The following is an 88,025-nucleotide window of genomic DNA, read 5'->3' on the forward strand; positions in this document are numbered from 1 at the left end:
GGCGGGGAGCATACGGCTGCGCAGGAGGTGACCATGCAACCGCCGGACGGGCTGGTCTACCCAGCCCGTCCGGCGTTTGAGGACGCACGACTCCAGCCTTCCAGCCCACCGAGTCGGGTGGGCGGGTGGGCAAGAAAAATCAGACCAGGTTCACCGAACGAGCCGACGTGGCCCCGATCTCCGCCTCGACCTCGGCCAGCACGCCGGAGGCAACCGTGTCGTCGACGGTGAGAACGGCCAGCGCCTCACCACCCGCCGTCGCGCGGGACACCTGCATACCGGCGATGTTGATGCCGGCCTCCCCCAGGATGCGGCCGACGGTGCCGACGACACCCGGCCGGTCCTCGTACCGCAGCACCAGCAGGTGGTCGGCGATCGCGAGGTCGACGTCGTAGTCGCCGACCGCGACGATCTTCTGGAGGTTCTTCGGGCCGGACAGCGTGCCGGAGACCGAGACCTCCTCGCCGCTGCCGAGGGTGCCGCGCACGGTGACGACGTTGCGGTGGTCGGCCGACTCCGAGCTGGTCGTCAGCCGGACCTCGACACCGCGCTCCTGGGCGAACAGCGGGGCGTTGACGTACGACACCGTCTCGTCGACGACGTCCTCGAAGACGCCCTTGAGCGCGGACAGCTCCAGCACCTTCACGTCGTGCTGGGTGATCTCGCCGTAGACCTCGACGTCGAGGCGGACCGCGACCTCACCGGCGAGCGCGGTGAAGATGCGGCCGAGGCGCTCGGCGAGCGGCAGGCCCGGCTTGACGTCCTCGGCGATGACCCCGCCCTGGACGTTGACCGCGTCCGGGACCAGCTCGCCGGCGAGGGCGAGGCGGACGGACCGGGCGACGGCGATGCCCGCCTTCTCCTGGGCCTCGTCGGTGGAGGCGCCGAGGTGCGGGGTGCAGACGACCTGGTCGAGCTCGAAGAGCGGGGAGTCGGTGCACGGCTCCTTGGAGTACACGTCGAGGCCGGCGCCGGCGACCCGGCCCTCCTTGAGCGCCGCGTACAGCGCCTCCTCGTCGACGATGCCACCGCGCGCGGCGTTGACGATCCGCACCGACGGCTTGACCTTGCGCAGCGCCTCGTCGCCGATCAGACCGACCGTCTCGGGGGTCTTCGGGAGGTGCACGGTGATGAAGTCGGCGACCTCGAGCAGCTCGTCCAGGGACAGCACCTTGACGCCCATCTGGGCGGCGCGGGCGGGCTGGATGTAGGGGTCGTACGCGACGACCTTCATGCCGAAGGCGGACATGCGCTGCGCGACCAGGGCGCCGATGCGGCCGAGGCCGACGACACCGAGGGTCTTCTCGGCGAGCTCGACGCCGGTGTACTTGCTGCGCTTCCACTCGCCGTTCTTCAGCGCGGAGTTGGCCTGCGGGATGTGGCGGGCGGTGGAGACCAGCAGACCGCAGGCCAGTTCGGCGGCGGTCACGATGTTGGAGGTCGGGGCGTTGACGACCATGACGCCGGCCTTGGTGGCGGCGGAGACGTCGACGTTGTCCAGGCCGACGCCGGCTCGTGCGACGACCTTCAGCTTCTTCGCCGCGGCGATGGCCTCGGCGTCGACCTTGGTGGCGGAGCGGATCAGGATCGCGTCCACGTCGGCGATGGCGGGGAGCAGTTCGGCTCGGTCTGCTCCGTTGGTGTGCCGGATCTCGAAGTCCGGGCCCAGCGCGTCGACGGTGGCGGGCGACAGCTCTTCAGCGATGAGTACGACAGGTTTCGAGCTCACGTGAGTCCTCACAGGTCCAATGCGGACGGCCGTCCCGACGGCCGCAGGCGGTGGAGGTTGGCTAGCCGCGTGGAGACGCACGACGCTGTGGGCCTGACGCGTATGTAGTACGGCAGTGTAGTGCCGTGGCGGAGGGCGTCCTGCGCCTCTGCGGAAGGATCACCCGTCCGAGATTCGACGGGGCGGACAACAGGGCCGGGGCGGCTCGCCCCGGCCCTGTCACCTGGGGCTTACGCGTCTTCGTTCACCCAGGACATCAGCTTGCGCAGCTGCTTGCCGGTGGTCTCCAGCAGGTGCTCGGAGTCCTGCTTCTTGTACTCGTTGTACTTCTTCAGACCGCCGTGGTACTCGTCCATCCAGTTGTTGGCGAAGGTGCCGTCCTGGATCTCGGCGAGGATCTGCTTCATCTCGGCCTTGGTGGCGTCGGTGATGATCCGCGGGCCGGTGACGTAGTCGCCCCACTCGGCGGTCTCGGAGACCGACCAGCGCATCTTCTCCAGGCCGCCCTCGTACATCAGGTCGACGATGAGCTTCAGCTCGTGGAGGCACTCGAAGTAGGCGATCTCCGGCTGGTAGCCGGCCTCGACCAGGGTCTCGAAACCGGCCTTGACCAGGGCGGCCGTACCACCGCAGAGGACGGCCTGCTCGCCGAACAGGTCGGTCTCGGTCTCCTCGGTGAAGGTCGTCTTGATGACGCCGGCGCGGGTGCCGCCGATGCCCTTCGCGTACGACAGCGCCAGCGCGAAGCCGTTGCCGGTCGCGTCCTGCTCGACGGCCACGATGCAGGGCACGCCGCGGCCCTCCTCGTACTGGCGGCGCACCAGGTGGCCCGGGCCCTTGGGGGCGACCATGCAGACGTCGACGCCGGCCGGGGGCTTGATGAAGCCGAAGCGGATGTTCAGGCCGTGGCCGAAGAACAGCGCGTCGCCGTCGTTCAGGTTCGGGGCGATGGACTCCTCGTAGACCTGGGCCTGGATCGGGTCCGGGACCAGGATCATGATGACGTCGGCCTCGGCGGCGGCCTCGGCCGGGGTCACCACGCGCAGGCCCTGCTCCTCGGCCTTCGCCTTGGACTTGGAGCCCTCGTGCAGACCGACACGCACGTCGACACCCGAGTCGCGCAGCGACAGGGCGTGGGCGTGACCCTGGCTGCCGTAGCCGATGACCGCGACCTTGCGGCCCTGGATGATGGACAGGTCGGCGTCGGCGTCGTAGAACAGCTCGGCCACTTTGGGTTCTCTCCTTGGTGTGCAGGTGTTGCGTCCCACCGTATGACGGCGGGCGGAACGGAAGTTTCGGGGTCTCGGTATACGGGCGGCCGGCGCGCCGGGAACGACCGTCGGCCGCCCGTGTCAAGCCTTGCTCAAGCCTTACGCAGATCGGTCGAGGGCGCGCAGCGACCGGTCGGTGATCGAACGGGCCCCGCGTCCGATCGCGATGGTGCCGGACTGCACCAGCTCCTTGACGCCGAACGGCTCCAGCATCTTGAGCATGGCGGTCAGCTTCTCGCTGCTGCCGGTGGCCTCGATGGTGACGGCCTCCGGGGAGACGTCGACGGTCTTGGCTCGGAACAGCTGGACGATCTCGACGATCTGGGAGCGCGTCTCGTTGTCGGCGCGCACCTTCACCAGAACGAGTTCCCGCTGAACGGCCGAACCCGGCTCCAGTTCGACGATCTTGAGCACCTCGACGAGCTTGTTGAGCTGCTTGGTGACCTGCTCCAGCGGCAGCGCCTCGACACTCACCACGATCGTGATGCGGGAGATGTCGGCGTGCTCGGTGACCCCGACGGCGAGCGAGTCGATGTTGAAGCCGCGGCGGGAGAACAGGGCGGCGATCCGGGCGAGGATGCCCGGCTTGTTCTCCACCAGGACGGAGAGCGTGTGCTTGGACATTTTCTTCTGCGTCTCTCTCTTGACGTCTCTCTTGAACGGCTCTCGCTCAGTCGTCTTCGTTGTCGCCGAAGTCGGGGCGGACGTCCCGGGCGGCCAGGATCTCGTCGTTGGAGGTGCCGGCGGCGACCATCGGCCACACCATGGCGTCCTCGTGGACGATGAAGTCGATGACCACCGGGCGGTCGTTGATGGAGTTCGCCTCTTCGATGACCTTGTCGAGGTCGTCCGGGGACTCGCACCGGATGGAGTAGCAGCCCATGGCCTCCGACAGCTTGACGAAGTCGGGGACCCGGGTGCCGCGGGCGTCCGGGTTGACGTCGTCGGGACCGGAGTGCAGGACCGTGTTGGAGTACCGCTGGTTGTAGAAGAGGGTCTGCCACTGGCGAACCATCCCGAGGGCGCCGTTGTTGATGATGGCGACCTTGATCGGGATGTTGTTCAGGGCACAGGTGGTCAGTTCCTGGTTGGTCATCTGGAAGCAGCCGTCGCCGTCGATCGCCCAGACGGTCCTGCCCGGCTGGCCGGCCCTGGCACCCATGGCGGCCGGGACCGCGTAGCCCATGGTTCCGGCGCCGCCGGAGTTCAGCCAGGTGGCGGGCTTCTCGTACTGCACGTAGTGCGCGGCCCACATCTGGTGCTGGCCGACGCCCGCCGTGAAGATCGTGCCCTCGGGGGCGAGCTGCCCGATGCGCTCGATGACCTGCTGCGGGGAGAGCGAACCGTTGTCGGGCAGGTCGTAGCCCAGCGGGTAGGTCTCGCGCCAGCGGTTGAGGTCCTTCCACCAGGCTGCGTACCTCGACCTGGCGGCCTCGCCCTGCTGGCCCTCGCTGTGCTCCTTCTGGACCGCCTGGATCAGGTCGGCGATGACCTCGCGGGCGTCGCCGACGATCGGCACGTCGGCGGCGCGGTTCTTGCCGATCTCCGCGGGGTCGATGTCGGCGTGGACGATCTTCGCGTAGGGGGCGAAGCTGTCCAGCTTGCCGGTGACGCGGTCGTCGAAGCGGGCTCCGAGGGCGACGATCAGGTCGGCCTTCTGCAGCGCGGTGACGGCGGTGACCGCACCGTGCATGCCCGGCATTCCCACGTGCAGCGGGTGGCTGTCGGGGAACGCGCCGAGCGCCATCAGGGTGGTGGTGACGGGCGCTCCGGTGAGCTCGGCGAGAACCTTGAGCTCGGCGGTGGCGCGCGCCTTGATGACACCGCCACCGACGTAGAGGACCGGCCGCTTCGCGGAAGTGATCAGCTTCGCGGCCTCGCGGATCTGCTTGGCGTGCGGCTTGGTCACCGGGCGGTAGCCGGGCAGGTCCATGACCGGCGGCCAGGAGAAGGTGGTCTTCGCCTGGAGGATGTCCTTGGGGATGTCCACGAGGACCGGGCCGGGACGGCCGGTGGAGGCGATGTGGAACGCCTGCGCGATGATCCGCGGAATGTCCTCGGCCTTGGTGACCAGGAAACTGTGCTTGGTGATCGGCATGGTGATGCCGACGATGTCCGCCTCCTGGAAGGCGTCCGTACCGATCGCGGCCGAGACCACCTGGCCGGTGATCGCCACGAGCGGCACCGAGTCCATGTTGGCGTCCGCGATCGGGGTCACCAGATTGGTCGCACCCGGGCCCGAGGTCGCCATGCAGACCCCGACCTTGCCGGTGGCCTGCGCGTAGCCGGTGGCCGCGTGGCCGGCGCCCTGCTCGTGCCGGCACAGGACGTGGCGCACCCGGGTGGAGTCCATCAGCGGGTCGTAGGCCGGCAGGATCGTGCCACCGGGGATACCGAATACCGTGTCGGCGCCGACCTCCTCAAGCGAGCGGATGAGGGACTTCGCACCCGTGACGTGCTCGACGGGGGCGGACTGCTGTCCTCCGGAACGGGGCCGCGGCTGCGGATGGTGGGCCCCGGTGGCCTGCTCGGTCATCGGCATTCTCTTCTCGATGCTGAGGGTTTTTGCGAGGTTCGTACGGATTTTCGCTGCCGTACGTCTGGTGCTGGTGCAACAAAAAACCCCTCGTGCCAAAAGGCAAGCGAGGGGAGCGCGCCGGTGTGGTCGCTGGGGGTTCCGGATCGTCCTCCGGTGGGTCCCAGCTCAGCCGACGCGCTGTCCAAGTACGAGAATTCGGGTGCGCATGGGACTGACCCTCCCTCCGACGCGCACCACGTGTCAAGTGGGTGGGACGGGAGTCTCATTATGTGAGCGAGGGGCACTGCCGCCTCCGAGCACCGCGGGCACACCACTCGTGTACACCCCCGCGCACCTTTTCATGGCTCGTTCACCTCCGGGGTGCTCCAGTCGGTGTCGAGACCACGACCGTGCTCAACCCTTCGGGCCTCCGCGCGGCCGCGCCCTCGACACCGACGCACCCCTCCGGCTCTCTCGCTGCGCCCGCGAACGCCGGCTCGGCCGCCGGTGCGTGCGGGACCGGATAGTGGCCGGAACCGAGCGCCCGGCGCAGCCGGTACTCGTCCACCGGGCCGGAGAACGCCATGCCCATCCCGTGCGTGCAGCCCATCGCGCGGAGCGCCGTGACCTGCTCGGGCAGGTCCACGCCCTCGGCCACCGACTGGAGGCCGAGATCGCAGGCGATCCGCAGCAACCCGCTGGTGATCTTGTGCAGCCGGGCCGACTCGACGACCCCCTCCACCAGACCGCGGTCGAGCTTGAGCACGTCCACGGGGAGCTTCCGCAGGGCCGTGATCGCCGCGTAGCCGCTGCCGAAGCCGTCCAGCGCGATCCGGACACCGTGGCGACCGAGCGCGGTCAGCCGCCGCTCCAGCTCGTCCAGCGGGACCCGGGGATCGGTGTCGGACAACTCCAGGACCAGCGCCCCCGAGGGCAGCGCGTGCCGGGTGAGCAGGGCCTCCAGGGAGCCGAGCGGCGAGGACCGGTCCAGCAGCCGCCGGGCCGACATCCGGACGGCGACCGGCACCACCAGCCCGCCCGCGGCCCGCTCGGCGGCCTGCTCGACCGCCTCCTGGAGGATCCAGCGGTCCAGCTCGGCGGTCTTGTCGCTGTCCTCGGCGACCCGCAGGAACTCGGCCGGCGTGAACAGCACCCCCTGCGAGGAGCGCCAGCGCGCCTGCGCGGAGACCGATTCGATCCGGCCGTTCTCCAGGCACACCACTGGCTGGTGCAGCAGCGCGAACTCGCCGTCGTGCAGGGCGGCCCGCAGCCGGGTGGCCAGTTCCGCCTTGCGTACGACGTCCTGCTGCATCTGCGGCTTGTACAGCTTGACGCGGCCCTTTCCGGCCGACTTGGCGCGGTACATCGCCAGGTCGGCGTTGCGCAGCAGCTCACCGGCGCCGAGGCCCGGTTCGGCGAAGGCGACACCGATGGACGCGTTGACACGGACATCGTTGCCGTCAATGGCGTACGGCTGGGAGAGGGTCGTCCTGAGGCGGTCGGCGAGCTCCAGGATGTGCCGCTCCCGGGCACTGCGGTCACGGGTGCCGTCGCCCACGATCAGCGCCGCGAACTCGTCGCCGCCCAGCCGGGACGCGGTGTCGCCGTGGCGGACCGTGCCCTGGAGTCTGCGCGCGGCCTGGACGAGCAGTTCGTCCCCGGCCTGGTGCCCGATCGTGTCGTTGACGGCCTTGAACCCGTCCAGGTCGATGAAGAGCACCGCCGTGTTCCGCAGGGCCGGGCCCCGGTCGGAGGAGCGGCGGCCGGACAGGGCCTGCTGCACACGCCGGGTGAACAGGGCGCGGTTGGGCAGGTCGGTGAGCGGGTCGTGCTCGGCGTTGTGCTGGAGCTGCGCCTGCAGCCGCACTCTTTCGGTCACGTCCCGGCTGTTGAAGATGAGGCCGCCGTGGTGGCGGTTCACGGTGGACTCGACGTTGAGCCAGCCGCCCTCGCCGGAGCGGAACCGGCACTCGATGCGGGTGGTGGGTTCCTCCTGGGAGCTGGCGGCGAGGAAGCGGCGCACCTCGTGCACCACGCAGCCCAGGTCCTCCGGGTGGATGAGGTTGGCCAGTTCCGAGCCCACGATGTCCTCGGCCGGGCGTCCGTAGACCCCGGCGGCGGCCGGGGAGACGTACCGGAGGATGCCGTTGGGTGCGGCGATCATGATGACGTCGCTGGAGCCCTGCACCAGGGAGCGGAAGTGGTTCTCCTGCTGCGCCAGTTCCTGGGTGAGGGTGATGTTGTCGAGCAGCATGATGCCCTGCCGCACGACGAGCGCGAGGACCACACAGCCCGCGGTGATCAGGACGACGTGGTCCGGACTGCGGCCGTTGAGGACGTTGTAGAGGATGCCCAGGGTGCACACGGCGGCGGCCAGGTACGGGGTGAGCGCGGCCAGCGAGCCGGTGATCGGCCGGCCCGCCGGGTACCGGCTGTGGTCGCCTCCCGGGGCGGGCGCGGGCGGCTGCTTGGGCGCCGCCGCCCGGCCGCCGGGCACGTGCTCGTGGACCACGCGCGTGTGCCCGTCGGGATCCTGCGCGCCCGTCGCCCGGGGTGCGGCCCAGGGGGCGTACGCGAGCAGCAGGGAGCCGGCGAACCAGCCCGCGTCCAGCAGCTGGCCGGAGCGGTAACTGCTGTGCAGCAGCGGCGAGGTGAACAGCGCGTCGCACATCACGGTCAGGGCGAGGGCGCCGATCGCGGTGTTCACCGCGGTGCGGTTGCCCGGCGAGCGCCGGAAGTGCAGCGCGAGCACCATGCTCACCAGGGCGATGTCCAGCAGCGGGTACGCCAGCGAGAGCGCGGTGTGCGCGACGCTGGGCCCGTCGAACCGGGCGGCCTGGGCGAGCGCGAGGCTCCACGACAGGGTGAGCAGCGAGCCGCCGATCAGCCAGGCGTCCAGCGCCAGGCAGATCCAGCCGGCCTTGGTCACCGGCCGCTTGGCCAGCACCAGCAGGCCGACGATGGCGGGCGGCGCGAAGCACAGGAAGAACAGGTCGGCGTAGCTGGGGCTGGGCACGGGCCGGTGGAGCACGACCTCGTACCACCCCCAGACGGCGTTGCCCAGGGCCGCCATCGCCGAGGAGAGGGCGAACAGCAGCCAGGCGGGTCGAAAGCGGACCCGCGGGGAGCGGGCGTAGAGGAAGCACGACACGGCGGCGGTGCCGGCGGCCGCGGTCAGACCGAAGTCGCCCATGAACAGGGCGATCTGGTTCGAGCCCCAGTCGAACGCGGAACCGACGGCGTATCCCGCGCAGATGAGGGCCAGGACGAGTTGGCGGACCACGCCGGTCCCGCCGCCGGTGACCGGCGGCCGGGGGTGCGGCATCCCCGCCGGAGGCTGTGCCCGCAGCGCTCCGGGGAGGGTGGTCGTCACAGGCGTCGGCGCGCTCACCGGACCCTCCCGGTCCGCGTGGCTCCCGGGTCCCTCGGGTCCCGGTGAGCCGGGTGCGCGTGCCTCCTGCGGCCGCTGTGCCTGCGGTGGTGGTGATGGCTGGTGTGGTGGCCGCGTCTGCGCGCAGCTGTGCGCCAGGGTCGCCGCCGGCGGCTCCGCCGCGTCGGATCGTTCGTCCATAGGCCGTGCATCGCCCGTCGCCCCCCTCACAAATCTGAAATGTCCATCCCCGGCGCCGAACGGTGCGCGGCGCAGCCCCTTCCGGGACGATACACCAGTCTCGTCACTCAGGGACATAGCTTCTCTACGCTCCGTGACGACCAGCGGCTATGCGCGCACGCACCGCGCCCGGAAGGTTGCGGACCGTACCGGAAGCGGATTACACGCGTATTGCCGCGATGGTCAGTTGTCGGTGGATCCCGTCGTCAAAATCACGTTTCGCAAGGGCTCCCGGTTCACGAAACGGTTCAACTGCTGGATGACGACGCGCTTGGCGCGCGGCAGGAAGGCCGAGGTGGGGCCGCCGACATGAGGGCTGATCAGCACGCCCGGCGCCTGCCACAAGGGGTGTCCGGCCGGCAGCGGCTCGGGGTCGGTGACGTCCAGGGCGGCGGTGAGGCGGCCGCTCTCCAGTTCGGCGAGCAGGGCCTTGGTGTCCACGACGGCCCCGCGCGCGATGTTCACGAGCAGTGCGCCGTCCTTCATCCGCGCGAGGAACTCCGCGTTGACCAGGCCACGCGTGGTGTCCGTGAGGGGCGTGGAAAGGATGACGACATCGGCTTCCGGAAGCAGATGCGGCAGTTCGGTGAGCGGAAGCACGGGACCGCGCGCCGAGGCGCGCCCGGAGCGCGCGACGCGCGCCACCCGCGCAACCTCGAAGGGCACGAGCCGGTCCTCGATGGCCGCGCCGATGGCGCCGTAGCCCACGATGAGGACGGACTTGTCGGCGAGGGCCGGGTGGAAGCCGCTCTGCCACTGCTCCCGCTGCTGGGCGCGCACGAACCCGGGGATGCCGCGCAGGGACGCCAGCGTGAGGGCGAGCGCGAGCTCGGCGGTGCTCGCCTCGTGCACCCCGCGCGCGTTGCACAACGGCACGCCGGGCGGGATGAGGTCGATGGCGGCGATCATGTCGTCGACCCCGGCGGTGAGGGTCTGGATCAGCCGGACGTTCCGCATCCCCGCCAGCGGCCGCACCTTGACGTTCTGCCGCTTCATGTAGGGGACGACGTACACGGCACAGTCGGCGGGATCACCGGGAAAGTCCTGGTCGCCATCCCAGAAGAGGTAATTGAGGCCTTCTGGGAGCCCCTGGAACTCGGTCGGCGGGATGGGGAGCCACACGTCGGAGGTCATGGTCAGGAGGCTATGTCAGAGGTGTGCGGGCCCGCGGGTTAGGTTGGGGGCCGGAGAAGGAGGTTCGCGGGCTGGTGGAGCGCAGGACGATCGGTGCGGGGGCGCTCGCGGTGGGGGCCGTCGGACTCGGGTGCATGCCGATGAGCTGGGCGTACAGCGGGTCGCGGCAGCGGGGTGACGAGTCTCTGAGAACGGTGCACGGAGCCCTGGATTTGGGCGTGACACTCCTTGACACGGCCGACATGTACGGCCCGTTCACCAATGAGCTGCTGCTGGGGCGGGTGCTCAAGGAGCGGCGCGCGGAGGCCTTCGTGTCGACGAAGGTGGGCCTGCTGGTGGGCGACCAGCACATCGTGGCGAACGGCAGACCCGGCTATGTGAAGCGGGCGTGCGACGCGTCGCTGCGCAGGCTCCAGACCGACGTCATAGACCTCTACCAACTGCACCGCGCCGACCCCGAGGTTCCCGTCGAGGAGACCTGGGGCGCGATGGCGGAACTGGTGCAGGCGGGGAAGGTGCGGGCGTTGGGGTTGTGCGCCGTGGGGGCGCGCGGGGGGCGCAGGTCCGGCGCGCGACTGCATGACGCGACCCTGCGTCAGCTTCAGCGGGTGCAGCAGGTGTTTCCGGTGAGCGCGGTGCAGGCGGAGCTGTCGGTGTGGTCACCCGAGGCGCTGGAGGCGCTGCTGCCGTGGTGCGCGGCGCGGGGCGTGGGGTTCCTCGCGGCGATGCCGCTCGGCAACGGCTTCCTGACCGGGACGCTCACGCCGGGTGAGGGTTTCGAATCGGACGACCTGCGGGCGCGGCATCCTCGGTTCACCGCGGAGATGATGGCGGCGAACCAGCCGATCGTGGCGGGGCTGCGGAGGGTTGCGGGCCGACAGGGGGACGGCAGTGTCACCGCGGCTCAGGTGGCGCTGGCGTGGGTGCTGGCGCAGGGGCCACATGTGGTGCCGGTGCCGGGGACGAAGCGGGGGCGGTGGGTGGCCGAGAACGCCGGTTCGGTGGAGGTCCGGCTGACCGCGGCGGATCTGGCGGAGCTGGGCGGGCTGCCTGCTGCGCAGGGCTCGTGGGACTGAGCGGTTGTCGAAAGTGCCGCGATCTGCCGGTGGTTCGGTGCGGCGACGTCGTGGCTGGTCGCGCCCACGCGGCGGAGCCGCAGATCGACACAGCCCCGCGCCCCTGACGGGGCGCTGTCGGCGGGCGTTCGCTTCGTGATCCGCCGGACAGGCCCACGCCCCTGACGGGGCGCCTTGTACTACCGTCGGTCGGAGGAGCCGGGGGCGTTTCGAAGGGACCGTGAGCGTGCGACGTCGAAGTGGGGCCGCCGCGTTGGCCGTGGCCGGGGTCCTGGTGGTGGCCGGGTGTTCTTCCGGGGGCGGTGGTGGGGGGCTGCCCACGCCGTCCTGGGCCGGGGGGTCGTCGGCGAGTGGCTCCGGGGCCTCCGCGTCCGCTTCGGCGAGTGAGTCGGCAGCGCCCGCCAAGGGCTCGGTCACAGTGCTGCGTACGGTCGCCCAGGGGCTCAGGTCGCCCTGGGGGCTGGCGCCGCTGCCGGACGGGGCCGGGCTGCTGGTCTCCGACCGGGACGACGGGACGATCAGCAAGGTCGACGAGAAGACCGGGAAGATCACGGAGCTGGGGACCGTCTCCGGGGTGTCCGCGGCCGGTGAGGGGGGCCTGCTGGGGATCGCCCTCTCCCCCGACTTCGCCTCGGACCACATGATCTACGCGTACTTCACGTCGGCCTCCGACAACCGGATCGTGCGCCTGCTCTGGGACGAGAGCAAGCCGGCCAAGGAGCAGCTGGGCGCCCCCGACACGATCTTCAAGGGGATTCCGAAGGGGTTCATCCACAACGGCGGCCGGATCGCCTTCGGCCCGGACGGCATGCTCTACGCCGGCACCGGGGAGAGCGGGCAGCGGGGCCTCGCGCAGGACAAGGGCTCTCTCGGCGGGAAGATCCTGCGGCTGACCCCGGAGGGCGACCCGGCCCCCGGCAACCCCTTCCCGGGCTCCCCCGTCTACACCTACGGCCACCGCAACGTGCAGGGCCTGGCCTGGGACGACCGGCAGCGGCTGTTCGCCTCGGAGTTCGGGCAGGACACCTGGGACGAGCTGAACGCGATCAAGCCCGGCGGCGACTACGGCTGGCCGAACGCGGAGGGCAGGGCGTCCGACCCGAAGTACGTGAACCCGATCGCCCAGTGGCACACCGACGACGCCTCCCCCAGTGGCATCGCCTATGTCGACGGCGTGATCTGGATGGCCGGCCTGAAGGGCCAGCGGCTGTGGCGCATCCCGCTGGACGGCACGACGGCGGGCGCCGCACCGCAGGCCTTCCTCACCGGCGAGTACGGGCGCCTGCGCACGGTCGTGGCGGCGGGCGGCGACAAGGTGTGGCTGGTGACCAGCAACACCGACGGACGGGGCAAGCCGAAGGCGGGCGACGACAGGATCCTGGAGCTGGAGGTGAGGTAGGCGGCGCCGCCGCTCACGCCCCGTCGTCCCCGACGGCGTCCGCCGAGGGCTCCGCTTCGGATTCCTCTTCGGATTCCTCTTCGGACCCCGCCGTGGACCCCGCCGCGGGCTCCTCCTGCGGAAGCCTTATGACGACCTTGCCGGACGCGAGGTCTATCGGTCCGCGTCCGGGATCCGTGTCCCCCGCGTCCTCCCGGGTCAGCTCCAGCCGCTTCTGCTCCTCGTGGGTGTGTTTGCGGCCGGGTGCGAAGAGCTCCTCGAACATGTTGAACACGGTGCCTCCTGTGCCGGTCCCCTTACCTGGTCGGGTCGAGGGCCTCGGCGGGGAACAACCCGAGTCTGTGTGCCACCGCCGCGGCCTCGCCCCTTCCTGCAACGCCCAGCTTGCCCAAAATGTTCGAGACGTGGACGCTCGCGGTCTTCGGGGAGATGAAGAGCTCCTCGGCGATCTGCCGGTTGGTGCGGCCGGCCGAGACCAGGCGGAGGACGTCGCGCTCCCGGCTGGTGAGGCCGAGGCTCTCGGCGGGGTCGAGGACCCGGGGGGCGGCACGGGCGGTGAGGGTGAGGCGGGCGCGCTGGGCGAGCAGGGCGACGGCCTCGGCGAGCGGGCGGGCCCCGAGGTGGTCGGCGACGGCTCCGGCCAGCCGGAGGAGTTCCGTCGCGCGGTCGCGTTCGTCGTCGCCGACGGCCTTCTCGAGGAGGGCCTGGGCGAGGCGGCGGCGGACCCGGGCGAGGTCGTAGGGGCGGTCCAGGCGCTCGAAGTCGGTGACCACGTCCGACCAGACGGCGGCGGTGCCGGTGCCCCGCGCGCGGTGCAGCTCGGCACGGGTCCAGCGCTCGTACGCCTGCCAGACGGGCGCGCCGGTGGTGAGCTTGCGCGCGGCCTCGGCGAGCCGGTCGAGGGCCTCGGCACGGCCCTCGGCCACCGCGGGCAGGGCGCGGGCGTCGGCCTCGGCGGTGGCCGCGGCCAGCAGCAGGGGCCAGCCGTAGCGGTGGGTGCCGGGCGGGAAGCCGGCCGCCAGGGCGCGGTCCAGCTCGGCGCGGGCGTCGAGGAGCCTGCCCTCCTCGGCGGCGACGCCGAGGGCGATGCGGGTCACGGGCAGCTGCACCTGGGGCATCGGGTCGTGGGTGCCGTAGTGAGCCTGGGCGAGGGCCAGTTGGCGGCCGGCCTCGGCGGTGTCGCCCCGGGCGAGGGCGATGTGGGCGAGCCGCAGGGCGCCGGCGCCGCGGGGCTTGGCGCTGGCCGCGGAGCCGAGGGAGGCCGCCGCGGCTTCGGCGGCCGCGTCCCAGTCGCCGAGCGCGTACAGCGACTCGGAGAGGTTGCCCCAGATCCATGCCTCGGAGTCCAGCAGGCCGTATCTGCGGGCGAAGGCGAGGCCCTCGCGCATGATCGGCACGGCCTCCCGGGAGCGGCCGACCGCCTCCAGCTCGGAGGCGAGGTTCGTGTACACGCGTCCCGCGACATGGGAGATGCCTTCCTGGAGCGCTACGTCCTTGACGCGCTCCAGCTCCGCGAGGCCGTTGTCGACGTCACCCGCGTCGACCATGAGGGTGCCCAGGGTGACCCGGGCGTTGAGCTCGATCTCGCGGGCGCCCACCATCCGCGCGTACTGCACGGCCCGCTCGGCGGCGGCGAAGGCCTCCGGGCCGGGTTCGTGCTGCATGGACCAGCTGGCGGCGTTGGCCAGCACGTCGGCGTGCACCTCGGAGGGCGGCAGGCCGCGCACCAGGTCCTGGGCGGTGCCGAGCTCCTGCCAGCCGTCGCCGCGGGCCAAGCCCTGGACCAGCCGGGAGCGCTGCACCCAGAACCAGGCGGCGCGCTGCGGGTCGTGCTCGTCCTGGAGGATCCGCAGCGCCTTCTTGGTGATCTTCAGGGCGCGTTCGCGCTCCCCGCAGTAGCGGCCCGCGACGGCCGCCTCCGCCATCAGGTCGAGATAGCGCAGCGGCTCGCTACCGGGATCGCAGCCGCACGGAGGGTAGACGTCGGTGTAGTCGACGGGCCGCAGGGCCGCGCGGATCTCCTCGGGGGCGGTGTCCCACAGCTCCATCGCCCGCTCCAGGAGCCCCAGTTGCTCGCTGTAGGCGTACCGGCGGCGGGCCACGACGGAGGCGTCGAGGACTGCGGGCAGGGCCTTGGCCTGGTCGTGGGCCTGGTACCAGTAGTTGGCCAGGCGGGTCACGCGCGCGTCGGCCGGCACCAGACCCGGGTCGGCCTCCAGGGCCTCCGCGTAGCGCCGGTTGAGCCGGGAGCGTTCGCCGGGCAGCAGGTCGTCGGCGACGGCCTCGCGGACCAGGGAGTGCCGGAAGCGGTAGCCGTCGCCGGCGGGGGTGGCGGTGAGGAGGTTGGCGCCGACGGCGGCCCGCAGCGCCTCGATGAGGTCGTCCTCGGCGAGCCGGGCGACGGCGGCGAGCAGCCGGTACTCGACGGTGGAGCCGCCCTCGGCGACGATCCGGGCCACTCGCTGGGCGCTCTCGGGCAGTGCCTCGACCCGGACCAGGAGCAGGTCGCGCAGGGAGTCGGTGAGCCCGGTGCAGCAGCCCTCGACGGCGGCCACGGCGAGTTCCTCGACGAAGAAGGCGTTGCCGTCGGAGCGTTCGAAGATCTCGTCGACCTGGTCCGGGTCGGGTTCGGTGGCGAGGATGCCGGCGATCTGGCGGCCGACCTCCTCACGGGTGAAACGGGCGAGTTCGAGGCGGCGGACGGTGCGCAGCCGGTCGAGTTCGGCCAGCAGGGGGCGCAGCGGGTGGCGGCGGTGGATGTCGTCGGAGCGGTAGGTGGCGAGGACGACGAGCCGGCCGGTGCGCAGGGTGCGCAGCAGGTAGGCGAGGAGGTGGCGGGTGGAGGCGTCGGCCCAGTGCAGGTCCTCCAGGGCGACGACCACCGTGCGCTCGGCGGCGACCCGCTCCAGCAGACGCGCGGTGAGCTCGAAGAGGCGGGCCATGCCCTGCTCGTCGTGGCGGCCGGAGGTGGCCGCCTCGCCGAGCTCGGGCAGCAGGCGGGCCAGCTCGTCCTCCTGGCCGGCGGCGGCCTCGGCCAGTTCGTCGGGCAGGGCGGCCCGCAGCGCGCGCAGGGCGGTGGAGAAGGGGGCGAACGGCAGGCCGTCGGCGCCGATCTCCACGCAGCCGCCCAGGGCGACGACCGCGCCCTGGCGGCAGGCGGCCGTGGCGAACTCCTCGACCAGCCGGGTCTTGCCGACGCCGGCCTCGCCGCCGAGCAGCAGCGCCTGCGGCTCGGCGGCCCCGGCACGCTCGAGCGCGTCGTTCAGTGTGCCCAACTCGTCGCTGCGGCCTACGAACACGGGACTCACGGACCTGGTTTCCACAGGCCAGAGCATCGCATGGGGCGCGGAGGCCACGGCAGCGGTTTTCCACAGCGCCGGTGCGCTTGTCGTACCGGCGGCTGGTGGCGAGGGAAGCAACGGGGGAAGCCGGTGGCCGACCCCCGTACGGCCACCGGCTTCCCCGTTTCGGACTTGCTTGTTCCGGGCTTCCCCGTTACGGACTTGCTCGTTCCGGGCTTCCCCGTTCCGGACTTGCCTGTTGCTGGCTTCCCCGTTCCCGGTCTCCGGGCGGTCGGCCCCGCCCGGCCCCGTGCTCACGCGGCGTGCGGGAGCCGGCGCCGGCCACGGCGGTCGGTATGGGCCTCCTGCGCCGCCGCGGCGTCCCGGGCCTCCCGGGCCTCCCGGCGTGCGGCGCGGCGGGAGCGGACGGCCTCGCGGGCGAGGCGGGCCTCGTCGGCCTGCCGGCGCAGTTCGGCGGAGCGGATCCGGTGGAGTTCGTACTCGAACATAGTGTGTCCCTTGTGAGAGCGGGTGGTTGGGCTTCGCTTTCCGCGATGCCTCCACTTTCGTCTCCCAGGGGGGTGCGCCACATCGGGAGAGTTCCGCATCTTCGCGGGCCCGCCGGACCCCGGACACGCGTAAGGGGCCTTAGTACGTCCGTAAGGTGCTTACGGACGCCCTAAGGCCCCTTCCGACCTGGGCTTTCTCGGCTGTGTCAGCTGGTCGACGGCAGGCCGAGGAGTGCGTCGGAGTACTTCAGGACGGCCAGCAACAGGCCGATGACGCCGAGCGCCACGCCCGCCCAGGCGACCGACTTGATCCACGGCGCCTGCGGCTTGCCGGGGGCGCCGAACGCGGGCCGGGCCAGCACCACGACGGCGGTGAGCAGGGAGGCGAGCGCGAACAGGCCGGCCCACAGCGCGGTGGTCTGCCAGGCGTCGCCGTACACCTCCTTGACCTGCGTGGCGACGCTCGCGGTCGACGAGGTCTGGAGCTGGCCGACGAGGGTCTCGCGGGCGGCGGCCACCGTACCGATCCAGCCGCCCGTGAGGGAGACCAGGCCGAGCACGACGGAGACGACGGCACCGGCACCCTGACCGACGCCGGACGGGCCCTCGGCCTCGGCCAGGTCACCGGCGAGGTCGGCGTCGTCCTCCAAGTCCTCCGCGTCGTCCGCGTTCTCCGCGTTCTCCGCGTCGAGGTCGGCGTCCGTGCCGTCGGCGGCCTCGGTACCGGCGGCCGCAGCCTCCGGCTCGGCCCCGGTCTCGGCGCCGGCCTCGGTAGCGGCCTCCGACGCGTCGTCGGCGCTCTTGGTGACGCTCACCTTCTCCTCGTCGGTCGTGGCCTCGGCGCCCGTCTCGGCACCGGTCTCGTCAGCTGTCTTGGTTCCCATGTCCGGCACCGTACGGATCCTGTCTGAGAGGCTTCTTAATGATCGTTCTCTACGGCACGCGTGCGTGCTTCACGCCATTCCGGGGCGAGGATCGACCACACCTCCAGGTCGTGCCGTAGGCCACCATAGGGGTGCGCCTCGCGGCGTACGCCATCGCGGGTCATGCCCAGCCGCCGGGCCACGTTCAGGCTGGGCACGTTGCCCGAGGCGGCGACCCACTCGATCCGGTGGATGCCGCGCTGCTCGACCGCGAAGTCGAGCAGTACCCGCATCGCGCGCGTGACGAGTCCGCGCCCGGTGCCGGCCGGCTCCAGCCAGCAGCCGACCTCGGCGTTCCCGTTCTCGGCGTCGAAGTTCAGGAAGAGCACCCCGCCGACGAGGGTGTCCCCCAGCCACAGGCCGTGCAGGGAGCCGGTGTCGGCGGCGCGCATGTCGGCGTACCGCTGGAGCATGGCGCGTGCGGAGGGCACGTCCGTCGCCTTGGAGCCGAAGGGGATGAACTGTCCGATGAACTCCCGGCCGCGATCCAGGTGGGCCAGGAACTCCTCGGCGTGCCAGGGCTCCAGCGGGCGCAGTTCGGCGCCGTCGTCACCCAGGGATATCGCGTACATCGTGTTTCTCCAGTTCCACCGCGTCCTCGTCCAGCCTGCCGAGCCTCTCATGCGCGGCGCGGCACTCGGGCGGCTCGCCCCCCGGTGCAGGGCGGGGGCGTCAGTCGAACTGGTCGCCGAGCGCCATCACCATGGTGCCCAGGATCATCAGCCAGAGGGCTCTGCGGGTGCGGCCGCGGGCTCCGAGCGCCCCCGCGAGCACGCACACGGCGGAGCCGGAGCCGTAGGCGGCCGGCACCAGGGCGGGCACGCCCCCGCCCACCCTCATCAGCGCGGCGGTGAGCCCCATCAGGGCCAGCAGCGCCCCGGTCACGGTGGCGGTCCAGCGGGCCCGACGGGCGTCCTCGTAGAGGTCCTCGTCCTCGTCGTCCGCGGCCTCCACCCCGGTTATCTCGGGTTCGGCGTCTGATTCGGCGTGTGCGGTCATGGCGGGCGAGCGTAGTACCCGCACCTGAGGAAATCGGCTGCGGACCAGGTCGACAACTGCTAGCTTCCGCTGGTCAGCACTGACCGGCCCCTCGCCGACGACCGAAGCGGGTGCATTGTTTGACGGTCCGAATGAGCTCCTACGCATCGCCCTTCACTACGAAGATCACAAGGAGCCCGTTCAACCATGTCCGACGCCGTCTCTCCCGCACCGTCGAAGGACGCCACCCTCACTGACCGCCTGACCCTGCCCCGCTACCCGCTCAGCAGCACCTACGACGCCCGGTGGGCCGTCGAGAACCAGATGGGCCCGCACGCCCTGTGGCTGCTGGAGTGGCTGGCCCCCGCCCTCGGCCTGGACGCGCTGCGCCCCTGCGCGCGCGTGCTCGACCTGGGCTGCGGCCGGGCGATGACCTCGATCTTCCTGGCCAGGGAGTTCCATGCGCAGGTCACCGCCGCGGACCTGTGGATCAGGCCCGACGACAACGCCCGGCGCATCGCCGAGGCGGGGTTCGCCGACCGCGTGCAGCCGGTGCACGCCGAAGCGCACGACCTGCCCTTCGCCGAGGGCAGCTTCGACGCGATCGTCTCGGTCGACGCGTACCAGTACTTCGGTACCGCCGACCTCTATCTGCCCACGCTCACCCGGCTGCTGAAGCCCGGCGGGCGGATCGGGATCGTCGTGCCCGCGGTGCGCGAGGAGCTTGAGGGCGCCGAGCCGCCGGAGCATCTGAAGGCGCACTGGGACCGCGGTTTCTGGGCGTTCCACTCCCCCGGCTGGTGGCACCGGCACTGGACCCGCAGCGGGGCCGTGCAGGTCGAGGCCGCCGACTGGCTGGAGGACGGCTGGCGCGACTGGCTGCTGTGGAGCGAGGTGTGTGCCGCGGAGAGCCCGGACCCGGAGATGGCCCGGATGGCCCGGGAGTCGGTGGAGCTGGTTAAGGCCGACCGGGGGCAACTGCTCGGCTTCGCCCGGATCGTGGCCCGCCGCAGCTGAGACGGTACGGCCTCGCCCCATACCCGGTACGGCCCCGCAGCTGACGCGGTACGGCCCCGGAGGCGCTGCCTCCGGGGCCGTACCGGGTGGTGCGTGCGGTTGCTCAGCCCTCGCTGACGCCCAGCTTCTCCAGGATCAGCTCCTTGACGCGGGCCGCGTCGGCCTGGCCGCGGGTCGCCTTCATGACCGCGCCGACCAGGGCGCCGGCCGCGGCCACCTTGCCGCCGCGGATCTTGTCCGCGACGCCCGGGTTGCCGGCGATGGCCTCCTCGACGGCGGCGGTCAGTGCGCCCTCGTCGGAGACGACCTTCAGACCGCGCTTGTCGACGACCTCGTCCGGGGTGCCCTCGCCCGCGAGGACGCCCTCGATGACCTGGCGGGCCAGCTTGTCGTTGAGGTCGCCCTTCGAGACCAGCTCGGTGACCCGGGCGACCTGCGCCGGGGTGATCGCCAGCTCGTCGAGCGAGGTGCCCGACTCGTTGGCGCTGCGCGCCAGTTCGCCCATCCACCACTTGCGGGCGGAGGCCGCGTCGGCACCGGCGTCGATCGTCGCGACGATCGTGTCCAGCGCACCGGCGTTGAGGATCGCCTGCATCTCGACGGCCGAGATGCCCCACTCGGCGAGCAGCCGGGTACGGCGGGCCAGCGGCAGCTCCGGCAGCGCGGCGCGGATCTCCTCGACCCACGCGCGGGACGGGGCGACCGGGACCAGGTCGGGCTCCGGGAAGTACCGGTAGTCCTCGGCCTCCTCCTTCACGCGGCCCGAGGTCGTCGACCCGGTGTCCTCGTGGAAGTGCCGGGTCTCCTGGATGATCGTCCCGCCGCCGTTCAGCACGGCCGCGTGGCGCATGATCTCGAAGCGGGCCGCGCGCTCCACGGACCGCAGCGAGTTCACGTTCTTCGTCTCGGAGCGGGTGCCGAACTTCTCGGTGCCGTTGGGGCGCAGCGACAGGTTCACGTCGCAGCGCATCTGCCCCATCTCCATGCGGGCCTCCGAGACGCCGAGCGCCCGGATGACCTCGCGCAGCTCACGGACGTACGCCCGCGCGACCTCGGGGGCCCGCTCGCCGGCGCCCTCGATCGGCTTGGTGACGATCTCGATGAGCGGGATGCCCGCGCGGTTGTAGTCCAGCAGGGAGTGGGACGCGCCGTGGATACGGCCGGTGGCGCCGCCGACGTGCGTCGACTTGCCGGTGTCCTCCTCCATGTGGGCGCGCTCGATCTCCACCCGGAAGGACGTGCCGTCCTCCAGCTGCACGTCGAGGTAGCCGTTGAAGGCGATCGGCTCGTCGTACTGGGAGGTCTGGAAGTTCTTCGGCATGTCCGGATAGAAGTAATTCTTCCGGGCGAAGCGGCACCACTCGGCGATCTCGCAGTTCAGCGCGAGGCCGATCTTGATCGCGGACTCGACGCCGGTCGCGTTGACGACCGGGAGCGCGCCGGGCAGGCCGAGGCAGGTCGGGCAGGTCTGCGAGTTGGGCTCGGCGCCCAGCTCGGTCGAACAGCCGCAGAACATCTTGGTCCTGGTGCCGAGTTCGACATGGACCTCGAGGCCCATGACGGGGTCGTAGGACGCCAGCGCGTCCTCGTACGACACCAGGTCGATCGTGGTGGTCACGGTGAAACTTCCCTCTCAGCCCAGCAGGACGTCGTCGTCGCCCAGCCGCTTCAGCTCGCGGTACAGCAGGGCGAAACCGGTGACGATCGCGACGGCGGACACGGTGGCGTCGATGAGCCGGAGCGTGTCGTGCTCGGCGCGGGCCTTCTTGATCTGCTTGGCGACACCGACCGCACCGAACGCGGTGGTGGCCATGGACAGGTACGTACCGGACTTCGACTTCTTGAAGCCCTTGGCCTTCGACAGTGCGTTGCTCACAGCGACGGTGCCTCCTCCAGGAGCGGGTGGCCCCACTTTTCCACGAAGGCGGCCTCGACGGCGGCGCCGACCTTGTAAAGCCGGTCGTCCTTCAGCGCCGGGGCGATGATCTGCAGGCCCACCGGGAGGTTGTCCTCCGGGGCGAGGCCGCAGGGCAGCGACATCGCCGCGTTGCCCGCGAGGTTCGTCGGGATGGTGCACAGGTCGGCCAGGTACATCGCCATCGGGTCGTCGGCACGCTCGCCGATCGGGAAGGCGGTGGTCGGCGTGGTCGGCGACACGATCACGTCGACCTGCTCGAAGGCCTTCTCGAAGTCGCGCGTGATGAGCGTGCGGACCTTCTGGGCGGAGCCGTAGTACGCGTCGTAGTAGCCGGAGCTCAGCGCGTACGTGCCGAGCATGATGCGGCGCTTCACCTCGGGGCCGAAGCCCGCCTCACGGGTGAGCGAGGTGACCTCCTCGGCGGAGTGGCCGCCGTCGTCGCCCGTGCGCAGGCCGTAGCGCAGGCCGTCGAAGCGGGCGAGGTTGCTCGAACACTCGCTCGGCGCGATGAGGTAGTACGCCGACAGCGCGAGGTCGAAGGACGGGCAGTCCAGCTCGACGATCTCGGCACCCAGCTCCTTCAGCAGCGCGACGGACTCGTCGAACCGCTGGATGACGCCGGCCTGGTAGCCCTCGCCGCGGAACTGCTTGACGACACCGACGCGCATGCCGGCCACGCTGCCGTTGCGCGCGGCCTCCACGACCGGCGGCACGGGAGCGTCGATGGACGTGGAGTCCAGCGGGTCGTGTCCGGCGATGACCTCGTGCAGCAGCGCCGCGTCCAGGACCGTACGGGCGCAGGGCCCGCCCTGGTCCAGGGAGCTGGAGAACGCGACCATGCCGTACCGCGAGACGGCGCCGTAGGTCGGCTTGACGCCCACCGTGCCGGTGACGGCGGCCGGCTGGCGGATGGAGCCGCCGGTGTCGGTGCCGATGGCGAGCGGCGCCTGGTAGGAGGCGAGGGCCGCGGACGAACCGCCACCGGAACCACCGGGGATCTTGGTCAGATCCCACGGGTTGCCGGTGGGCCCGTATGCACTGTTCTCCGTCGACGACCCCATGGCGAACTCGTCCATGTTGGTCTTGCCGAGGATGACGACGTCGGCGGCCTTGAGGCGCTTGGTGAGGGTGGCGTCGTACGGCGGGATCCAGCCTTCGAGGATCTTCGAACCGACGGTGGTCGGCACGCCCTCGGTGGTGAAGATGTCCTTGAGCGCGAGCGGGACGCCGGCGAGCGGCCCGAGCTTCTCGCCCCGGGCCTTCTTCTCGTCGACGGCACGCGCCTGCGCGAGGGCACCCTCGCGGTCGACGTGCAGGAAGGCGTGCACCTTCTCGTCGACGGCCTCGATACGGGCCAGGTGCGCCTCGGTGACCTGCACGGCGGTGAGCTCGCCGGCGGCGATCTTCGCGGCGATCTCGGCGGCGCCGAGCTTGATGATGTCCGTCATGGCTGTCTAGTCCTCCCCCAGGATCTGCGGCACCTTGAAACGTTGCTGCTCCTGGGCCGGGGCGCCGGAGAGCGCCTGCTCGGGGGTGAGCGAGGGACGGACCTCGTCCGCGCGCATGACGTTCGTCAGCGGCAGCGGGTGCGAGGTCGGCGGTACGTCTTGGTCGGCGACCTCGCTGACGCGGGCGACCGCGCCGATGATGTCGTCCAGCTGGCCTGCGAAGTGTTCGAGTTCTTCGGGCTTCAGCTCCAGACGCGCCAGCCGGGCGAGGTGGGCGACCTCCTCGCGCGTGATGCCAGGCATGCAGCGTTCCTCTGGGGTGAGTGTGTGTGGTTTGGAGCCAATCCTATGGGGCAGGGCCGGGTACCCGTTAAACGGTTTCAGCGACGGGTGTCCCAGGCCTCGCTGCGCAGGTAGTGGTTGTCGTACAGCTCCTGCACCTCCAGGAGGCTCTCCAGGGTGGCCTCGCCCAGGCGCAGCCGCTGGAGATGGCGGAAGTACTCGAAGCGCTCCACGCCGGGTGTGATGACGATGAGGATGTCGGCGGTGCTGCCGGGGACGGCGGCGAAGGCGTGCGGCGCTCCCGGCGGGATGACGACCAGGTCGCCGCGTTCGGCGGTGACGACGTCGTCGCCGGAGAGCAGGTCGGCGGCGCCGTCGAGCAGGTAGAACATCTCGGCCGAGTTGCGGTGCAGATGCGGTACGGCGCCGTCGGCGCCCTCGCCGAGGGTGACGCGCACGGTGGAGAGCGCGCCGCCGGTCGAGCTGCTGTCGGCGAGCAGCCGGACCCGGGTGGGGTCACCGCCGACCACCTCGGCGTCGGCCTCCCGCACGATCACGGACTCATCGAACTTCGGTACGAACAACGACATTTCCGAACCCCCTGTTGTTGACGACGTGTGCGAGCGATCAGACGAGGAACAGCAGGACGGCGCTGATCAGGACAACGATCGCGGTGGCGAAGTGGATCCCGTAGGCGACCGCCTTCGCCCCGCCGTGCCGCAGCACCACCAGCGTGTCGCAGAGCGGCACGAGTGCCACGCAGACCATGAACCAGGCCTCGGCGCGGGCGCCGACGAAGGCGAGCAGGGCGAGGCCTATGACGCCGAACGTGCCGTCCTTGATGCCCTTGACCGTGAGGTAGGCGCCGGCGTCGCCCTTCGGGTCGGCGGGGACGCCGTAGCCGACGGCGGCGGGCCCCGGCTGGAACAGGAACCGGTAGCCGAGGAACAGGCAGAACAGGTCGAGCACGACGGCGAGCGTGTAGGCGGTGACGGTCACGAGAGCCCCCTGTGGGTTGTTTTCTAGCAACGCTAGGACTGATAGCGAAGCTAGCAGAGCATCGACAGATTGGCTAGCACTGCTAGAATCCAGAGCATGTCGATTCAAGGGCGCCGTGAGCGCGAGCGGGCAGAGCGGGAGCAGCTGATCGTCACGGCCGCGCGAGAACTCGCGGAGACGGAGGGCTGGGACGCGGTGACGACCCGCCGCCTGGCCGCCGAGATCGAGTACAGCCAGCCGGTCCTCTACAGCCACTTCAAGGGCAAGGACGCGATCATGGCGGCGGTGGCCGTCCAGGGCTTCGCGGAGATGGCGACGGAGCTGCGGGCGGCGCGCACCGCGGCGCAGGGCACGCGGGAGTCACTGGCGGCGGTGGCGGAGGCGTACACGTCGTTCGGCCGTCGGCGCCCCGCGCTCTACGACGCGATGTTCACCCACCGGGTGGACCTGCCGTTCGCGACCCAGGAGGCCCCGGAGGCCCTGTGGGCGGCGTTCGGCGAGCTGCTGCAGGCGGTCGAGCCGATCGCCGTGGGCGACGAGGACCCCGGCATCCTGACGGAGACGTTCTGGGCAGGCCTGCACGGCATGGTGACCCTGATGCGCAGCGGCCGCCTACCGGAGGAGGCCCACGAGACGAGGCTGGCGCTGCTGGTCGATCACTTCACAACCCTGTGAGGACAAGTTCCCTGGGGGCGCGGGGAACTGCGCGAGCAACCACAACGCACCCGCACCCGCCCACACGACCGCACCCCCCACGGGCGACGCTCACCTCTTGAGAAACGGTGAACGGGCGGGCGGGTGGGAAACTACTCCGCCGCCGGCAGAGCCGCCCGCGGCCGCTGCCACCCCCGCGACCCCCGCGCCAGCAACCACGCCGTGGTCTCCTCCGGCGGCATCGCCGCGGCCACCAGCCACCCCTGCACGGCGTCACACCCGAGGTCCCGCAACCGCTCCCACGTCTCGTCGTCCTCCACCCCCTCCGCGACGACCAGCAGCCCCAGCGAATGCGCGAGGTCGACCGTGCAGCGCACGATCTCCGCGTCCTCGTTGTCGACGGCCAGCCGGGCCACGAAGGACCGGTCGATCTTCAGCTCGCTCACCGGCAGCCGCCGCAGATGCACCAGCGACGAGTACCCGGTGCCGAAGTCGTCGAGCGACATCTTCACGCCGTGGCCGTTCAGCCCCGCGAGGGTGTCGGCGGCCCGCTGCGGGTCCTCGAGCAGCACATGCTCGGTTATCTCCAGCTGCAGCGCCCCGGCCGGCACCCCGTGCCGCGCCAGCCGCGCCGCGACCAGGCCCGCGAACCCCGGCGTGTGGACGTCCCGCGGCGAGACGTTGACCGCCACCGGCACCCGCAGCCCCTGTGCCCGCCACCGGGCGACCTGCGCGAGCGCGGTCTCCAGCACGTACTCCGTCAGATGGGGCATCAGCCCGGACGACTCGGCGATCGCTATGAACTCGTCCGGCGGCACCTTCCCGCGCTCCGGGTGCACCCACCGCACCAGCGCCTCGAGTCCGGCCACCTGGCCGTCGAAACGCACCTTCGGCTGGTAGTGCAGCTGCACCTCGTGGGCGTCCAGGGCGCGCCGCAGATCGCCCAGCAGGCCCAGCCGGTCGGGGGTGTTGGAGTCCCGCTTGGACTCGTACACCTCGACGCCCGTACGGTCCCGCTTGGCCTGGTACATCGCCACGTCCGCCCGGCGCAGCAGCCCCTCCGCGTCCAGCGCGTGGTCGGGGAAGACGGCGACCCCCGCACTGGCCTCAAGGACCAGGGTGAGGCCGTCGAGGTCGAGCGGTGAGGAGAGGGCCGTGACCAGGCCGCGGGCCACCCTGGTGGCCGAGGTCGTGGAGTCGGCGACCGGGAGTAACACCGCGAACTCGTCACCGCCGAGCCGGGCCGCCTCCGCACCGCGCGGCAGCGCGGCCCGCAGCCGGTCGGCTATCTGGAGGAGCAGCCGGTCACCGGCGAGATGACCGAGCGTGTCATTGACCGAACGGAACCGGTCGAGGTCGATCAGCATGAGGGCGGAGCGGGCGCCGATGCGTTCGGCGTCGTCGAGGGCGGTCCAGATCCGCTCCAGCAGCCACTGCCGGTTGGGCAGTCCGGTCAGCGGGTCGCGCAGCTGCTCCTCGGCACGGGCCCGGGCTATCCACAGGGTGGAGTCGAGGGCGACCAGCGGGATGGAGAACAGCGGGAGCAGCAGCGGCTGGGCGACCGCGACCACGCAGATCAGCGGGGCGATGCCGAGCAGGGCGACGGCCACCAGGCCCTGGCGCATCAGGGCGGTGCGGGCGACGGTGGGCAGGCCGCCGCCGCGCGGAGCGTGCAGGTACCAGAGCAGGGCGCGGGTGACGGCGAGGTAGGCGGCGGCGACGAGCACCACCTCGGGGGCGGTGGCGACGCTCCAGCCGACGGGATTCCAGGGCGACTCGACGGTCGGGACGCGTCCGAAGACGAGGAGCACCAGGGCGCCTGCCCCGATGCCGAGGATGTCCACCGCGCCGTGCAGGACACCCTGCCGCCAGCGGTGGCGCCTGGCTATGCCGACCAGGACGACGACGGTGAGGCTGACCATGCCGGCGGGCACCCAGCCGTAGAGCAGGAGGACGGCGAGGGTGAGGGCGGCGCCTGAGCCGGTGCCGCCCCACCAGCGGGCGCGGCCGAGCAGGACGAGGTGGCCGACGATGATGCCGGTCAGCACGGCCAGCGACCAGCCGACCGTGCCGGACGGGAAGAGCGCGTGGTTGTCGGAGAACGCGCGGTAGAAACCGGCGCCGAGGACGAACCCGGCGGCCGCGACGACCCCGGCGGGCAGCGCGGGCCAGGACAGGTGCCGTTCGTGATCGGTGCCGGCCAGGCCGGGCGGTGGCTCGACGGCTGCCAGCGGCAGCGGGTCGCGGGCGTCCGCCGCGACGCCCACCGCCGGCCTGCCCGGCATACGTGGCAGGCCGGGGCGCCGATCGCCCCGCGCCGGCCACCGGCTCGCCCGCCACGCGCACGCCCGGCGGCGCAGCGTCGGCCGCGCGCCCGGGGCGGCGCTCTCGGTCGGTTCCATTCCCGTCCCTCTCACAGCCGGCGGTGCCCACGCCAAGCGGTCCGTGCCCTGCCGGGGCACGGGAATGCCCCGACCGCAGCTGGGCACGGCAGGCGCATATCCCAACAGTAGGCCGCAGAAGGCTTCCACGGGCAGCGGTCGTCTACGGTTGCCCGATTGCGCCCCGGCCACCCGTATGCATCTGGTATGCGCCGAACGGGTGGCCTTCAACCACTACTCCTCGGTCGGAAGGGCGACTTCGGCCGCCGCGTCCGGTCCCTGCTCCAGAAGGACGACAAATCCGTCCTCGTTCAGAACCGGAACCTTCAGCTGCATCGCCTTGTCGTACTTCGATCCCGGGTTGTCACCCACGACCACGAACGCGGTCTTCTTCGACACCGACCCGGTCACCTTGGCCCCGCGGCTCTGCAGCGCGTCCTTGGCGCCGTCGCGGGTGTAGTGCTCCAGGGTCCCGGTCACGACGACGGTGAGGCCCTCCAGCGGGCGCGGCCCCTCGTCCTCTCCGCTGGACTCGTCCTCCAGCGGGACGCCGGCGGCCTTCCACTTTCGGATGATCTCGCGGTGCCACTCCTCGGCGAACCACTCCGTGAGCGCGGTCGCGATGATGCCGCCGACGCCGTCGATGTTCGACAGCTCCTCCTCGGTGGCCTGCTCGATGCGGTCGATGGAGCGGAACTCGCGGGCCAGTGCCTGGGCGGCGACCGGTCCGACGTGCCGGATGGACAGGCCGTTGAGGAAGCGCGCGAGCGGGCGGGTCTTCGCCTCCTCGATCTTCTGCAGCAACGCGAGGGTGTTCTTCTTGGGCTCGCCCTTCTGGTTGGCGAAGACCGTGACGACCTTCTCCTCGCCGGTCTTGGGGTCGCGCTTGGGCAGCCCGCTGTCCGGGTCCAGGACGTACGCCTTGATGGGCAGCAGCTTCTCGACGGTGAGGTCGAACAGGTCGCCCTCGTCGACCAGCGCCGGGGCGGTGGGCTCCAGCGGCCGGGTGAGCGCCGCCGCCGCGACCCCGCCGAAGTGCTCGATGTCCAGGCACTCGCGGCCCGCGAGGTAGGAGACGCGCTCTCTCAACTGGGCGGGGCAGGTCCGGGCGTTGGGGCACCGCAGGTCGATGTCGCCCTCCTTCATGGCCCGCAGCGGCGTCCCGCACTCGGGGCACTCGGCCGGCATCACGAACTCCCGCTCGCTGCCGTCCCGCAGGTCGACGACCGGGCCGAGGATCTCCGGGATGACGTCACCGGCCTTGCGCAGCACCACCATGTCGCCGATCAGCACGCCCTTGGCCTTGACGACCTCCTGGTTGTGCAGGGTGGCGAACTCCACCTCGCTGCCCGCCACGGTGACCGGCTCGACCTGGGCGTACGGCGTGACGCGCCCGGTGCGGCCGACGCCCACCTTGATGTCGATCAGCCTGGTGTTGACCTCTTCCGGCGCGTACTTGTACGCGATCGCCCACCGGGGGGCACGGGCCGTCGAACCGAGGCGCCCCTGGAGGCGGATCTCGTCCAGCTTCACGACGACGCCGTCGATCTCGTGCTCCACGGAGTGCCGGTTCTCGCCGTAGTAGGCGATGAACTCCCGTACCCCGTCGAGGTCGTCGACCACCCTGTTGTGCGGGGAGGTGGGCAGACCCCAGGTCTTGAGCAGGTCGTAGGCCTCGGAGAGCCGGCCGAGGCCCTCGAAGCCCTCCAGGGCGCCGATGCCGTGCACGACCATGTGCAGCGGCCGGCCGGCGGTGACCCGCGGGTCCTTCTGGCGCAGCGAACCGGCCGCCGCGTTGCGCGGGTTGGCGAACGGCTTGTCGCCGGCCGCGACCAGGCGTTCGTTGAGCTCGGCGAACTTCTCCATCGGGAAGTAGACCTCGCCGCGGATCTCGACCAGGTCGGGGACGCGCTCGCCGTGCAGCCGGTCCGGGATCTCGGCGATCGTACGGACGTTGGGCGTGATGTCCTCGCCGGTGCGGCCGTCGCCGCGGGTCGCCGCGCGGGTGAGGCGGCCGTGCTCGTAGGTGAGGTTGACGGCGAGGCCGTCGACCTTCAGCTCGCACAGGAAGTGGTACTCCTGCTCGCCCAGTTCCTTGTGGATCCGCTCGGCCCAGGCCGCGAGGTCGTCGTCGTTGAACGTGTTGTCCAGCGACAGCATCCGCTCGCGGTGCCGGACCGACGTGAACTCCGTCTCGTACGCCCCCGCGACCTTCTGGGTCGGCGAGTCGGGCGTGCGCAGCTCGGGATACTCGTCCTCCAGCGCCTCCAGCGTCTTGAGGAGCTTGTCGAACTCCGCGTCGCTGACGACCGGCGCGTCGTTCACGTAGTACCGGAAGCGGTGCTCCTCGATCTGCTCAGCGAGCCGCGCGTGCTTCTCCCGTGCCTCGGCGGGCACTGCCGTCTCCGCCTGCTGCTTGTCGCCGGCCACCGTGTTCCTCCCGTTACTCTGGGTTGTCCGCGAGTGATCTCGCCGCCCGGACGCAGTGGGCGAGCGCCTGCCTGGCGTACGCGGGCGAGGCGCCCGCCAGCCCGCACGCCGGGGTGATGGTGACGGACTCCGCGAGAAGCCCCGGTCGCAGCCCCAGCCTGCGCCACAGCGTCCTGACACCCATGACGCTACCGGCAGGGTCTGACAATGCGGCGTCCGTGCCCGGCACGACACCGGCGAAGAGCCGGGTCCCCGCTTCCACCGCCTCGCCGATCACGTCGTCGTCACGTTCGGTGAGGAGCGAGAAGTCGAACGAGACGGCGGCCGCCCCGGCGCGGCGGAGCAGGGCGAAGGGGACGTCGGGGGCACAGGAGTGGACCACGACCGGGCCGTCGGCGTGCACGCCGAACACGTCGCGCAGGGTGGATTCGACGAGCTGACGGTCGACCGCGCGGTGGGTGCGGTAGCCGGAGGCGGTCTTCACTTGGCCGCGCAGGACGGCGGTGAGGGACGGCTCGTCGAGCTGGAGCACCAGGCGGGTGCCGGGGATGCGCCGTTGGACCTCGGCCAGATGCAGGCGCAGCCCCTCGGTGAGGGAGGCTGCCAGGTCACGGCAGGCGCCGGGGTCGGAGAGCACCGACTCGCCGTTGCGCAGCTCCAGGGCGGCGGCGAGCGTCCAGGGGCCGACCGCCTGCACCTTCAGCGGCCCCTCGTACTCCTGGGTGAACTCCTCGATCGCGTCCAGGTCCTCGCCCAGCCAGGACCGGGCCCGCCGGGTGTCCCGGCCCGGCCGGTCGCCGAGCCGCCAGCCGCTGGGCTCCACGCGCGCGTACAGCTCGACGAGCAGGCCCGCGGTGCGGCCGATCATGTCGGCGCCGGGGCCGCGGGCGGGCAGCTCGGGCAGGAAGGGGAAGTCCTCGAAGCTGCCGGTCGCGGTCTTGGCGGCCTCGCGGGCGTCGGTGCCGGGGAGCGAGCCGACGCCTGTGGCAGGGCCGAAGTCGGAGAGTGCGTTCACGTGAGGAGCCTAAGCGGGGCGGGCGGGTACGAGGTGCGGCCCACTCACCCCACTCGTTCCACTCGCCCCCATTTGTTCCGCTCAACGGCACAGCGGGCGACAGGGCGTGGCCCGCTCCGCAGGCTGGGTCCGTCGGCCGGTGCGCCCCGTGCGGCATCGCGGACCGGCTTCCGCGGCTCTCCGGGGACCGCGGCTCCGCCACCGCTCAGGGAGGACGCCCATGACGTCGTCGCCGCACCGCCCCGCGCCCGGCACCCCCCGTTCATCCGCTTCACCCGCTTCACCCGCTTCATTCGGTTCACCCGCTTCATTCGGTTCACCCGCTTCATTCGGTTCACCCGCTTCATTCGGTTCACCCGCTTCACCCGCTTCATTCGGTTCATTCGGTTCATTCGTTCGGTACGGCGACGAACTCTCCTTGCTGAAGGCGGAGTTCGAGGGCGGGTCCGACGTGTGGCGCTCGGCGCTGGGCGGTGCGGTGTGCGTGGCCGATCCCGAGGCGGCGCGGGCGGTGATGGGCAACCGGCACGGTGTCGTCGCGGAGACCTCGGACTTCTACCACCACCGGCACGGTGTCTTCGGGCCACGCTCGGCACAGCTCACGATCGGGCGCGCGGCCCGGAGTCTCGTACAGCGTCATCTGCAGGACCACCGGGCCGACCTGCCCCGGCTGGTCGCCGAGCGGCTGGCGCCGCGCAGCGAGTGGCCGGATGCCGGGAACCTGCTCGTCCTGCGGCATCTGCGTGACGTGCTGCTGCACCCGGACGCACCGCCCCACCTGCACCGGACGGTGGAGGCGATCGTCGCCCGCGCCGTGCTGGCCGGAGCCCGGCAGCGCCACTCCGCACCGTCCCGGCTGCTGTTCCGGCGCCGTGCGCTGCACGCCCTGCACGCGGAGATACGGGCCCGGCAGCGCGCGGCACGGCCGCCGGACCACCCGGCGGGGCCGCGCGACCTCGTCGACGTCGTCGTCGGCGGGGGCGGCGCGGACGCGGATCCGCGTGAACTCGTCGAGGTCTACCTGTCGTTCCTGTTCGCCACGGCCGGGTCGATCGGGTTCGCGCTCGGCTGGTCGGTGCTGCTGCTGGGCACCCACCCGGACCGGGCCGCCGCGGACCCGGGCCGGACCGTCCGCGAGGCACTGCGGCTGTGGCCGGTGGCGTGGCTGTTCGCCCGCACCCCGAGCCGCGCGCAGGAGCTGGGCGGGACGCCGGTCACGCCCCGGGACCGGCTGATGGTGTGCAGCTACCTGGTGCACCGGCACCCCGGGTACTGGGAGCGGCCCGACGAGTTCGTCCCGGAGCGCTGGGCCGAGGGCGCGCCCGACGGGGCCTACCTGCCGTTCGGTCTCGGTCCGCACACCTGTGCCGGCGCGACCGTCACCGTACGGCTGCTGGAGGACCTGGTGGACCTCCTGACCCGTGACTGGCGGGTGTCGGTCACCCCTGACGGCGGCGGGCCCCAGGTGGGTCCGGCGCTGGCTCCGCCGCGGTTCACCGCGGTGCTGAGCCGTCCCGGCGGCTGTCCCGAGAGGAGGTGAACCAGCATGCGCGCGCTGTACCTCAAGACGAAGTCGGTCCTCAACGTCCGACGCACGTACGGGCAGTTCTGGTACCTGTACCACCACATCTGACCGGCCCGCGCGGGGAGGCGACAGCCGGTCGGCTCCCCGCGCTCCCACGAGGGGAACGCCCACGATGACCACCCCGCAGCACCCCGAGGACTTCCTGAGTGCCATGCGACGGCGCAGCGCCCAGGAGGACGGGATCTTCTGGGTCGACGACCAGCGGCTCGGGGTCTTCGAGCCGGAGGCGGCCCGCCGGGTCAGCGCCACCAACTGGCAGCGGTACGTCATGCACGACCGGCTGGTCGACATGGTGCGCCGGCGGCGCAGCCCCGAGATGCGGTGGAGCCGGATCCGCTCCGCCTGGATGACCCAGCTGCACGCCCTCGCGACGGCGGAGCAGCACGGCCTGCTGATCGAGCGCATGGAGCGGGTGCTGGACGCGCGGACCGGGCCGGGCACCGACCTGACCATGCTGATGCAGGACGTGGCGCTGCGGTCGCTGCTGCCCGTCGCGCTCGGCGGGCTCACCGGCGCCGAGGCGGATCTGGTCCGGCGGGACCTGGAGATGAAGCTGGCGCGGCTGGTGTCGCCCGCGCCGGGCGGCGTCCTGCACCATCTGCGGCACGTCGCCGTCCAGGTGCGGGCCGGGCTGGTGGTGCGCCGGGTCCTGCGGCAGCGCGCCCGCGGTCGGCGCGGGCGCGAGCCGGACCTCGCCGACCCCTTCGTGGACCTGCTGCCGGAACTCGGCATGGACCGCGCGCTGGACGTGGTGACGACCGTCCTCACCGCCATCGGCGGCCCACCCGGGACCGCCGCCGCGAGCGTGCTGTACGAGTTCGTCCGGCAGCCCGAGTGGCGGCGCAGGCTCGAAGCCGAGCTCAGTGCCGTGGACCCGGTGGCGTTCCGTACGGCGCCCACCAGGGCGGCCCCGGTCACCCACCGGTTCGTCAAGGAGGTGCTGCGGATGTGGAGCCCGCCGCTGCTGCTGGTGCGCCGCTCCACGTTCGCGTTCGACCTGGGGAAGACCCGGTTGGAGCCGGGGCAGTGGTACCTGCTGAGCCCGCACCTGATCCACCGTGACGAGCGGGTCTGGAAACAGCCCGACGTCTTCGACCCGGACCGCTTCCTCCCGGGCGCGCCGCACGGCCCGGCCGACCGGACCTGTTACGTGCCGTTCGGCTGGGCGCCGAAGAAGTGCATCGGCGCGAACATCGCCGTCGTCCAGCTGATGGCCCTGTGCCATCTGCTGTGCACCCGCTACCGGCTGACCGTGGACCACCCGGAAGCGGTCACCATGGCCCTGCGGTTCGCGCCGGTGCCGGAGAACTTCCGGGGGCGGCTCACGCTGCGGTGAGCCCCGCCGCCCTACTGGCCGGGCAGCGGGCCCGGGCGCACGGTCAGGTCGTTGATCTCGGCGTCCCTCGGCAGGTCCAGCGCGGTCAGGACGGTGGTCGCCACCGACTCCGGGTCGATCCACCGCGCCGGGTCGTACTCCTTGCCCTCCTGCTGGTGGACCTTCGCCTGCATCGGGCTCGCCGTGCGGCCCGGGTAGACCGAGGTGACCCGGACGCCGTTGCCGTGCTCCTCGGCGCGGAGGGAGTCGGCGAGGGCTTTCAGGCCGTGCTTGGAGGCCGCGTACGCCGACCAGCCCGCGTGCGCGTTGAGTCCGGCGCCGGAGTTCACGAACAGCACGTGGCCGCGGGCGGCGCGCAGCTGGGGCAGGAAGTGCCGGGTGAGCTCGGCTGGTGCGACCAGGTTGACGTTGAGCTGGTGGCGCCAGGACTTCGGGGTCAGCTCGCCGACCTCGCCCAGGTCGACGACGCCGGCGATGTGCAGCAGCGAGTCCACCCGGTCGGGGAGGGTCTGGTGGGAGAAGGCCCAGGAGAGCTTGTCCGGGTCGGCCAGGTCGCCGACCAGGGTGCGGGCGCCGGGGAACTCGGCGGCCAGTTCCTTCGCGCGGCCCGCGTCGCGCGCGTGCAGCACGAGTTCGTCCCCGCGCGCGTGCAGGCGGCGGGCCACGGCGGCGCCGATGCCGGAACCGGCACCGGTGATCACATGAGTTGCCATGGGGCCCATGCTCGCATCAGCGGGCGCCGGGCCCCTGCTCCAGGTGGGCCAGGGCCTGCGCGGGTTCCTCGGCGAAGAACATCAGCTCGGCCAGGGGGCGGGGCAGGAAGCCTTCCGCCTCCATGCGGCGGAACTGTTCCTCCAGGCCGTCGTAGAAGCCGGCGGTGTTGAGCAGGACGACGGGCTTGTCGGTGCGGCCGTGCTTCTTCAGCTCCAGGATCTCGGTGGCCTCGTCGAGCGTGCCGGTGCCGCCGACCATGATCACGACGGCGTCGGCCTTCTCCAGGAGGAGCCGCTTGCGCTCCGCGAGGTCGGCGGCGATGACCATCTCGTCGGCGCCGGGGCGGGCCTTGTTGGCGAGGAAGCCGACGGAGACGCCGACCAGCTTGCCGCCGGCTTCCTGGACGCCGTCGGCGACGACCTTCATGAGGCCGACGTCGGAGCCGCCCCAGACGAGGGTGTGGCCGCCCTCGCCGAGGAGTTTCGCGAAGTCGCGGGCGGGGCGGGTGTAGCGGTCGTCCAGGTCGGCGGCGGAGAGGAAGACGCAGATTCGCATGGGGTCAGGGTATGCATTGCGTTGTGTGGCGGCTGCGGGTGCGTGGGGGGCTGGTCGCGCCGTTCCCCGCGCCCCTAAAGGGGCGCTGCAGCCGGCGTCGGGAACAAGTGGGCGTCCGTCGGCGTCACCCTTACATGGCCTCTGGACACACGATCACCATTGAGCAGTCCCAGCAGCACGTCCGCGTCACGCACGGGGACCTCGTCCTCGCCGAGAGCGATCGGTCTCTCGTCCTGCGTGAGACCGGCTCTCCCGTGCGCTACTACATCCCCGCCGAGGACGTCCGGCTGGACCTCCTCACGCCCTCCGAGACGCACACCGTCTGTCCCTTCAAGGGGACCGCCTCCTACTGGTCCCTGCCGGACGCGCCGGACCTGGTCTGGGCGTACCCCGAGCCGAAGGCCGACGTCGCCCAGATCAAGGACCACCTCTGCTTCTACGAGGTCGACGTCACCGGCTGACGCCGGACGGTCGAGGCGATCGTCGCCGAGCCGACGACGCGGGTGTCGTCGTACAGGACGATCGCCTGGCCGGGGGCGACGCCGCGGACCGGCTCGGTGAAGGTGACGTGGAGTTCGCCGTCGGTCAGTGCCGCGCTGACCTCGGTCTCGCCGCCGTGGGCGCGGAGCTGGGCGGTGTAGACGCCGGGGCCGGTCGGGGCGGCGCCGCACCAGCGGGGCTTGATCGCCGTCAGGCCGGTCACGTCGAGGGCGTCGGCGGGGCCGACCGTCACCGTGTTGTTCACCGGCGAGATGTCGAGGACGTAGCGCGGCTTGCCGTCGGCGGCGGGGGTGCCGATGCGCAGGCCCTTGCGCTGGCCGATGGTGAAGCCGTACGCGCCCTCGTGGGTGCCGAGCTTGGCGCCCGTCTCGTCGACGATGTCGCCCTCGGCCTTGCCGAGCCGCCGGGCCAGGAAGCCCTGGGTGTCGCCGTCGGCGATGAAGCAGATGTCGTGCGAGTCGGGCTTCTTGGCGACCGCGAGGCCCCGGCGCTCGGCCTCGGCGCGGATCTCGTCCTTGGTGGTGAGGGTGTCGCCGAGCGGGAAGAGGGCGTGGGCGAGCTGCCTGTCGTCCAGGACGCCGAGGACGTACGACTGGTCCTTCGCCATGTCGGAGGCGCGGTGCAGCTCGCGGGAGCCGTCGGGGAGCGTCACGATCTTCGCGTAGTGGCCGGTGCAGACGGCGTCGAAGCCGAGGGCGAGGGCCTTGTCGAGCAGGGCCGCGAACTTGATCTTCTCGTTGCAGCGCAGGCACGGGTTGGGGGTGCGGCCCGCCTCGTACTCGGCGACGAAGTCCTCCACGACGTCCTCGCGGAAGCGGTCGGCGAGGTCCCAGACGTAGAACGGGATGCCGATGACGTCGGCGGCGCGGCGGGCGTCGCGGGAGTCCTCGATGGTGCAGCAGCCCCGGGCGCCCGTGCGGAAGGATTGCGGGTTCGCGGAGAGCGCGAGGTGGACGCCGGTGACGTCGTGGCCGGCCTCGGCCGCGCGGGCGGCGGCGACGGCGGAGTCCACGCCGCCCGACATGGCGGCGAGGACGCGGAGGGGGCGGGTGCGCTGCGGGGTGTCAGTCATAGCCCCTCCAGGGTACGGGGACGCGGGAACCGGGGCCCGCGAGTATCCGTTGGAGATCGCATGGGGGCACATCAGGCGGTGGCGGGTGATCGGGACCGGCGGATCGGGCGGCGGGCGCTGCTGGTCGGCGGGGCGGCGGCGGCCGTGGGCACGGTGGCGCTGACCAGGGACGAGCTGACGCGGCTGTACTGGCGGCTGCCGGGGGTGCGCAAGGCGCGGGTGGCGGGGGCGGTGGACTTCACGGGCGCGCGGTGGGTGGCGGCGTCCCCGGGGAACTACCGGACGGCGGACCGGCCGGCCGACTACCCGATCGACCGGGTGGTCATCCATGTCACCCAGGGCGGCTACACCAGCGCGGTGAAGGCCTTCCAGGACCCGGCGCACCAGGCCGCGGCACACTACATCGTGCGCAAGGACGGGCGGATCACCCAGCTGGTCCGCGAGCTGGACGTGGCGTTCCACGCGGGGAACCGGTCGTACAACGAGCGCAGTGTCGGGATCGAGCACGAGGGGTTCGTGGACCGGCCCGAGGACTTCACCGACGCGATGTACGCGGCCTCGGCGCGGCTGACGGCCGCGATATGCCGGCGGTACGGGATGGCGACGGACCGCGAGCACGTGATCGGTCATGTGGAGGTGCCGGGGACGGATCACACCGACCCGGGAGAACACTGGGACTGGGGTCGGTACATGGGGCTTGTTCGGCGTGTCGGACAGGCCTGACCTCAGGTTCCACCTGTGACTTAATCGTTATCCTGTGGCCGTGCTGCGCGCTGTCTGTGTCCGTTGCGTCCCGCACCAGTGGCGCCAGCTGCGCCTGCTCAACTCGGCCTGCTTTCAAGGGAGTTAAGCATTACCAGGATCCACGGCCGCTTCACAGTTCCGCCGGTTCGCTCCTAACTTCGCCTCAGATTTCGCACAGACCCCAGGACAAACATCCGGGGCCATGACCCACACCACAGATCCCGCCTTCGAGGCGAACAGAGACGAAGAGCAGGTCAAGGGCGGCAGGCGCCGTCGCGCCAAGGGCTCGGAGCAGCCCCAGGCGGAGCACTCCAAGACTGGGCGCACCACGGACGCCGAGCACTCCAAGGGAGCAACGGCCAAGCGCGGCAAGGGCGTTCACCGCCGGAAGTTCCTCGGCGGGATGGCCGGGGTCGGTCTGGGCGCCGTCGCCGCGGCCGGCTCCACCTTCGCCCTGCTGACCGACGCGAAGGGCAACAAGGCCGGCGCGGCGACCAACACCGCCACCCTGAACATCCCGGACCTCCTGGAGGGCACCACCTCCGACAGCACCACCACCTTCACGCTGGAGGCGAAGACCGGCAGCGCCGAGGTGCTCAGCGGCGTCACCAGCACCACCGCGGGCTACAACCAGTCGTTCCTCGGCCCCACCATGAAGTGGACCAAGGGCGACGTGGTCCTGCTCAACATCACCAACAGCCTGGGCGAGGACACCACGGTCCACTTCCACGGCGCGCACGTCCCGCCGAAGATGGACGGCGGTCCCCAGGTCGCCTTCGCCGACGGGGAGACCTGGTCGCCGACGTTCACGGTCAAGGACGACCCGACGACGCTCTGGTACCACCCGCACGCGCTCGGCACCACGGCGAAGCAGGCGGTGCACGGCCTGGCCGGCATGATCATCGTCGAGGACAGCGACGACACCAGCGCGGCGCTGCCCAGCACCTACGGCACGGACGACATCCCGCTGATCTTCCAGTGTCTGGCCGTCGACAGCGCCGGCGACATCAAGTACGACGTCACCGGCTACCTCACCAGCGGCCTGAGCTTCCCGCTGCTGGTCAACGGCACCAACGTCGACGACACCACGCTCACCTTCACCGCGACCAAGACCCGGACCCGGTTCCGGCTGCTCAACGCCTCGCCGTCGGACATCATCACCATCCAGCGCAGCGACGGCGGCACGATGACCCAGATCGCCACCGACCAGGGCTACCTGGCCGAGGCGGCGGACGTGACCACGATCCGGCTGGTGGCCGGCGCGCGCGCCGAGATGGTCATGGATATGTCGGACGACGTCACCCTCCAGGCGGTCATCACCACCGGCTGGATCCGCGGCGGCAGCGGCACGTACGACTTCCTGGCGGTCACCGCGAGCGGCACCGACACCCCGTCCGACCTGCCCAGCTCGCTGCGGACCATCGACCGGTACGACACCAGCGACTTCACGGCCCGGACCATCACCCTCGGCAACAGCGGCGGCACCATGCTGATCGACGGGAAAGCCGGGACCAGCATGGACTCCATGACCATGATCAGCACCACGCTGGGGTCCAAGGAGATCTGGACGATCAAGAACAGCACGCAGCTGGAGCACTCGTTCCATCTGCACGACGTGCCGTATCAGCTGATCTCCATCAACGGCGCGGATCCGACCGGCGTCGAACTCGGCTGGTACGACACCTTCGAAGTGGTCGGCGGCGGCTCCATCGTGATCGCCATGGAGTTCACGGACTTCTCCGACGACACGTACATGTACATGCTCCACTGCCATCTGCTGCAACACGAGGACGAGGGCATGATGGCGGCCCTCATGGTGACGGACAGCTAGTGGGACAGCCAGTGGCCGCTCGGGCCTCCTGAGCAGGCTGCCGCCGGCAGTGGAAGTGCCGGCGGCAGCCGTTCGTGAGGTTCCGGTCACTGGCAGACCCCCCGGAACACATCGACCTGGCCGCCCGTGCTGTCCGCCACCACGAGGTCGCGGACGCCGTCGCCGTCCAGGTCTGCCGCCGTCGCGTCGTAGGCGCCGGTGGCGGGCACCTCGGTCAGCCGGGTGAGGGTACCCGAGCCGTCGCCCGTGTACGGCGTGACCGAGTTGCCCTGAAGGGAAGAGACCAGCAGGTCCGTGATGCCGTCCCCGTCCAGGTCGGCGGCGCCCACGGCGACCGGCAGCGCGGGCGTGCTGTAGGTGGTGGCCGCACCGAAGGTGCCGTCACCGTTGCCCGGCAGCACGTCCAGGGTGTCGGCGCCGTTGCTCACCGCGGCCAGGTCGAGGCTGCCGTCACCGTCGAAGTCGCCCTCGGCGAGGGAGTAGAGGCGGGCGGTGGTCGCGTACTCGGTGGCGGCACCCAGGGCTCCGGTGCCGTCACCGAGGAGCACGCTCACCCCCGCGCTCGCCACGCTCGCCGTGGCCACGTCGGCAGCGCCGTCCCCGTCGAAGTCCCCGACGACGATGCCGTGCGGCTGGCTTCCGGTGGCGGTCTGGCCGGCGTCCGTGAAGGTGCCGTCCCCGTTGCCGAGCAGCACCCGCACGGTGCTGGTCTGCTGCTCCGCCACCACCAGGTCGGCCAGGCCGTCACCGTTCAGGTCGCCGGTGGCGAGCGCGCGCGGCGACCCGGACACGTCGATCGCCGCGGCCGTGCCGAAGGTGGCGTCGCCGGAGTTCAGCAACACGCTCACCTGGGCCCCGCCGAAGTCGGCGGTCGCGAGGTCCGGACGGCCGTCGCCGTCGAAGTCGGCGACCACGGTCTGGTACGGGTGTGTCCCGACCGCGTAGGTGCTGCCCGCCGCGAACGTCCCGTCCCCGTCGCCGAGCAGCACGGTCACCGAGTCGCCTTCGAGGTTGGCGGCGACCACGTCCACCGCGCCGTCCCCGTCCAGGTCGGCGGTGACGACATGCCGGGTGTTGGTGTCGGCGCCGGCCGAGCCGGTCAGGGTGTACGACGGGACACAGGCGGTCGCGGCGGCGGCCGCGGCGGGGGTGGTGAGGGCCGCGGGCAGCACACCGGCGAGGACCAGCCCGCCGGCCGCGGCGATCCGCAGGCAGAGCTGCCGGTTCATGCCGTACCGCCTTTCGTCTCGGGCCTTCGTCTCGGGTGATGTCATCGGTCGGCTCAGCTCTGGTCGGCTGCGACCCGGAAGCCGACCGTGGGATAGCCGCCGCTGCCGTCCCGGCCCTCGCCGCGGTAGTGGGTGGTGCAACTGCGCCCCGTCGCGTACCAGGAGCCGCCGCGCACGGCGTTGACGTCCAGACCGGCCTCCTGGCCGTTGGTGGCGGTGACGACGCTGGAGGTCCACTCGAAGCAGTTGCCGGCCATGTCGTAGGCGCCGTACACGCTGACGCCGTCCGGGTACGCGCCCACGGCCGAGGTGAGTCCGCCGGTCGCCATGAGCGCGTCGAAGAGGTCCGTGTAGACGAACCCGGTCCAGGTGTCGTGGTCGATCCAGCCGGTCACCCCGCCGGTGGAGGTGACGGTGAGGATCTCGGAGACCGGCTCGCTCTCCCCGTACCGGGTGGACTCCGGGTTGTCGTAAGTGGCCTCGGTGGAGCCGTAGTTCGCGAGGTAGTACGCGGCGCACACCGCGTTGTAGTTGTAGTCGCTGGTGAGCACGGAGTCCGTGTAGGTCGTCCCGGCCGTGTCGCCCCAGGGGTAGGCGTAGGAGTCGGGGCCGCGGGCCGCGCTCTCCCACTCGGCCTCGGTCGGCAGCCGCAGGGTCCAGCCGTCGGCCTGCCCGGTGAGCCAGTCGCAGAAGGCCTCGGCGTCCGCCAGCGCGACCTCCAGGACCGGGTGTTGCTCCTTGCCGGTGGGGACCGTGCCGTCGTCCCAGTAGGACGGGACGGTGTGGCCGGCGCCCGCGTCCGTGCCGAGGAAGGCCGCGTACTGGGCGTTGGTGACCTGGTAGGCCCCCAGCCAGTAGGCCGAGTCGATCGGCGAGGCCTCACCGGCGCCGGTGGTGTTGGACAGGTCGGCCGTGAACACGAAGTCCGGGTCCGCGGGGGCCGGTACCAGGGTCTGCCCGGCGACGGTGACCGTGTCGGCCGCGGCGGCCGGAGCCGCGCCGAGGAGCGGCACCCCGAGCAGCGGCGCGACGGCCGAGACGCCGACGGCACGCAGCAGCTTTCTTCTGCCGAACGGCAGTTGGTGCGGTGGTACGACGGTCATGGGGCGGCCCTCCGTCGACTCGATGGCTGGGGCGGCCGACCACGCGGCGTTTCAGGGGGACAGCGCGCCGCGTGACCGGCCCTTCGACGGAACGTAAGGTGCGCGCCTTTGCTCCGGCCAATGTCGGCCTGTGACTTCTCTGGACGCGTGCACACAGGTTCCGCGCCGGCTGCGCGGTCCGTACCGTCGAGCCCGCAGTCTGCCCGAAGAGAGGCACAGTGTCGACACCTTGGGCTGTGAATGCGAAATGACCTCTTGACCGAGCCTTACTGTCGACACTAGACAGGTGAGGGAGGAACCTTCCCACGCCATGAGGAGAACGCCATGACCGATCCCCGGCCCGGACGACGCCTCTCGGGCAAGGTCGCCCTCGTGACCGGCGCGGGCGCGGGGATCGGCCAGGGCTGCGCCCTGCTCTTCGCCGAGCAGGGCGCGACCGTGGTCGGCTGCGACATCGACGCGGACGCGGCCGGACGCACCCGGAAACTGGCCGCCGAACGCGGGGTGAAGGTCGAGGTCATGGCCCCGCTGGACATGACGGTGGCCGCGGACGCGGAGCGCTGTGCGGACACCGCGTTCGAGCGGTACGGCCGGATCGACGTCCTGGTGACGGCGGGCGCGATCGCCCCGCACATGGCGAGCGCGGCGGAGATGGACTTCGAGGCGCAGTGGACGCCGACCCTGCGCGGCGAGGTCGACGTGGTGTTCCTGCCGGTGCGGGCGGCCTGGCCGCACCTGGTGGCCTCCGGTGGCGGCTCGATCGTCAACTTCGCCTCGGTGAACGCCTTCCGGGGCAGCGGCACCTTCGGCATGGTCGCGCACTGCGCGGGCAAGTCGGCGGTGCTCGGCCTGACCCGCCAGCTGGCCGTGGAGGGCGGACCGTGCGGGATCCGGGCCAACACCATCTCGCCCGGCATGGTGCGCACGCCGGCCACCGAGTCGGCCGGCGCGCACGAGGGAGCCGCCCGGGCAGCGCTCCTGGCCCGTATCCCGCTGGGCCGGGTCGGCACGCCCGAGGACATCGCCTGGTGCGCGGTCTATCTGGCGTCCGACGAGTCCGCGTGGGTCACCGGCGGGAACTTCCCGGTGGACGGCGGCGTGCTGGCCAAGTGAGGGGCCCCGGGCCGCCTCCGGGATCCCCCGGCCGTCACGTCGGCGGGGTGCGCCGCCGGCGTGACGGCTTGCGGCCGGTCTCCTGCTCCTGGATCTGCTCCTCGACCGACCGCAGCGCCCGGACCGTCGCCCCCGCGATCAGCGCGGAGGCCAGCTCGCCGTCGCGCTCCTCACAGGCCTGCATCAGCCGTTCCTGGTCGTCGACGCTGTAGGCGAGGCGGCCGGGGCGGGTCAGGCTGAGGTGGCGGAGCATGAGGGTGCGCAGCGCCAGGGAGTCGAGGATCTGCTTCAGGGTGGCGTTGCCGACGATCTCGGTCATCCGCTCCTGGAGCTGCACATGGCTCCAGAAGTACGCGTCCACGTCGCCCTCGTCGGCCAGTCCGCGCATCTTCTCGACCCGGCCGCGCAGCTCGCCGATCTCCTCGTCGGTGGCCCGCTCCACCAGCAGGGCGGCGAGCATCGACAGGAGCTGGCGCCGGACCTGGTAGATGTCCCGGATGTCCTGGAGGGAGGGCGCGGCGACCCGGGGCCGGCGGCGCGCCTTCATCTCGACCAGGCCCTCCTGCTCGAGCACCATCAGGGCCTCGCGCACGGGGGTCCGGCTGGTGTCGAACCGCCGTGACAGGTCGACGCTGTTGAGGTCCTGGCCCGCGGCCAGCCGACCCTCGATGATCCCGGCGCCCACCCACTCGGCGATCTGCGCGACCAACGGCTCCCGCCGGTCCCGCAGCCGCAGCAGGCGGGCGAGCACGACATGCGTGTCCTGATCGGTCATCCGGCGGCCTCCCGGTCCGCGCCCGGCCCGGTGCCGGGTTCACAGCGGACCCATCGGTGTCGACACTATCGCACTCCGGAGCAGCCCAGAACACCGGTCACCAGCTGTCTGTCGACAGTCACCTAGGGCTGGACATCCAGCGCGACCAGGAACCGGGACACCATGTTGTACACCGCCACGGTCGCCGTCAGTTCGACGAGTCCGGTCTCGCCGAAGTCGGCGCGCAGGGCGTCGAACACCGGGTCCGGGACCCGGACGTCCCGGGTCATCGCGTCGGTGTAGGCGACGACCCGTGCGATGCGCCCCTCGAACTCCGGTTTCTCCTTGCGCAGTTCGGCCAGCTGCCCGTCGTCCACCCCGGCCCGCCGCGCCTCCGGCTCGTGCGCCGCCCACTCGTACGGCGCCCGGTTGAGGACCGCGATCCGCAGGATGACCAGTTCGCGGAGGTCGGCGGGGAGCGACATCCGCTCCCGTACGGCGCCGAGCAGGCTGTTCCAGCCGTCGGCCACCGGCGGGCTGTGCAGCAGCATCCGGTCGAGCGGATGCAGGCCGCCGCCGCGCCGGGCGCGGACCCGGTCGGCGATCTCGCCGCCGCCTTCGGTGCCGGGGAGTCGTGCCATGGGATGCGGGTCCTTCCGTTCAGCCGGGCAGGGGGCGGGGCTCGTCAGTCGAGCAGGGGGCGGGGCGCGCGGTCCAACAGCCTGAGGGCGTCGAGCCGTTGGACCGGACCGACCTCGACGGTGGCGCCGCCGAACACCATCGCCTCCTCCCCCGTGAACTCCGGCCAGGCGGGCAGCGGCCCGCCGCCCGGGTCGTGGTCGGTGACGAAGCGGGCCCAGGTGTCGGCCATGGTGCGGGCCAGCTCCCGGTCGGCGTCGGTCCAGGGCCAGGCGCGGGCCGTCAACGTGTCCAGGGTGTAGGGCAGTTCGGCGGTGTGGTGGACGCCGTAGCCGGGCAGCCCGTCGCGGGGCGGGGCGAGCGGAAGGCCGTCCGGCAGGGGCGGGGTCCGGGTGAAGCGGTACATCCAGGTGGGTGCGACGGCCGCGTGGGTCCGGGCCCAGTGCCACACCGGGTAGGCGAACCGGCTCTCCCCCGTGAACCGCCGTGCCGTACGGCGGGCCTCGTCGCCGTTCCGCAGCGGGTACACGGCGTCCGTGCCGGGCTCGACGGGCAGCCGGCGCAGGATGTCCAGCGAGGCGTACACCGAGCCCTCGTCGTCGTTGGTCCCGACGAGGAGGGGTACGGCGTGCTGGCGGGCGGTGCCGAAGACGTCGTCGCTCGGTTCGGTGAGGACCCGGCCGTCGACGACCGGCCCGAAGTGGCCCTTGAGGACGAGTTCGACGCCGTCCTGGCGGCGCAGCACATCGAGGCCGCGGTCCGCCGCCCAGCGCAGCCCCTGCTGCTGCGCGGTGGTCCGGTCCGGCAGCGGGCCCTCCGCGCGGCCGATGCCCGAGGCGCTCTGGCCGACGGCCGCGTGGAAGAGGTGCCGGGCGGCCGGGGAGGCCATGAGGTGGCAGACGTGGGCGGCGCCTGCGGAGTTGCCGGCGAGGGTGACCCGGCCGGGGTCGCCGCCGAATGCCGTGATGTTCTCGCCCACCCAGGTCAGGGCGGCGACGATGTCGAGCAGCCCGTAGTTGCCGGAGGCGCCCAGGTCGTCCTCGGCGGCGAGTTCGGGGTGGGCGAGGAAGCCGAGGGCGCCGAGCCGGTGGTTGAGGGTGACGACGACCAGACCGCGCCGGGCCAGCGCACGGCCGTGGTGGATCTCCTGGCCGCCGTGGCCGTACCGGTTGCCGCCGCCGTGGATCCAGACCAGCACGGGCAGCCGGGCGCCCGGTGCCGGGTCCGGGGTCCACACGTTCAGATAGAGACAGTCCTCGCTCATCACCAGGGCTCGTCGGTCGGCGAAGTTGGTGTGGTACATGATCGAGTCGCGGGGCGACTGGGGCTGCAGCGGTGCCGGGCCGAAGGCGTCGGCCCGGCGTTCGCCGTCCCAGGGCGCGGGCGGGCGCGGGGGCCGCCAGCGGAGTTCTCCGACCGGTGGTTCGGCGAACGGGACGCCCCGGAAGACGCCGATCCCGCCGTCGTACTGCGCTGCCAGCCGCCCGGCGCCGACCGTGGCCCTGACGGTCCCGACGGTCCTGATCACCCGGTCGCCTTGTGCAGCACGCCGTCCTTCATGATCACCCGCAGCCGGTCGCGGTCCTGGAGGATCCGGATGTCGGCCAGCGGATCGCCGTCGACGAGCACCAGGTCGGCGAGGTACCCCTCCCGCACGAGGCCCAGCTCCTCCCCCATCCCCATCACCTGGCCGCCGTACCCGGTCGCCGCGCGCAGCGCCTCGGCCGGGGTGAAGCCGAACCAGTCCACGAACAGCTCCAGGTCCCGCAGGTTGCGGCCGACCGGGTTCCAGGCGAAGCCGTAGTCGCCGCCGGGGACGACCCGGACGCCGCGCGCCACGAGTTCGGGGACGACCGCGCACACGGCGTCCCGGGTGGCCTCGACCTCCATTCCGGGCTCGGGTTCGCTGCCGGCCTCGTGGAGGTTGGCGTGGATGATGCCCGGGGTCGGCGCGACGAAGATCCGGTCGCGGGCGGCCCGGAGGAGGTCGAGGGCCTCCTCGTCGGCGAAGGTGCAGTGGTAGACGGCGCGGATGCCGTGCCGTACCGCCATCTTGACCGACTCGGCGGCGTGGGCGTGTGCGGTGAGCCAGACGCCGTGCTTCTCGGCGGTGTGCGCTGCGGCGGCCACCTCCTCGTCGGTGAACTGCACGATCCGGGAGGTGCCCTGTACGACGGCGCTCTCGCCGGAGAGGGACAACTTGACGATGTCGACGCCGAGTTCGGCCATGTCGGCGACGAACCGGGCGACCGAGCCGGGGTCGGAGGCGCGGCCGTCGACGCCGGGGAAGTCGTAGACGCCCGGCTCGACCATGCCCGCGCTGCCCTCCCAGGACGCGGCCTTGAGGCGCGGTCCGGGCATCCAGCCCTCGGCGAAGGCCTTGCGGGCGGCGACCTCCGTGCCGGGCAGCCGGTTGCCGCCGGAGTAGGCGCTGGTGATGCCGTGGTCGAGGAGGACCCGGCCGGCGTGCGCGACGAGCAGGGCCTTCTCCGCGTCGGGTTCGTCGCGGCGCCGGGAGAGGTGCTCGACGGTGGAGCCGAAGCCGAGGTGGGTGTGGGCGTCGACGAGTCCGGGGAGCAGGGTGCCGCCGCCTCCGTCGATCACCCGGGCCTCGGCGGTCAGGTCGCGCGGGACGCGCTCGGCGACCGCGGTGACGCGGTCGCCCTCGACCAGGACCTGCGCGGGGAACGGGTCGCGGCCCGTGCCGTCGAAGACGTGGACGTCGGTGAAGAGCGTGCTGGTCATGGGGTCCTCGGCCTCCAGAAGCGGTGGCGCATCTCGCCGACTCCCCCGATCCTGCTGACCAGTTCGTCCTCGGAGGTCAGGAAGCGCTGCGGGGTGCGGCGGTTGCCGACGCCCGCCGGGGTGCCGGTGAAGATCAGGTCGCCGGGGAGGAGGGTGCAGAACCGGCTGAGGTGGGCGATCAGCCGGGGGATCGGGAAGATCATGTTGGCGGTGCGGTCGTGCTGGACGGTCTCGCCGTTGAGTTCGCAGGTCAGTTCCAGGTCGTCCGGGTCGTCGATCTCGTCCAGGCTGACGAGCGCGGGACCGATCGGACCGAAGCCCGGATAGGACTTGCCGAGCGAGAACTGGGCGGGACGCCCCGCGAGTTGGCTGATCCGCTCGGAGAGGTCCTGGCCGACGGTGAGCGCGACGACCGGGTCCCAGCCCTTCTCCTCCGGCACCTGGTGGGCCTCGCGGCCGATGACGGCGACCAGTTCCAGCTCCCAGTCGACATGGCCGGGCGGGAGGGTGACCGTGGTGTGCGGGCCGGTGAGGCAGGTGGCGAACTTGGTGAAGACAAGAGGGACTTCGGGCTCCTCGTAGCCCGCCTCGGCGGTGTGCGGGCGGTAGTTGAGGGCGACGGCGAAGATCTGGCGGGGAGCCGGTACCGGGGGCTCCAGGTCGGCCTCGTCGTAGGGGCGGGCGCCGGTCGCGGCCGTGGACCACAGGCGCAGGTCGTCCCAGCGGGCGAAGGGGTCGGCGGCGAGGGCGGCCGGTACGTCGACGGCGCCGTCCGGGGTCAGCAGGACGGTACGGCCGGCGAGGCGTGCGAGGCGCATCCGGCGATCACACCCAGTGCCCGGCGGGGGGCTCGTCCTCGCCGTAGGCCTCTCTCCAGGAGACCACCGGGTTGCGCAGCACGCCCAGGCCCTCGATCTCCGCCTCGACGACGTCCCCCGGCTTGAGGTAGTTGGCGAACGGGTCCTCGGTGCTCGCGGCCACGCCCGCGACGGTGCCGGTGGTGACGAGGTCGCCGGCGCTGTAGGTCTGCGGGGAGTGGTAGGCGACCAGCTGCGGGAGGGAGACCGACATCCGGCCGGTGTTGGACTTCTGGCGCACGTCGCCGTTGACCCTGAGTTCCATGTCCAGGGCGTGCGGGTCGGCGATCTCGTCGGCGGTGACGATGTACGGCCCGACCGGGCAGAAGGTCTCGATCGCCTTGGAGAAGGAGAAGACCCCCGACTCCATCTCCCGGCGCTGGATGTCCCGCGCGGTGATGTCGTTGAAGACCACGTAGCCCGCGATGTGCTCGACGGCCTGTTCCGCGGAGAAGAAGCGGCCCGGCTTGCCGATGACGACGGCGAGTTCGAGTTCGTAGTCGAGTTCCCGGGTGAGGTTCGCCGGGTACACGATCGGCTCGTCCGGGCCGATGATCGCGTCGACGTTCTGGAAGAAGACGATCCCCTTGTTGACCGGGTGGGACCAGTCCACGCGGGCCAGGTCCTCGTGATGCTCCCGGAAGTTGCCGGCGGTGTGGAAGAACTTCTTCGGCACGATCGGCGCGCGCAGTCGGACGTCGGCGAGCGCGAACGTCCGTCCCGTCTCGCCGACTTGGCCCTCGCGCTCGAACCAGGCGCGGGTGGAGGGCACCTCCAGTTCCACGACGGTGTCTCCGTCGAGTCGGCCCACCAGTCCGTCGTCCGGCCCGTCGCAGAACGTCACCAGCTTCATCAGACCTCCTTCAACTGTCGACAGACAGCCTGTCCTGAGCCCGTCCGGACGTCAATAGGTGCGCAAAGTGTGGACACCAATCGGTGCGGTGACCTACCGTCCGAACCATGCGGACGACGTGGGACTTCACGGGGACCCGGGCGCTGGTCGCCGGGGCCGGCGGGATCGGTGCGGTGGTCGCGGGGGAACTCGCGCGGGCGGGAGCGGCGGTGGTCGTCCTGGACGTGGACGAGGGCAGGCTGGACCAGCTGGCGGGGCCCGGCCCCGTCAAGGGGCTGTCCGCCGACCTGACGTCGGCGGACGCCTGCCGGGCCGCTGTCGACAGTGCGGTGCAACTGCTCGGCGGCGTCGACGTGTTCGTGCACGCGGTGGGGGTCAACGACCGGCGGCCGGTGCTCGACACCCCGGACGAGGTGTGGGAGCGGATCACCGCGGTCAACCTCGACAGCGCGTTCTGGCTGGGGCGGGCCGTGGGCGCGGTGATGGTGCACGCCGGGCACGGAAGGATCGTGTTCCTGTCGTCGGTGTCCGGGCTGCTCGCCCACGCGAACCACGCGCCGTACGCCGCGACCAAGGGCGGCGTCGACCAGTTGATGCGGGTCATGGCCCGGGAGTGGGCGGCGTGCGGGGTCACCGTCAACGCGGTCGCCCCCGGCTACACCGAGACCGACCTCACGCGCGAGTACCTCGCCGGGCCGGGGGTCCGGGCGTCCCTGGAGTCCCTCGTCCCCGCGGGCCGACTCGGCCGGCCCGCGGACCTGACCGGGCCGGTCCTCTTCCTCGCGTCCGACGCCGCGGCGTTCGTCACCGGACAGGTGCTGTACGTCGACGGCGGGCGGACGCTCGTCTGAACTCCCCTCAACGATCGCTTTGGAGGCCTTATGACCGCCGTGTTCGAACGTTTCGCCGGGAAGACCGTGCTCGTCACCGGTGCCGGCACCGGGTTCGGTGCGGAGATCGCCGTACGGGCGGCGCGGGAGGGGGCCGATGTCGCCGTCCACTACCGCGGTTCCCGCGCGGGGGCCGAGGCCACGGCCGAGCGCGTGACCGCGCTCGGCCGCAAGGCGCTCGTCGTCCAGGCCGACATCTCCGAGCACGCCCAGATCACCCGGCTCGCGGAGGAGGTGTGGGCGCACTTCGGGCGGCTGGACGTGGCGGTCAACAACGTGGGGGACGTCGCGCGTGAGCAGATGTCCTGGCGGGACATCACGGAGGAGTCGATCGACCATGTGCTCGCCGTGGACATCAAGGGCACGCTGCTGTGCACGCACGAGTTCGGGGGGCGGATGCTGGAGCAGGAGGGGGGCGGGGCGGTCGTGAACATCGGGTCGACGGTGGTGGTGCGGGGCAGTGCCAGGGCGCCGCAGTACGCGGCTGCGAAGTACGGGATCATCGGCCTGACCAAGTCCTATGCGCACGCGTTCGCGCCGCGGGTGCGGGTGAACGTCTTCGCGCCGGGGTTCATCGAGACGGCGGCGACGCTGGGGCGGGAGGACTGGAAGAGCGGGCGGGGGGATGTGTTGCGGGCGAACACGCCCATGGGGCGGATTCCGGGGCCGGAGGAGTTGGCGGGGGCGGCGTTGTTCTTGGCGACCGAGGATGCCGGGCACATCACCGGGGGCTTCTTGGTGGCTGATGGGGGATACAACATGATTGGGGCGTAGCAGGTTGTGCTTTGGGTGCGGGTGCGTGGGGGCTTGTCGCGCCCACGCGGCGGAGCCGCACATTGACACAGCCCCGCGCCCCCAAACAGGTAGGTCACCTGGTCGCACATCGATGAGTCCCGCGCTCCAAAGACGTTGCCCAGCCCCTCGTTCGAAAGCTCCGGCCCCCGGGATTCGGTTCGCATCCCCCCGGGGGCCGGGTTTCTTCTGTTGGTCTTACGACACCGTCAGGGTCAGGGCGCCGGTGTAGGTGCTGCCCGGCTCGATGTCGGTTGCCGTGCCGTCGACCGTCAGGGTCACCGTCTTGTCGCTCGGGGCCGTTATCGACGCGGTCGAGGCCAGGGTGAGGGCGCTGAGGTACGACGTGCCCGTCACCGTCCAGGTCGACGACTCGCCCAGGGTCACCAGGACGCCGTTGTTGACCACCGCGCTCGGGGTGTTGGTGACCTCGCTGATCTCGCGGTACTCCGTCTTGGTGATGGTGGAGACGCTGTGCTTGGCCGTGCTCGCCGAGATCACGCCCTCGACCGTGGTGCGGGTGAAGGAGAGGGTGAGGTTCTGGCCCTGGAGGCTCGCGTTGCCGCCGCCCCAGACCGAGTTGTAGAAGTCGCCGGTCAGGGCGATGTCGGTGAAGGTGCCCTTCGCGTCGGTGGACTGGGAGGTGGTCGGGGACCAGCTCGACGACTTGGTCGGGGAACCGGTCGGCTCGGTGTAGGTGCCGGTCGTCTCGCTGGACCAGGGCTTGCCGGAGACCGTGACGCTGCTCGGGCGGTCGGTGTCCATCAGCTGGAAGAGGACGCCGTTGCCGGTGGTGATCGTGGCGCCGTCGGAGCCGTCCACGGTGACGGTGCCCGCGACCGCCTTGCACATGAAGGCGGTCTCGCCGGTGGTGATTTGGGTACCGCCGTCGATGGCGACCGACCCGGCCGCGTACCACATGACCATGAAGCGGCCCGCGTCGATGGTCGTCGACTGCACCGGGAGGTCGTCCAGTTCGGCCGAGGTGAGGCCGAGGGAGAGGGAGTCGTTGAGGTCCGAGACGGCGTCCTTGGTGCTGTCGCCGTAGTGCGCCGAGGCGCCCCAGTGGATGAGGGCGTAGTCGCCGACGTCGAAGGTGCAGCCGAGGAAGTGCTCGGTGACGTTGCCGATGGCGTAGCTGCCGTAGCCCTGGCCGCCGGTGTTGGCGATGGTGCTGTTGATGGCGGTGAGGGTGCAGTAGCTGCCGCCGTCGACCGAGAGGGCGCCCCACTTCTCTGAGGAGATCGAGGAGTTGATGTACGTCGCCTTGGTGCTCGCGCCCAGCAGGTTGGTGGCGCGCACGTTGCCGGAGATGCCCAGCATCCACGGCACGGTGATCATGTACTTGGTGTCGCCGGTGCCCGAGGCCGGGTACTGGGCGGGGACGACGCCGTCGGCGCACGTGATGGTGGAGTTCTTGACGATCACATTGGCGGTGGCATCGGCGATGACGGCCGTACGGACCACGCCCACGTTGCTGATGTTCGCGCCGTCGAGGACAAGGGTGGTGCCCGAGCCGGTGCCGACCACGGCGGCGCCGTAACCGACGAAGTCGCAGCGGCCGTTGCCGTCGAAGGCGATGGTCGGGTCGGTGAGGGTGTAGCTGCCGCCGGCGACGTAGACGCCGTTGAAGGCCTCGCCGTTGGAGAGCAGGGTGATGTCCGAGGCCTCGGAGTCGGTGACGGTGCCGTCGAGGACACCGGAGGGGACGGACTTGTCCTCGTCCACGCCGTCGGCGTCGACGTAGATGGCCTGGCGGAAGGGGAAGGTGAGGGTGGAGTAGGCGACGTCGGTGGCCTCGGCGACGTTCAGGACGATGGTGCCGGTGTAGGTGCCGGCCGCGATGGCGGTGGCGACGCCGCCGTATCCGTCGGTGAGCGCGGCGAGTTCGCTGCCGGTCTCCACGCCGTTGACGGTGAGGGTGAGGCTGTAGCCGTCGTCGACGGTGATGACACCGCCCTCCTCGATCACCAGCTCGGTCGCGGTGGTGGTCTCGGTGAGGGTGAGGGTCTCGTCGGAGCCGACGGTGATCGTGCTCGCCTTGGCCTTCTTGGGCTTCTTGGCACTGGCGGCTTGTGCGGTGGCGGGGGCGAGCAGGGTGGGGGCGAAGGCGGCGGCCACCGCGACGATCAGGGCGCGGGGGCGGGCCCGGTTGGCGACGGGCCGGTCGAGCAGGTCGGTGACGGACGAAGTCTGCTCGTTGTCACTCTTGTTCGTGGACAGCACTGTGAACTCCTTTGTTCTCCGGTGTTTTCGGGCAGGGGGTACCGCGACGTGTGGGGGGTGCGGAGGTGCGGGCAGGGGTGAGTCACGCGTGGCGCCGTGGCGCACGCGCCCCCTGCTCCTTTGTGCGGTGGGTCAGTTGTGGGCCGGCTCGGCGTCCTGGTCCAGGCGCTCGCCGCGGATCCGGGCCAGCACCCTGGTGCGCAGTTCCGCGAAGCGCGGGTCGGCCCGGGTGGTGAGCTGGTCGCGGTCGGCGCCGAACGGGACGGTCAGGGTGTCGAGTACGGCCGTGGGGCGGCCGCCGAGCACGATGACGCGGTCGCCGAGGTAGACGGACTCGTCGATGTCGTGGGTGACCACGACGACGGTGATGCCGAGGCGGCGGCGCAGCTGGAGGGTGAGGTCCTCCAGGTCGAAGCGGGACTGGGCGTCGACCGAGCCGAACGGCTCGTCCATGAGCAGTACGGGCGCGTCGTAGGCGAGGCCGCGTGCGATGGCGACGCGCTGCTGCATGCCGCCGGAGAGCTGCCAGGGGTACTTGTCGCCGACGTCCGCGAGGCCGACGGCGTCCAGGCACTCCAGGGCCGTCGCCTTGCGCGGGGCCTTCTTCACGCCCCGCCCCTGGAGCGGGAAGGCCACGTTGTCCCACACCCGCATCCAGGGCAGCAGGGAGCCGCGGTAGTCCTGGGAGACCACGGCGATGTCGGCGTGCGGCCCGGTCAGGCGCTGGTCGCCGTAGCGAACGGTGCCCGAGGTGGGCGGGGTGAGTCCGGCCAGGCAGCGCAGCAGGGTGGTCTTGCCGGCGCCGGAGGGGCCGACGACGCACACGGACTCCCCCGGGTCCACCCGCAGGCTCAGCCCGGCGAGCACCCGGTGCTCCTGCGGGCCGCCCCGGCCGAAGGTCATGCAGAGGTCCTCGACGTGGAGGGCGGATCCGCGGGTCATACGACCACTCCGTTGCTGTTCTTGTCGGCGGGCTCAGGGGACGCGGCGGTCACGGCGGGCCGGGGACGGCGCGCCCGGGGCGCCCGCTGGTGGTACCAGCCCAGCAGGGCGTGCTCGCAGAGCAGGAGCAGCACGCTCAGTCCGTAGCCGAGGACGCCGATGAGGAGGGTGCCGGCCCAGGTCTCGGCGACGTGGAAGCTGGATCCGCTCTGCAGGATGAAGTTGCCGAGGCCGATCGGCGAGCCGTAGATCTCGCTGACGACCATGAGGACGACGGCGATGGACAGGGCGACCCGGATGCCGGCGAAGATCTGCGGCAGGGCGCCCGGCAGGACCACCCGGCGGAGCTGGAGGTGCCAGGGGACGCGGTAGCCGCGTGCGGTCTCGTGCACGGCGGGGTTGATCTGGCCCACTCCGGCGATGGTGTTGAGCAGGATCGGCCAGAGCGAGCCGAGGAAGATCAGGAAGATCTTGGGGCCCGAGCCGATGCCCAGGGTGAGGATGATGACCGGCACGAAGCCGACGGTCGGGGTGGCCCGGGCGAAGTCGAGGAGGGGTCCGAGCGCCAGGCGCAGGGTGCGGACCTCGCCGATCACCAGGCCCGCCGCGACGCCCACGACGGTGGCGAGGGCCAGGCCGAGGACGATGTTGCGGAGGCTGAACCAGAGGTCGTCGAGGAGGCCGCCGCCCGCGAGCTGGTCCCACAGGGTGTGCAGGACCGTGGTCAGGGGCGGGAAGTAGAAGCTGGTGCTGCCCGCGGTCGAGAGCAGCAGGATCACGAACACCAGGGCGGGCAGCCAGAGTTGGCGGAGGACGCGACCGGTCATGCCGCCTCCCCCGCCCGGACCGGGGGCCGCCAGCGCAGCAGCCGGCGCTCGGCGTACTGGGCGAGCAGGGTGATCGAGTAGCCGATCGCGCCGGCCGTGAGGATGTAGGCGTAGGCCCGGTCCGAGGCGCCGGCCTGCTGCGACTCCATGATCATGTGGCCGATGCCGGGGAGGGTGGTGAGCACCTCCACGCCGATGGCGACCAGCACGGAGGTGGTGGCGGCGAGCCGCAGTCCGGTCATCACGGAGGGCACGGCGCCGGGCAGGATCACCCGGCGGAAGCGCAGCAGGCGCGGGATGCGGTAGCTCCGTACGGTCTCGTGGACGGACGGGGTCACGCTGCGGGCTCCGTACTGGGACTGGAGCAGGATCGGGAAGACGCAGGCGATGAAGACGACTGTGGCCTTCATGCCCGGGGTCGAGCCGAGGACCAGCAGGAACACCGGGAGCAGGGCGATGACCGGGAAGGAGCGCAGGATCTCCACCAGCAGCCGGGAGGACTCCTCGGCCGCCGCGTACACCCCGGTGACCAGGCCGACCGGGATGCCGACGGCGACGGCCGCCGCGAGGCCCAGGACCGCACCGTCCAGGGTGTCGCCGACGGCCTGCCAGTAGGTGCCGCTGCCCAGCAGGTCGCCGAGGGCACCGGCGACCGCGGCGGGTCCCGGCAACGCCGTCGCGCTCACCGCGCCCACCGCCGCGACGAGCGCCCACAGCGCCAGCACGCCGAGCAGCGCGCCGAGTTGGAGGACGCGGACCTTCACGAGGTCCTTCACGAGGTCACCACGGGGGCCTGGTCCCAGTACACGTCGTCGTCCTTGGGCTCGTTGTCGAGCAGTCCGAACTCGTGCATCTTCGTGATCACCGTGCGCATCATCGTCCTGTTCAGGTTCTTGTCGTAGTAGTTGGTGTCGTGCGCGTCGATGAAACTGGCGTCGACCTGCGTGTACTTCTTGTCGATCGCCTTCACGGCGTCGGGGTGCGCATCGGCGTAGGTGATGGCCTTGGCGACGGCGTCGATGAACTTCTTGGCGGTGTCGCCGTTGGCCGACAGGTACTTCTGGCTGGCGAAGAGCAGGCCCTGGACCATGCCGGGCAGGTCGTTCATGCCGCTGCCGATGGTGCGCAGTCCGCTGTCCTTGCCGGCGAAGTAGAACGGACCGAAGGAGTACACCGCGTCCGTCTTCCCGGACTTGGCGGCATCCGTGAGCGACGTCGTCGGCAGGGCGACGAACTTGATCTTCGAGGGGTCGCCGCCGGCCTGCTGGGTCAGGTACTCGCAGATGAACTGGAGGGTGCCGCCGAGCGCGGAGAGGCCGACGGTCCTGCCCTCCAGGTCCTTGAAGGACGTGATCCCGCTGTCCTTCTTCACCAGCAGTCCGTCGGTGGGGTCGGTCTTCGTCGTCGCGGACTGGAGGCCGGTGACGATCCGGATCCCCATGCCCGAGGCCACGCCCTTGAGGAAGCCGGAGCTGTCCGTCATCGCGAACTGGGCCTCGCCGTTGAGGACGGAGGGCGCGTTCTGCGAGGTGTCCTGGGCGCCGGCCTTGATGGTGACGTCCAGGCCCGCGTCCTTGAAGTAGCCCTGCTGCTCGGCTATGTAGAGCGGCTCGAAGATGGCGCCGTTGGAGCGCAGCACGGTGATCTTCGCCTTGCCGTCGGCGGTCTGCGTGCCGGCCGCCGAGTCGCCGCCGCAGGCGGTGGCCGTCAGGGACGCGGTGGCGGCCAGGGCGGTGAGCAGGACGAGGGCACGGCGCCGCGGGATTCTCGAAGTGTGCATGGAACGGCTCTCCTTGGGATGAAGGTCAATGCGTCCGCGCGGGGCCCGCGGCGGCGTAGGCGGTGGTCGACTCGGCGGGGGTCATGTAGGTGCGGAACAGGCCGTCGGGGTCGTACACGGCGCGGATCTCCTCCAGGCGGGCCGCGTGGGCGGGGCTCAGCCCGTGGTCGAAGCGGTCCGCGACGTTGTTGTCGGAGAACTGCAGCCCCTTCGACAGGTGCTGGAGCGCGGCGAGTTCACCGTGCGCCCAGCGCTCGTGGCGGAGGTCCTCGGCGGGGTCCGTCCAGCCCGCGTTGGGCGAGAGGTAGAGCTTGGCCTGGCTGGACCAGCAGGCGTCGGGGCGCTCCGGGAAGCCGCCCCACAGCATCCACAGGACGTGGCTGGTGGTGTCCGGGATCGAGTCGAACAGCGGTCGGGCCGCGTCCAGGACCTTGTCGACCGGCTCGTCGGTCCAGATCCCGTCGAGGGCCCAGCGCATCCCGGCCGGGGTCATCCGGTCGGCGTGCCCGTACAGCTCGGCCATGCTCGTCCCGGCGCTCACGACCGCGCGCAGCGCTTCGGCCCGGAAGGGCGCGGTCTCCAGCAGCGCGAGCGGGTCGGAGTCGTCGTCCTGGGCGAAGGCGGTCGCGGTGACCGACACGGTGTGCCGGTCGAGGCCCTCCACGAAGCCGACCTTGGCCGAGAACTCCACCTCCTTCGGGAGCAGTTCGAGCATGTCGTACGCCCAGGCCAGCACCTCGTCGCGGAGGCGGAGGGGGTAGCTGTGCAGGGTGCGCAGCAGCCGCTTCGGGGCCGGGTGCAGGTCGAGGTGGAAGCGGGTGACGACGCCGAAGAAGCCGGGGCCGCTGCCGCGCGCCGCCCACAGCAGGGCGGGGTGATTCGCGTCGGTGGCGTGCACCAGGGTGCCGTCGGCGAGGACGACGTCCACGGCCCGGATGCCCAGGCAGGCCGGGCCGAGGTGGCGGGAGTCCCAGCCGTAGCCGCCGCCGAGCAGGAAGCCGCCGAGGCCGACGGTCGGGGCGTGGCCCGTGGGGAAGAACAGGCCGTGCGGGGCGGCGGCTTCGAGCAGGGCGGGACCGGTGGCCGCCGGCTGCGCGGTCGCCGTGCGGGTGGCCGGGTCGACGGTCACCTCCGTCAGGCGCGAGAGGTCGAGCAGCATCCCGCCGTCGCGGACGCCGTTGCCGACCCAGCTGTGGCCGCCGGAGCGGATGCCGATGGGGCGGCCCTCGGCACGGGCCAGCCGGACGGCCGCGACGACGTCCCGCTCGGTCTCGGCCAGCACGATGACGTCGGGGTGGCGGTCGGGTTTGCGGTCGTTCCAGACGGCGTCGAGACGGGCCCGTTCGTAGGCCGCGTCGCCGCGCCGGATGAGGGTGCCCTGGGGCAGCTGGTGCATGGCCGTCTCCTCACGCGTTTCATCCGGGACCATACTGTCGACACTTTCTGCCTTCAAGACATCTGCAGTCGGAATATCTGGCATCTCTGGCGACACTAGGCGCTTTGCTGGGGAGGCCGAAAAGACGGGTTGTCGGTTGGGTGCGGCGCCGTTGTGGTTGATCGCGCCCACGCGGCGGCAGCCGCACATCAGGCACCGCCCCGCGCCCCTGTGGGGCGCGTTGTCGGCTCGAAGTCGAAGAGTTCGGACGGGTTGTCCACCAGGAGTCGTTGCAGGTGGGCGGGGTCGGGGGCGATGGTTTCGAGGAGGTCGACCAGGAGGCCGTCGTCCGGGGGCGCGCCCGTGATGTTGACGTGGGGGTAGTCGGTGCCCCACACGACCCGCTCGGGGGCGTACGCCACCAGCTCGGCGGCGAGTTCGACGGCGTCGGTGTACGGCGGCCCCTGGACGGAGACGCGGTCGACCCCGCTGACCTTGACCCACACCTCCCCCGTGTCGAGCAGCCCGCGCAGGCTTCGCACCGCCGGACCGTTCCGGCCCGCCGCGAGGTCGACCCGGCCCATGTGGTCGATCACCACCCGGCCGGGCAGGGCGCGTACGAGGTCCGTGAGGCCCGGCAGGTCCTCGCCCCGCACATGGAGCTGGGCGGCCCAGCCGAGGCCGTCCACGCGTTCCAGCACGGCCTCGATCTCCGCGCCGGTGGGCCGGCTCCGCAGATGGGGCAGGAAGTTGAGCCGGAAGGCCCGTACGCCCGCCCGGTGCAGTTCCTCGGCCTCGGCCCGGCTGGTTCCCTCGCCGATCAGGGCCACGCCCCGGACCCGCCCCTCCCCGGCCGCGAGGGCGTCGAGCAGCACCCGGTGGTCGTGACCGTGGCAGGACGACTGCACGACCACCGCCCGGCTCAGCCCCAGGTGGGCGTGGAGGGACCGGAGTTGTTCCTTGGGCGCGTCCGGCGGGGTGAAGGTGCGCTCCGGTGCGTACGGGAAGACGTCGGCGGGCCCGAAGACATGGCAGTGGGCGTCGCAACTTCCCGGTGGCAGGCGAAGCTTGGGTACTCGGGGCGCCGGATGCGGGGGCGGGCAGCCCGGCGAGGGCACCCGGGAGGGGGCGGCAGCGGCGGGTTCAGTCACAGCGCGCCGTCATTCCGCCGTCGACGACGATCTCGGTTCCGGTGACGAACCGCGCCTCGTCCGAGGCCAGGAACAGCGCCGCGTACGCCGTGTCCCGCCCGTCCCCCATGAAGCCGAGCGGGATCCGGGCCCGGCGCTGGGCGAGCAGCTTCGCCACGTCCCCGCCCGCGCGCTGCCCGGCCAGCCGGGCCTCCACCATCGGGGTGTGCAGCTGGCCCGGGACGACGGTGTTGACGCGGATGCCGTCCGGCGCGTACTGGACGGCCGTCACCCGGGACAGCTGGATCACCGCCGCCTTGGCCGCCGCGTACCCGACCTGCGCGGCCCCGGTCCAGCGCAGCCCCGAGCAGGAGGCGGTGTTGACGATCGTCCCTCCCCCGCCCCGCCGCATGACCGGGATGACGTGCTTGCAGGCGAGGAAGGCACTGGTGAGGTTGGTCCGCAGCTGGCTCTCCCAGTCGGCGGGGCTCAGCTCGGCGACTCCGCCCGGCCGGGAGCCGCCCACGTTGTTGACGAGGATGTCGATGCGGCCGGCCCGGGCGGCCGTCTCGGCGAAGTAGGCCTGGACGGCGTCGGGTTCGGTGACGTCCAGGAGGTCGGTGCGGACCCTGCCGCCCTCGGCGCGGACCTGGTCCGCGGTCACCTCCAGCGCGTCCTTGTCCCGGTCGGTCAGCAGGACGGTGGCGCCCTCGCGGGCGAAGAGCACGGCGGCGGCACGGCCGTTGCCCCAGCCTGGGCCGACACTTCCGGCGCCGCCGATGACGGCGACCTTGCCTGCGAGCCGCCCGGAACGGGCACTGAGCGGGTGTTCTGGCGTGTCCTGAAGCACAGGAGCCTCCCTGCGTGGGGGTTCGGAGCCTGCCGACAGTCATAGCCAAGTGTCGACACAAAGTAAACATGAGACCTTTGATGCACGGATTCTCGGCACCTTCTTGCCAAGGGTGTCGACAGAGGGCTTGTATGGGGCGTACGCGAGGAACCTGGAGGACCCCTGTGCGGAAACCCCCTGTCTTCACCCCGGAGGAGATCGCCCGCTTCCGCGCCGAACTCGCCGCTCGGCGCGCGCCCGGCGCCCACGAGCCCGGCCGCTGGTCGGTGAGTCCGCTCAACCGCCGTACGAACGTGGTGGGTTCGCTGCCCGGGACGGTCCGGCTGCGGGACGCGACCCTGCGCTCCCTGGAGACCCTGCCCGGCGTCACGGCCCCGGCCGGGGCGAAGCGGGAGTTCCTGCGGCGGGTGGTGGCGACCGGGGTGCCGGAGGTCGTCACCGCGGGACCCGGCGGGCGTGCCGAGGACGTGCTGAAGGCGGAGGTGGACCTGGTCAAGGGCGAGAACCCGGAGTGCCGGGTGATCTGCCCGCTGATGCGCTCGACGGACGACGTCGACCGTGCCGCGCGGGCCGGATACGACGCCGTACAGGTGTGGGTGCAGGGCTTCGGCGAGACGGCGCTGCTCTACCGGCCCGACGTGTACGCGGCCGCGTGGCGGGGCGAACAGTGGCGGACGCCGGATCTCCCGCGCGACCGGGCCGCCGTACTGGAGCGGGCGGCCCGCCTCGTCGAGTACGCCCGTGCGGCGGGCCTCGACGTGATCGCGCCGATGCTGATGGTGTCGTACCTGACCGAGGAGGACCACGCCACCACCGTCGCGGCGCTCACCGCGGCCGGGGCCGGCGAGCTGACCCTCTTCGACGGGCCGGGCGCGCTGGGCCCCGAGGCGTACGGCCATCTCGTGCGCCGGACCCGGGAGTTGGCCCCGGAGGTGACGGTGGGCCTGCACCCGCACAACACGTTCGGACTGGCCGTCGGCTGCGCGGTCGCCGCCGTCCGGGCCGGTGCCGGCGCCGTCGAGCTGTCGGTCAACGGATACTGCGGCGGCCCCGGCAACGCCGATCTCGCCGCCACCGCGCTGGCCTTCGAGGCCGTCTACGGCGTCCGCACCGGCATCCGCACCGAGACCCTCACCGAACTCGCCCGGCTCGGCGAGGAGTTGACGGGCTATCGGACCGCCTGGAACCACCCGGTCACCGGCCTGGACGCGTTCTGCTGGGGCGGCCTGGACTTCATCACCCAGGAGACGGCCGTGGACCCGCTGCTCCACAACTGCCTGGAGCCGTCCCTGGTCGGCAACGAGCGCCGGATCCCGTTCACCCCGGACAGCGGCCCCTACACCCTGGCCGACCGGACGGCAGCCCTCGGCATCGAGTTGCCGCCGGCCGCCCTGGACCAACTGCTCGATCAGGTACGTCGGTTGATGTCCCGGGAGAACCGCCTCGCCACCGACGAGGACCTCCGGACGCTGGCCCGCGCGCTGGGCTGAGCGGCCGGCCCGGTGACCGTGACGGGGCGGCCACCGGGCCTGCGGTGCCAGGTGCTCCGGGCCCGTCGGCCTCAGGAGGAGCTGACACCCACGGTGAGCGTCGCCGCATACCCGTCGGAGACGCTGTCACCCAGTGCGGTCAGGGTCAGCAGGCCGGAGGAGGCCCCGCCGCCGTCGTAGATGCCGTCGTCGTCGAGCTGGGTCTCCGTGGTGGTGTTGTCGGAGTACGGCGACAGCGCCTGGACCTCGGAGTTGATGTCCGCGTCGAAGAACAGCTGACCGGTGTGGATGATCGAGCCACCGGTGTACGAGTCGTCGGTCAGCGTCACGTCGGTGTGCACCCGCATGTGCACGTGGACGCAGCGGCCGGTGTAGTGCCCCGGCCAGATCGAGGTGATGCTCACCAGGCCGTCGGAGTCGGTCATCTGACCGCCCCGCAGGAAGGTGCCGTCGTCGTCCTCGGTGTGGTGGTTGCCGCCGACGTAGCCGGAGTACTCGCCGAGGGCGTCGGCGTGCCAGATCTCGACCAGGGCGTTCTCCAGCGGCGCGCAGTCGTTCGCCTGGTCGACGACGGTGAAGGTGAACTGGACCTCGAAGCCGTCCTTGTCCTCCCGGATGTCCTCGCGGACGAGCGCGCCGGCCAGCCAGTAGGGCCCCTCGGTGACCTCTGCGGTGAGGGTGCAGACGTCGGCGGCGGCCGCCGCGACGGCGGAGGTACCGGTCTTCGTCTCGGCGGTGGCGGTGGAGGCGGAGGCGAGGCCCGCGGCCGCCAGTCCGCCGACCGCGGCGACGGCGGCGCCGCCGATCAGCACGCGCCGCCGCTTCACGGAGTTGTCGACGGAGTCGACGTCGTGGGAGGCGGGTTCAGGAGTCTGCGCGGAGGCAGAAGTGTTGTCTGTCATGTCAGCAGAAGCTAGACACCGACCTGAGGTGACCCATGGCCACGCACTGTGAGGTCTCTGGAGGCAAACCCCTCAACTCCGCATCTTCGGAGCCGAGTCGGGGCGAATTCCGCGTGTCGCCGAGGCGCTCCGGAACGGCCGGTCCGGTCAGCTGAGCCCGGCGGCCCGCGCCCGCTCCACCACCGGGCCGATCGCCTTCGCGACCGCCTCGACGTCGGCCTGGGTGGAGGTGTGGCCGAGCGAGAAGCGCAGGGTGCCGCGGGCCAGGTCGGGGTCGGTCCCGGTGGCCAGCAGGACATGGCTCGGCTGGGCGACCCCGGCGGTGCACGCGGAGCCCGTCGAGCACTCGATGCCCTGGGCGTCGAGCAGCAGGAGCAGCGAGTCGCCCTCACAGCCGGGGAAGGTGAAGTGCGCGTTGGCCGGGAGGCGGTCCACCGGGTCGCCGCCGAGGATCGCGTCCGGTACGGCCGTACGGACGGCGTCGATCAGCGCGTCGCGCAGGGTGCCGATCTCGCGGGCGAACCACTCGCGGCGCTCGGCGGCGAGGCGGGCGGCGACCGCGAAGGAGGCGATCGCCGGGACGTCGAGGGTGCCGGAGCGGACGTGCCGCTCCTGGCCGCCGCCGTGCAGGACCGGTACGGGGGTGTACGCACGGCCGAGGAGCAGGGCGCCGATGCCGTACGGGCCGCCGACCTTGTGACCCGAGACGGTCATCGCGGCGAGACCGGAGGAGCCGAAGTCCACGGGGACCTGGCCGAAGGCCTGGACCGCGTCGGAGTGCAGCGGGATGCCGAACTCGTTGGCGACGGCGGCGAGTTCGCGGATCGGCAGGACCGTGCCGATCTCGTTGTTGGCCCACATGACGGTGGCGAGGGCCACGTCGTCGGGGTTGCGCTCGATCGCCTCGCGCAGTGTCTGGGGGTGGACCCGGCCGTAGGTGTCGACGGGGAGGTACTCCACCGTGGCGCCCTCGTGTTCGCCGAGCCAGTGGACGGCGTCCAGGACCGCGTGGTGCTCCACGGGGCTGGAGAGGATCCGGGTGCGGGCCGGGTCGGCGTCGCGGCGGGACCAGTAGAGGCCCTTGACCGCGAGGTTGTCGGCCTCGGTGCCGCCGGAGGTGAGGACGACCTCGCTGGGGCGGGCGCCGAGCGCTTCCGCGAGGGTCTCCCTTGATTCCTCGACCGTGCGGCGGGCCTTGCGGCCGGAGGCGTGCAGGGAGGACGCGTTGCCGGTGACGCCGAGCTGCGCGGCGAGGGCAGCGGCTGCCTCCGGGAGCATCGGGGTGGTGGCGGCGTGGTCGAGGTAGGCCATGGTGGGGTCGATTCTACGGGGGGCGAGGTGAGGGTCGCCCAGCGCCGTAGGGGTCGATCGCCGTTTGCGGGTGCCGGCGAGTCGTGGCTGATCGCGCCCCGCGGCGGAGCCGCAAATGAACACAGCCCCGCGCCCCTTCGGGGCGCGTTGTCCCGAGGCCTGCTTACAGGCTCCAGGAGATCGTGTTCGAGAGTTCCATGGCGACCGCCAGGACCGCGAGGTCGGCCACGCCCAGGGCCAGGCCCAGGCATGCGCGGCCCTTGCGGGCGGTGCCGCGCCAGAGGGAGACCAGGGACAGGATGATCGCGATCGGGCCCAGGAACAGGTTCAGGACCAGCAGGCCGAGGAGGCCCAGGATGAAGGACGCCACGGCCATGCCGTCGGCGTCGCGGGTGCCGGTCTGGGGACGGGGGGTGGCGGGGGCGGTGAGTTGCATCATGCTCGGCTCCTCAAGTGAGCGGGGGCGGAAGGTCAGTTGGCCGAGGTGTGACGGCGGCGGGCGAGGCGCTCGCGGAGCGCGAAGACGGCCAGCCAGACGACGATCACGGCGGCCAGTGCTGCGGTGACGTCGAGCGGTGCGTGGGCCACGGTGCCCAGCACCACGCCGAGCAGCATGAGTGCGGCGACGAGGAACAGCATGGGGTCGATCCCCCTCCGTTACATTTGGGTGAACGGTTGTAGTAACAGTTGTTCACTGACTTTGAGTCTAGCAACTCGCCCGGCTTTTCAATTCCGGAGAACAGTTGTTAACTGGATGACATGAGTCACACCCTCGGCATCCGACAGGCCCAGAAGCAGAAGACCCGCCAGGCCTTCCTGGACGCGGCGCTCGCCCTGCTGCAGGAGCAGAGCCTGAGCAGCCTGGGACTGCGCGAGGTCACCCGGGCCGTCGGTGTCGCCCCGACCGCCTTCTACCGGCACTTCCGCTCCACCGCCGACCTCGGCGTGGCCCTGGTCGACGAGGCGCTCGGCAGCCTGCACCCCATGGTCCGCACCACGGTCGCCACCTCCGGCGAGGAGCGCATCACCCGCGCCGTGCAGCTGATCGCCGACTACGTGGCCGCGCATCCGGCGCACATCCGGTTCATCGCCCGGGAGCGGCACGGCGGGGTGCAGCCGGTGCGGGAGGCGATCCGGGACCAGCTCGCCCGGTTCGCCGAGGAGGTCAGGGCCGAGCTGGCCAAGGACCCCGAGGCCGAGGGGTGGAACGAGGAGGACCTGCTGATGCTGGCCCACCTCTACGTGGACCAGATGCTCATCACCGCCTCCCTGTTCCTGGAGACCCTGGAGTCCCCGGAGCCCTCGGAGGCGGAGCGGCAGCGCGTCGCCCAGGTCGCCACCCGGCAGATGCGCCTGATCAGCCTCGGCCGGCAGCACTGGCTGGACTAGGGGCTGTCCGCCAGCACGAAGGGGCGGCGCATCCGTTCACCGGACGCGCCGCCCCTGCCGTACGACCCCTGCGGTCAGCTCTTCGTCGACTGCGCGGTCGGCGCCCCACTCGGCGCCGCGCCGCCGGCGCCGGGACCGCCCTGGCCGCCGCCGCAGCCGCCCATGCCGCCGCCGGGACCGCCCTGACCGCCGGCGCCCGGGCCGCCGCTGGGCATGCCCGAGGCGTTGCCGGTCGGGGCACCCGTCGGGGCGCCGCTCGGAGCGCCCGAGGCGTTGCCGGTCGGGGCGCCGCTCGGCCGGCCCGAGGCGTTGCCGGTGGGCTGCTGACAGCTCTGCTGGCCGGAGTTGCCGCTGCCGGACGACGACGAGTCGCCCGATCCGCCGCACGCGGTCAGCAGCAGCGGGGACAGCGCGAGCAGAGCCACGGCGGGGACGAGACGTACACGCTTCATGAGAGACAACTCCATTGAGGATGAGGGAGTCCTGAGGAGTGGCACTCAATCAACGTCGCTTAAGGCGTTCTTGGGCCCCCACTGTTCGCCGCCTGTCAAGGAGGTAAAGCAATTCCCAAGAGGCGGCGCTGACCTGGCAGTTCGCTCCGAGGGGGCGCCTACTCGCTGGTACACACCCGTGACAGAACGGGGTTCCGGCCGTCGAAACCGGGACGCACCGGTCGGGTTCAGCCGAGGCGGACCCGGGCCAGCTGGCGGGACTGGGCCACCAGACGGTCCGCGCTGTCCCAGACCTCGGCATCCTCCTCCAGGAAGCCGCCGGCCAGGTTGCGGGTGGTGATGGAGACGCGCAGCGGGCCCGGGGCGGGCCGGTGGCGGACGTGGACGGTGAGTTCGACCGTGGGGACCCAGCCCTTGAGGCCGATCTCGAACGCGGTGGGCGGCAGCGCGTCCACCGCCAGGAGAAGGGAGAGCGGGTCGGCGTCCCGGCCGTCCGCGAGGCCGAACCAGGAACGCATCTCGCCCTTGCCGGAGGGGGCACCGAGGGCCCAGCCGAGGGTGGCCGGGTCCAGTTTGAGCATCAGGCGCTCGGTGATGGCGGAGCTGCCGTCGACCGGGGCCGGGCCGTCTTCCGGGCCGAAGCAGTGCTCCATGGGCGGGAAGGCGGGCGGGGTCGCCGTCGTACGGACGTCGTCGGGGAGGGCGGTGAGGTCGCCGTAGGAGGCGAGGACGCGGATGCGTTCGACCTCGTTGCCCTCGTCGTCGTACTGGAAGAGCGAGGCCTGGCCGGTGGAGAGGGTGCGGCCGGTGCGGACGGTGTCCGTGCGGATCACGGCCGGGCCCGGCTGGGAGGCGGTCAGGTAGTGCGCGGAGACGGTGAACGGGTCCGGGTGCGGCAGCGTGTCCGCGAGCGCCCGGCCGAGCACGGCGAGGAGATAGCCGCCGTTCACGGCGCTGATGATGGTCCAGCCGGCCGAGAGGTCGATGTCGTAGACGCCGGGAGCGCGCCGGGTGACCGCGGTGTCGCGGTCGAACTCGCTGTCGCCGATCACGGCCCGCGTGGATGCTGCTTCAGGCATGCCTGAACAGTACAAGAGTCGATTACTAAGCGGTAGCTTTTGTGATCTACGCACCAGCGGTCCGGCCACTCTCCGGTCGGCGTCCCGTCGGCGCCCCGCCGGCGTCCCACCGGTAAGGGATCCCTCCGCCGAGTGAGGTTCCGGCAATTTCTAGGTAAGTGTCCGGACACGTCCGTAACCCGGGGCCCGCGATTCCCCTCTATGGGGACATGAGCCTCACCGGGACTCCGTTCCTCTACACGACCGTCGTGCTGTCCGTGGTCGCCCTCATACTGCCGCTCGTCCTGTGGTCGAGGATGCGCGGGCCCAAGGCCGTGCGCGCCGCGGCCCGGGTCCTGATGCTGCTGTTCGCTCAGGCCACCGCGGTGACGCTGATCTTCGTGCTGGTCAACAACGAGAACAACCTGTACGACAACTGGGCCGACCTCCTCGGTACCGGCGACCACGTCCAGCAGGCCGCCAACCTCGGCCAGGACGGCACCGGCGGCATAGCGCTGAAACGGTTGCCCAAGGTGAAGCAGGCCTTCGCGGCGGCCGACGGACCGGGCATGCGCGCGGCCGGTGGGGTCGAGGTCACCCAGCTCAAGGGCCGGGTCTCGGGCGTCAACGCCGAGGTCTACGTCTGGCTGCCGCCCCAGTACCACGAGGCGAAGTACCGCAACCACCGGTTCCCGGTCGTGGAGCTGCTGCCGGGCTACCCCGGCTCGGCCAAGGCCTGGTTCGGCTCACTGAAGGTGACCGAGCAGCTGGAGCCGCTGATGAGGAGCGGCAGGGTCGCGCCCTTCATCCTGGTGGCGCCACGCACCAACCTGCTGGCCGGCGTGGACACCGGCTGCGCCAACATCCCGGGCACGGTCAACGCGGACAGCTGGCTCAGCATCGACGTGCCGAAGATGGTGACCGACAACTTCCGTGCCGCGGCCGCCCCCGCGAACTGGGCGGTGGCCGGCTACTCGGCGGGCGCGCACTGCGCGGTCAAACTGGCGGTCGCCCATCCGGACCGCTACCGGGCCGCGGTGAGCCTGTCCGGCTACAACGACCCGATCGGCGAACGCAACTCGCTCGCCGCGCAGAGCGTGGCCCTGCGCGAGCAGAACAACCCCTATCTGCTGCTGCGGAAGGCGGCCGCCCCGCCCCGGATCGCCCTCTACATGTCCGGCGAGTCCGGTGACGGCTACCAGGCCGGTGTGGCGCTGGAACAGATCGCCAAGGCACCGACCACCGTGCACGTGGTGTTCCTGCCGCGCAGCGCGGGCGGCCACAACATGGCGCTGTGGCGGCCCCAGGTGCCCACCGTCTTCGAGTGGCTCACGGTCAACATGGGCCAGAGCCACGTCAGGGCCGGGACTACTCCTCCCGAACCGTCGAGCGCCGGTTCCACGCACGCGGCGCTCGCCAGTGGTAGCGCATCGCGAGCAGGCGCAGTACGAAAGCGGTGACCACCGCGAGCCCGCTGGTGAAGGGGTTGAGCGCGTCGTAACGGATGCACAGCACCACCGTCGTCGCCCCGACGATCGCCGGGACCGCGTACAGGTCGCGGTCCCAGCGCAGCAGCGAGGGAACCTCGTTGGCGAGCACGTCCCGGAGCACGCCACCGCCGACCGCGGTGGCGAGCCCGAGGGCGGCGGAGGCGGTGAGGTTGAGGCCGTAGGAGTACGCCTTCGTGGTGCCGCTGACGGCGAACAGGCCGAGGCCGGCCGCGTCGAAGACCAGGACCGCCGACTGGATCCGCTCGACGTGCGGATGCAGGAAGAACACCACCAGGGCGGCGATCAGCGGGGTGATGAAGTACCCCAGGTCCGTGAAGGCGGCCGGGGGGACGGCCCCGATGATCACGTCCCGGAAGATCCCCCCGCCCAGCGCGGTGACCTCGGCCATCACTCCGATGCCGAAGACGTCGAAGTTCTTGCGGACGGCCAGCAGGGCGCCGGAGATGGCGAACACGAAGATGCCGATGACATCGAGGGTGTGCTGGACGGAGGGGGAGAAGAGTTGCTGGAGCTGCACCCTGACATTGTGTCCTGTCAGGGTGCATGAACCTTACAAACACAGGCCTACAGGGCAGGTTTCCCTGTGGTGAACAGCCAGGTCTGGAACAGGTCGTCCAGCTGCTGCCCGCTGATCCTCTCCGCGAGGCGGATGAAGTCGGCGGTGTCGGCGTTGCCGTAGCGGTGCAGCTTCGTCCAGGCCGGGAGCAGCTTGAAGAAGGCCGTGTCGCCGATGCGTTCGCGCAGCATCTGCAGGGTCATGGCGCCGCGCTGGTAGACGGCGGAGGCGAACATGGTGTCGCGCTGCGGGTCGGCGACGGTGATCTGCCAGAAGGGGTTGTCGGCGGCGCGGGCGTTGTAGCCGGCGAGGAAGGAGTCGTGCGCGGAGCGGGTCCCCTGGTGCTCCGCCCACAGCCACTGGGCGTAGGTGGCGAAGCCCTCGTTGAGCCAGATGTCCTTCCACTGCGCCACGCTCACCGAGTCGCCGAACCACTGGTGGGCCAGCTCGTGCACGATCGTCGTCTCGTTGCGCACCGCCGAGTAGGCCGGCTTGCTCTGCACCTCCAGCGAGAACCCGGCCTCCGGCATGTCGTCGACGATGGCCCCGGTCTCCTCGAAGGGGTAGGGCCCGAAGACCTGCGACCAGTAGTCGGTGGCGGCGGCGGTGACGGCGTACACGTCGACGTTGTTGCTGTTCGCGAGGACCGGGTCGATGGCGACGTAGATGGGGATGCCGGAGGGGGTCTTCCCGGTCTGCACGTCGAACTTCCCGATGGTGGCGGTGGCGAGGTAGGTCGCCATCGGCTTCGACTCGCGCCAGTGCGTGTACGTCGAGCCGCCCTTGTCGTACGTCGAGACCAGCCGGCCGTTGGAGACGCCGGTCAGGCCCTCGGGCGCCTTGATCCGGATGTCGTAGGTGGCCTTGTCGGCGGGGTGGTCGCTGGACGGGAACCAGGTGGAGGCGGCGTTGGGCTCGCAGGCGACGAAGACGCCGTCGGCGGTCTTCATCCAGCCGTAGTCGGAGCCGAACACGATGGGGCCGTTGAGGGGCTCGGGTATTCCGCCGTAGGTGACGGCGACGGTGAAGTCGCGGCCCTTGCGGAGCGCGTCCTTCGGGGTGACGGTGATCTCGTCTCCGGTGCGGGTGAACTGGGCGCGTCTGCCGTTCACTTCGACCTTCGTGACCTCCAGCTTCTGCAGGTCGAGGTCGAAGGCGGAGAGGTTCTGGGTGGCCCGGGCGGTGAGGGTGGTACGGCCGTCCAGGCGGCCGGTGTCCGGGGCGTAGGCCACGTCGAGGTCGTAGTGGCGGGCGTCGAAGCCGCCGTTGCCGAGCTGGGGGAAGTAGGGGTCGCCGATGCCGTCGGCGCCCGGGGTGGGGGCGGGGGCGGCCGCGATGACGAAGGAGGCGGCCGCCGCGGTTGCGACGGCCGCCAGACGTGCCGAACGGGAGAGGCGCATGAGTCGTCCCTTTCGAGCGTGCCGGTCAGTAGACGGACACGGTCGACTCTGCGCTCTCCCGTTAAGACATGTACATGACTTTGCAAAGTCGTGTCATGGGCTACTTGTCGGTTGGCTCCTGTGACTTCTGTGCCTCAGCTGTGGCGTCACCGGCCGCCGGCTCCTCGGAAGCCTCGGTCTCGGAGTCCTCGCCGTCCTGGGCCTCGGAGTCCTCGGCTTCGGGAGCAGCGGCTTCGGCAGCCTCGGCTTCGGAAGCAGCGGCTTCGGCAGCCTCGGCTTCCGCCTCGACCTCCGCGGCCACCGCCGCCGACGTCTCGGCCGACTCCTCCAGGACCGCCTCGCCCACCAGCTCCGAGGCCTCCTTCGCCGCGGTCAGCAGGACCGTGTCCTGCGGGGCCTGGTCGGCGAAGTTCTCCGGGTGGTGGCACGCGACCCGCTGGCCCGGGCGGAGTTCGAGGAGCGGCGGCTCGGTCGTCCTGCAGATCTCCGTCGCCTTCCAGCACCGCGTGTGGAAGCGGCAGCCGGACGGCGGCGCGATCGGCGACGGGACATCGCCACGGAGCAGGATGCGCTCGCTCTTCTGGCCCCGGCGCTTCGGGTCCGGCACCGGCACGGCCGACATCAGGGCCTTGGTGTACGGGTGCATCGGCGACTCGTACAGCTTGGTGCTGTCGGCGAGTTCGACGATCTTGCCCAGGTACATCACCGCGACCCGGTCCGAGACGTGCCGGACGACGGAGAGGTCGTGGGCGATGATGACGTAGGTCAGGCCCAGCTCCTCCTGGAGGTCGTCCATGAGGTTGACGACCTGCGCCTGGATCGAGACGTCCAGGGCGGAGACGGGCTCGTCGGCCACCACCAGCTTCGGCTTCAGGGCGAGCGCGCGGGCGATGCCGATGCGCTGGCGCTGACCGCCGGAGAACTCGTGCGGGTAGCGGTTGTAGTGCTCGGGGCTCAGGCCCACCAGCTCCAGGAGGCGCTGGACCTCCTTCTTGACCCCGCCCTCGGGCTCGACGCCCTGCAGCCGGAACGGCGCCGAGACGATGGAGCCGATGGTGTGCCGGGGGTTCAGGGAGCCGTACGGGTCCTGGAAGATCATCTGGATGTCGCGGCGCAGCGGACGCATCTTCGCGGTCGACAGGTGCGTGATGTCCTGCCCCTCGAAGGTGACCTTGCCGCCGGTCGGGTCCTGCAGGCGGGTGATGACCCGGCCCATGGTCGACTTGCCGCAGCCCGACTCGCCGACCACGCCCAGGGTCTCGCCCTTGCGCACCTCGAAGTCGATGCCGTCGACGGCCTTCACCGCGCCGACCTGCCGCTGCAGGATGCCCTTCTTGATCGGGAAGTGCTTCTCCAGGCCCTCGACCTTCAGCAGCACTTCACGATCCGACGAGGGCGACGCCTGCTGCGGGATGACGGCGTCATCGGTCTTGTTGGTCTCACTCACAGCTTCGGCGCAATCTCTTCGGTCCAGATCCGCGTCCGGTCCTCGGCCGAGAGGTGGCAGGCGGACCAGTGACCGCCGTCGACCTGCTGCAGCTCCGGGCGGACCGTGCGGGTGACATTCCCCTTGGGAAGGTCCGCGTACGGGCAGCGCGGGTGGAAGGCGCAGCCCGAGGGGACGTTGATGAGGCTCGGCGGCTGACCCTTGACCGGGATGAGCCGGTCGGAGGTCTCCCGGTCGATGCGCGGCATCGAACCCAGCAGACCCCAGGTGTAGGGGTGCTGCGGCTTCTCGAAGATCTCGTCGACCGGGCCGCGCTCCACGCACCGGCCGCCGTACATCACCAGGACGTCGTCGGCGATCTCGGCCACCACACCCAGGTCGTGGGTGATGAGGATGACCGCGGAGCCGAACTCCTTCTGCAGGTCCCGGATCAGGTCGAGGATCTGCGCCTGGACGGTGACGTCGAGGGCGGTGGTCGGCTCGTCCGCGATGAGCAGCTCGGGGTTGTTGACCAGGGCCATGGCGATCATGGCGCGCTGGCGCATACCGCCGGAGAACTCGTGCGGGTAGCCGTCGACACGCTTGGCGGGCTCGGGGATGCCGACCCGGTCGAGCATCTCGATGGCGCGGGCGCGGGCGACCTTCTTGCTGACGTTGTGGTGGACCCGGTACGCCTCGACGATCTGGTCGCCGATCTTGTAGTACGGGTGCATCGCGGACAGCGGGTCCTGGAAGATCATCGCCATCTCGCGGCCGCGCAGCCGGCGCACCTCGTCCGGGGACGCGTTCACCAGCTCCTTGCCGCCGAGCCAGATCTCGCCGGACATCTGCACGTTCTTGCCGCGCGCGCCGAGCCGGTGCAGGCCCATGATGGCCAGCGAGGTCACGGACTTGCCGGAGCCGGACTCGCCCACGATGGAGAGGGTCTTGCCCTTCTCCAGCGAGAAACTGAGGCCGTCGACCGACTTGACGATGCCGTCGTCGGTCGGGAAGTGCACCTTGAGGTCGCGGACTTCGAGGAAGGCGTCGGACGGGGCGGCCGGCGTGGGCTCGCCCACGGCGGCGCCGGTCTTGGAGAGTTCGGTCACGAGAGCCTCACCCGCGGGTCGGCGGCCGCGTAGAGCATGTCCACCAGGAGATTTGCGATGACGACGAAGAAGGCGGCGAGCAGGGTCACACCCAGGATGGGCGGCAGGTCGTTGTCGTCGATGGCCTGCACCGCGTACTGGCCGATGCCGTGCAGCGAGAACACGGTCTCGGTGATCACCGCGCCGCCGAGCAGCAGACCGAGGTCCATGCCGAAGACGGTGATGATCGGGGTGAGCGCGGCACGAAGTCCGTGCCGGACGACGACCTTGCGCTCGCGCAGGCCCTTGGCTCGGGCCGTGCGGATGTAGTCCTCGTTCATCGTCTCCAGCATGCCCGAGCGGGTGAGCCGCGCGTAGATGGCCGAATACAGGAGGGCGAGCGAGCACCAGGCGGGGATGAGGGTGTTGGCCCACTGCGCCGGGTTCTCCGTCAACGGGACGTACGTTCGGCCGAAGATCGGCCACTGATAGGTGAAGAGCAGGATCGCCAGGTTGCCCGTGAAGAACATGGGCAGCGAGACACCGGCGAGGGCCACACCCATGAAGGTGCGGTCGAAGAAGGAGCGCGGCTTCAGCGCGGAGACCACGCCGATCGCCACACCCGAGACCAGCCACAGGACGGCGGCACCGAGGGCCAGCGACAGGGTGACCGGCATCCGGGAGGTGAGCTGCGGCCAGACGGCCTGGTGGGTCTTGAAGGAGTAGCCGAAGCACGGCGCGTCGCAGTGCACCGTGGTGGGGCCCAGATCATAGGTGGCGCCGGAGACGATCCCCTTGATGAAGTGCCAGTACTGGACGTAGACGGGCTGGTCCAGACCGAGGTTGTGCTTGACCGCGACGATGTCCGCCTTCGACGGGCTCTTGCCGATGTACTGCTGCGCCAGCTGGTCGGCGGTCTGCCCGGCCAGACGTGGGAGCACGAAGAAGATCGCGAAGGTGACCGCGGAGACGACCAGCAGCAGGATCACCGCTGCGAGCGTCCGACGGAGGATGTACGAGATCACGGGGATCGGCGCTGGTGCCCGCGGGCCTTCCGGCCCGCGGGCACCAATGCCTTCACCTGCCTTCCGGGGCTGCTACTTCGACGCGACGCCGATGTTGAGGTAGTCGTACTCGCCGCTGAATGCCGCCGTGGAGACCAGGTTGGTGAAGGTGGTCGGGCGGGCCAGCAGGACCTTGAAGTAGGTCAACGGCACCAGGGCGGCGTCGTCCATGGTCTGCGCGTCGATCTGCTTGTAGATGCTGTTGCGCTCGGTGTCGTCCTGCGTACCGATCGCCTTGGCCAGCAGGGTGTTGACCGACTTGTTGTCGTACTGCGACAGGTTGGTGTTACCGGACTGGCTGATCGCCTGGCCGTTCAGGATCTGCTGCAGGAAGCCGTAGCCGGACGGCCAGTCGGCACCCCACTGCATCATCATCAGGCCGACGTTCTGCTTGTTGACGAAGTTCGGGACACCGGCGTAGTCGGTGAAGTACTTGCCCGACGGGTACTGCTTGAGGGTGGCGTTGATGCCCACCTTCTTCAGCGAGTTGATGATCGCCGTGGCGGCGTCGATCTCCGTCGGGCGGTCCGAGCGGGCCGTGATGTTGGTGTTGATCGACGTCTTGCCGCAGGCCTTCAGCTGCGCCTTGGCCTTGGCCACGTCACCCTTGTTGCCCGTGGTGGCGTAGACGTCGGCCTTCGAGTAGCCCGGGATGTCCGGCGGCAGCACCGTGGTGGCGACGTCACCGCGGATCGGGCCGCCCTCGGCGGTCTGCACCGAGACCTTGTCGATCGCGTACTCGACGGCCTTGCGGCAGGCGACGTTGTCGAACGGCTTCAGCTTGGTGTTGATCGCCATGTAGACCAGACGGCCACCGTAGGTGTTGTCCGTGTTGGCCTTCTTGGCGGAGTCGGTGAGCACCTGGGCCTGCGTGGCGGCCTGGACACCCGATCCGGCGAGGTCGATCGCGTCGCCGGCCAGGACGTCCTTGTCGATCGTCTCCGGGTTGACCTTCAGGTTGACGACGATCTTGTCCGGCAGCTGCTTGCGCAGCGGGTCGGTCTTCGCGTCCCAGTTCTTGTTGCGGACCAGCACGGCCTGCTTGCCGTCCTGGTAGCTCTGGAACTGGTACGAGCCGGAGGACACGATGTTCTTGACGTAGTCGACGCCGTTGTCCTTGGCCTGCGGGACCGGAGCCGTCTGCGGGGCCGAGACCAGGTAGTCGAACTCCTGGAAGGCCTGCTTCAGGTGGAAGACGATCGTGGTGTCGTCCGGGGTCTCGATGGACGCGAGGCCCTTGGCGCTCTTGTCCTTGTAGGGACCCTTGTACTTGTCGCCGCCGACCAGGAACTGCTGGAAGTAGTTCGGGCCGAGGGAGAGCACGTCACGCGCGAAGTTGGAGCGCTCCACGGCGTACTTCACGTCCTTGGACGTGATCACCGTGCCGTCCTGGTACTTCACGCCCGAACGCAGCTTGTACGTCCAGGTCTTGCCGCCGTCGCTGGAGACACCCTTGCTCGCCGCGAGGTCCGGGACCAGGGTGTTGCCCTTGGAACCGGGGCCGGGCTCGAACGTCATCAGCGGGCGGGCGTACAGCCGGCTGAAGTTGTACATGTACGCGTAGTACGTGTTACCGGGGTCGAACGAGTCCGGGACGTCGGACAGTTCGTAGGTGACCGTCCCGCCCTTCTTGTCGGACGCGTTGACGACACCCTTGGTAGCCGCGTTGGCCGCGGCGGAGCTGCCGCCACCGTTGCCGTCCTTGTTGTCATCGGCCTTGCTGCACCCTGCAACCAGCAGGGTGGCGGAGCCGATGGCCGCGATCGCGGCCAGCGCTGACCTTCGCATGATGGGTGGGTTCCCCTCCATTGTCGGAAACTTTTCGGGCTCTCGTTGACAGCAGGCGTCAGCGGCTGCGCGGGTCGAGAGCGTCGCGGAGACCGTCACCGAGCAGGTTGAACGCCAGCACGGTCACGAAGATGGCAAGGCCGGGCACGATCATGTACTCGGGATCGACCTGGTAGTACGTCACCGCTTCGCGGAGCATGCCGCCCCAGGAAGCCTGCGGGGGCTGGATGCCGACGCCGAGGAAGCTGAGGGACGCCTCGAAGAGGATGTTGGTCGGGATCAGCAGCGTCGAGTAGACGATGATCGGGCCGACCAGGTTGGGCATCAGCTCGCGGAACAGGATGTACGGGCCCCTGGCGCCCATGCCGCGGGAGGCGTCGACGAACTCGCGCTCCCGCAGGGCCAGGGTCTGGCCGCGGACGATCCGGCCCAGGTAGGGCCAGTTGAAGAAGCCGATGACGAAGATGAGCACGCTCAGGTGCAGCGGCAGTCCGTTCAGGCCGAACGCGCCGCCCTGCAGGGTGGCGGAGATGGCGATGGCGAACAGCAGGAGGGGGAAGGCGAGGAAGGTGTCCATCAGCCGGCTGATGATCGAGTCGACACGGCCGCCGTAGTAGCCGGCGACGACGCCCATGATCGCGCCGATCACGTTGGACAGGATGGTCGAGCCGAAGGCCACCACCAGCGACACCCAGGAGCCCTCGAGGATGCGGGTGGCGATGTCCCGGCCGAACTTCGGGTCCACGCCCAGCGGGTGGCTCAGGCTCATGCCGCCCCAGCCGCCGTTGGGCAGCGAGGTGTTGGCGTCGATGAGGTCCTGGTGGAAGGCGTTGGGGTCGAGACCGAACAGGGCCTGGATGGGACGGGCGAGGACCGCGACGAGGATCAGCAGCACGACAACGATGCCGCCCGCGACGGCGACCCGGTCCTTCTTGAACCGGGACCAGGCGATCTGCCCGAGGGAGCGACCCTCGATCTGCCGCTTACCGGCACCCTCCAGCACAGCCTCCGGCTGTGCCTCGGTGGTCTCGATCGGTGCGGTCACGGTGAGCGACCCCTCTCGCCGGCGGTGACCGGCCTACGCCAGCCGCGGATTGCGGCTTTGTCGACTTGCTCAATCACGAGGTTTAAACCTCGTGTCTGACTGGCGAGTCTTCAGCGTCGTCGCGATCACCCGCCAGATCTCGCGGAGAAAGTATGCGCAACCGTGATGCAGTCCGAGGGATTCCGTTATCCGAACAGTGGGTAACGCCCCCCGGACGCGGGCCAGTTGGGACATAACGCCGAATCCGGCCGGAACGGAACGTTCCACCGTCATCTACGCGCGGAGAAATGCGTTCGTTACGTAAAACCTGTGAATCCTCCCGACCGGTCCGGCGGGAGCGCCGCGTCGCGTCAGTAGGCGCCCTGGGCCGGCGGGTACCCGTACCCCGTCGCGGGCGCCGGCGGCAGCGCCGCGTGGGCCTCGCGGTCGTAGAACGGCCGTGCCGTCGCCCGCATCCACATCACGACCGGGTCGTACTCGTCGGTCATCGCCACCGTCGACACCGGCAGCCCGTCCGGCACCGCTCCGATCGACTGCTGCATCATCGCCCGCACCGAGTCCACGGCCGGCGGCGAGGTGTCGTACACGTCCAGGCCGATGGCGAGATACGGCGCCCCGAGGGCCGGCTGCACCCAGGCACGGCGCAGCGAGCGGACCGCGCGGGTGCGGTGGGCGTTCTGCGTGAGCAGGGCGTAGAACTGCGGGATCTCGATGGCCGGTTCGGCGAGCCGCAGCGGGCCGGCCGGCTGGCGGTCCAGGCCGGTGGCGATGCGGCGCAGGTCCAGCCAGGGGATGCCGACGCCGCCGCCCGGGGCGTGCGGGTTGAGCCAGAGGCCGAAGTGGTCGGGGTAGAGGGTGCGGGCCACGTCGACGCCGTCGACCACTTCGTACGAGCGGTTCCAGCCGCTCGCGGAGAGTTCCTGGGCCGAGGTCACGCAGGGGGCGTAGCCGTGGCCGTCGACCTCCATGTTCCCGTACTGGGCGTCGGGGGAGCCGGCCTGGCCGTGCCAGAGCAGCATCCAGATCTGGCCGGAGGAGGGCGTGGCGAGGGCGCGGAGGAGTGCCTCGTAGGCGTCGTAGCGCCCGGGGGTTACCTGGCGCAGCATGTGCTCGACCTGTCCGGTCGCCGCGGTGCCGCTGGCGCTCACGTGTTACCGCCCCTTCATCTGGTGCCCCGCGTATGGAGGGCCGCCCCGCGTTTGGAGACAGCTTATGCGCCAAGGGGAGTGGCGCCGGTTGTCCGTCGGCGAGTGCGGGTCGTCGGTGGCTTGTCGCGCAGTTCCCCGCGCCCCTGGGTTGGCTGCCCCTGGGTCGGCTGCGCAGGCAGGGGGCTTCAGTGGCCGTACTGGTAGAAGGGCCGGACGTTCTCCCGCATCCAGTGGCCCACCGGGTCGTCCGCCACGTCGAGGAGGACGAGGTTGACCGGCCACTTCACCGGGACCTGGCCCAGGGCCCTGCCCAGGGCCTCCAGGGGCGCGGCCCGCAGGTCGCCCTCCCACTGGGAGAGTTCGACCCCCACGAACATCACCGGTTCCGCCGTCTCGACCGCGGCCAGGCAGCGGCGGGCCGTGGCGACCACGCCGATCGCCGCGAACTCCGCCGACGCCGCGGCCAGGAAGTCCATCGGGTCGTCCTGCCAGTCCGGTTCGAAGAGGCGGACCCGGCCGCCCGAGGCGGGGCCGTCCAGTTCGGAGCGGCCGGAGCGGCAGAGCTGGGCGACCGCCTCCGGCGGCAGCGGGACGCCGACCACTCCCCCGGGGTTCACGGCGATGCCGACCTGCGGGGGCAGGCCGCGGGCGAACTCGACGGCCGGGGCGATCGTGTACGACAGATGGGAACCGGCCACCAGGCGGAACTGCTCCTCCGAGCTGAAGACCGGCACGTACACCTGGCCCTCGATCTGCGTGGTGGGCAGGTCCAGCGGGCCGCTGTGCGGGCCGCCGCCCTCCGGCAGCGGGATCCAAAGAAAGCTCCGGCCCAGTACCTCGATGAGCCGGCCCGCCGCCGCGGGCACGCCGAGGGAGGCCGACAGCACCTCCTCCAGTTCGTTGCCGGGCCACCCGCCGTGCGGGTGGGGGTGCGCCTGTGCCGGGAAGTCCGCGGGAATGTCCGCCGGGAAGTCCATCTGCCTACCGCCTGCTGGAAACCACTGCTGAGGCTGGAAAGGCTAGCGGGTGACACCGACAAAGCCACCCGTCGATGCGGAGTCCGCGGGCGATCCCGGCGTGCGCGGGCGGTCGTGGCCCGCGCGGGCGGCCTCGGCGCGCGCAGGCGATCTCAGCGCGCGAAGGCGATCCGGCGCAGGACGTCCGCCGCGTCCCGGTCGAGGAGCACCGCCGAGCCGACGCCTGCGGGCAGTTTGCCCTTCTCCGCCGCGCGCAGCAGCCGGCCGGCCGCCCTGCGGTGGCGCAGGAAGGCGTACCGGGAGACGCCCCGGCCGCGCTCGCGCTGGCCGTCCAGTGCCGTGCCGACCGTGACGTCCAGGAGGACCAGGTGCAGGGTGCCGCCGCGGCGGTGGGCCTCCCGGGCCAGCCAGTCGCGTACCCAGGCCTGCGTACCGCAGTCGTGCACGACCACGCCCTCGCCGGTGCCGAGGGCCCGGCGCAGCCCGGCGTAGTGGGCGAGGCGGACCAGCGGGCGGTAGAGGGCGTAGGGCAGGAGGCGGGCCAGGCGGGCGTCCCAGCGGTCGCGGGTGTCCTGGGAGTCGATGCGGATGCCCTGGACGGTGCGGTGCATCAGGGTCGACTTGCCGCTGCCGGGCAGCCCGGTCACCACCACCAGGTCACGCGGGCCGAAGAGCAGGCCGTGCGGGCTGTGCCCGGCGCGGTCGCGCAGGTCGCGGACGACCGGTGCGGGGAGCTCGCCGACCCGCTCGCGGGCCGGGGCCGTCGGCTGCTGGGGCAGGGCGATGCCCGTCGTCGTCGCGTATGCCGTGGTCCTTGTCACCGTGACCGTCCTCCCGGGGGGTTCAGGAAAGGTTCTCCCCGCTTAATGTAAAGAGAAGGTAATGCACGGTGTCTCGCGGTTCCGTGCGCGTCCGGCAACAGCCCGGCTACAAAGAGAGAGGACGCGGGGCGGGGCAGGCCGGTCTGCCATGCCGCCGGGCGGCGTGCAATGATGTCCGCGCCAACTGCATACCGGCCGCTTGAATCCGCGCGGGAGAGTCCCCAGCCGTCGTCGCTGGGGCGCCGAAGGAGCAAGTCCCTCCCTTGAATCTCTCAGGCCCCCGTTACCGCGCGGGCGAGGCACATCTGAAAAGCGGGCCGCTGTGTCAGTGGCTCCACCCAAGGTGCAAGCCGTGATCACCTCCGTGGTCAGGGCGAACCTCTCAGGTTCCGATGACAGATGGGGAGGACAGCCCTCGCCTGTCATGCCCTCGGGACCTCTGGGAGACGACCGACCGATGAGCAGTACCGATTCCGCCGCACCCCGCCGCACCGCGCTCGATGCCCTGCACCGCTCGCTCGGCGCGACCATGACCGACTTCGCCGGCTGGGACATGCCCCTGCGCTACGGCTCCGAGCGCGACGAGCACGTCGCGGTCCGGACCAGGGCCGGGCTCTTCGACCTCTCCCACATGGGCGAGATCACCGTGACCGGCCCGGACGCGGCCGCCCTGCTGAACCACGCCCTGGTGGGCAACATCGCCTCCGTCGGCGTGGGCCGCGCCCGCTACACCATGATCTGCCGGGCCGACGGCGGCATCCTGGACGACCTGATCGTCTACCGGCTGGCGGAGACCGAGTACCTCGTGGTCGCCAACGCCTCCAACGCCCAGGTCGTCCTCGACGCCCTGCAGGAGCGTTCCGCCGGGTTCGACGCCGAGGTCCGCGACGACCGCGACGCGTACGCGCTGATCGCCGTGCAGGGCCCGGAGTCGCCCGGGATCCTCAAGTCGCTCACCGACGCGGACCTGGACGGCCTGAAGTACTACGCCGGCCTGCCCGGCACCGTCGCCGGCGTCCCGGCGCTGATCGCCCGCACCGGCTACACCGGCGAGGACGGCTTCGAGCTGTTCGTGAAGCCGGAGCACGCGGTGGAGCTGTGGCAGGCGCTGACCGAGGCGGGTGCCCCGGTGGGCCTGGTGCCCTGCGGGCTGTCCTGCCGGGACACCCTCCGCCTGGAGGCGGGCATGCCGCTCTACGGGCACGAGCTGACCACGGAGCTCACCCCCTTCGACGCCGGGCTCGGCCGGGTGGTGAAGTTCGAGAAGGAGGGCGACTTCGTGGGGCGCGCGGCGCTCCGGGAGGCCGCCGACCGCGCCGCCTCCCGGCCGCCGCGGGTGCTCGTCGGCCTGGTCGCCGAGGGCCGCCGGGTACCGCGCGCCGGATACCCGGTCGTCGCCGGCGGCGAGGTGATCGGCGAGGTCACCTCGGGCGCCCCCTCCCCGACCCTGGGCAAGCCGATCGCCATGGCGTACGTCGACGCGGCGCACGCGGCGCCGGGCACGGCGGGCGTCGGCGTGGACATCCGGGGCAGCCACGAGCCGTACGAGGTCGTGGCACTGCCGTTCTACAAGCGCCAGAAGTAGCCACTGGACGTGACCCCGCGCACATCCCCGCAGGTCACGTACGTCTCCAGCCTTCCCCCCTTCACCAGCACTTCCTCGCGTACAGGAGAATTCAAGCCATGAGCAACCCCCAGCAGCTGCGTTACAGCAAGGAGCACGAGTGGCTGACGGCCGCCGAGGACGGCGTGGCGACGGTCGGCATCACGGAGCACGCGGCCAACGCGCTCGGTGACGTCGTCTTCGTCCAGCTCCCGGCGGTCGGCGACACGGTGACCGCGGGCGAGTCCTGTGGCGAGCTGGAGTCCACCAAGTCGGTGTCCGACCTGTACGCGCCGGTCACCGGTGAGATCACCGCGGTCAACGAGGACGTCGTCGACGACCCGTCCCTGGTGAACTCGGCCCCCTTCGAGGGCGGCTGGCTGTTCAAGGTGCGCGTCACGGACGAGCCGGGCGACCTGCTCTCCGCCGACGAGTACACCGCCTTCACCGCCGGCTGAGAGCCGCCGCAGACCCCGGCCTAGGAGTCGTAGAAACAGATGTCCGTTCTGAACACGCCCCTGCACGAGCTCGACCCCGAGGTAGCCGCCGCGGTCGACGCCGAGCTGGTGCGCCAGCAGTCCACCCTGGAGATGATCGCCTCGGAGAACTTCGCTCCGCTGGCGGTCATGGAGGCGCAGGGCTCGGTCCTCACCAACAAGTACGCCGAGGGCTACCCGGGCCGCCGCTACTACGGCGGCTGCGAGCACGTCGACGTCACCGAGCAGATCGCCATCGACCGGGTGAAGGAGCTGTTCGGCGCCGAGTACGCCAACGTGCAGCCGCACTCCGGTGCCTCCGCCAACCAGGCGGCCCTGTTCGCGCTGGCCCAGCCCGGGGACACCATCCTCGGCCTGGACCTCGCCCACGGCGGCCACCTGACCCACGGCATGCGCCTGAACTTCTCCGGCAAGCAGTTCGACGTCGTGGCCTACCACGTGGACGACTCCGGCCTGGTCGACATGGCCGAGGTGGAGCGGCTCGCCAAGGAGCACCGGCCGAAGGTGATCATCGCGGGCTGGTCGGCGTACCCGCGCCAGCTGGACTTCGCGGAGTTCCGCCGGATCGCCGACGAGGTCGAGGCGTACCTGTGGGTCGACATGGCCCACTTCGCCGGCCTGGTCGCCGCCGGTCTGCACGAGAACCCGGTGCCGTACGCCGACGTGGTCACCTCCACGACCCACAAGACGCTGGGCGGCCCGCGCGGCGGCATCATCCTGGCCCGCAAGGACTTCGCGAAGAAGCTGAACTCGTCCGTCTTCCCGGGCTTCCAGGGCGGTCCCCTGGAGCACGTGATCGCGGCGAAGGCGGTCTCGTTCAAGGTCGCCGCCTCGGAGGACTTCAAGGAGCGGCAGCGTCGTACGGTGGAGGGCGCGCGCATCCTGGCGGAGCGGCTCACCGCCGCCGACGCCCGCGAGGCCGGCGTGAACGTCCTCTCCGGTGGTACGGACGTCCACCTGATCCTCGTGGACCTGCGCGAGTCCGAGCTGGACGGGCAGCAGGCCGAGGACCGCCTCCACGAGGTCGGCATCACGGTCAACCGCAACGCCGTCCCCAACGACCCGCGGCCGCCGATGGTCACCTCGGGTCTGCGGATCGGCACCCCGGCGCTGGCCACCCGCGGTTTCACGGCCGAGGACTTCGCCGAGGTCGCGGACGTGATCGCCGAGACGCTGAAGCCGTCCTACGACGCGGCGGCCCTCAAGGCCCGGGTCGAGGCACTGACCGCGAAGCACCCGCTTTACCCCGGTCTGAACAAGTAGTTCCCTGGTGGGGGCACCCGACGACGTGTGCCCCCACCCTCTCTGGAGGAGTTCCCGTGGCCATCTCGGTCTTCGACCTGTTCTCGATCGGCATCGGCCCGTCGAGCTCCCACACCGTCGGCCCGATGCGCGCGGCCCGCATGTTCGCCCGCCGGCTCCGCAACGAGGCGCTGCTGGAGTCCGTCGCCTCGATACGCTGCGAGCTGTACGGCTCCCTCGGCGCGACCGGCCACGGCCACGGCACCCCGAAGGCGGTGCTGCTCGGCCTGGAGGGCGCCTCGCCGCGCACGGTGGACGTGGAGACGGCGGACGACCGCATCGAGGCGATCAAGGCCACGGGGCGCCTGTCCCTCCTCGGCGAGCACGAGATCGCGTTCTCCTTCGACAACGACCTGAAACTCCACCGCCGCAAGACGCTCCCCTACCACGCGAACGGCATGACCGTGTGGGCGTACGACGCGTCCGGCGCGGAGCTCCTCTCCAAGACGTACTACTCGGTCGGCGGCGGGTTCGTCGTCGACGAGGAGGCGGTCGGCGCGGACCGCATCAAGCTGGACGACACCGTCCTGAAGTACCCGTTCCGCACCGGCGACGAGCTGCTCCGCCTGACGCAGGAGACGGGTCTGTCGATCTCCGCGCTGATGCTGGAGAACGAGCGGGCCTGGCGCACCGAGGCCGAGATCCGCGAGGGCCTGCTGGACATCTGGGGGGTGATGCGGGCCTGTGTGTCCCGCGGCATGTCCCGGGAGGGCATCCTGCCGGGCGGGCTCCGGGTGAAGCGCCGGGCGGCCGTGACCGCCCGCCAGCTGCGCGCCGAGGGCGACCCGCTGGCGCACGCGATGGAGTGGATCACGCTCTACGCGATGGCCGTGAACGAGGAGAACGCGGCGGGCGGCCGCGTGGTCACCGCCCCCACGAACGGCGCGGCGGGCATCATCCCGGCGGTCCTGCACTACTACATCAACTTCGTGCCGGGCGCCGACGAGGACGGAGTGGTCCGCTTCCTCCTCGCCGCCGGCGCGATCGGCATGCTCTTCAAGGAGAACGCGTCCATCTCGGGCGCCGAGGTCGGCTGCCAGGGCGAGGTCGGCTCGGCCTGCTCGATGGCGGCGGGCGCCCTCGCCGAGGTCCTCGGCGGCTCCCCGGAACAGGTCGAGAACGCGGCCGAGATCGGCATGGAGCACAACCTCGGCCTCACCTGCGACCCGGTCGGCGGCCTGGTCCAGATCCCGTGCATCGAGCGCAACGGCATGGCCGCGGTCAAGGCGGTCACCGCGGCCCGCATGGCCATGCGCGGCGACGGCTCCCACAAGGTGTCCCTGGACAAGGTCATCAAGACCATGAAGGACACGGGCGCCGACATGAGCGTCAAGTACAAGGAGACGGCCCGGGGCGGGCTGGCGGTGAACATCATCGAGTGCTAGGGAAACCGGCCCTGCCCAGCGTGTTCGTGCCTTTCGGTGCTGTCGGGGCCTTCCCTTCTCACGCGGGGGAAAGTCCCCGGAAAGTCCCTGGGACAGACGTGAAAGTCCCTGCGAAGTCCCCGGGAAGTCCTCATGGAAAGAGCTCTTGACCTGCGGTTTCACAGCACGTGATCAACACCGGATACGCCGCCCACCGGCCACCGGACGTATCAAATCGGTCCCCTGAGTCCACTTGAGGGGATCATTCGATACATGGACGCTGCGGAAAACTCGCGCCTGCAACAGCGGCTGGCCGGCCTCTCCCCCACCTTCACGACGGCGCGGGCGCGTCAGGCCCTGCTCTCCCCCGCGATCTGGCGCACTCGGTCACAGAAGCGCGGATGGCCGAACTGTCCCGTGGGGTTGCACCGACGGGCAGACGCCCCGGAGGGGGCACAGACGCGGATCCACCGACCGTGTGCGCACGGACCCCTCGCGCCGTCGTGTGCGGTGAATCCGCCCTGGCCCTGCATGAGCTGGTCGACGACATCCTCGCGGCAGTACACATCGATCCCGTAAGCGTCGCCCGGACACAGGATCGCGCGCGGATCCCGACCGCGCTCGGCGAGGTCGCAGCCCGTGGTCCGGCTGTTCCTCACGTGTCAACCCTCGGGACGCATCGTCGTGCTTGATGACCACGGAGGATCCGAGCCCTGCGAGGGAATCGGCCACCCGTTTCCGCCCAAGCCACAGAGCCACCGACTCCCCATCCGAATAACAAAAGTCACCGTGTCGTGCCAGAAGTCCGTCGAGACGGCGTACGGCCTCCATCCGGTGGTCACTGTCGCCGGTAACCGGACCGGTGCGCTTGCCGCCATGGCGGCTTCCTCGCCCGCGGCAAGCCGCAGGGGCGGGGACATCGCCCCGGTGTGAGCCTCGCGACCTCGGCTCGGCGCGAGCCGAGGTCGACGACGGTGACTCGTCGCACGGCCGCCGCGACGCGCATCGACCGTGCGATCCGTAAGACCGGATCCGAGGCTCACGAGATTCGGACCTAACTGTTCCGAAACGAGGTCGAAACGTCTACTGTGTCTACTCTGCGGAGACGCTGATTCATTTCAGTGAACCTGACTTCAGGAGCCATGATGACCGACAACCTCGACCTGGCCGCCCTCTGCGAGGCCAGCGGCACCAAGTTCCTCCTGGCGCTCTTCGTCGACCTCAATGGCAAGCCGTGTGCCAAGCTCGTGCCTGTCGAGGCTGTCGACGAGCTGGCGACGGCGGGCGTCGGCTTCGCCGGGTACGCCGTCGGCGCGATCGGGCAGGAGCCCAAGGACCCCGACCTGATGGCGATCCCGGACGTCGCCTCCTTCACACCCGTCCCGTTCGTCAAGGAAGGCCTGGCGATCGTCCACTGCGACCCCCACGTGGAGGGCGAGCTGTGGCCTTTCGCCCCCCGCGTGATCCTCAAGCAGGTCGTCGCCAAGGCCGCCGCCGCCGGCTTCGCGCCCTACGCCGGCGCCGAGGTGGAGTACTTCCTCCTCAAACGCGACGCGGCGGGTGCCCTGGTCCCGGCGGACAGCGACGACGTCGCGGCCCAGCCGTGCTACGACGCGCGTGGCGTCACCCGGATGTATGACCACCTGACCTCGATCAGCACCGCGATGAACCAGCTCGGCTGGGGCAACTACGCCAACGACCACGAGGACGGCAACGGCCAGTTCGAGCAGAACTTCCAGTACGCCGACGCCCTGACGACGGCCGATCGAGTCGTCACCCTCCGCTACCTGCTGAGCGTGCTCGCCCAGGAGCGGGGCATGATCGCGACCTTCATGCCGAAGCCGTTCGCCAACCGCACCGGCTCCGGCCTTCACCTCCACCTCTCCCTGCGCGACACCGCGACCGACACCCCGGTCTTCCCGGCGAGCAGCGAGGGCGACGGGGACGCGGTCGGTCTGGGACTGTCGAAGACGGCGTACTCCTTCGTCGCCGGCATCCTGGAGCACGCGACCGCGCTGCAGGCGGTCATCGCACCGACGGTCAACTCCTACAAGCGGACCGGCGCGGTCGCCTCCAGTGCGAGCGGCGCGACCTGGGCGCCCAAACTGCCGACGTACGGCGGCAACGACCGGACCCACTACGTGCGCATCCCGGACAACCAGCGCATCGAGCTGCGCGGCGGCGACGGCTCGGCCAATCCGTATCTCGCCATCGCCGCGGCCGTGGACGCCGGCCTCGACGGCATCGCCAGCGGCCTCTCCCTCGGCGAGGTCGGCACCGGTCCCGAGACCCCCTTCCCGCTGACGCTGCTGCACGCCGTCGAGGCCTTCGAGGCCGACGACATCGTCAAGGGAACCCTCGACGTCGCGGGCCCGGGGGTCGCCGACTACTTCGCGAGCCTGAAGAAGGACGAGTTCTTCGCCTACCACGCTGCCGTCTCCGGCTGGGAGCACGACCGCTACCTCACCGCCTTCTGAGGCCCCGTCACCCCCGAGAAAGGGACTCAACACATGTGTGGAATCGTCGGGTTGCACCTGCGCAGCCCCGAGCTCTACTCCCGGCTCGGTGAGCTCCTCACCGGGATGCTGTGCGAGATGGAGGACCGCGGCGCTGATTCGGCCGGCATCGCCGTCTACGGCAACGAGGACTGGTCGCCGCGCGGCAGGGGCTCGGTCTCACTGATCGACATCGAGGTGTCCGGCGAGACGGTCGCCGCGGCGCTCGGCGCCGAGACCGGCACCGAGGTGACGGCCATCACCGTCGACAACGTGGTGCTCGCCAGCGCCGACGTCGACTCCGAGGTGCTGCTGTCCGCCGCGAGGAAGGCCTACCCGCACGTCCTCATCGGCGGCTTCGGCGAGGACCTCGCCGTCCTCAAGGGCGTCGGCGCCCCCCGGGCGCTGGCCGAGAGCTGGGGCCTTGCGAAGGTGCGGGGCTGGCAGGGCGTGGGCCATACCCGGATGGCGACCGAGTCGGCGGTCACGTCGTCGGGCGCGCACCCCTACGCCGTGGGCCCGGGCGAGTGCCTGGTACACAACGGCTCCTTCTCCAACCACGCCACGATCCGCCGCGACCTGCGGGCCGCCGGCGTCGCGTTCGACTCCGAGAACGACACCGAGGTCGGCGCCCGCTTCGTCGCGCACCGACTCGCGGACGGCAAGGGCGTCGACGAGGCGCTCACCGACCTGACCCGGACCTTCGACGGTTTCTACACCCTGCTGGTCTCCAACCGCGACAGCTTCGCGGTCGTCCGCGACGCCATCGCCTGCAAGCCGGCCGTCATCGCCGAGACCGACGACTGGGTGGCGATGGCGTCGGAGTACCGGGCCCTCGCCCACCTGCCCGGCGTCGAGAACGCCCGGATCTGGGAGCCCGAGCCCGAGGTCATCTACCACTGGAACCGTCAGGAGGTGTCGGCATGAGCTCCGCCGACGAGGCAGTACCCGCGTTCGACCTGAGCACCACGCCCCTGCGCGAGGTCAACCAGACGCTCCACGCCGCGGGCCTCGAAGGTGAGTACGTGATCGAGAACCCCCGCGGCGCCCACAACGTCGCCGTCGGCCTCGACGCGCCGGTCAAGGTCACCGTCAACGGTCACCTCGGCTACTACGCCGCCGGCATGAACCAGCAGGCCGAGGTCGTCATCAACGGCAACGCCGGCCAGGGCCTGGCCGAGAACATGATGAGCGGCACCGTCCATGTCACGGGCGCGGCCTCCCAGTCGGCCGGGGCCACCGGCCGCGGCGGTCTGCTCGTCATCGACGGCGACGCCGGCGCCCGCTGCGGCATCTCGATGAAGGGCATCGACATCGTCGTCGGCGGCGACGTCGGGCACATGAGCGCCTTCATGGCGCAGAAGGGCCGCCTGGTGGTCCGCGGGGACGCGGGGGACGCGCTCGGCGACTCGCTCTACGAGGCCCGCATCTACCTGCGCGGCACCGCCAAGTCGCTCGGGGCCGACTGCGTCGAGAAGGAGATGCGGACCGAGCACCTGGAGGAACTGGCAGGCCTGCTCAAGGCGGCCGGCTTCGAGGACGACGACCCGGCGTCGTACAAGCGCTACGGCTCGGCCCGCACTCTCTACCACTTCACCCACGAGAACGAGTACTGAGGCAGGATCCGATGACCCTCACCTCCGACGACCGGGCCCGGCTGGGCCTGCGCGAGTCCGCGACCTTCGACCGGGCCACCATCGCCGCGATCCAGCGTGCCGCCGAGACCGGCATCTACGACATCCGCGGCTGGGGCGCCAAACGCGCCCTGCCCCACTTCGACGACCTGCTCTTTCTCGGCGCCTCGGTGTCGCGCTACCCGCTGGAGGGCTACCGCGAGCGGTGCGGCACCGACGTGGTGCTGGGCGCGCGCAACGCCAGGTACCCTCTCCGGCTCGACATCCCGGTGACGATCGCCGGCATGAGCTTCGGGGCCCTCGGAGCCAACGCCAAGGAGGCCCTCGGCCGCGCGGCCTCGGCCACCGGCACCTCCACCACCACCGGCGACGGCGGCATGACCCCTGAGGAGCGCGGCCACTCCAAGACGCTGGTCTACCAGTACCTGCCCAACCGCTACGGCATGAACCCGGACGACCTGCGCCGTGCCGACGCCATCGAGATCGTCCTCGGCCAGGGCGCCAAGCCGGGCGGCGGCGGCATGCTGCTCGGCCAGAAGGTCTCCGAGCGGGTCGCGGGCATGCGGGACCTGCCCGCCGGCATCGACCAGGGGGCGGGGGCGCGCCCCCCCCACACCACCCGCCCCCCCAAGCCGACACACAATATCAAAAAGAAGAGAGCGACCTAGCACCTGGGTCTGCAGGAGATC

General features: G+C 71.1%; 79 protein-coding genes and 1 riboswitch. Of the genes, 23 read left to right on the forward strand and 56 right to left on the reverse strand.

Going from position 1 to position 88,025, the window contains the following annotated elements; all coding sequences use genetic code 11:
* Positions 1–139 precede the first annotated feature (139 nt).
* The 6 genes from serA to ACFWPQ_RS39785 all read right to left on the reverse strand — a co-directional run bounded on the left by serA (position 140) and on the right by ACFWPQ_RS39785 (position 10,262).
* Positions 140–1,729 (reverse strand): phosphoglycerate dehydrogenase, encoded by a 1,590-nt coding sequence (gene serA, locus ACFWPQ_RS39760; RefSeq protein WP_384046255.1) that lies wholly within the window; start codon positions 1,727–1,729, stop codon positions 140–142.
* 230 nt (positions 1,730–1,959) lie between these two features.
* Positions 1,960–2,958 carry a ketol-acid reductoisomerase gene (ilvC, locus tag ACFWPQ_RS39765; protein WP_361301449.1) on the reverse strand — a complete coding sequence of 333 codons (999 nt, stop codon included), beginning with the start codon at positions 2,956–2,958 and terminating at the stop codon, positions 1,960–1,962.
* A gap of 141 nt (positions 2,959–3,099) precedes the next feature.
* Complete coding sequence (gene ilvN, locus ACFWPQ_RS39770; protein ID WP_361301446.1) at positions 3,100–3,624, reverse strand: acetolactate synthase small subunit; 525 nt, start codon at positions 3,622–3,624, stop codon at positions 3,100–3,102.
* A 46-nt stretch (positions 3,625–3,670) separates the two neighbouring features.
* Positions 3,671–5,536 carry an acetolactate synthase large subunit gene (locus ACFWPQ_RS39775; protein ID WP_384046260.1) on the reverse strand — a complete coding sequence of 622 codons (1,866 nt, stop codon included), beginning with the start codon at positions 5,534–5,536 and terminating at the stop codon, positions 3,671–3,673.
* A gap of 352 nt (positions 5,537–5,888) precedes the next feature.
* Complete coding sequence (locus ACFWPQ_RS39780) at positions 5,889–8,843, reverse strand: putative bifunctional diguanylate cyclase/phosphodiesterase (protein WP_384046487.1); 2,955 nt, start codon at positions 8,841–8,843, stop codon at positions 5,889–5,891.
* Between the two features lie 468 nt (positions 8,844–9,311).
* Entirely contained in the window at positions 9,312–10,262 is a 951-nt protein-coding gene (locus ACFWPQ_RS39785) for a 2-hydroxyacid dehydrogenase (protein ID WP_384046262.1), read from the reverse strand.
* 74 nt (positions 10,263–10,336) lie between these two features.
* Between ACFWPQ_RS39785 and ACFWPQ_RS39790 the strand changes: the two genes are divergently transcribed.
* Complete coding sequence (locus ACFWPQ_RS39790) at positions 10,337–11,338, forward strand: aldo/keto reductase (RefSeq protein WP_384046265.1); 1,002 nt, start codon at positions 10,337–10,339, stop codon at positions 11,336–11,338.
* Between the two features lie 220 nt (positions 11,339–11,558).
* Positions 11,559–12,737 (forward strand): PQQ-dependent sugar dehydrogenase, encoded by a 1,179-nt coding sequence (locus tag ACFWPQ_RS39795; RefSeq protein WP_384046268.1) that lies wholly within the window; start codon positions 11,559–11,561, stop codon positions 12,735–12,737.
* A gap of 13 nt (positions 12,738–12,750) precedes the next feature.
* Here ACFWPQ_RS39795 and ACFWPQ_RS39800 read toward each other — a convergent pair whose 3' ends face one another.
* From ACFWPQ_RS39800 to ACFWPQ_RS39825, 6 genes are all read right to left on the reverse strand, one after another.
* Positions 12,751–13,011, reverse strand: coding sequence for a DUF6191 domain-containing protein (locus tag ACFWPQ_RS39800; protein WP_384046270.1), 261 nt, complete (start codon positions 13,009–13,011; stop codon positions 12,751–12,753).
* 22 nt (positions 13,012–13,033) lie between these two features.
* Entirely contained in the window at positions 13,034–16,072 is a 3,039-nt protein-coding gene (locus ACFWPQ_RS39805; protein WP_384046490.1) for an AAA family ATPase, read from the reverse strand.
* 260 nt (positions 16,073–16,332) lie between these two features.
* Positions 16,333–16,527 carry a hypothetical protein gene (locus tag ACFWPQ_RS39810; RefSeq protein WP_384046273.1) on the reverse strand — a complete coding sequence of 65 codons (195 nt, stop codon included), beginning with the start codon at positions 16,525–16,527 and terminating at the stop codon, positions 16,333–16,335.
* Between the two features lie 206 nt (positions 16,528–16,733).
* Positions 16,734–17,411, reverse strand: a complete 678-nt coding sequence (locus ACFWPQ_RS39815; protein WP_384046276.1) for a hypothetical protein — start codon at positions 17,409–17,411, stop codon at positions 16,734–16,736.
* A gap of 35 nt (positions 17,412–17,446) precedes the next feature.
* The gene (locus ACFWPQ_RS39820) at positions 17,447–18,022 is read right to left on the reverse strand and encodes a GNAT family N-acetyltransferase (RefSeq protein WP_384046279.1); all 576 of its coding nucleotides are present in this window, start codon (positions 18,020–18,022) and stop codon (positions 17,447–17,449) included.
* A gap of 100 nt (positions 18,023–18,122) precedes the next feature.
* Complete coding sequence (locus ACFWPQ_RS39825) at positions 18,123–18,449, reverse strand: hypothetical protein (protein ID WP_361301422.1); 327 nt, start codon at positions 18,447–18,449, stop codon at positions 18,123–18,125.
* Positions 18,450–18,635: 186 nt separating this feature from the next.
* On the opposite strand from ACFWPQ_RS39825, the gene ACFWPQ_RS39830 reads away from it, so the two are divergent.
* Positions 18,636–19,445 (forward strand): SAM-dependent methyltransferase, encoded by an 810-nt coding sequence (locus ACFWPQ_RS39830; RefSeq protein ID WP_384046282.1) that lies wholly within the window; start codon positions 18,636–18,638, stop codon positions 19,443–19,445.
* Between the two features lie 103 nt (positions 19,446–19,548).
* Here the strand turns inward: ACFWPQ_RS39830 and gatB are convergent, their stop codons facing one another.
* The 6 genes from gatB to ACFWPQ_RS39860 all read right to left on the reverse strand — a co-directional run bounded on the left by gatB (position 19,549) and on the right by ACFWPQ_RS39860 (position 24,092).
* Positions 19,549–21,063: an Asp-tRNA(Asn)/Glu-tRNA(Gln) amidotransferase subunit GatB gene (gene gatB, locus ACFWPQ_RS39835; protein WP_384046285.1), complete on the reverse strand. Its 1,515-nt coding sequence runs from the start codon at positions 21,061–21,063 to the stop codon at positions 19,549–19,551.
* A 15-nt stretch (positions 21,064–21,078) separates the two neighbouring features.
* Positions 21,079–21,321: a hypothetical protein gene (locus ACFWPQ_RS39840; RefSeq protein ID WP_089098594.1), complete on the reverse strand. Its 243-nt coding sequence runs from the start codon at positions 21,319–21,321 to the stop codon at positions 21,079–21,081.
* Positions 21,318–22,811 (reverse strand): Asp-tRNA(Asn)/Glu-tRNA(Gln) amidotransferase subunit GatA, encoded by a 1,494-nt coding sequence (gatA, locus tag ACFWPQ_RS39845; protein ID WP_384046288.1) that lies wholly within the window; start codon positions 22,809–22,811, stop codon positions 21,318–21,320. The genes ACFWPQ_RS39840 and gatA overlap by 4 nt, the downstream gene beginning before the upstream one ends.
* Positions 22,812–22,817: 6 nt before the next feature.
* A complete protein-coding gene (gene gatC / locus ACFWPQ_RS39850) occupies positions 22,818–23,114 on the reverse strand; it encodes an Asp-tRNA(Asn)/Glu-tRNA(Gln) amidotransferase subunit GatC (RefSeq protein WP_007384860.1) in 297 nt (98 codons plus the stop codon).
* Positions 23,115–23,191: 77 nt separating this feature from the next.
* Entirely contained in the window at positions 23,192–23,683 is a 492-nt protein-coding gene (locus tag ACFWPQ_RS39855; RefSeq protein ID WP_384046291.1) for a cupin domain-containing protein, read from the reverse strand.
* A gap of 37 nt (positions 23,684–23,720) precedes the next feature.
* Positions 23,721–24,092 carry a DUF4267 domain-containing protein gene (locus tag ACFWPQ_RS39860; protein WP_384046294.1) on the reverse strand — a complete coding sequence of 124 codons (372 nt, stop codon included), beginning with the start codon at positions 24,090–24,092 and terminating at the stop codon, positions 23,721–23,723.
* Positions 24,093–24,188: 96 nt separating this feature from the next.
* Here ACFWPQ_RS39860 and ACFWPQ_RS39865 point away from each other — a divergent pair, with 96 nt between their 5' ends.
* On the forward strand, positions 24,189–24,767 hold the full coding sequence (locus tag ACFWPQ_RS39865) for a TetR/AcrR family transcriptional regulator (RefSeq protein ID WP_384046297.1): 579 nt from the start codon (positions 24,189–24,191) through the stop codon (positions 24,765–24,767).
* Between the two features lie 131 nt (positions 24,768–24,898).
* On the opposite strand, the gene ACFWPQ_RS39870 is transcribed toward ACFWPQ_RS39865, so the two are convergent.
* The 3 genes from ACFWPQ_RS39870 to ACFWPQ_RS39880 form a co-directional block, all read right to left on the reverse strand.
* Positions 24,899–27,148, reverse strand: a complete 2,250-nt coding sequence (locus ACFWPQ_RS39870; RefSeq protein WP_384046300.1) for a putative bifunctional diguanylate cyclase/phosphodiesterase — start codon at positions 27,146–27,148, stop codon at positions 24,899–24,901.
* 213 nt (positions 27,149–27,361) lie between these two features.
* On the reverse strand, positions 27,362–29,557 hold the full coding sequence (ligA, locus tag ACFWPQ_RS39875) for an NAD-dependent DNA ligase LigA (RefSeq protein WP_384046303.1): 2,196 nt from the start codon (positions 29,555–29,557) through the stop codon (positions 27,362–27,364).
* Positions 29,558–29,570: 13 nt separating this feature from the next.
* A complete protein-coding gene (locus ACFWPQ_RS39880) occupies positions 29,571–30,572 on the reverse strand; it encodes a methionine synthase (RefSeq protein ID WP_384046306.1) in 1,002 nt (333 codons plus the stop codon).
* 418 nt (positions 30,573–30,990) lie between these two features.
* On the opposite strand from ACFWPQ_RS39880, the gene ACFWPQ_RS39885 reads away from it, so the two are divergent.
* Both ACFWPQ_RS39885 and ACFWPQ_RS39890 read left to right on the forward strand, forming a co-directional pair.
* Positions 30,991–32,112 carry a cytochrome P450 gene (locus tag ACFWPQ_RS39885; RefSeq protein ID WP_384046309.1) on the forward strand — a complete coding sequence of 374 codons (1,122 nt, stop codon included), beginning with the start codon at positions 30,991–30,993 and terminating at the stop codon, positions 32,110–32,112.
* A 157-nt stretch (positions 32,113–32,269) separates the two neighbouring features.
* Complete coding sequence (locus tag ACFWPQ_RS39890) at positions 32,270–33,493, forward strand: cytochrome P450 (protein ID WP_384046311.1); 1,224 nt, start codon at positions 32,270–32,272, stop codon at positions 33,491–33,493.
* Positions 33,494–33,504: 11 nt separating this feature from the next.
* Here ACFWPQ_RS39890 and ACFWPQ_RS39895 read toward each other — a convergent pair whose 3' ends face one another.
* On the reverse strand, positions 33,505–34,206 hold the full coding sequence (locus ACFWPQ_RS39895) for an SDR family oxidoreductase (protein WP_384046313.1): 702 nt from the start codon (positions 34,204–34,206) through the stop codon (positions 33,505–33,507).
* Positions 34,207–34,222: 16 nt separating this feature from the next.
* Positions 34,223–34,762: a TIGR00730 family Rossman fold protein gene (locus ACFWPQ_RS39900; protein WP_384046316.1), complete on the reverse strand. Its 540-nt coding sequence runs from the start codon at positions 34,760–34,762 to the stop codon at positions 34,223–34,225.
* Between the two features lie 134 nt (positions 34,763–34,896).
* Here ACFWPQ_RS39900 and ACFWPQ_RS39905 point away from each other — a divergent pair, with 134 nt between their 5' ends.
* Positions 34,897–35,223 carry a DUF427 domain-containing protein gene (locus ACFWPQ_RS39905; RefSeq protein ID WP_351707314.1) on the forward strand — a complete coding sequence of 109 codons (327 nt, stop codon included), beginning with the start codon at positions 34,897–34,899 and terminating at the stop codon, positions 35,221–35,223.
* On the opposite strand, the gene mnmA is transcribed toward ACFWPQ_RS39905, so the two are convergent.
* The gene (gene mnmA / locus ACFWPQ_RS39910; protein WP_384046320.1) at positions 35,199–36,335 is read right to left on the reverse strand and encodes a tRNA 2-thiouridine(34) synthase MnmA; all 1,137 of its coding nucleotides are present in this window, start codon (positions 36,333–36,335) and stop codon (positions 35,199–35,201) included. The two genes, ACFWPQ_RS39905 and mnmA, sit on opposite strands and share 25 nt — an antisense overlap.
* Positions 36,336–36,395: 60 nt before the next feature.
* Here mnmA and ACFWPQ_RS39915 point away from each other — a divergent pair, with 60 nt between their 5' ends.
* Together ACFWPQ_RS39915 and ACFWPQ_RS39920 are read left to right on the forward strand one after the other, a co-directional pair.
* Positions 36,396–37,058, forward strand: coding sequence for an N-acetylmuramoyl-L-alanine amidase (locus tag ACFWPQ_RS39915; RefSeq protein ID WP_384046323.1), 663 nt, complete (start codon positions 36,396–36,398; stop codon positions 37,056–37,058).
* A 223-nt stretch (positions 37,059–37,281) separates the two neighbouring features.
* Entirely contained in the window at positions 37,282–38,910 is a 1,629-nt protein-coding gene (locus ACFWPQ_RS39920) for a multicopper oxidase family protein (RefSeq protein ID WP_384046326.1), read from the forward strand.
* Between the two features lie 86 nt (positions 38,911–38,996).
* On the opposite strand, the gene ACFWPQ_RS39925 is transcribed toward ACFWPQ_RS39920, so the two are convergent.
* Both ACFWPQ_RS39925 and ACFWPQ_RS39930 read right to left on the reverse strand, forming a co-directional pair.
* A complete protein-coding gene (locus ACFWPQ_RS39925) occupies positions 38,997–40,139 on the reverse strand; it encodes an FG-GAP repeat domain-containing protein (RefSeq protein ID WP_384046329.1) in 1,143 nt (380 codons plus the stop codon).
* A gap of 53 nt (positions 40,140–40,192) precedes the next feature.
* The gene (locus ACFWPQ_RS39930; protein ID WP_384046332.1) at positions 40,193–41,242 is read right to left on the reverse strand and encodes a formylglycine-generating enzyme family protein; all 1,050 of its coding nucleotides are present in this window, start codon (positions 41,240–41,242) and stop codon (positions 40,193–40,195) included.
* Between the two features lie 324 nt (positions 41,243–41,566).
* Here ACFWPQ_RS39930 and ACFWPQ_RS39935 point away from each other — a divergent pair, with 324 nt between their 5' ends.
* Complete coding sequence (locus ACFWPQ_RS39935; RefSeq protein WP_384046335.1) at positions 41,567–42,355, forward strand: SDR family NAD(P)-dependent oxidoreductase; 789 nt, start codon at positions 41,567–41,569, stop codon at positions 42,353–42,355.
* Between the two features lie 34 nt (positions 42,356–42,389).
* Here ACFWPQ_RS39935 and ACFWPQ_RS39940 read toward each other — a convergent pair whose 3' ends face one another.
* From ACFWPQ_RS39940 to ACFWPQ_RS39965, 6 genes are all read right to left on the reverse strand, one after another.
* A complete protein-coding gene (locus ACFWPQ_RS39940; protein ID WP_384046338.1) occupies positions 42,390–43,130 on the reverse strand; it encodes a GntR family transcriptional regulator in 741 nt (246 codons plus the stop codon).
* Between the two features lie 122 nt (positions 43,131–43,252).
* The gene (locus ACFWPQ_RS39945; protein ID WP_384046341.1) at positions 43,253–43,750 is read right to left on the reverse strand and encodes a carboxymuconolactone decarboxylase family protein; all 498 of its coding nucleotides are present in this window, start codon (positions 43,748–43,750) and stop codon (positions 43,253–43,255) included.
* 44 nt (positions 43,751–43,794) lie between these two features.
* Entirely contained in the window at positions 43,795–45,276 is a 1,482-nt protein-coding gene (locus ACFWPQ_RS39950; RefSeq protein ID WP_384046344.1) for a carboxylesterase/lipase family protein, read from the reverse strand.
* The gene (locus ACFWPQ_RS39955; protein ID WP_384046347.1) at positions 45,273–46,493 is read right to left on the reverse strand and encodes an amidohydrolase family protein; all 1,221 of its coding nucleotides are present in this window, start codon (positions 46,491–46,493) and stop codon (positions 45,273–45,275) included. Before ACFWPQ_RS39955 ends, ACFWPQ_RS39950 begins: the two co-directional genes overlap by 4 nt.
* A complete protein-coding gene (locus ACFWPQ_RS39960; protein WP_384046349.1) occupies positions 46,490–47,311 on the reverse strand; it encodes a fumarylacetoacetate hydrolase family protein in 822 nt (273 codons plus the stop codon). The genes ACFWPQ_RS39955 and ACFWPQ_RS39960 overlap by 4 nt, the downstream gene beginning before the upstream one ends.
* Positions 47,312–47,318: 7 nt before the next feature.
* The gene (locus tag ACFWPQ_RS39965) at positions 47,319–48,203 is read right to left on the reverse strand and encodes a fumarylacetoacetate hydrolase family protein (RefSeq protein WP_384046352.1); all 885 of its coding nucleotides are present in this window, start codon (positions 48,201–48,203) and stop codon (positions 47,319–47,321) included.
* Positions 48,204–48,310: 107 nt separating this feature from the next.
* On the opposite strand from ACFWPQ_RS39965, the gene ACFWPQ_RS39970 reads away from it, so the two are divergent.
* Positions 48,311–49,054: an SDR family NAD(P)-dependent oxidoreductase gene (locus tag ACFWPQ_RS39970; RefSeq protein WP_384046355.1), complete on the forward strand. Its 744-nt coding sequence runs from the start codon at positions 48,311–48,313 to the stop codon at positions 49,052–49,054.
* A gap of 30 nt (positions 49,055–49,084) precedes the next feature.
* On the forward strand, positions 49,085–49,867 hold the full coding sequence (locus ACFWPQ_RS39975; RefSeq protein WP_384046358.1) for an SDR family NAD(P)-dependent oxidoreductase: 783 nt from the start codon (positions 49,085–49,087) through the stop codon (positions 49,865–49,867).
* Positions 49,868–50,083: 216 nt separating this feature from the next.
* Here the strand turns inward: ACFWPQ_RS39975 and ACFWPQ_RS39980 are convergent, their stop codons facing one another.
* From ACFWPQ_RS39980 to ACFWPQ_RS40015, 8 genes are all read right to left on the reverse strand, one after another.
* The gene (locus ACFWPQ_RS39980; protein ID WP_384046362.1) at positions 50,084–52,111 is read right to left on the reverse strand and encodes a hypothetical protein; all 2,028 of its coding nucleotides are present in this window, start codon (positions 52,109–52,111) and stop codon (positions 50,084–50,086) included.
* 132 nt (positions 52,112–52,243) lie between these two features.
* Positions 52,244–53,053, reverse strand: a complete 810-nt coding sequence (locus ACFWPQ_RS39985; protein ID WP_384046365.1) for an ABC transporter ATP-binding protein — start codon at positions 53,051–53,053, stop codon at positions 52,244–52,246.
* Positions 53,050–53,880 carry an ABC transporter permease gene (locus ACFWPQ_RS39990; protein ID WP_384046367.1) on the reverse strand — a complete coding sequence of 277 codons (831 nt, stop codon included), beginning with the start codon at positions 53,878–53,880 and terminating at the stop codon, positions 53,050–53,052. The genes ACFWPQ_RS39985 and ACFWPQ_RS39990 overlap by 4 nt, the downstream gene beginning before the upstream one ends.
* Entirely contained in the window at positions 53,877–54,656 is a 780-nt protein-coding gene (locus ACFWPQ_RS39995) for an ABC transporter permease (RefSeq protein WP_384046370.1), read from the reverse strand. Before ACFWPQ_RS39995 ends, ACFWPQ_RS39990 begins: the two co-directional genes overlap by 4 nt.
* The gene (locus ACFWPQ_RS40000; RefSeq protein ID WP_384046373.1) at positions 54,653–55,660 is read right to left on the reverse strand and encodes an ABC transporter substrate-binding protein; all 1,008 of its coding nucleotides are present in this window, start codon (positions 55,658–55,660) and stop codon (positions 54,653–54,655) included. The genes ACFWPQ_RS39995 and ACFWPQ_RS40000 overlap by 4 nt, the downstream gene beginning before the upstream one ends.
* A 25-nt stretch (positions 55,661–55,685) precedes the next feature.
* Positions 55,686–57,056 carry an FAD-binding oxidoreductase gene (locus ACFWPQ_RS40005; protein ID WP_384046376.1) on the reverse strand — a complete coding sequence of 457 codons (1,371 nt, stop codon included), beginning with the start codon at positions 57,054–57,056 and terminating at the stop codon, positions 55,686–55,688.
* 188 nt (positions 57,057–57,244) lie between these two features.
* A complete protein-coding gene (locus tag ACFWPQ_RS40010) occupies positions 57,245–58,186 on the reverse strand; it encodes an amidohydrolase family protein (RefSeq protein WP_384046379.1) in 942 nt (313 codons plus the stop codon).
* Positions 58,179–59,015 (reverse strand): SDR family NAD(P)-dependent oxidoreductase, encoded by an 837-nt coding sequence (locus ACFWPQ_RS40015; protein ID WP_384046382.1) that lies wholly within the window; start codon positions 59,013–59,015, stop codon positions 58,179–58,181. The genes ACFWPQ_RS40010 and ACFWPQ_RS40015 overlap by 8 nt, the downstream gene beginning before the upstream one ends.
* 164 nt (positions 59,016–59,179) lie before the next feature.
* Between ACFWPQ_RS40015 and ACFWPQ_RS40020 the strand changes: the two genes are divergently transcribed.
* Positions 59,180–60,505: a hypothetical protein gene (locus ACFWPQ_RS40020; protein WP_384046385.1), complete on the forward strand. Its 1,326-nt coding sequence runs from the start codon at positions 59,180–59,182 to the stop codon at positions 60,503–60,505.
* Positions 60,506–60,576: 71 nt separating this feature from the next.
* Here the strand turns inward: ACFWPQ_RS40020 and ACFWPQ_RS40025 are convergent, their stop codons facing one another.
* The 4 genes from ACFWPQ_RS40025 to ACFWPQ_RS40040 all read right to left on the reverse strand — a co-directional run bounded on the left by ACFWPQ_RS40025 (position 60,577) and on the right by ACFWPQ_RS40040 (position 63,357).
* Entirely contained in the window at positions 60,577–61,407 is an 831-nt protein-coding gene (locus tag ACFWPQ_RS40025; RefSeq protein WP_384046388.1) for an intradiol ring-cleavage dioxygenase, read from the reverse strand.
* A gap of 147 nt (positions 61,408–61,554) precedes the next feature.
* Positions 61,555–62,718, reverse strand: coding sequence for a cysteine desulfurase family protein (locus ACFWPQ_RS40030; RefSeq protein ID WP_384046391.1), 1,164 nt, complete (start codon positions 62,716–62,718; stop codon positions 61,555–61,557).
* A gap of 163 nt (positions 62,719–62,881) precedes the next feature.
* Complete coding sequence (locus tag ACFWPQ_RS40035) at positions 62,882–63,154, reverse strand: DUF4190 domain-containing protein (protein ID WP_384046493.1); 273 nt, start codon at positions 63,152–63,154, stop codon at positions 62,882–62,884.
* Between the two features lie 35 nt (positions 63,155–63,189).
* Positions 63,190–63,357 (reverse strand): hypothetical protein, encoded by a 168-nt coding sequence (locus ACFWPQ_RS40040; RefSeq protein WP_384046394.1) that lies wholly within the window; start codon positions 63,355–63,357, stop codon positions 63,190–63,192.
* A 120-nt stretch (positions 63,358–63,477) separates the two neighbouring features.
* Here ACFWPQ_RS40040 and ACFWPQ_RS40045 point away from each other — a divergent pair, with 120 nt between their 5' ends.
* The gene (locus ACFWPQ_RS40045) at positions 63,478–64,107 is read left to right on the forward strand and encodes a TetR family transcriptional regulator (protein WP_361301303.1); all 630 of its coding nucleotides are present in this window, start codon (positions 63,478–63,480) and stop codon (positions 64,105–64,107) included.
* Between the two features lie 74 nt (positions 64,108–64,181).
* Here ACFWPQ_RS40045 and ACFWPQ_RS40050 read toward each other — a convergent pair whose 3' ends face one another.
* Complete coding sequence (locus tag ACFWPQ_RS40050; RefSeq protein ID WP_384046397.1) at positions 64,182–64,559, reverse strand: hypothetical protein; 378 nt, start codon at positions 64,557–64,559, stop codon at positions 64,182–64,184.
* A gap of 227 nt (positions 64,560–64,786) precedes the next feature.
* Positions 64,787–65,638, reverse strand: a complete 852-nt coding sequence (locus ACFWPQ_RS40055; protein WP_384046400.1) for a thioesterase family protein — start codon at positions 65,636–65,638, stop codon at positions 64,787–64,789.
* A 209-nt stretch (positions 65,639–65,847) separates the two neighbouring features.
* Here ACFWPQ_RS40055 and ACFWPQ_RS40060 point away from each other — a divergent pair, with 209 nt between their 5' ends.
* Positions 65,848–67,077 carry an alpha/beta hydrolase gene (locus ACFWPQ_RS40060; RefSeq protein ID WP_384046403.1) on the forward strand — a complete coding sequence of 410 codons (1,230 nt, stop codon included), beginning with the start codon at positions 65,848–65,850 and terminating at the stop codon, positions 67,075–67,077.
* Here the strand turns inward: ACFWPQ_RS40060 and ACFWPQ_RS40065 are convergent.
* The 10 genes from ACFWPQ_RS40065 to ACFWPQ_RS40110 form a co-directional block, all read right to left on the reverse strand.
* Entirely contained in the window at positions 66,986–67,645 is a 660-nt protein-coding gene (locus tag ACFWPQ_RS40065) for a trimeric intracellular cation channel family protein (protein ID WP_089098632.1), read from the reverse strand. The two genes, ACFWPQ_RS40060 and ACFWPQ_RS40065, sit on opposite strands and share 92 nt — an antisense overlap.
* A 47-nt stretch (positions 67,646–67,692) precedes the next feature.
* Positions 67,693–69,084: a M1 family metallopeptidase gene (locus ACFWPQ_RS40070; protein ID WP_384046406.1), complete on the reverse strand. Its 1,392-nt coding sequence runs from the start codon at positions 69,082–69,084 to the stop codon at positions 67,693–67,695.
* Positions 69,085–69,184: 100 nt separating this feature from the next.
* Positions 69,185–70,531: an ABC transporter ATP-binding protein gene (locus ACFWPQ_RS40075; protein ID WP_384046409.1), complete on the reverse strand. Its 1,347-nt coding sequence runs from the start codon at positions 70,529–70,531 to the stop codon at positions 69,185–69,187.
* Positions 70,528–71,619 carry an ABC transporter ATP-binding protein gene (locus ACFWPQ_RS40080; protein ID WP_384046412.1) on the reverse strand — a complete coding sequence of 364 codons (1,092 nt, stop codon included), beginning with the start codon at positions 71,617–71,619 and terminating at the stop codon, positions 70,528–70,530. Before ACFWPQ_RS40080 ends, ACFWPQ_RS40075 begins: the two co-directional genes overlap by 4 nt.
* Positions 71,616–72,623 (reverse strand): ABC transporter permease, encoded by a 1,008-nt coding sequence (locus ACFWPQ_RS40085; protein WP_384046415.1) that lies wholly within the window; start codon positions 72,621–72,623, stop codon positions 71,616–71,618. Before ACFWPQ_RS40085 ends, ACFWPQ_RS40080 begins: the two co-directional genes overlap by 4 nt.
* A gap of 72 nt (positions 72,624–72,695) precedes the next feature.
* Positions 72,696–74,471 carry an ABC transporter substrate-binding protein gene (locus ACFWPQ_RS40090; RefSeq protein ID WP_384046417.1) on the reverse strand — a complete coding sequence of 592 codons (1,776 nt, stop codon included), beginning with the start codon at positions 74,469–74,471 and terminating at the stop codon, positions 72,696–72,698.
* A gap of 37 nt (positions 74,472–74,508) precedes the next feature.
* Positions 74,509–75,495: an ABC transporter permease gene (locus ACFWPQ_RS40095; RefSeq protein ID WP_384046419.1), complete on the reverse strand. Its 987-nt coding sequence runs from the start codon at positions 75,493–75,495 to the stop codon at positions 74,509–74,511.
* A gap of 350 nt (positions 75,496–75,845) precedes the next feature.
* Positions 75,846–76,643 (reverse strand): enhanced serine sensitivity protein SseB C-terminal domain-containing protein, encoded by a 798-nt coding sequence (locus tag ACFWPQ_RS40100; RefSeq protein ID WP_384046422.1) that lies wholly within the window; start codon positions 76,641–76,643, stop codon positions 75,846–75,848.
* Between the two features lie 185 nt (positions 76,644–76,828).
* On the reverse strand, positions 76,829–77,620 hold the full coding sequence (locus ACFWPQ_RS40105) for an enhanced serine sensitivity protein SseB (protein ID WP_384046425.1): 792 nt from the start codon (positions 77,618–77,620) through the stop codon (positions 76,829–76,831).
* A gap of 152 nt (positions 77,621–77,772) precedes the next feature.
* Positions 77,773–78,441: an AAA family ATPase gene (locus ACFWPQ_RS40110; protein ID WP_384046428.1), complete on the reverse strand. Its 669-nt coding sequence runs from the start codon at positions 78,439–78,441 to the stop codon at positions 77,773–77,775.
* Between the two features lie 200 nt (positions 78,442–78,641).
* A riboswitch (glycine riboswitch) is annotated at positions 78,642–78,740 on the forward strand.
* A 158-nt stretch (positions 78,741–78,898) separates the two neighbouring features.
* Between ACFWPQ_RS40110 and gcvT the strand changes: the two genes are divergently transcribed.
* From gcvT to ACFWPQ_RS40150, 8 genes are all read left to right on the forward strand, one after another.
* Entirely contained in the window at positions 78,899–80,026 is a 1,128-nt protein-coding gene (gene gcvT, locus ACFWPQ_RS40115) for a glycine cleavage system aminomethyltransferase GcvT (RefSeq protein ID WP_384046430.1), read from the forward strand.
* Between the two features lie 98 nt (positions 80,027–80,124).
* Entirely contained in the window at positions 80,125–80,502 is a 378-nt protein-coding gene (gcvH, locus tag ACFWPQ_RS40120) for a glycine cleavage system protein GcvH (RefSeq protein WP_351491106.1), read from the forward strand.
* 39 nt (positions 80,503–80,541) lie between these two features.
* On the forward strand, positions 80,542–81,804 hold the full coding sequence (gene glyA, locus ACFWPQ_RS40125) for a serine hydroxymethyltransferase (protein ID WP_384046433.1): 1,263 nt from the start codon (positions 80,542–80,544) through the stop codon (positions 81,802–81,804).
* A gap of 56 nt (positions 81,805–81,860) precedes the next feature.
* Positions 81,861–83,228 carry an L-serine ammonia-lyase gene (locus ACFWPQ_RS40130; protein WP_384046435.1) on the forward strand — a complete coding sequence of 456 codons (1,368 nt, stop codon included), beginning with the start codon at positions 81,861–81,863 and terminating at the stop codon, positions 83,226–83,228.
* A gap of 1,124 nt (positions 83,229–84,352) precedes the next feature.
* The gene (glnT, locus tag ACFWPQ_RS40135; RefSeq protein ID WP_384046438.1) at positions 84,353–85,684 is read left to right on the forward strand and encodes a type III glutamate--ammonia ligase; all 1,332 of its coding nucleotides are present in this window, start codon (positions 84,353–84,355) and stop codon (positions 85,682–85,684) included.
* A 33-nt stretch (positions 85,685–85,717) separates the two neighbouring features.
* A complete protein-coding gene (locus ACFWPQ_RS40140) occupies positions 85,718–86,629 on the forward strand; it encodes a glutamine amidotransferase (RefSeq protein ID WP_384046441.1) in 912 nt (303 codons plus the stop codon).
* Positions 86,626–87,318: a glutamate synthase gene (locus ACFWPQ_RS40145; protein WP_384046444.1), complete on the forward strand. Its 693-nt coding sequence runs from the start codon at positions 86,626–86,628 to the stop codon at positions 87,316–87,318. The genes ACFWPQ_RS40140 and ACFWPQ_RS40145 overlap by 4 nt, the downstream gene beginning before the upstream one ends.
* Before the next feature lie 11 nt (positions 87,319–87,329).
* The gene (locus ACFWPQ_RS40150) at positions 87,330–88,004 is read left to right on the forward strand and encodes a glutamate synthase-related protein (RefSeq protein WP_384046447.1); all 675 of its coding nucleotides are present in this window, start codon (positions 87,330–87,332) and stop codon (positions 88,002–88,004) included.
* The last annotated feature ends 21 nt before the right edge of the window (positions 88,005–88,025 follow it).

The sequence above is a fragment of the Streptomyces sp. NPDC058464 genome, assembly GCF_042721035.1.
Classification (GTDB): Bacteria; Actinomycetota; Actinomycetes; order Streptomycetales; family Streptomycetaceae; genus Streptomyces.

What these genes read in the sequence shown, in the direction of transcription:
- ilvN (WP_361301446.1), bottom strand. Translation starts at nt 3,624, where the DNA reads ATGTCCAAGCACACGCTCTCCGTCCTGGTGGAGAACAAGCCGGGCATC.
- ACFWPQ_RS39775 (WP_384046260.1), bottom strand. Translation starts at nt 5,536, where the DNA reads ATGACCGAGCAGGCCACCGGGGCCCACCATCCGCAGCCGCGGCCCCGT.
- ACFWPQ_RS39780 (WP_384046487.1), bottom strand. Translation starts at nt 8,843, where the DNA reads ATGCCGCACCCCCGGCCGCCGGTCACCGGCGGCGGGACCGGCGTGGTC.
- ACFWPQ_RS39785 (WP_384046262.1), bottom strand. Translation starts at nt 10,262, where the DNA reads ATGACCTCCGACGTGTGGCTCCCCATCCCGCCGACCGAGTTCCAGGGG.
- ACFWPQ_RS39805 (WP_384046490.1), bottom strand. Translation starts at nt 16,072, where the DNA reads ATGCTCTGGCCTGTGGAAACCAGGTCCGTGAGTCCCGTGTTCGTAGGC.
- ACFWPQ_RS39810 (WP_384046273.1), bottom strand. Translation starts at nt 16,527, where the DNA reads ATGTTCGAGTACGAACTCCACCGGATCCGCTCCGCCGAACTGCGCCGG.
- ACFWPQ_RS39815 (WP_384046276.1), bottom strand. Translation starts at nt 17,411, where the DNA reads ATGGGAACCAAGACAGCTGACGAGACCGGTGCCGAGACGGGCGCCGAG.
- ACFWPQ_RS39820 (WP_384046279.1), bottom strand. Translation starts at nt 18,022, where the DNA reads ATGTACGCGATATCCCTGGGTGACGACGGCGCCGAACTGCGCCCGCTG.
- ACFWPQ_RS39825 (WP_361301422.1), bottom strand. Translation starts at nt 18,449, where the DNA reads ATGACCGCACACGCCGAATCAGACGCCGAACCCGAGATAACCGGGGTG.
- ACFWPQ_RS39830 (WP_384046282.1), top strand. Translation starts at nt 18,636, where the DNA reads ATGTCCGACGCCGTCTCTCCCGCACCGTCGAAGGACGCCACCCTCACT.
- gatA (WP_384046288.1), bottom strand. Translation starts at nt 22,811, where the DNA reads ATGACGGACATCATCAAGCTCGGCGCCGCCGAGATCGCCGCGAAGATC.
- gatC (WP_007384860.1), bottom strand. Translation starts at nt 23,114, where the DNA reads ATGCCTGGCATCACGCGCGAGGAGGTCGCCCACCTCGCCCGGCTGGCG.
- ACFWPQ_RS39855 (WP_384046291.1), bottom strand. Translation starts at nt 23,683, where the DNA reads ATGTCGTTGTTCGTACCGAAGTTCGATGAGTCCGTGATCGTGCGGGAG.
- ACFWPQ_RS39865 (WP_384046297.1), top strand. Translation starts at nt 24,189, where the DNA reads ATGTCGATTCAAGGGCGCCGTGAGCGCGAGCGGGCAGAGCGGGAGCAG.
- ACFWPQ_RS39870 (WP_384046300.1), bottom strand. Translation starts at nt 27,148, where the DNA reads ATGGAACCGACCGAGAGCGCCGCCCCGGGCGCGCGGCCGACGCTGCGC.
- ACFWPQ_RS39890 (WP_384046311.1), top strand. Translation starts at nt 32,270, where the DNA reads ATGACCACCCCGCAGCACCCCGAGGACTTCCTGAGTGCCATGCGACGG.
- ACFWPQ_RS39895 (WP_384046313.1), bottom strand. Translation starts at nt 34,206, where the DNA reads ATGGCAACTCATGTGATCACCGGTGCCGGTTCCGGCATCGGCGCCGCC.
- ACFWPQ_RS39900 (WP_384046316.1), bottom strand. Translation starts at nt 34,762, where the DNA reads ATGCGAATCTGCGTCTTCCTCTCCGCCGCCGACCTGGACGACCGCTAC.
- ACFWPQ_RS39905 (WP_351707314.1), top strand. Translation starts at nt 34,897, where the DNA reads ATGGCCTCTGGACACACGATCACCATTGAGCAGTCCCAGCAGCACGTC.
- mnmA (WP_384046320.1), bottom strand. Translation starts at nt 36,335, where the DNA reads ATGACTGACACCCCGCAGCGCACCCGCCCCCTCCGCGTCCTCGCCGCC.
- ACFWPQ_RS39915 (WP_384046323.1), top strand. Translation starts at nt 36,396, where the DNA reads ATGGGGGCACATCAGGCGGTGGCGGGTGATCGGGACCGGCGGATCGGG.
- ACFWPQ_RS39920 (WP_384046326.1), top strand. Translation starts at nt 37,282, where the DNA reads ATGACCCACACCACAGATCCCGCCTTCGAGGCGAACAGAGACGAAGAG.
- ACFWPQ_RS39925 (WP_384046329.1), bottom strand. Translation starts at nt 40,139, where the DNA reads ATGAACCGGCAGCTCTGCCTGCGGATCGCCGCGGCCGGCGGGCTGGTC.
- ACFWPQ_RS39930 (WP_384046332.1), bottom strand. Translation starts at nt 41,242, where the DNA reads ATGACCGTCGTACCACCGCACCAACTGCCGTTCGGCAGAAGAAAGCTG.
- ACFWPQ_RS39935 (WP_384046335.1), top strand. Translation starts at nt 41,567, where the DNA reads ATGACCGATCCCCGGCCCGGACGACGCCTCTCGGGCAAGGTCGCCCTC.
- ACFWPQ_RS39940 (WP_384046338.1), bottom strand. Translation starts at nt 43,130, where the DNA reads ATGACCGATCAGGACACGCATGTCGTGCTCGCCCGCCTGCTGCGGCTG.
- ACFWPQ_RS39945 (WP_384046341.1), bottom strand. Translation starts at nt 43,750, where the DNA reads ATGGCACGACTCCCCGGCACCGAAGGCGGCGGCGAGATCGCCGACCGG.
- ACFWPQ_RS39955 (WP_384046347.1), bottom strand. Translation starts at nt 46,493, where the DNA reads ATGACCAGCACGCTCTTCACCGACGTCCACGTCTTCGACGGCACGGGC.
- ACFWPQ_RS39960 (WP_384046349.1), bottom strand. Translation starts at nt 47,311, where the DNA reads ATGCGCCTCGCACGCCTCGCCGGCCGTACCGTCCTGCTGACCCCGGAC.
- ACFWPQ_RS39965 (WP_384046352.1), bottom strand. Translation starts at nt 48,203, where the DNA reads ATGAAGCTGGTGACGTTCTGCGACGGGCCGGACGACGGACTGGTGGGC.
- ACFWPQ_RS39970 (WP_384046355.1), top strand. Translation starts at nt 48,311, where the DNA reads ATGCGGACGACGTGGGACTTCACGGGGACCCGGGCGCTGGTCGCCGGG.
- ACFWPQ_RS39975 (WP_384046358.1), top strand. Translation starts at nt 49,085, where the DNA reads ATGACCGCCGTGTTCGAACGTTTCGCCGGGAAGACCGTGCTCGTCACC.
- ACFWPQ_RS39985 (WP_384046365.1), bottom strand. Translation starts at nt 53,053, where the DNA reads ATGACCCGCGGATCCGCCCTCCACGTCGAGGACCTCTGCATGACCTTC.
- ACFWPQ_RS39990 (WP_384046367.1), bottom strand. Translation starts at nt 53,880, where the DNA reads ATGACCGGTCGCGTCCTCCGCCAACTCTGGCTGCCCGCCCTGGTGTTC.
- ACFWPQ_RS40000 (WP_384046373.1), bottom strand. Translation starts at nt 55,660, where the DNA reads ATGCACACTTCGAGAATCCCGCGGCGCCGTGCCCTCGTCCTGCTCACC.
- ACFWPQ_RS40005 (WP_384046376.1), bottom strand. Translation starts at nt 57,056, where the DNA reads ATGCACCAGCTGCCCCAGGGCACCCTCATCCGGCGCGGCGACGCGGCC.
- ACFWPQ_RS40025 (WP_384046388.1), bottom strand. Translation starts at nt 61,407, where the DNA reads ATGACAGACAACACTTCTGCCTCCGCGCAGACTCCTGAACCCGCCTCC.
- ACFWPQ_RS40030 (WP_384046391.1), bottom strand. Translation starts at nt 62,718, where the DNA reads ATGGCCTACCTCGACCACGCCGCCACCACCCCGATGCTCCCGGAGGCA.
- ACFWPQ_RS40035 (WP_384046493.1), bottom strand. Translation starts at nt 63,154, where the DNA reads ATGCAACTCACCGCCCCCGCCACCCCCCGTCCCCAGACCGGCACCCGC.
- ACFWPQ_RS40040 (WP_384046394.1), bottom strand. Translation starts at nt 63,357, where the DNA reads ATGCTGTTCCTCGTCGCCGCACTCATGCTGCTCGGCGTGGTGCTGGGC.
- ACFWPQ_RS40045 (WP_361301303.1), top strand. Translation starts at nt 63,478, where the DNA reads ATGAGTCACACCCTCGGCATCCGACAGGCCCAGAAGCAGAAGACCCGC.
- ACFWPQ_RS40050 (WP_384046397.1), bottom strand. Translation starts at nt 64,559, where the DNA reads ATGAAGCGTGTACGTCTCGTCCCCGCCGTGGCTCTGCTCGCGCTGTCC.
- ACFWPQ_RS40055 (WP_384046400.1), bottom strand. Translation starts at nt 65,638, where the DNA reads ATGCCTGAAGCAGCATCCACGCGGGCCGTGATCGGCGACAGCGAGTTC.
- ACFWPQ_RS40060 (WP_384046403.1), top strand. Translation starts at nt 65,848, where the DNA reads ATGAGCCTCACCGGGACTCCGTTCCTCTACACGACCGTCGTGCTGTCC.
- ACFWPQ_RS40070 (WP_384046406.1), bottom strand. Translation starts at nt 69,084, where the DNA reads ATGCGCCTCTCCCGTTCGGCACGTCTGGCGGCCGTCGCAACCGCGGCG.
- ACFWPQ_RS40090 (WP_384046417.1), bottom strand. Translation starts at nt 74,471, where the DNA reads ATGGAGGGGAACCCACCCATCATGCGAAGGTCAGCGCTGGCCGCGATC.
- ACFWPQ_RS40105 (WP_384046425.1), bottom strand. Translation starts at nt 77,620, where the DNA reads ATGGACTTCCCGGCGGACATTCCCGCGGACTTCCCGGCACAGGCGCAC.
- gcvT (WP_384046430.1), top strand. Translation starts at nt 78,899, where the DNA reads ATGAGCAGTACCGATTCCGCCGCACCCCGCCGCACCGCGCTCGATGCC.
- gcvH (WP_351491106.1), top strand. Translation starts at nt 80,125, where the DNA reads ATGAGCAACCCCCAGCAGCTGCGTTACAGCAAGGAGCACGAGTGGCTG.
- glyA (WP_384046433.1), top strand. Translation starts at nt 80,542, where the DNA reads ATGTCCGTTCTGAACACGCCCCTGCACGAGCTCGACCCCGAGGTAGCC.
- glnT (WP_384046438.1), top strand. Translation starts at nt 84,353, where the DNA reads ATGACCGACAACCTCGACCTGGCCGCCCTCTGCGAGGCCAGCGGCACC.
- ACFWPQ_RS40140 (WP_384046441.1), top strand. Translation starts at nt 85,718, where the DNA reads ATGTGTGGAATCGTCGGGTTGCACCTGCGCAGCCCCGAGCTCTACTCC.
- ACFWPQ_RS40145 (WP_384046444.1), top strand. Translation starts at nt 86,626, where the DNA reads ATGAGCTCCGCCGACGAGGCAGTACCCGCGTTCGACCTGAGCACCACG.
- ACFWPQ_RS40150 (WP_384046447.1), top strand. Translation starts at nt 87,330, where the DNA reads ATGACCCTCACCTCCGACGACCGGGCCCGGCTGGGCCTGCGCGAGTCC.